Here is a 109,065-nt window from a genome sequence, read left to right as displayed (position 1 = left end):
GAAAGGCTGGGGTATCCATGATGGTAGACCTCAAGGTGATGGCCTACTTCAAGCTTAGCCTTTCAACACGTAATTGGGACATAGCCTTTTTCATGGGGACGCGGTGTGCAATGGCGTATGGCGCCGGTGGTGTGTCAGTCCGGCACGGCTTTGCGGCTGCCCGGGCGGGGCAGGGCACGCCATAGTTTGCGTGCTGTCACCAGAAAGGGGCGCAGTATCAGCGCACTCAGGTGGCTGTAATGGGCATTGTCTTTTGGCCCAACTCCAAAGGAGAGGGGCTCGGGCTGGCGAGTGGTGACATAGAGGGTGCCAAACCACCAGTCCCAGATCGACAGATTGGTGCCGAAGTTGTGATTGAAGTGGCGGGGATCCCGGCTGTGGTGGATCTGGTGCTGGGCCGGGCTGTTAAAGAGATGCTCCAGTCGCGGGCCGAACGAGAGCCAGATATGGGTATGGCGCAGGTTGGCTGCCAGCGAGTTGAAGATCAGCACCAGGTAGCCGATGCCAAACAGGGTGTAGGGGCGCACCGTGCCGCCACACAGCCAGTAGAAAGCACCGGAGTAGAGGGCAAGCGCGCTCCCTTTGGCCACCATTTCGCATAACTTCTCTACCAGATGAATGCGACTGGCGGTCGGTGGCACCATCACGGTGGCGCTGTGATGCACCTTGTGGAACTCCCACAGCCAGCGACTGTGAAAAGCGCGGTGCAGCCAGTAGTGGACGAAATCGCTGACCAGAAATACCCCGAGGCCGTAGAGCATCATCAGCCAGCTCAGCTCCGCCAGCCGGGGGCGCTCGCCCCACAAGCGGGCGAGCGCGAGGGAGACATCTTCCGCTTGCAGCAGCCAGGGGTTGAGCAGGGTCAGGATGGGCACCAGCAGGGCCACATGCAGCAGGGCGCGCACCAGATAATATTGATAATCCAGCAGCGCAGAGGGATGTAGCCAGATGGCGCGACCGCCGAGAAAGCGGGCAAAACCGCCCTCTGTCGCCGGATCACCCTGATGCCGGCGGGCGCGATAGAGGAGGTAGGCGACCGTTCCCGAGATCAGCAAGAAGGGGCCCCCGAGCCGTCCGTTGAGGTCAAACAAGCCGAGCAGACAGTGCCAGATCGGGGTGAGCAGCCACTGTTGTAACAGTATGGAGAGAGAGGTCAGTGTATCCATGGGATCTATCCGTGAACATCCAAGCGGCCAGATTTTAAATGTAAATCAGTCGCAATAAAAGCGGGTGCAAGCGAAGGTGTTCTCCATGTGGTGGCTTGGTTGCGCCATGCTCTGGCTGGGCCAAGGTGGCAGAGAATGGGGCTTTAGCCTCTGGGAGCAATCCTCTACAATCGGGCACATACCTGAGTACCTGCCCCTTGGCCGGTCTGCCTCCAGCCCCTGTATCGGATAGTCTGATGACGCCTGCTTTCTGTTCTGTTGCCCCTTTCGCACGCGCGCTCGCGCTCTCCATCCCCCTATTGCTGGCAGGCTGTGCCAGCGACCCCGCTTCTGCCCCGGTGCCTGGCGACACAACGGGCGCGACTGTGCCTGCCAAAAAGGCGACCCCGCCAGCCATGCAGCCGCGCAAGCCGGCGGACATGAAGAGCCGCATCGTGAGGTTTCTGCCCCGTCATGTGGTCGACAAACAGGGGTGGGCCAACGATGTGGTGACGGCGCTCACCACCCAGGGGGTGACAGTCAACGATCACAACGTCTGCACCGTGCTGGCGGTGGTGGAGCAGGAGGCGACCTATCAGGCCGATCCGGTGGTGCCGGGCCTTGGCAAGATCGCCTGGAAGGAGATCAACTCGCGGGCGGCCAAGCTGCTGATCCCCGAGTTTATGGTGCGGGCCGCGCTCTCCATCAACTCGCCGACCGGCAAGAGCTATGCCGAGCGCATCGATGCGCTTCGCACCGAGCGGGAGATGAGCGAAATCTTCGAGGACATGATCAGCATGCTGCCGATGGGCAAGACCCTGTTTGGCAACATGAACCCGGTGCATACCGGCGGCCCGATGCAGGTGAGCATCGCCTTTGCCGAGGCCAATGCCCGTGGCTACCCCTATCCCGTCAAGGATTCCATTCGCCACGAGGTCTTTACCCGCCGTGGCGGCGTCTGGTTTGGCACCAAACACATTTTCGGCTACGAGGCGCAGTACCCTGACACACTCTACCGCTTCGCTGACTTCAATGCGGGGTGGTATGCCAGTCGTAATGCCGCCTTTCAGGCCGCTGTCAGCCGTTTGAGCGGCACCACGCTGGCTCTGGATGGCGATCTGATCCGCTACGACTCCGAACTGCCGGGCAAGACGGAACTCGCGGTCTATACCATCGCCAGCCGGATCAATATGAGTCAGCAGGCGATCCACCAGAGCCTCAAACTTGGCGATACCGCCGAATTTGGCCAGAGTGACCTCTATCATCGCGTGTTTACGCTGGCAGACCAGAAAGCGGGCAAGCGGTTGCCCCGTGCCATCCTGCCCGGTATTCAGCTAAAGAGTCCGAAAATCACCCGAAACCTCACCACCGCCTGGTTTGCCAAGCGGGTGGACGACAGAGAGCAGGCGTGCGTCAGAAAGATGGCGACTATCCGATAGCTGTACGCACTTCCAGAGGGTAATAAAACGGGTTGCCTCAGAAGATGGCAACCCGCAGGCAGGCTTCTATTGATGAAATGGCGGGATTAGCCGTGTTGGCGGCGATCGTTGGCCTGGGCGAGCAGCATACGGCTTTCACGCAGGAACTGGTCGGCGTGTTCGCCGAAGAAATCGGAGACTTGCGAGAAGGCCTCGATGAAACCGTCCCTGTCCCCCCGCTCCAGCAGCCCCAGCGCTTCGCCGAAGTTTTGGTAGTAGCGGCGGATCATCGCCAGATTCTGCGGTGACGACAAAATGATGTCGGCATAGAGGTGGGGATCCTGGGCAAACAGTCGCCCCACCATGGCGAGCTCCAGCCGGTAGATGGGAGAGCTCAAACTCAGCAGGCGATCCAGATTGGCCTGCTCCCGGGAGAGGTGCCAGCCATAGGCAAAGGTGGCGAAGTGACGCAGTGCCTGAATGAGGGTCATCGCCTCATCGTGGGCCTTGGCTTCCACCTGTTGCAAGCGGGCGCCCCAGATGGTCATCTGCTCAAGCAGCCACTGGCTGGCGGTGGGGTCACGACCCTGGCAGCAGACGATCACCTGCTTGGCGAGACTCGCCACATCTGGCCCGAACATGGGGTGTAGCCCCAGTACCGGCCCTTGGTGCACCGCCAGCATATGCTCGAGCGGTGCCGCTTTCACGCTGGTGACATCCACCAGCAGGCAGTGGGCGGGCAGGTTGCCAAGGCGATCGATGATCTGGCAGGTGATATCGATGGGCACCGCCACCATCACCAGACCGGCTCCGGCGAGGATCTCGTCAGCGCGCGGCCAATCGGCTTGCTCCAGCGTCTCGACCCGATATCCTGAAAGGCCGAACATATGGCCGAACAGCCGGCCCAGCTGGCCCTGACCGCCGATGATGACCACCTTGCCAAGATCCGGCTTTATGCACTTGAAGCCAGTATCTTTCTCGCTGGCATAAGATTCGCGCATCACCCGGCGCAGCACGTCTTCGATGAGATCGCCGGGCACTCCCAGCTGCTCGGCCTCGGCGCGGCGGCGGGCTAGCATGCTCGCCTCCCGATCCGGTGCATAGATGGGCAGGCCGTGGCGGCTCTTTACCTCACCCACTTCTCCCACCAGGGCCAGACGGGCGGCCAGCAGATCGATCAGCTGCCGGTCTACCGCATCAATTTTGTCCCTGAGGGCATTCAACTCTTCTGCCATCTTCAGTCCCTGTGGGTGCCGCCTGCAGCGGCACCTTGTGATTCAATATGTTGCATCAAGATATCACGGCTTAACCACCAGTTCTGCTCTTGAGTGGCGCCGCCAGCTGGCTGTGGCAACGGGCCAGCAGTGCATCCGTGGTCTCCCAGTCGATGCAGGCATCGGTGATGGAGACCCCGTAGTGCATCTCGCACTTGGGCTGCTCGCTGGACTGGTTTCCCTCGAACAGGTTGGATTCGAGCATCACCCCGATGATGGAGCGGTTGCCCTCCTGGATCTGGTGGATGACGTTGTCGGCTACCTTGGGCTGCAAACGGTGATCCTTGCTGGAGTTGCCGTGGCTGCAATCCACCACAAGGCTCGGCAGAAGGCCCGCTTTTTCCAGCGCCTCTTCCGCCAGTGACACGTTGACCGAGTCGTAGTTGGGATGTTTGCCGCCGCGCAGGATCACGTGGCCATCCGGGTTGCCCTGAGTCTGCAGCAGCGCAACTTGGCCCTGCTGGTTGATCCCCATAAAGGCGTGAGGGGAGGAGGCCGCCTGCAGAGCATTGATGGCGGTGCCGAGGTTGCCGTCGGTGCCGTTTTTGAAGCCGACCGGCATGGAGAGGCCGGAGGCCATCTCCCTGTGGGTCTGGGATTCGGTGGTCCGGGCACCGATAGCCGACCAGGAGAAGAGCTCCGCCAGGTATTGCGGGCTGATGGGATCGAGCGCTTCGGTCGCCAGCGGCAGCTCCAGCTCCGCCAGCCAGCAGAGCAGCTCTCGGGCGCGGTGCAGCCCCAGCTCCACATCGAAGGTGCCATCCAGGTTCGGATCGTTGATAAAGCCTTTCCAGCCGACCGTGGTGCGTGGCTTCTCAAAGTAGACCCGCATGACGATGTAGAGAGAGTCCTGATAGACGTCATGCAGCGCTTTGAGTCTGGTTGCGTACTCTTTGGCGGCGTCCATGTCGTGGATCGAGCAGGGACCACAGATCACCAGCAGCCGGTGATCTCGGCGGTGAATGATGTCGGCGATGGTAGTGCGGGCCCCTTGTACGAATGCCAGCGCCTTGTCGGAGATGGGTAACTTCTCCTTGAGCTGGGCAGGGGTGATCATCACTTGTTCGGACTGGATATGGATGTTGTTCAGGGGATCTCGTTGCATAGCTTGTTTGCCTCGCCAGAGTCAGCACGCTGGTTCTGATATCATTGGGTGTAATTATTTATTTACGAAAGTACCGCTTTCGTTACGAATGGCCACCACAATACCAAGTAAATGCCAACTTTCAAGTGTGAATATGGATTTTAATAGCCTTTTGGCAATATGGAAGTACTGCTCATCGCTAAAGGTTTGGATTAACTGCCATGTTTGTCCATGAAAAACTATTTCTGTAATAATATTTTTACGGACTAGCAAGAGGAGGTCGAATGGCGGGGGCAAGTGGCCGTAAAAAACGGGAGCCTGCAAGGGCTCCCGTTGTTTGTCGCGATAACAGTGCTGGGTGAAGAGTTATGCCGGCACAGCCTGCTTACGCACCGTTTTTGCCAGTGCATCCAGCATGGGCTTGGTGACCAGCACGATCCCCTGCTCGGAGCGATGGAAGCGGCGGGCATCTTCATCGGCGTTCTCACCGATCACCATCCCTTCCGGCAGCTTGCACCCCTTGTCGATCACCACCCGACGCAGTCGGCAGCCAGCGCCGATCTCCACACCCGGGAAGATCACTGCCTGATCCAGAGTACAGAACGAATCGACCCGTACATTGGTGAAGAGCACCGAGCTCAGGATGAAGGAGCCGCTGACGATGGTGCCGCCGGAGAACATCGAGTTGATGGTCATGCCGTGCTGGCCGTTTCTGTCCTGTACGAACTTGGCGGAGGGCGTCATGTTCTGGCTGGTCCAGATTGGCCACTCCTGATCGTAGATATCCAGCTCCGGGGTGACCGAGGCGAGATCCATGTTGGCTTCCCAGAAGGAGTCTACGGTGCCCACATCGCGCCAATAGGGCTCTCTGTCAGGGGCACAGCCCACGCAGGACATGCCGAACGGGTGAGCGAATGCGGTGCCCTCTTTCACCACGCGGGGGATCACGTCCATGCCGAAATCGTGATGGGACTGCTCGTTGGCAATGTCCTCTTCCAGCAGCTGATAGAGATACTCCGCATCGAAGATATAGACGCCCATGGAGGCCAGCGCGGTGTCGGCCTTGCCCGGCATGGCGGGCGGGTTGGCGGGCTTTTCGACGAAGGCATTGATCTTGCGATCATCATCCACAGCCATTACCCCGAAGGCGCTTGCTTCACTGCGTGGTACCTCGATGCAGGCAACGGTCACCTTGGCGCCCATATTGACGTGGTCGAGCAGCATGGCGGCGTAATCCATCTTGTAGATGTGATCGCCTGCCAGCACCACCACATATTTGGGGGCGTGATCGCGGATGATATCCAGATTCTGGTAGACCGCATCGGCGGTACCCCGATACCAGTTCACCTCATCCACCCGCTGCTGGGCAGGGAGCAGATCGATAAACTCGTTCATCTGGTAGCGCAGGAAAGACCAGCCCGATTGGAGATGGCGCAACAGGCTGTGGGATTTGTACTGGGTGACGACACCGACCCGACGAATGCCGGAGTTGATGCAGTTGGAGAGCACGAAATCGATGATGCGGAACTTGCCGCCGAAATGAACGGCAGGTTTTGCACGGTTGTCGGTTAACTGTTTGAGGCGACTACCCCGCCCTCCTGCGAGTACCAAAGCCATGGTCTCGTTCAGCAACTGTCTGGATTTTGCTGTATTGGCAGGTTGTAACAACATCTCATATCCCTTTGTAGATAAATCACTACAATGTTGCCTCCTTTGAGCCCTCAAGAAAGTGCTTTCAGTCACATTTTATGGTTTTTGACGTAATAAAATGACCTTTTTGTTATTAAAAATGACGGGTTGATCCGTCATTGCTTTCAATATGGTCAGTTGTCAATTGAAGTGAGCCGAGTACCAAAAGGGGCGGCGAGAGACCGAGAGGATAGATGGAAAAAGCCCCTGCCAATGGTTGGCAGGGGCCCGGTTCGTTGAGGCCCGGTAAGCCGGGCCTGATTAACAAGGTTCAAGCTGCGTTGGCCAGTGGCTCTTCGCTCTTCTTCTGGTATGCCTGCGGGGTGAGCCCAAGCAGCTCCTGCACGGTCGAGGCAACGGTGATGGAGGAGACGGTGCCCACCAGGATCCCGGCAAACAGGGTGAAGGAGAAGCCGTAGAGGGCGTCACCGCCAAACAGCAGCAGCGCACCCACGGTAAACAGGGTGGTGCCCGAGGTGATCATGGTGCGACTGAAGGTCGCCTTGATGGCCACATCGGAGCACTCGTGGATCCCCATCTGGGTACGCGAGCTCAGCAGGTCCCGCAACCTGTCCGAAATAACGATGCTGTCGTTGAGGGAGTAGCCGATCACCGCCATCAAACCGGCGATGATGTTCAGATCGAATTCGATCTGAAACAGTGACAGCAGCCCCAGCGCCACGATGGCGTCATGGACCACCGAGAGCAGGATGCCGATGGCCTGACGCCACTCGAAACGAAACGCCAGGTAGGCCGACATCGCCAGCGAAGCGACCAGCACCGCCAGCATCCCCTGCTGGAACAGCTCGGCACCCACCTGAGGGCCAACGATGGTGGTGCGTAGCAACTCGACCGGCATCCCCAGCTGTTGGGTCAGCATGGTGGCGAGATCCTCCGCGGGCCAGGGCAGTTCGTGGGGGGGCAGCTTGATCAGCCACTCGCCGGGAATACCGGCCGAGCTCAGCTCAACGGCTCCCGCCAGCGGGGAGACCAGCATGGCATTGAGCTCATGGGCCTCTTTCAGGGTCTGGATATGAAACTCCAGCAGGATCCCGCCGGTAAAATCGAGCCCCAATGTCAGGCCGTTCACCAGCAAGATGGCGACGCTGGCCACGGTCAGCAGGATGGAAGCCCACAGGCCAATATAACGCCAACGGGTCAGCCCCATGGCAACGATCATTCTCAACATAATGTTCTCCTTGGCCAGCCAGCATTTGGCTGTTGGCCCATCACGACGTGTCGCGACACGCCGGGAAATAGTGTTCTGCTTTGGCCGCCCCGGCCATATCCATGGCCGATGGCGCAGCCAAAGCCGATCATCAGAGGGACAACGGTCCCGTTACACCTTCAACGTGCGCTCGCTGCTGCGTCCCCACAGGGGGTTGATGATGGCGCGCGTCCCCCAGATCCCGGTGATCATGCTGGAGAGCAGACCCAGAATGAGGGTGATGGAGAAGCCCTGCAGCGGCCCGGAGCCGATGGAATAGAGCACCACGGCGCAGATGAGGGTGGTGATATTGGCATCGAAGATGGTATGGAAGGCCGAGCGATAGCCAAAGTCGATGGCGTTGGCCAGTGAGCCACCTTCTCGCAGACGGTCCTTGATCCGCTCGAAGATCAGCACATGGGTATCCACTGCCATGCCCACTGTCAGCACCAGACCGGCGATCCCCGGCAGGGTCAGCACGGCGCCCGGCAGCACTGCCAACATGCCGACCTGCATCAACAGGTTGGCGACCAGCGCCGTGATGGCAACCCAGCCGAACTTGCGGTACCAGGCCATCATGAACAGCATCATGCCCGCCATACCGAAGGCCAGCGCGGTGAAGCCCGCCTCGATATTCTGCATCCCCAGCGTCGGGCCAATGGAGCGCTCTTCCAGGATCTTGAGGGGGGCGGTGAGGGCGCCGGCGCGCAGCAGCATGGCCAGCTCTTGCGCTTCCGGCAGACTGCCAATGCCGGTGATGCGGAACTGGTTGCCAAGGGCGGTCTGGATGGTGGCGACGTTGATAACCTCGCTCTGGGCGCGCAGTTTGCCCTGAGCATTGGTCTTGTACTCGGTGAAGACGGTCGCCATCGGCTTGCCCACATGCTGGCGGCTAAACTGGTTCATCTTGCTGCCACCCAGGGTGTCGAGCACGATATTGACCTGGGGTTGACCCATTTCGCCCATGTTGGCGCGGGCATCGACGATGTGCTCGCCGGTCAGCACCGGCTTGCGCGCCATGCCGACGGCCTGACCGTTGCGATCGGCGATATAGAAGTGGCTGTCGGCTTTGGCCTCGTAGAAGGCCAGCGAAGCGGTGGCCCCGATCACCTCTTTAGCCTGCTTGGGGTTGTGCACCCCGGGCAGTTCGATACGGATACCATCCTGGCCCTGACGCACCACCGAGGCCTCGACGATGCCGAGCTCGTTGATCCGTTTTTTCAGGATCGACAGGTTCTGGGTCACGGCGTTGTTGACCAGCAGGGTACGCTCCGCGTCGCTCAGCACCAGTTTCAGGTCATTGCCGGAGCGGGTCAGCTTCCACTGATCCTGACGGGTGCCGGCACTCTCCTTGATGATGGCGAGCCAGCTCTCCTGTTCGGCGACCTCCGGCAGGGTGACGGCTACGGCGCCCTGTGCCGTGCGCACGACGCTGGCGCCGCGCAGGTTGGCTTCACGGAAGCGGGTGCGCAGGGTATCCACCAGATTCTTGGTCTGGTTGTCGATGACAAAGTCCACGTCCACCCCGATCAGCAGTTGGGAGCCGCCACGCAGGTCGAGCCCCAGCTTGATGGGGTCGGCGCCGAGGCGAGTGATCCAGCTCGGTGCGTTGGAGTAAAACTCCAGGGTCAGGGCGGCACTGTCGACCCCTTGCTGCTCCAGCAACTGCTTGGCGCGCTGTTGCTCACCCTGGTTGGCAAACACCAGCTCGACCCGCTCGGCTTGTTCGATAACCTTGACCGGTGTCAGGTGCTTGTCGCTCAGCAACATCTGTTGCGGGGAAGTCAGGCGCTGCTGTCCGTGCAGGCCGAGGGAGGGCTGCTCACCGAAAAAGGTGGGCAGGGAGTAAAAAGTAAAGGTCAACAGCATCAACAGCAGCAGTGCGTACTGCCACTTGCTCATGCGGTTGAGAATGGTGCGATTGCTCTTTCTCATGGCAAATAAGCCTCTGTCAGGAGAATGGTGCGCAGGCCGATAGCAGCAAGGCTCGGCAAGGCGCAAAAAATGGGATGCATCAGATGCGGATCAGGCAGCCGCCGGATCCGTCAGGAAGAGGAGATGAGCAAACAGTGGATGTGCCAGCCCCTCCGGGGTCAGGCGCTCAGATAGCTTTGGCTGAAGCGGTATTGCAGATGTTGGCGCTGTAGATGACGCCGGTGGATCGTCGCGAAATGGTCGCGAAAGCCCTGTCTGTGATAGATGAGGGGGGTCAGCATCAGCCAGCCGAGCAGCAACAGCAGGATGGCCTGGGCCGACCAGCTCTGGATCAGCTCGTAGACCACACTCTTGGGCAGGTTGTCACTGCGCAGGGATTGTTCGAGGCGCAACAGGTGATTCTGATAGCTGGCGACAAACTTGATGATGCCATCATCGCTGTCGCTAACCTGATTGAACACCTGAGTCTGCTGCTGTTCACTCTGGGGATATGCGGGTAGCAGCGGGCCTTCCATTCGGGCGATGGAACAAAGCAGGGTAAGGGCGATAACCAGAGTTACCAGCACCAGTTTTACTTTGTCGATAAGGCGCAAAAAGTGAATTCCCGATAAATAGGAAGAGCAAACTACCACAAACGCCCGGTTTGAACAAGGTAGGCCCGAACGCATGGCACCATTCGGTGCTGCTCGTCAGCTGCCGGTCATCTGTTCGAAGTCGCGGGCATAGCCCTTGAGCAGGGAGTAGAGATGGGCCCGCTGGGAGATATCCAGCGACTGGCTCATGGCGCTCAGCCAGTTGACGGTGCGCTGGCGCGACTGCTCGGTATAACCGGTGAAGCGGCCATCCATCATGCCATCCCCCTGTGCCAGCAGCCCGGTCAGCTCGCGGGTGAAACCGGGGCTCTGGCGCTGCTTCATCAGCCTGTCCAGCTCTTTGGTCCAGGAGGTTTGGAACTCGAGCCAAGGGGGCATCAGCTCGTATTGCCATTCGGCCCACTGGGCCACCAGTGGCGCCTGTGCTGGTTTCACCTCGCCAATCCAGAACTCGAGTCGCTTGTTCATCTTGTCGCGAAACTCCGCCAGCATCTGCTCTTTGGGCTCAGTGGCAAAGTCCTTTTGCCGCTCCTGTTGCCGCTTGACCCGATCGGTCATAAAGCGGGCCACCTGCTCGTCGGTCAGAGTGCTCGCCAGCCTGACGGTGCGGGGAATGGCGTTCTCCAGCGTGCGGGTCAGGCTCTGTTGCACCGCATCGAGGTTGGTCGAGATCTGTTCCGGCGTCATGGGGCTGGCCACCGCTCTGGCTAGGGTATCGAGATCCCGGGCGTAGCGGGGTAGCTCGTGCTGGCGGTGCCAGGCCATCAGCCCCTTCACTTCGCGGCTGAGCAGATCCTTCTGTGAATAGGAGAGGGCAAAGTAGTCATCCAGTTGCCAGATGATGGCGGTATCGAGCCAGTAGTAGATCACCCGGGTGGAGCAGCCGGTCAGCAGCAGGCCGATCAGCAGCAGACCCCAGGTTTTCGGCTTGTGCCAGCGCACCTTGTTTATCATCTGTTACTCCAGTCGTTGCCGGTTGATGGCGATCAGGGTGTCATAGTCGAGTGTGGGCTGTTGCTCTGCCATCAGCAGGGCCCAGAGCAGGCCGATATAGTCGACCCAGGGTAAAAATGCCTCGCTCTGAAAATCGGGCCACTGGTGGCGCGGCAGGGCCTGCAGATAGTGCGCTTCCAGCGCGTCGCGCCGCTCGGCGGGCCACTCATGGGTGCGCTGGATGCTGGCGAGCTCAAAGCCGGGGTGACCTGCCGCGCCATACTCCCAGTCGATGACCCAGGGTTTGCTTCCCAACAAGTTAGCCGGATTGAGATCATGGTGGCAAGGGCACCAGCAATCATTTGGCTCACTGCTGGCGAGCAAGCCCCGCTCCAGGGCGGGCAGCCAGGAGGGAATGCGGGCCAGTCGGGCGCGATAGCCCGCCGCGTGAGCCCGCACCTCCATCACCACCGCAGGCAGCGGTAGGCGATGGAGCTTGCGCAGCACCTCAGCCAGCAGACGGGGCTGATCGGCTGCAGGTGGCGCCGTGTGCACCCAGTTTGGCTCATCGCACCATTCGAGCAGCATCAGACCGCTGGCGGGATCACCATAGTGGCAGGGCAGCGCCAGCCCTTCGGCCATCGCCCCCTGATAAAGCTGCCACTCGGTGGGGCGGTCGATGCCAAGGCGCACCGGATTGGGGTGGCCATGGCGCAAAAAGTAACTGCGCCCCGAGGGGAGGCGCAGTCGATAGTTGCTGTTGGTCAGACCTAACCCGAGCGGTTCCAGCAGCCCGTTCCGCCAGGGGGCGGGCAGGCTGGCCAGTAGCGTGTCACGGTTGCCTGCCACCAGGAGCCTGTTACCAGCCAAAGGTGGATTTCTTCGCCTGTTTGCGGATCTCTTTCTGATCGGCCCACAGCAGTTCGCCGTTTTGCAGATCCATCAGGTTCATGGTCATCTGGTAGTAGACATCCTTCACCTTGCCATTGTCTTTGACGATGCTGGCGAGGTTGCCATAGACCATGTAGCGGGCACCGGTCTGCTTGCCAAGCCGTACCATGGAGGCCGGGTCTACCATGCCGCTGCTCTGCTGGTATTCGAGCTGCTGCTTGACGGCGGCCACCTTGCTCATGTCGACGAAGCGGAATTTGCCGGCCCGCAGCAACTTGGTGCGGATGGTATCGGTGATGGCTTCGGTATCGATGTGCTCGGATGTCTTGTTGCGGATGGAGTCCATAAACATCACTGGACGACCGCTGGCGGTGATCTCGTTGGTGGCGGGGGAGGCCAGCATGGAGTCCGCCATCTTATCGGCGATGGCCTGCAGATCGCTTGAGCCGTAATCGACGGTGACGGTTTCGGTTTCAGTCGGATCGCCATAGCTGACGGTGGTGCTGGAGCAGCCGCCCAAGAGCAATGCAGAGGTCAATATCAGCAGGGCATGATTCATTTTCATCAGTAGGATTCCTCAATCACTTCGCGTACGTAAATCCGGTAACCCTGCGCCGCCGGGCTGGGCGCCAGGGCCGAGAGGGTGCGGGTTTGATAGCCATGCAGCTTGATGGGGATCCAGCCGCAGCCATCGCTGGCGACCTCCTGACCGGCCTCATCATACCAATAGAAGATATATTGCAGCTTGTTATCGCCGCGCTGGGTGCTGGCGGCTGCCACATTGACCTGCAGCAGGCCATTTTGCTGGCGGCGGCTCAGCTCGGTCAGGGTGACGTTGACGTTTTGATGCTGCTCCAGCGTGGGAGCACCGCCCGCCGGGCCATAGAGCGCCACGCCGGAGGTGTTGGTGGCGCAGCCGGTCAGCAGCAGCGCGAGCCCGAGGGCCAACCCGTATGCTTTCATCTTGCTCTCCTTAATCGTGGTGAGTGGGGCCGCGAGTGTGCCTGCCCGGTTAATTGTCTTGCTCATCTCTCTTTGCCGCTTGCTCATAGCGGCATCACCCGGGTGGTCAGGCCGGCGCCGAGGCGCTGTACCCACACCAGGGTAGTGCGTCCCTTGTGGATGGTGAGCGGCAACTGACGCTGCGCCGCCCCTGCGCCCAGGGTGAGGTTGATGTCACCTGCCGGCACCATTCCCTGCCAGCTCGATGCCTGCGCCGGCAGTGTCAGCCAGCTGCGGGTATCGGCCCGCTCCGAGAGGGTATTGAAGATCCCCACCAGAATATTGCCCACATCGCCCCCCTCTTTGGCGGCGGTGCGGCGCATCTGCTCCTTGGCCACCAGTCGCAGCGCCTGGCGGGTCAGCATACCGGGCAGCCGCTCTTGCAGATCTTTGGCGGCCAGAGCTTCCAGCCTGACCAGCTCGCTGGTCTGCTCGACCCGCTTGCCGACTTCCACCGTCAGCGGGCCGGTGTCGCTGGCCCGATTATCGTAATAGGGGATGGCGACGGTAAAGGTGCGAAAATCGCCGCGGGAGGTGGAGATGGGGAGCGGCAGGAAGAGTTCGCGCCGTGCCGGGATCAAACCATCTTCAAACAGCACCACCAGTTGGCCCTGATTTTTAGTGAGTGGTGGCGCTTTGCGACCCACCTTTTTCTCGGTCGCGCGGATCTCGTCCGGCGCGCCACGCAGCACCGCCAGACGCAGCAAGGCATCTTGCAGGCTGCGGTTGTCCGGCGCTATCTGGTAGCCGCGTTGGTAATCGACCCAGGCATCGTTGAGATCCCCGGCCGCCTCATAGAGCACGGCGGAAAAATAGAAGGTATAGGCGTTCTGAAAACCGTTCTTGACCTTGCCGATCAACCGGTCGAGATCCGGTGCGCCGCGCGACATCAGCTGGCGCATCTCGCCTTCTGCTTTGGCCTCTTCGCTCTCATCCTTCGCCTTGCGCACCTCATCGGCTCGCCGTTTCAGGGCCTGCTCCTGCACCTGATTGGCCCGGCGCACCTCCACCAGGGCGCCATCGGCATCTCCCCGTTGCAGGTAGTTGAGGGCCAGATAGTGGTGCAGCATGGTGCGTTCGTAATCGGGAGTACGATAGGCCATCGACTGATCGTTGGTGAGCAGGCTGCCCACCTGATCCAGACCGTGGCTCAGCCGGTATTCGGCCTGATTGTCTTCCCACTGAAGGCGGCTATCGGCGGCGCTGAACGCCTGCTTGCTACCCGCATCCTGACCCGCCAGCCAGGCAATGCGCCCCTGTTCAAGCCGATCCAGCACAAAGGTGTCATCGCCGAGGGTGGAGTCGCGCACCTCGGGCAGCGCCTCGGCGGCATGGCCCAGCAGCAGCTGGTTGCGCAGGGGCACCATCTGATCGGAGTAGGAGACGAACATATCCTGCCAGCGGGAGGCGCAGCCTCCCAGCAACAGCAGGGTCCCGCAGAGCAACAGGGCGCTGCGGCAGGTTGCGGCGTGGCGATTCATTACAGGCTGAGCAGCGGCCCCAGCGGCTGGCCACCGACCAGATGCATGTGGATGTGGTAGACCTCCTGCCCGCCGTGGCGGTTGCAGTTCATGATGAGGCGGTAGCCATCTTCGGCGATGCCAGCCTCGGCGGCCAGCTTGCGGGCCACGGTGAACATCCGGCCAAGGGCCAGTTCATGTTCGGCTTCCACGTCATTGACGGTGGGGATCAGCACATTGGGGATGATCAGAATATGGGTCTTGGCCTTGGGCTGGATATCCCGGAATGCAGTGACCAGATCGTCTTGATAAAGGATGTCGGCGGGGATCTCTTTACGGATGATTTTGCTGAAAATGGTTTCTTGCGCCATGGCTAACTCCCTTATATGAAACAGAAAATTGAACTAGAACCCCAAGCGGCTCCCGAAAGGGGGGCGAGCAGCACGCCAAGTGTGACACAAGCCGACATTTGACACAGCTGATGTCCCATTCCCTTCAGTTATTGTTAAAAATACCGATAGCCAGAGGGACGTCATCTGCAGCGCCTGGTCAGGGTGGTCTGCAGGGTATCAAAAGGACGGGGTACTCAGGCAAGGGACTTTTGCATATACAGCGGGACAATAATGAAACAAACAATGTCGGATCTCTCCATCTTGCAGCGAGTCTACCTTGGCTTCGCGATCCTGGTGGCCGTGATGGTGGCCAGTTCACTGCTCACATTTCGTAGTCAGGAGACCCTCGGCGGGGCGCTGGAACAGGTTACCCAGCAGTCGATGCCGCTGGTGATTGCCAGCAGCCAGACCCAGATCACCCTGCTCAGCGCCAACAAGTGGCTGGGGGATGTGCTCACCGAGCAGGATCCCAAACAGCTGCCAGCCGAAGTGGCCGAACTGAAACAGGCCAAGGCTGCGGTGGGCAAGAGCCTTGACGTCTTGCGCCAGCAGGTGGCCCACCACCCCGAACTGCAAGGGGAGATGAGCAGCCTCAGCCAGCAGGTCGACAGCTACCTGCAACTGACCGATACCCTGCCCGGCGAACACGAGGCGCTGCTCACCCGGCTGCATAAGGTCAATCTGGCCAAGGGGCAGTTTCAGGTCAGCCTGCCCCAGTTCAAGAAGAATCTGGGTGACATGATGATCACCGTCGACGACAGCTTCATCAAGATGCTCTCCGAGACCCTGACCACCAAGCTCTCCGCTATCGAACTCTCCACCATGGATGCCCTCAACCAGACTATCCCGGCTCCCATCGAAGGGGCGCTCAAGCGCAACAAGATGCAGATCGAGGGGTTCAACAGCACCATCAAGGATCTGCAGGGGGAGCTGAAGAACTTCGAAAACGACATGGGCCACTATGTTCACGGCTTTGTGCGCGACACCACCGCCAGCGAAGGCGTGCTCTCCCAGTATCTGGCGCTGATGAAGCAGCAGGAACAGATGCGGGAGAAGAGCAAGCAAGCTAGCGCCCTGATCGTCGAGATCCAGAACCGACTTGAGTGGATCACCGGCCAGAGTCAGCAGCTGATGAGTCAAAGCATTCAGCACGCCAAAGCCACACAGAGCCAGAGCACCCTGACCCAGGGAACCAGTATCGTCGTCGCCATCCTGATCGCCATGCTGGTGGCTTATACCCTGGGCAAGGCCATTCGCCGTCCGCTCAGGGAGTTGCTGCGGGTGCTGACTGAAGTGACTCAGGGCGACATGACCCAGCGCATCGGTTTTCGCAGCAACAACGAATTTGGTCAGCTGGGCAGCCAGATCAACCTGCTGATTGCCCAGATGGGTGAGGTGCTGGCGCAGCTTTCACAAGCGTCTGCCCAGCTTAATGATGCCGCCCACGGCAACCGCCATACCACCGAATCGGTGCGGGCGGATCTGGAGAAACAGCGGCAGGAGACCGCCTCGGTCGCCGCCGCCATGACCCAGATGGAGGCCTCGGTGCGGGAGGTGGCGCAGGCTGCCAATCAGACCCTGGAGCGGGTGCAAGATGTGGAGAAGGCCTCCGAGATGGGGCGCAAGGTGATGGCAGGCAATATCACCACCACCCATCAACTGGCGGGCAAGCTGCAACAGACCGGCAAGGTGATTGGTGATGTGAGTGCCATGAGCAGCCAGATCGGCAACATCCTCGACGTCATTCGCGGCATAGCCGAGCAGACCAACCTGCTGGCCCTCAACGCCGCCATCGAAGCGGCGCGGGCCGGCGAGCAGGGGCGCGGATTTGCGGTGGTGGCGGATGAGGTACGCAGTCTGGCGGGCCGTACCGCCCAGTCCACCAGCGAGATCCAGACCATGATCGAAAACCTGCAGCAGGGAGTCGCCAAGGCGGTAACCGTGATGCAGGAGTGCTCTCGCGAGATGGATAGTTGCGTGGATCAGAGCTCTCACGCCAACAACGCCATGGAGGAGGTGCAGGGGATTGTGGTGCTGATCAGCGACATGTCGAGCCAGATCGCTTCTGCCGCCGAGCAGCAGCAGGCCACCAGCGCCGATATCGCCACCAACCTCAACCGCATCTCCGATATCTCGGATCTCAACTATCAGGGGATCGAGCGGGTAGCCGAGACCAGCCAGCAGCTGGACTCCCTTGCCGAGCAGCAGGAGAGCCTGGTCAAGCGTTTCCGCCTCAGCGCCTGATGGTCGAGAGTTGAAATAACAAGGCCCCGCAGCTGCGGGGCCTTCTCTTTATTGCGGCAGTGACAAGGGGATCAGGCGTAGGCAATCGCACCCTTGCCGACCCCTTCATAGGCGACAATCTTGACGAACTTGTCGCCCACCATCTTCTTCACTTCGCGGGCGATATAGCAGGCCAGCAGCTCAACCGTGGTGTCAGTGTCGATCATCTCCACCTCGGCGCTGGGGATGGCCAGCTGGAACAGCCCTTGCGGCGCCACATATTTGAAGCCGGTGTGATGCTCGCCAAGCTGGGCATTGGCACGGGGGTTCAGGGTGAGCTCGGTCAGCGCCACCTTGTCCTCCTCGGTGCCTAGGTAGATATCGCCCCAGCGTTCGGCCCAGTTGAGCTCAAGCTCCTGGTCGCGCTCACCATCGACATGGATCTCGATGGGGGAGCGGTGGCCGTGGGCGATGCGCTGGCAGTTGCCGTCGTGCTTTTTCAGGCCGTGGCTGTAGTGGTAGAAGGCACCGGTGATCGCCTCCTGACGCAGGGTGAGCGACAGATCCTTGATATTGCCTGGCAGCCGTTTGGCCAGCACCGCCAGCAGGTAGCGAGTGACCGACTCCTTGTCGACCTGCGGGGCCGGGATAAAGGCAAAGCCCTGGGATGGGCTGCGCAGATGGATGGAGCGACCCGGGCGCAGCAGATCCACTGTGCTTCCGTCACCATCCAGAGTCTCGACGTGGATCAGCGGGCACTCGGTCGGCACCAGCAGCTTGTGGTCCACCTCTTCATCGATGATCGACTTGATCAGCTTCTTTACCCGGCCAAAGTCCAGCAGCATGCTCATTTCGTTGAGCTCGCCGCTCATTTCAATGTCTACCAGCCAGCTCTCGCCCACCATGCCGCGGCGTTCGCACAGGTAGCTGGAGTCGATCACGGTCAAATCTCTTACAAATAACTTCATCAGTCAGGCCTTGCTACAGAGAAAGGGCAGTTTTGCGCTATTATGACCCGCGATTATCGGCAAAGGAACTGGAACCCCCCATGAACAAACTGCTTATCAAGAATGCCACCCTGGTCAACGAAGGCCGTATCTATGCCTCTGATGTGTTGATCGAGGGTGAACGGATTGCCCGCATTGCCCCGGATATCGAGGCGCCCGATGCGCTGGTTATTGATGCCGCAGGTCGTCACCTGATCCCCGGAATGATCGATGATCAGGTCCACTTCCGGGAGCCGGGATTGACCCACAAAGGGACCATCGCCAGCGAATCCCGCGCCGCCGTCGCCGGTGGCACCACCAGTTTCATGGAAATGCCCAACGTCAATCCCCAGACCACCACCCTCGACGCCCTCGAAGCCAAATACCAGATCGCCGCCAACTCCTCCGTCGCCAACTACAGCTTCTACCTCGGTGCCACTAACGACAACCTGGAAGAGATCAAGAAGCTCGATCCGAAACAGTCCTGTGGCATCAAGATCTTCATGGGGGCCTCTACCGGCAACATGCTGGTGGATAATCAGGAGACTCTGGCCGCCATCTTCCGTGAGAGCCCGGTGATGATTGTCACCCATTGCGAAGACACGCCTACCATCAAGGTGCTGGAGGACGAAGCCCGCGCCAAATGGGGTGAAGATGTGCCGATGGGCGAGCACGGCCGCATCCGCAGCGCCGATGCCTGCTACAAATCCTCCAGCCTGGCAGTCTCTTTGGCCAAGCAGTACGGTGCCAAGCTGCACGTGCTACACCTGACCACGGCGAAAGAGCTGTCGCTCTTTACCGCCACTCCGGACCTGAACGACCTCAAGGACAAGAACATCAGCGCCGAGGTATGTGTGCACCATCTGTTCTTCAATGAGGCCGATTACGAGACCCAGGGCAGCCTGATCAAGTGCAACCCGGCGGTGAAGAGCGCGGCTGACCAGCAGGCGCTGCTGGATGCGGTGCGCAACGATGTGCTCGACATCATCGCCACAGACCACGCACCCCACACCTGGGAAGAGAAGCAGAACAGCTATTTCAAGGCGCCGTCCGGCGTACCGCTGGTGCAGCACTCTTTGCAGGCGCTGCTGGAGCTCTACCACAACGGGGTATTCTCGCTGGAAACCATCGTCAAGAAGACCTCCCACGCGGTGGCCGAGCGTTTTCAGGTAGAAGATCGCGGTTATATCCGCGAGGGTTACTTCGCCGATTTGGTACTGCTGGATCTGGGCAAGCCCTATGTGGTTAACGATGACAACCTCCTCTATCTGTGTGGCTGGTCGCCCTTCAACGGCTACCGCTTCCACAGCACGATAGAGATGACCCTGGTCAACGGCCAGATCGCCTGGCAAAACGGGCAGGTGACTGACCAGATCCTGGGCAAGCGGCTGACCTTTAACCGCTGATTGTTCGCAAAGCAGGCGAACGCACCGTGGCCGAGGAATTGGCGGCGTTTCTCTGTTGACAGGGCGGGGTCATCTCCATAAACTCTGCCCCCGTCAGCCGAGCTGACTACGTCGGTGTGTAGCGCAGCCAGGTAGCGCATCTGCATGGGGTGTAGAGGGTCGGAGGTTCGAATCCTCTCACACCGACCAAATTCCCCGATAAAGGCCTTGTCAAACGACAAGGCCTTTTCTTTTGCCTGCGATTTGCCGCACAGGCGTGAAGCCTGTGGTGATGCACGCTGGTCGCTGCTGGCGTGAGCAGATTGTGCAGCCACCGCGCTTTATGGTGTAGTAACGACTCTGTTGCTCATTTGCCTGGCGAGGCCTCTCGTGTCTGCATCCGTATCTAAACCCTGTTGTCTGCTGATGCTCACCCTGCTGCTGGTGGGCTGCGCCACTCCTTACCAGAGTGAAAAGTCGTTCTGGAATGGCCAGACCGGTTTCTCCCAGACCCGGCTTGGCCCGGACAAGTGGCAGCTGGAGTTTGTCGGCAACGATCTGGTGGACAGGGAGACCGCCCGCAAATATGTGCTCAAGCGGGCAGGGGAGCTGGCACTGGCAGAGGGTTACTCCTGGCTCAAGGTCGATGAGCTGACCATTAGCCGTGATGCCGTCAGGGTGACCCCATCACGGCCGATCTTCGGCTTTGACGAGGATGAGCCGGATCTCTTTATGGCCCAGATGCAGGTGCAGCATACCATCTCGGCGCTGCTCACTTTTCGCCTGTTGCCACGGGCACTCGATGAGCGAACTCTGGATGCGAAATATCTCGCCGAAATCAAAATAAACAGTGATTAATATTGGTGTTTTGCAAGATCTATATCACATACACCTAATGGCAGGATAAAATTCTGGAGAAAGCCTCTAGATTTACCCCCTGCTTTTAGGCATTCTCCCAGCATACCAGCCGCCAGGAATCAACGGCTCGGATCACAAAAACGGACTGTAGTGGCTCCCACGCCACTGTTTACGGCTTGCACCAATCAAAACCGGGACTCCCCCATGAAAATGAATAAACTGACGGTCGCCATCCTCATCTCCATGATGTTTGGCATCCTCACCGGCCAGGGCTATCGGATGTTTGCCGCAGATCAGGCTGCGGATTTCGCCAGTAACATCACGATCCTGACCGATATCTTCCTGCGCCTGATCAAGATGATCATCGCTCCCCTGGTCTTCACCACTCTGGTGGTCGGTATCGCCAAGATGGGCGACACCCGCACCGTGGGGCGTATCGGTGCCAAGACCCTCGGCTGGTTTATGCTGGCCTCCCTGATGTCCCTGAGCCTGGGTCTGGTGATGGTGACCCTGATGCAGCCGGGTGTAGGTCTCTCGCTCTCCCTGCCCAATGACACCGCCAGCTCGGGCATTGCTGCCGGCGCCATTACCCTTAAAGATTTTGTGACCCACGCCATTCCCAAAAGCGTGGTAGAGGCGATGGCCACCAACGAGATCCTGCAGATCGTGGTCTTCTCCCTGTTCTTTGGTCTGGCTGCCGCCGCGCTCGGCGATCTGGCCAAGCCGGTGGTGGTGCTGATGGCCAGCGCTGCCGAGATCATGCTGAAAGTGACCGGTTATGTGATGAACTTTGCGCCGTTCGCGGTGTTTGGCGCCATCGCCGCCATGGTCGCCAAAGAGGGGCTGGGCATTCTGGTCACTTACGGCAGCTTTATGGCCCAGTTCTATATCGCGCTGGCCTGTCTCTGGCTGCTGCTGATCGCCATGGGCAGCGTCTTCCTGCGTGGTCGTGTCATCAAGCTGCTGGCGATGATCCGCGAGCCCATCCTGCTCGCCTTCTCGACCGCCAGCTCCGAAGCGGCCTATCCCAAGACCCTGGATCGTCTGGAGAAGTTCGGTTGTGACAAGCGCATCGCCAGCTTCGTACTGCCGATGGGTTACTCCTTCAACCTCGACGGCTCCATGATGTACTGCACCTTCGCGGTAATGTTCATCGCTCAGGCGTATGGCATCGAGCTCTCCATGGCCCAGCAGATCACCATGCTGCTGCTGCTGATGGTCACCTCCAAGGGGATGGCCGGGGTACCGCGCGCCTCTCTGGTGGTGATTGCCGCCACCCTGAACCAGTTCCATATTCCGGAAGCGGGCATCCTGCTGTTGCTGGGGATCGACCACTTCCTCGACATGGGCCGCTCTGCCACCAACGTGCTGGGCAACGCCATCGCCGCCAGCGTGGTCGCCAAGACCGAAGACAGTCTGGGCGAGACCGAAGATCTGGGCGAGAGCGCTCCCGCCAAGGCATAACCATGGCTTGAGCTGACCAGAGGGTTGGCCGGTGCAAAGAGAAATCCCCGTCATGATCATGGCGGGGATTTTTTTATGGCTGGCCGGTTTAGAAGCCCGAACCGGGTTGCAGCAAAAACGCAGCCTCTTCCGGCGTCGAGGTGCGACCAAGAGTGACGTTGCGGTGGGGAAAGCGGCCAAAGCGTTCGATGATCACCTGATGACGACGGGCAAGGTCGGCAAAGCCCGCGAAGGTTGCTTGCGCCGGTTTGCCAGCCTGCTCGGCAGCCAGTGCCTCGAACAGCGCCACACTTCTGGCCTGTTGCTCGCGGGACTCCGCATGTTCCAGCGGCAGATAGAAGAAGACCCGCTCCAGTGGTGAGAGGGATTGGTCCGCCCCGATGGATAACCCTTTCAGGCAGAGATCCCGTGCCTGCGGATCCTGGGCAAAGGCCGCAGGCGTGCCGCGATGGATATTGCGGGGCAGCTGGTCGAGCAGCAGGAGCAGCGCCAGCCGACCGCTGGGGAGATCGGCCCAGTGGGCGAGGCTGCCCTCGGCTGCGGCCTGTGCCAGCTCGCCAAAGCGGCTGGCCAGCAGGGCATCCGTTTCGCTGCTTTTTCCCCACCAGAGGGGGGCTTGCCGTGTGGCCCGCAGGACGTCATCGGCTTCGTCGCCAAACCACAGAGCGAGCAGAGGTTGCCAGAGTTGCATGGGAACTCCTTGAGGTGATTCAGAGGGAACCAGGAACAAATGGCTCAGGGGTGCTGCCGAAACGGCGGCTTCTCGTTACACTGTGCCATCTTTTGCCCGTAAGACGTACCCCCCCGATGGCGAGCGCCGGATTCTTGGCTCGGCCGATGATGGCCTGCGATCGCCATGAAGTGCTCCTGTTGACCCCGGTGGTTATCGGGACGAGCACCTCTCTCCCGGGGTTGTTCTCACTGATATAAGGGATCTTTGATATGGCTGGAATCAGTTTGTTGGCCCTGCTCGACGATATCGCCAGCGTGCTCGATGACGTGGCGCTGATGACCAAGGTCGTGGTGAACAAGCGCGAGACATTTTTCGGGAAGACGTTTCTCACTGATATAAGGAATCTCTGATATGGCCGGAACCAGTTTGTTGGCCCTGCTCGATGATATCGCCAGCGTGCTCGATGACGTGGCGCTGATGACCAAGATGGCGGCGAAGAAGACTGCCGGGGTGTTGGGGGATGATCTCGCCCTCAACGCGGAGCAGGTTTCCGGAGTGCGTGCCGAGCGGGAGCTGCCGGTGGTGTGGGCGGTGGCCAAGGGCTCATTTCGCAACAAGCTGATTCTGGTGCCCGCCGCCATCGCCATCAGTGCCCTGGTGCCCTGGCTTATCACGCCACTCTTGATGCTGGGAGGCGCTTACCTCTGCTTTGAGGGGGCCGAGAAGCTGGCCCACAAGTTCCTGCCCCATGAGGCGAGTGAGGGTGAGGCACACACTGCTCCTATTCCCGATGATCTGGTGGCGTTTGAGCAGCAGAAGGTGAAGGGAGCGATCCGCACCGATTTTATTCTCTCTGCCGAGATCATCGTCATCGCCCTTGGCACGGTACAGGGGGCGAGCCTCGCGCTGCAGCTCTCGGTAGTGGCGGGCATCGCCCTGCTGATGACCATCGGGGTCTACGGGTTGGTGGGGCTGATCGTCAAGCTCGATGACATCGGTCTGCATCTGCTGCAAAAGCCCGATGGCAGCGCCCTGCGCCGCGCGGTGGGGCAGGGACTGTTGGTGACGGCTCCTCGTCTGATGCACCTGCTGGCACTGGTCGGCACCATCGCCATGTTTATGGTGGGCGGTGGCATTCTGGTGCATGGCTGGCCTTTTGCCCATCACCTGATTGAAGGCGCCGCCGCTGTTGTCGCCACCCTGCCCACTGTGGGGGCCGTACTGGCGGCGGTGACGCCGACCCTGCTCAACGCCGTGGCCGGTGTGGTGGCGGGTCTGCTGCTGGTTGCCGTGATGACGCTGGTGAGCCGTCTTGCCCCGGCCAAGGGATAAGCGAGCTTGCGGGCCATGTTCTCTTTTTTCCTCTCTTCATTTTTTGGCTAGCGGGACGCTCGGTTTCGGACTTGCTGCCCGCAGGTCTGTTGTGCCTCCCGATAAAGGCCTTTGCGAGAAGTTATGTATCAACAACAGTGGAATAACGACCATATCTACCCGGGCCTCGACAGCCCCGAGCTGGAAGCGGACATGCGCGCAGCCCGCAACGCGCTGGAAGAGCTGGCCAGCTATATGGCTGGTCTGGACGGGGTGCGCGGCGATGACGCAGCGCTGCTGGATTTTTTGCGGGAAGTGCGGCTGCGCGCCCGTGATATTCGCCATATCGGCTGGAACGTCGCTATTCTGGCGGCGTGTCGCGGCAGTCAGGATGCGCGGGATCCGCAGGCCAAACAGCTGGCGTCCCGTGCCCGCGCCCTTAATGCCGATCTGTTCAAGACCCTGGCGCCGGTGGAAGATCTGATGCTGGCGTTGCCGGAAGAGGAATTCGCCGCGCTGATGGCGGATCCCCTGCTCGGTGAAGAGGCGTACCGCCTGCGCCATGAGCGTCGCTTGCAGGATCAGCGCCTGCCGGTGGAGGCGGAGCAACTGGTGATCGGTCTTGGTACCGATGGCCTTCATGCCTGGGGCAACCTCTACAACGATCTGGTGGGCAAGATCCGGCTGGTGATCGATGGCCGCGAGATGGGGCTGGCCGAGGCGAGCAATCTGCTCTCCAGTCCGGTGCGTGCGCTGCGTTTAGAAGCCTTTGATGCCATCAGCGCCGGTTGGGAAGGGGAGCAGGAGACGGTGGCCGCCATACTCAATGCCCTTAACGGCTGGCGGCTGGAGCTGGCCCGTCAGCGTGGTAACACCCGGTTGCTCGATGCGCTGGATCTCTCCTGTCACCAGAGCCATATCGAGCGCGCTACCCTCGATGCCCTGATGAGCGAAACCTGGCGAGCCCGTGGGTTGGGTCAGCGGGCCTTGGGGCTGATGGCTGAACGGCTCGGACTTGACGATCTGGGGCCGGAGGATCTCTTTGCGCCGCCGCCTGCTTCCAGCAGCCGCGACATTCCTTTTGATGAGGCGATCGAGTTGATTGCCGATGCCTTTAGCCGTTTCGATCCCGAGATGGGGGCATTTGCCCGCATGATGGCCGAGAAGGGGTGGATTGATGCGGCGCCCACGCCAAATCGCCGCACCGGCGCCTACTGCACCAAGTTTGCCGAACCGGTCGAACCGCGGGTCTTTGTTACCTATGCCGGCACCATGGATAACGTCATTACCCTGGCCCATGAGCTGGGCCACGCTTGGCACAACTGGGTCATTCGCGATCTGCCGATGAGCCAGCGCAGCTACCCCATGACGCTGGCGGAGACCGCCTCCATCTTCGCCGAAACCCTGGTGCGCAGCGCCCTGTTCGAGCAGGCGCAAAGCCCGGAAGAGCAGTTGGCGATCGCCTGGGCCGAAGCCGATGGCGCAGCCACCTTCCTGGTCAATATCCCGGCCCGCTTCGATTTCGAGCAGGCCTTGGTGGCCGAGCGGGCGCAGGGTTATGTGTCGGCAGAGCGGCTCAAGGCGTTGACCGACGAGGCGTGGGGACGCTGGTATGAGGGGAGCCTGACCCGCTATCACCCCATGTTCTGGGCGGCCAAGGCGCACTTCTCCATCGCCGGGCTGGGCTTTTACAACTACCCCTATCTGTTCGGTTATCTGTTCAGCCTTGGCGTTTATCAGCAATTGATGAGCCGCAAGGCGGCGGGGGAAGAGGGCATTACCGAAGCCTATCGTGCCTTGCTGCACGATACCGGCCGGATGAGCGCCGAAGATCTGGTAGCCAAGCATCTGGGGCAGGATATCCGTGAGGCCGCCTTCTGGCAGGGGAGTCTGGCACAAGTAGCGCAGGCGGTAGAGCGCTTCGCGCAGTTGTCTGCCTGATTGGGTCAGCGGTGATATGAACAACAGGCCCCCGGACAGTCTCGCAGTCCGGGGGCCTGTTTGTTATGCCTGCTCTTGCTGGGGTTTGATGGGACCAACGAACAGAGGACGGGTCTGGTGACTCAGATCCGGCTGATAGCCGTTGAAGAAGAGGTTGAGCAGCACCGAACTGATGGTGGCCAGCAGGATACCGCTATGAAAAAGCGGTTGTAGCTGCGCCGGAAGCTGCTGGAAAAAATTCCCGGAGACCGTCGGGATCATGCCAATTCCGAGACTGATGGCGACGATATAGAGGTTGTGGCGGTTGCTGTTGTAATCGGTGCGCGCCAGGATGCGAATACCGGTGGCCAGCACCATACCGAACATGACGATACCGGCGCCCCCCAGCACGAAGGGCGGGATGGAGGCGACCAGCACCGACATCTTGGGGATAAGGCCAAAGGCGAGCAGGATCCCCCCCGACATCACACAGACCCAGCGACTCGATACTCCGGTCACGCTCACCAGACCGATATTCTGGGAGAACGATGTGTGGGGGAAGCTGTTGAATATCCCACCAATAATGGTGCCGATGCCATCCACCCGCAGCCCGCGCACGATATCACCGCGTCTGGCCGGATGGCCGACGATGTCGCCAAGGGCCAGAAACATCCCCATGGATTCGATAAAGGTAATGAGCATGATGACAGTGAGGGTGGCGATGGAGATGGGGTCGAAGGTGGGCCAGCCGAAGGCGAAGGGCACTATGGGGGCAAACCAGGCTGCTTCGCCGAGGCCATCGAGGCTCACTTCGCCCATGGCGATGGCCACCACGAAACCGAAGATGATCCCGAGCAGCACCGAGATATTGCTGAAAAAGCCCTTGGTGAAGCGGGTCACCAGCAGGATAAAGACGAGCACCAGAAAGCTGGTGCCGATATAGCGCAGGCTGCCATATTCTGGATTACCCTTGCCCCCCGCCATCCAGTCGATCCCCACCTGCATGATGCTGATCCCGATGGAGGTGATAACCACCCCGGTCACTACGGTGGGGAAGAGTGGCATCAGCCTACCTATCAGCGGCACCAGCAGTGTCGAGATGATACCCGCGGCGATGGTGGCGCCGAAGATGCCCGTCAGCCCCAGATCCGGGTTGGCTCCGATGGCCAGCATGGGCATCACGGCGGCAAAGGTGACCGACATGATGACCGGCAGCCGGATCCCGGCAAATCGGCCAATCCCGACACATTGCAGCAGGGTGACGATGCCGCAGCAGAAGAGATCCGAACTGATAAGGTAGGAGATCTGCTCCTTGGGTAGCCCCAGACTGCCGCCAATCACCAGTGGCACCGCCACGGCGCCGGCGTACATCACCAGCACATGTTGCAGGCCCAGGGTAAAGAGTTGGCCCATGGGGAGCATGCGCTCCACTTCATCCACCGGGCGCTTGCGCGCACCCGGTCGGGGGGAGGGGGGATTGGTCTCGTTCATGAACAGATCACTCCTTGAAGCCCGCGCAACTGCTACAGGCAAGATAGTGAAAGCCGCAGCTTTCCCGGTCATTGATCTCGTGTATTGACAGAGGTGCCAGATCCCTCGGCAGTAGTGAGAGGGAGCCGGTGCAGCACGGGTCAGTGCACAAAACATGCACAACGCCGCTCACGAGAGAAAACGTTTGGCGATAACGCCTTGTTTTTGCGGGATGAGTCACATACCGGCCAGATAAGTGCCCGGCTGCTGGCAGGGGAAGGAGGTGGGGGCATCTCAGATTGGTAAGGGGTTTATCATTATCGGTCTGGCGATCTCACTTTGATAGCTGGGCACCAGAGGGTTGCTCGCAATGCGCCCCTCTGCATGTGACGGCGCTCGCGGGCCGCAGGGCGCAATCGGGGGCGGGGGCGTGATCCAAAGCAAGAAAGTTGGATGTTTTGGTGGCGCACGGGGCCGCCGCTGGGGTAGTTTCGATAAAACCGACACAGATCTTGAGGTCTTATCCATGATCATCTATCTGCATGGCTTCGATGCCACCAGCCCAGGCAATCACGAGAAAGTGCTGCAGTTGCAGTTTATTGATGATGATGTGCGTTTCGTGCACTACAGCACGGTTCACCCCCGTCATGATATGAGCCATTTGCTCAAGGAAGTGAAAAAACAGCTCGATATGAGTACCGATCCCAAACCGCTGATCTGCGGCGTGGGTCTTGGTGGCTACTGGAGCGAGCGGATCGGCTTTCTGTGCGGCATTCGCCAAGTGATCTTCAACCCCAACCTCCATCCGGAAGAGAACATGCAGGGCAAGATCGACCGGCCGGAAGAATATGACGATATCGGTACCAAGTGTGTAACTGAATTTCGTAAGAAAAATTCAGGAAACTGCCTGTGTATCCTTTCCGTTCAGGATGAAGTGCGCGATAATCGGGACACTGAACGTGAATTGAAGAACTATTACGACATCGTGTGGGATGAGCGCGAGACTCATAAGTTCAAAAATATCTCGCATCATCTGCAGCGGATGAAGGCCTTCAAAGAAGCCTGATCCATCACGTCGACCGATTTCGTTTTAGGGAGCCAATGGCTCCCTTTCGTTTTGAGGAACCGAGGAAAATCATCATGATGAATATTGTCGTTGTAGGCGGCGGCGCCGGTGGCCTGGAGCTGGCCACCAGTCTGGGTCGCAAGCTTGGCAAGAAGAACAAGGCCAAGATCACTCTGGTCGATCGCAACCGCACCCACCTGTGGAAACCCCTGCTGCACGAAGTGGCCACCGGCTCCATGGACGCGGGCATCGATGCCCTGAGCTACCAGTCTCACGCCAAGAACCACGGTTTCGACTTCCAGCTCGGCACCCTGACCGACATCAAGCGTGACGATAAACGCATCGTGCTGGCCCCGATCCACGACGACAATGGCGACATCGTGGTCAACGAGCGCGAACTGCCCTACGACTATCTGGTGATGGCCATCGGTTCTGTCTCCAACGACTTCAACACCAAGGGCATCAAGGATAACTGTATTTTCCTCGATAGCCCCTCCCAGGCGCACCGTTTCCACAACAGCATGATGAACCGCTTCCTGCAGTTCGCCACCGAATATAAACCGGGCGACAAAGTGAAGATTGCGATCGTCGGCGGCGGCGCAACCGGCGTTGAGCTCTCTGCCGAGCTCTACAACGCGGTCGAGCAGCTCTACGCCTACGGCTTCAAGAACCTCACCACCGACAGCCTGAAGGTGACCCTGGTGGAAGCGGGTCCGCGCATTCTGCCGGCTCTGCCGGAGCGCATCAGCGGCGCCGCTCATCAGGAGCTGGTCAAGCTGGGTGTGGACGTGCGTACCGCCACCATGATCACCGAAGCGACCAGCGATGGTCTGCACACCAAGGATGGCGAGCTGATTGAAGCTGACCTGATGGTGTGGGCGGCCGGCATCAAGGCGCCTGACTTTATGAAGGATATCGCCGGTCTTGAGACCAACCGCATCAACCAGCTGGTGGTGAAAGAGACCCTGCAGACCACCCGTGACGAGAACATCTTCGTTATCGGTGACTGCGCCGCCTGTCCGCAGCCGGATGGCAAGTTCGTGCCGCCGCGTGCCCAGTCTGCCCACCAGATGGCCAGCCAGGCGTTCAAGAATATTCTGGCCAAGATGAACGGCGGCGAGATGAAGCCTTACCTCTACCACGACCACGGTTCGCTGGTGTCCCTCAGCCGCTTCTCCACCGTGGGCAGCCTGATGGGCAACCTGATGCGCGGCTCCATGATGGTGGAGGGCTACATTGCCCGTCTGGTCTACATCTCCCTCTACCGGATGCACCAGATCGCACTGCACGGCTACGTCAAGACCGGCCTCATCATGCTGGTGGGTCGCATCAACCGGGTACTGCGCCCGACCCTGAAGCTGCACTAAGCCAGGATTAACCACAATTCGGAATAGCAAAAGGAGAGGCCACGGCCTCTCCTTTTTTATGAGCGCAGATCGGGGAAAGGGGGTTACTTGCCCAGATAGGTGCGGTCGAAGAAGGTATTGACCCAGTGGGGGCGGTAGATGGCCAGCACTGTCATCGCCATGCCGTTGAGCAGGGCTTCGGGGAACAGCAGCAGCGGCCAGATGGAGAGGTAGTCTGCCGTGATCGTATGCCAGGGGTAGCTGCCGCTTATCCCCATCAACAGGGCGCTGGCTGCCACCTTGACCGAGATGGCGAGGGCGCCGCCAAGAAAGGCGGCTACGAAGATATAGATAAAGAGATGGCGCGGCAGCCAGGCCCAGCTGGCCAGAAACAGCAGCCAGCTGGTGGCAACCGGCAGGGCAATGCCGACCAGAGCCTGCCAGCCAAAGTCGGCCAGATTGGTCACGCCGAAGTAGTCGAGTACCAGCAGGGTCAGGCAGGGGGCAAGCAGGGCCAGCCGCCAGCCCAGCAGCAGGGTGAGGGTGGTGAGTCCGAGAAAATGCACCTCCAGCCCCTCATGCAAACCGGCTCGCAACGTCCAGAGCGGGATGAGGGCGATGGCACCGCCCAGCAGCAGGTGCTGATAGAGAGGGTTGTCATGGAGGGTTTGCCACAGGGCGCTGCGCAGGCTAAAGGCCAGTAAAACCAGCCAGATCAGGAGGGCGGCGAGTTGTCCTTCACTCATCTTGTCGTCCATTCATGCAGGGGGGGATTTCGGGCGGCCTTCCTGCCCGCCCCATAACAGAGCAGGCTGACGAGTCAGCCTGCTTGCACATCAATATTTCACGTTGTTGTGGTATTTGCCAAGGATGCCCTTGACCCGCTCCATGGTCTCCTTGCTGGGGGGCTTGATCCCGCTCAGCTCGTAAGGGTCGCCCAGCACGTCCCACTTGTGTTTGCCGAGCTCATGGTAGGGAAGCAGCTCCACCTTCTCCACGCTATTGCCCAGTCCGGCGATAAACTTGCCGAGATCTTCGGCGCTCTCATCGTCGTCGCTCCAGGTCGGCACCACCACGTAGCGGATCCACATGGTCTTGCCTTTGGCCGCCAGATAGCGAGCAAACTCCAGGGTGTATCTGTTGCTGACGTGGGTCAGCGGAATGTGTTTCTCGTCATTGATCTGTTTGATGTCGAGCAGCACCAGATCGGTCTGGTCGAGCAGCTTGTCCACCTGTTGGTCGAGATGACGGACGAAGCCGTTGGTGTCGAGACAGGTGTGGATCCCTTTCTCTTTGCAGGCGGTAAACAGTTCGGTAATGAAGGCCGGTTGCAGCATGGCTTCACCGCCGGACGCTGTCACGCCACCGCCGGAGGCATTCATGAAGTGGCGATAGCTGGTGATGTCACTCATCAACTCCGCGACGGTCACTTCGCGGCCACCCTCGGTATCCCAGGTATCGCGGTTGTGGCAGTACTTACAGCGCATCAGGCAGCCTTGCATGAATACGATAAAGCGTATCCCCGGACCATCGACAGTGCCGCAGGTTTCGACGGAATGGATCCGGCCAATGGTACCGTGAGATCCGGCTGGCTGGCTGATTTCAACGGCAGGGATCCGATTAATGACAGACATAAACAACTCCAACGATTCGAGCAGGCCGTTATTTTATTACATAAACCCCTATTGATCCTACACCTTTAGTCCGGCCCGTTGCCGTCCAGCAGCTGTTCCAGCTCCCTGATGGTGAGCGGGCGGCTGGTGAGGTACCCTTGATAATGCTGACATCCCAGCTCTCTGAGAATGGCCAGTTGTGCCTCCTCTTCTACCCCTTCGGCGGTGACGGTAAAGCGGAATACCTGAGCCAGATCGAGGATTGCCTTGACGATGGCCCTGTCCTGTTCGCTGTGCACCAGGGTCTGAATGAAGCTTCTGTCCAGCTTCACCTCATCGGCGGGCAGATCCCGCAGATAGGCCAGCGATGAGTAGCCTGTGCCAAAGTCGTCGATGGAGATGAGGATGCCGAGCTCCTTGAGCTGGCGCATTCTGGCGATGCTCTCGGTGCGGTTTTCCAGTACCACAGATTCGGTCACCTCCAGCAGCAGGCGGGAGGGGGGAACGCCGGTGTCGCGCAGTATGTACTCCACCTGTTGCACGAAGCCCTGAGTGTGGAACTGGCGGGCGCTGACGTTGACCGACAGATGGGGGATCTGTAGGCCACGGTTGAGCCAGAAGCTGTATTGGGCACAGGCGGTCTTCATCACCCAGTAGCCAATCTCGAGGATCAGGCTGGTCTCTTCGGCGATGGGGATGAACTCCCCGGGCGGTACCATGGTGCCATCGCTGCGCTGCCATCGCAGCAGCGCCTCGATGCCCGATAGCGATCCATTGTCTACCCGGTATTGCGGCTGATAGTGCAGTTGCAGCTCGTGATGGCGCAGGGCGTCGCGCAACTGGTTGGTGAGGGTCAGCCGGTTCTTCTCCTGAAGGGCCATCGCTTCGGTGAAGAAGACGTAGTGGCCCTGACCGGCCCGCTTGGCCATGTGGGTCGCGGTGTCGGCCTGTTGCATCAGAACCAGATGATCTGGCTCGTTGCCGGAGAAGAGGCTGATCCCCACCGAGGCGCTGCAGTGCAGTTTGTGATCGCCGATGTCGAACGGGGTGCGAAATAGCCCCATCAGCTCGCGGGCGAAGTGCTCTGCCAGAATTTTGGCGGTGACTTCCCCTTGTCCCAGCTGGGTAAAGAGCAGGGCAAATTCGTCCCCCGAGATGCGGGCCTGCACCAGATTGTCCTGGGGCAGCTCCCTGAAACGCTGCACTACGGCCTGCAGCAGCAGATCGCCGCAGGCGTGACCGAGGGAGTCGTTGATCGACTTGAAGTTGTCGAGATCCAGCAGTAGCAGGGCGCCCCACTGGCCGTTGGGGGTGCTCAGGGTCTGTTGCAAAATATGGTTGAGGCTGCGCCGGTTGTGCAGGCCGCAGAGATCGTCGTAGTAGGCGAGCTGCTCTATGTGTTTGGCCGCCTCTTTTTCCTGGGTGATGTCGTAGAAGCTGCAGATAAAGTGGCTGAGCTCCCCCCGCTCATTCTTGACGCCGTTCACCATCAAACGCACCGGAAAGAGGTGGCCATCCTTGTGCAGGCAGCGCTCTTCCCCAAGCCAGAACTCCTGCTCGTTGACGGTGCGGCTGACATCTTCCTTGAGATGATCCCCGTAGTAGGTGGGGCGCAGCTTGCGAATGGAGTGACCGATCACCTCTACCTCGCCAAATCCGGTGATCCGGCTGAAGGAGTGGTTGACCTTGAGGATGATGCCGTTGTGATCCATCACGATCAGCCCATCGTGGGTATTGAAGGCCACCTCGGCCAGCCGCAGGGCGTCGTCGGCGGCAAGGCGCTTGAGCTCGATGGCGGCCCGCTCGTGCTGGCTGCTCAACAGATCCAGCAGCAGTTCGGGCTCCTCAAGGGGGGCATCGAGCAGCAGGGTGATCTGGCCAATGGGGGCGCCGCTTTGACCATGGAGCGGAATGCCGATGTAGGCACTGGCATTGAGGGCAAGCAGCCGGGTCGCCTTGGGATAGCGCACGGGCAGATCTTCCACATAGATGGCCTGACCATGCTGGAACAGCTCCTGAGCGGGGCCGGGGTCGAGCTGGATGGGCTTGAGGGTGGAGCAGATCTCCTCGTTGATGACGCAGCGGGGGATGATCCAGAGAGCCTGACCGCGGGGCTGGAACTCGCCGATCCAGCCCACCCGGGCGCCGCTGGCGTTCATGGCCCAGCTTACCAGCGTCTTGCAGTAGTCGATGCCGGTCTGCTGGTGCAGCTCGGGCGGGAGGGCAAGCTCGGCACGGCGCTCTTCTGGTTGCGGCTGCCAGTGACCGAGCAGCTGGGCACTGCTGCGCACCAGTTGCAACATCTCCTCGCTGAGCGGGGTGGGATCGAGATACTCCAGACTCAGCACCCCGAACAGCTTGTCCTGCTCCAGCAGGGCCCCATCGAGGCGTGAGCGCACACCGGCACTGGTCAGATAGAGGTGATTGCTCAGCATCGGTTGGTGGGCGGCTTCCGAGAAGCTCAAGGCTTTGCGGGTACGCAGGGCGCGGATATAGCGGCTGTCACCGCGAATGGGGTAGAGCGCCTCGACCCCCAGAGTGAATACCGGGGTGAGTTGCTCGCTGCCGAGATCGCCGTTGGCCTGATAGTGCCAGAGGATGAGCCGATCGGCCCCCAGACTCTCTTTAAGGGCCTCGAGCAGGGGCGCATACTGTTGCTGGCTCGCCATCTGGCTGAGGCGCGGCAGTTGCAATGCCAGATCGGCGATGGGCTCCTGGCGAAGGTTCTGCAGACAGATAAGCCAGAAGCCATCCTGCTCGTGGGCGAGGGCGATATGCCACAACTGGCTGGCAAAGCGCACGGTGATCTTGCCGCCATGGCCGTTGGCCAGCAGTTGTTCGATGGGCAGGCGCAGTGCATCGGGAAGCTGGGCAGGCCAGGGGGCGCGCGGCTCATCGAGCCAGTAGAGCGGGGTTTGCATCACGTCGGTCAGGGCGACCAGCCGTTGACTGCGCAGATCCAGACGGAAAAACAGCGGCGTCTGGAGGGCAGGAGGAAGATGACTGAGTGCGGTAGACGACATGAACAAACAACATCCTGTTAAGCAACCGTCGGGGTTGCAAGAATACTGCAAAATGGTGTGAAACAAAATTTCATTGAATTCTAAATTAGAAAAGTCTAATTTATTGCCCATTATCATGTATGAGGAGTCTTGCAGATGAAACGGATCCTGATTATCGGTGGTGTCGCGGGGGGCGCATCGGCGGCGGCTCGTGCTCGTCGTTTGAGTGAAGAGGCGGAGATCGTGATGTTCGAGCGGGGCGAGTTTGTCAGCTTCGCCAACTGCGGTCTGCCCTATCACATCGGGGGCGATATCCCCGACCGGGATGCCTTACTGCTGCAGACTCCCCAGAGTTTCAAGCGCCGTTTCAACGTCGATGTGCGGGTCTTCCACGATGCGATTGAGATCGACAAGGCGGGCAAGACCTTGCTGGTGCGCAACCTGCAAACCGGCGAAGAGCAGCGCGAGCATTACGATGTGCTGCTGCTGAGCCCGGGGGCGGCGCCGATCCGTCCGCCTTTCCCCGGTATCGACAGCCCCCATGTCTATACCCTGCGCAACATCCCGGACATGGATCGCATTCTGGCGGCCCTGCACCACGATCAGCCGCGCCACGTCACTGTGGTGGGCGGCGGCTTTATCGGGCTGGAGATGATGGAGGCGCTGCACCAGCGCAAGCTGGATGTCACCCTGCTGGAGCTGGCCGATCAGGTGATGGCACCGGTGGACAAGGAGATGGCCAACATGCTCCATGCCCGCATCCGGGAAGAGGGGATCGACCTGCGCCTGCGCACCGGCCTCACCGCCATCGAGAGTCTGGATCTGCCTGCCGAGAAGACCTCCGCCGTACCGACCGCCAAAAGCGGTGGCCTGCGCCTGACCCTCAATGACGGTTCCCATCTTGATACCGGTCTCTTGATCCTCGCCATCGGCGTCAAGCCGGAAACCCTGCTCGCTGCCAAGGCGGGGCTGGAGCTGGGCCCACGGGGCGGCATCAAGGTCGATGCCGGGATGCGAACCTCGGATCCCTTTATCTATGCGGTGGGGGATGCGGTGGAAGAGATTGATTTCGTCACCGGCGAAGCTGTGCTGATCCCGCTGGCGGGCCCGGCCAACCGGCAGGGGCGCATCGCCGCCGACAATATGCTGGGCCGAAGCGAAACCTACAAGAAGACCCAAGGGACCGCCATCTGCAAGCTGTTCGATCTGGCGGTGGCCAGCACGGGGCTGAACGAGAAGCGACTGGTGCAACTGGGATTGCCGTTCGAGAAGGTTTATGTCCACCCGGGCAGCCACGCCGGTTACTACCCCGGCGCCCATCCGGTCAGCCTCAAGCTGCTGTTTGCCCCGGATGGCAAGATTTACGGTGCCCAGGCCATCGGCAAGGATGGCATCGACAAGCGCATCGACGTGCTGGCGGTGGCCCAGCGCGCCGGTCTCACCGTGTTTGACCTGCAGGATCTGGAGCTCACCTATGCGCCGCCGTTCGGCTCGGCCAAGGATGTGATCAACATGGCCGGCTTTGTGGCAAGCAACCATCTGAAGGGGGACACCCTGCTCTGCCACGTGGCCGAGGTTGAGGCTCGTAACCCCCATCAGCTGGTGGTGGATGTGCGCAATGGCCCCGAGCTCGACAAGCTGGGCCGCATTCCGGGGGCGCTGCATATCCCCCTCGACGAGCTGCGTGGTCGCCTCCATGAGTTGCCCAAAGAGAAAGAGCTGCTGATCAGCTGTCAGGTCGGGCTGCGCGGCTATGTCGCCTGCCGCCTGCTGAGCCAGCACGGCTTCAAAGTGAAGAATCTCTCCGGCGGCTTCAAAACCTGGCAGATGGCCACCGCCGAGTAACCGTTTTATTTCTGTGCCTGTTTGCCCCTCTCCCTTGTGCGTGCAAGATGAGGGGCTTTTTGTTTCTGCTTTTCGCCCTTCTTGCATTCCCCTCGTTGCTGCAATATTTCGACACACTTTATTTCCTGCGCCGGACAAAATTAACGTTTTGTTCAGGGGATGGGTGCTATAACCCCAGCCTCGTTCATGATGAACCGTGTAGTAGGGAGAGTGACATGCTGGATATGCTGATGGCCATTTGGCATCAGGATTTTGACGCCCTGGTTCAGATGCAGGCGGTACCCCTGCTGATCAGTTGCCTGATGCTGGTACTGCTGCTGGAGTCCGCATTCGTTTTCCTGCCCCTGCCGGGGGACAGCCTGGTGCTGCTGGCCGGCGGGTTGGTGGGCATGGGCGTCCTCGGGACGGAAGTAACGCTCATCTATCTGCCGCTGGCGGCGGGGCTGGGATCCGTGCTGGCGTACTGGCAGGGGCGTGCCCTGCAGCGCACCCGTTTTATGGAACATATCGAGCGGATGTTGCCACCCGACAGCCTGCCCAAGGCGACCCGGCTGCTGAAAAAGTACGGTTTTCTGGCGATGTTCTCCTCCCGCTTTATCCCGTTCGTACGGGTCTTGACTCCCATGCTGATGGGGATTGGCCGCCTGAGCGTGCTGCGGATGTGCGTGGCCAGCTTTGCCAGTGCCTTTATGTGGGCGCTCTGTCTCAGTTTGGTGGGCAAGCTGGCGATGAATACTCCCTTCTTCCTCCACCACAGCGAACTGTTGACCCGGGCCCTGCTGATTACCTCGCTGGTGCTGTTTCTGGCGGCCGTCATGGCCATCCTGTTTCGCTGGTTCAAAGGCGGAGCAAAAAACGAGACCAGCCACGACTAGATGACAACCCTTGCCGCACTGGATCAGTGGGCAAGGGGGTTCTCGTGCTGCAGGGGCGCGAAATTGTGCCCATTCGGGTAATGAGCTTTGTGTCGGGTGAACAGGATGCCTTATCCTGTTTCCAGCCACGCTGCGTTTGCAGCGCTCCAACTCGGGATGGAACCTATGCGCCTCTTCGACTCTCCCTCTGCTTCTCACCGCTCTACCGCTGAAACCGGCGCTCTGCGCCGCCGCTGCTCGGCCCTGCTGCTTTGCGGAGTGGTCGGTTTACTGTCTGGTTGCGGCCCTGACAAGCCCGCCAGCCAAATATCGACCACAGAATCCACCGCGCAGCAGGAGGCCGGGGCGCCAACTTCTGTAGTGCAGGCCAATGCCCGTCAATATCGCGATGCGCCGGCGCTGGCGCTGGTCTTCTCTGGCCCCTTGGCGCCCAAGGCCAATTGGCAGAGCTGGCTCTCTGTCAATGAAGGGGGCAAGCAGGTGCAGGGGGAGTGGATCCTGGCCGACGATGGTCGCACCCTCTATTTCCCGAACGTGCAGCCCGACAAAAGCTATGAGGTGAGCCTCAAGGCTGGGTTGGGCCCATCGCCCCAGAGCTGGACGCTCAAGACCCGCCCGCTGGAGGCGGGGGCTTCGTTTACCGCCAGCGGCATGGTATTGCCGCTGCGTCAGGAACTTCGCTTGCCCATCAGCGCGGTCAACGTGGATGAGGTCAATATCGATTTCTTCCGGGTCGATGCCGAGTATCTGCCCCGCTTTCTGGCCGAGTATCGCCCCGGTGCTGGCATGGGCAACTGGGAGCTTGAGCAGATCACCCAGCGGGCCAAGCGGGTATTCAGCGGCCGCTACGCCCTGGAGCTTGATGCCAACCGGCGCGAGACTCGCCTCATCAATGTGAAGGAGCCACAGCTGGCGGAGGCTGGCGTCTACTTTGCGGTGATGTCGCCCCTTGGCAACTACGACTGGCGCAAGGAGACCACCTATTTTGCGGTGAGCGACATGGGGCTCAGTGCCCGCCGTTACCGCGATCAGCTGGAGGTGTTCGTGAGCTCCCTGGCCAGCGCCGACCCGCTCAAGGATGTGCAGCTCTCCCTGCTCGACGAGAAAGGCAACCGGCTGCAGGTGCAAACCACCGATCCGCAGGGCCATCGCCGTTTCGATCAGGTGCAGGGGGCTCGCTTGCTGCTGGCCGAACAGGGCAACCATCTGGCGGTGCTGCGTCTCGATGGGGCTGCGCTCGATCTCTCCACCTTCGATCTCGGCACCCAGCCCTGGCAGGCCCAGCAGCTCTATCTGTTCAGTGGGCGCGATCTCTATCGCCCCGGCGAGCGGCTCGACAGCGAGATCCTGCTCAAGGGCCAAGATGGCCAGCTGCTGCCGGGGATGGCGGTGGAGCTGGAGGTGAAGCAGCCGGACGGCCAGCTGCTCGAACAGAAACGGCTGCTGCCGGACAATTTGGGCGCGGCCCACTACGGCCTGCGTCTACCGGATGATGCGCCGCTCGGGCGCTGGACCATCAACCTCAAGACCGCCGCTGGCAGCCGCTTCGAGTGGCCTTTTCTGGTGGAAGAGTTCTTGCCGGAGCGGCTGAAACTGCAGCTCGGCAAGGGGCAGGATGGGGAAGTGACGAGTCTGGGCGTAGCCCTCACCCTGCCACTGCAAGGGGACTATCTCTACGGCGCGCCAGCCAGTGCCACCAAGGCCAAGGCTGAGGTGAAAATCAGCCGTGCCACCATGCCCTTTACCCAGTGGCAGGAGTTCACCCTGGGGGATGTGCTGCTCGCCGAGCAGGCCAAGGATCTCGAGGTGCGGAGTCTCACCCTCGATGCGCAGGGGAAGGGGACGTTTTCGCTTGCTGATGAGCTCGATGGGGTGCGTGCCCTCGGGCCGCTGGAGGTGGCCTATCGGGTGTCGCTCTCCGAGCCCGGTGGCCGCGCTGTCAATCGCAGCCGCACCCAGTATGGCTGGCCCGCGGGCAGCCAGTGGCCGGCGCTCAAGGCCGATTTTGTGGCGGATCGGGTAGAGGGGGGCAAGCCGCTCCCCTTCCAGATCCTCAACCTCGATGAGCAAGGCCAGCCGGTGGCGGGGGCGGTGAAGGTGCGCCTCATCAACGAATACCGCGACTACTACTGGCACTACGCCGATGGCGAGGGGTGGAAGTACGAGTTCAACAGCCAGCCCTATCTGGAGCAGGAGCAGACCCTGCAGCTGGATGGCAAGGGGCCGACCCCGCTCACGCTGCAACTGGCGGCGGGCTGGTATCGATTGGAGGTGGAGAACAGTCAGGGCCATCAATCCAGCCTGCGGGTGGAGATAGGCAGTTACGCCTGGGGCGGCGGTGGCGAGCAGGCGCGGCCTGACAAGATTGCCATCACCCTCGACAAGCGCGCCTATCTGGCGGGCGACAAGGCCAAAGTGACGCTGGTGGCCCCGCGCCCCGGCAAGGGCTTGCTGATGGTGGAGGATGGCGACGGCCTGCGCTGGTGGCAGCGTATCGAGCTCAAGGGTGCCGGCGGCGATGCCAAGGATGCCCGCGGTGAGTTCGAGATCCCGGTCAGCCCCGAGTGGCAGCGTCATGATCTGCATATCTCGGCCCAGATCGCCGCGCCAGACAGTGACTCAAAGCCGGTGAGCCAAAAGAGTGTGCAGAGCCTGCGCTCGGTCGGTCTGGTGCCGCTCACGCTGGACCGGGAAGCGCGCCGTCTGCCGCTTACCCTGAGCGCACCTGATAAAGCGGTGCCGCTCACTCGACTGGAAGTGACCGCCACCTCCACCCCCAACAGTCAGGGGCGGGTGGTGCTGGCGGCGGTGGATCGGGGCGTGCTCAATATCAGCGACTACCAGCCCCTCGACCCGTTCGAGATCTTCTTTGGTCGCAAGCGCTTCTCCCAAGATTTGTTCGACAACTACGGCCAGGTGATCCCGCCGCAGGATGGCAAGCTGGCCCGTCTCAACTACGGCGGCGATCGGGCGCCGCTGAAAAAGGGCGGTGCGCTGGAGAGCCGGGTCGAGATAGCCGCGCTCTGGAGCGGCGAGGTGAGTTTTGATGAGAGCGGCAAGGCGGTGATCCCGCTCGACTTGCCCAACTTCAACGGCGAACTGGCGCTGATGGCGCTGGCCTGGAACGAACAGCAAGTCGGGGAGTCCGAGCGTGCCGTCAAGGTGGTGGCGCCCCTGGTGGCCGAGATTGGCTGGCCACGCTTTGGCGCCAGAGGGGATGAGACCCGGGCGCTGGTGCAGCTGCGCAACATGAGTGGCGAGGATCAGACCCTCTCCCTTGTCTGGACTCTCAACGGCGGACTCAAGGCAAATGGCGAGCTGCCCGGCACCCTTTCCCTTAAAAATGGCGAGGAGCAGTGGTTGACCCTGCCGCTCACCGTGACCGGGGCGAGCGGCGTGGCGAGCCTGCAGTTGGCGGCCAGCGGCAAGGATTTTGCCATCAGCCGTGACTGGACTTTGCCACTGCGCTCCCCCTGGCCTGCCGAGACTCGCCAGCGCTACCAGATGCTGTCCCCCGGCCAGCAGATGAGCTTTGCGCCAGCCGAGCTGACCGGGCTGGATCGCGCCAACCTGCAGGGGCTGCTCAGCCTCTCCGGCACCCCGCCTTGGGATCCGGCAGCCCAGTGGCAGACGCTGGTTGACTACCCCTACGCCTGTCTGGAGCAGACCCTGTCTCGTGCCTGGCCCTATCTGTTGACCACGGCCGATGAGCGGGCCGCCTGGAGCAAACCCGCAGAGGGCAAGAAAGCGGCGAGCGAGGCGGATGTGCAACGCGCCCTGCTGCAACGGCTGCAGCGGTTGCAACTGCCAAGCGGCGGCTTTGGTCTGTGGGATGGTCGCTCCGACGAGGAGCAGTGGCTCACCGCCTATGCCGCCGACTACCTGCTGGCGCGCAAGGAGGCGGGCGACGCCGTGCCGGAGGCAATGCTCAATCAGGCGCTGAACCGGCTGCAGAGCTATCTCACCGACAGCCAGTACGGCGAGCGCTGGAGCAGTGCCCCCGAGCACAGCCGGCTGGCCTATCAGGCTTACAGCGCCTATGTGCTGGCCCGGGTGGGCAAGGCGCCGCTCGCTACTCTGCGGCTTATCTGGGAGCAGCAGGCCGATCACGCCCGCTCAGGTTTGCCGCTGCTCCACCTCTCGCTGGCCCTCTCGGCCATGGGGGATGAGCAGAACGCCGCCAAGGCCCTAAGCCGGGCATTGGCGACCGAGCGCGGTGACGACTATCTGGGTGATTACGGCTCGCCGCTGCGCGATCAGGCCCTCGAGCTCTCCTTGCTGCGTCAGCACAAGCTGGCTGCGGAGCGCTTGCCTGATCTCAGCGCCAAGGTGGCCGATACCCTGGCTCATCGTCAGTGGCTCAGCACTCAGGAGCGGCTCGCCTTGCTGCGACTGGCCCGCTTCGATCCGGCCGTCGACTGGCAGGCCAGGGTAACTTCCTCTCTTGACAGTGGATCCCTGAGCGGTTCGGCTCCGCTACAGCAGGGTGCCCCCGAGGCACTGGCGGCGAGTGCCATCACCAACGAGGGCAAGGGATCCCTCTATGTACAGCGCACTCTGGTCGGTTACCCCGAACAGGCTCCTACCCGGTTGAGTCAGGGGATAAGCGTGACCCGCAGCTGGTTCAACAGCGACGGTCAGCCGTTTGAGCCCGCCAAGGTGAAGGTGGGGGATCTGGTGGTGGTGCGGCTCAATGTCAGCAGTGAATCGGCGGTGCCCGATGCCCTGCTGGTGGAGATGGTGCCCGCCGGCTTCGAGCTGGAGAACCCGGCCCTTGGCAACAGCATCAAGCTGGAAGAGCTCTCCATCGAGGGGAAACCGGCGTGGCAGAGCGAGTGGAACGACTATCTCAAGCATCAGGAGTTTCGCGACGACCGCTACACGGCAGCGCTGGATCTGAGTGAGGGGAGCAACCAGCAGCTGGTCTACCTGATGCGGGCGGTGACGCCGGGTCGCTATCAGGTGCCGCCGACCCAGGTGGAGGATATGTACCGGCCCGAGCTGCGGGCTGTGGGTGAGGATATCCACGAGGTGCGTATCTCTGAGTAACAAACCCTCCCTTGAGCGGGTTCGCCCGCTCACTTTTTGGCAGCGTGGTTGGCTGAGCCTGGGTCGCAGTGGCCGCGCAGGCTGGCGCTGGCTTGGCGGTCTGCCTCGCTGGCTGCGCTTTTCGGTGCTGGGAGTTGTAGCACTGCTCCTGTCATTGCTGGCGCTGGATCGGATTATCCCGCCGCCGCCACTCGACCCCGCCTACGCGCGGGTGGTGCTCGACATGAAAGGGCGACCGCTGCGCGCCTTTGCCGATACCAGCGGCGTGTGGCGCTACCCCGTGACCCTGGAGCAGGTCTCCCCCCGCTATATCGAGGCGCTGCTCGGCTACGAGGATCGCTACTTCTGGCGTCATCCCGGGGTCAATCCGGTGGCCATGGTGCGCGGGGTCTGGCAGTGGCTGCGTTACGGGCGGGCTGTATCGGGCGGCTCGACCCTCACCATGCAGGTGGCGCGTCTTATCGAGCCCTACCACAGGAGCGTGCCCGGCAAGCTGCGCCAGATGGCGCGTGCGCTGCAGCTGGAGTGGCACTATGACAAGCGCACCTTGCTTACCGTCTATCTGAACCGGGCGCCCTTTGGTGGCAATCTGGAGGGGGTGCAGGCCGCAAGTTTTGCCTACCTTGGCAAGAGTGCGGCCAAGCTGACCTATGCCGAGGCAGCGCTGTTGGCGGTGCTGCCGCAGGCTCCCAGCCGCAACCGGCCGGACCGGCATCCCGAGCGGGCCCGCACCGCCCGTGACAAGGTGATGCTGCGGCTGGTAGCGCAGGGCGTCTGGCCCGAGCAGGTGTGGTTGGAGGGACGCATCGAACCGGTGCTGGCCCGCGGTCACTTCACGCCGATGGAGGCGCCGCTGTTTGCCCGTCTCGCCGCCGACCATCAGGCCGGGGCGCTGGTGCACACCACCATCGATGGCGATCTGCAGCGCTGGCTGGAGGGACTGGTGGCGAGCTACATTCGCCGTTTCCCCGAGCAGACCTCCGCCGCCCTTCTGCTGGTAGACAACAAAACCATGGCGGTGCGCGCCTATGTGGGCAGCGCCGAGTATGGCAATTTGCGCCGCCACGGTTATCTCGACATGGTGCAGGCGATCCGCTCCCCCGGCTCTACCCTCAAGCCCTTTATCTACGGTCTGGCGATGGACGAAGGGTTGGTGCACTCGGCCTCCCTGCTCTCCGACGCGCCAAGGCTGGGCTCCGATTATCGCCCCGCCAACTTTTCCGGTGCCTTTCAGGGGCCGGTGACCCTGACCCAGGCTCTGCAGCAATCCCTCAACGTGCCAGCGGTGCAGGTGCTGGAGGCGCTTGGGGCCGACAAGCTGGTCAGCCGCCTCGACAATGCCGGGGTGCGGCTGGCCCTTTCCGACAAACCCAATCCGGCCATCGCGCTGGGGGCGGCGGGCATTCGGCTCGAGCAGCTGGTGGCGCTCTACAGCGCGCTGACCCGGCAGGGGCAGGTGGCGATGCCGGTCTGGCTGGCGGGGCAGCAGGCGGTGTCACGCCCCTTGCTGAGCCCGGGAGCGGCCTGGATCATCTGGCAAATATTGAGCGCGCAGGGACGGGCGGACCAACCCTTTGCCAGCGAGGCGACCGGCCGGGTCAACAGGCTGGCCTGGAAGACCGGCACCAGCTATGGCTATCGCGACAGCTGGGCGATGGGGGTCTCTGGTCGCTGGACCATCGGCGTCTGGTTGGGGCGCCCGGATGGTACCCCCATGCCCGGCTTTTACGGCCAGAGCGCGGCGGTGCCGCTGCTGCTGTCGGTCTACTCTCGGCTCTCGGACAACAGCCCTCTGCCGGCACAGCCCAACACGGTGAGCGAGGCCGAGGTCTGCTGGCCGCTGGGGCGCAAAGTGAGCTCGACCCTGCCTGAAGCCTGTTTGCAGCGCCAGAGCGCCTGGTTATTGGAAGGGCGCGATCCTCCCACCTTGCCGGACCCCATGGACTGGCCCTCGCCGCTGCGCCAAGTTGCACTCACTGCCGAAGGCAAGCCGACCCTGGCCCGCTGCCAGGATGCGGCGCAATCTGGCTTCCGGGCGCTCTGGCCATTGTCGCTGGAGCCGTGGCGAACGCCCGGCGAGCGACGACAGGTGCTGCTTGCAAGTGGTTGTGCTGGGGAGGCGCAGAGCGCCGAGCTGCAGGCCCCCATTCGCATCGTGGCGCTGGGGGAGGGCAACCTTATCCGCAGCCAGCGCTACCGGTTGCAGCCCAAGGTGCTGGGCGGTGTCGGCAAGCCGGCCTGGTTTCTCAATGGCCAGCGGCTGCGCTGGGACGGGGATCAGGTGTTGAGCGTGGCGGGTCGTTATCAGCTGGTGGTGGTGGATGAAGCGGGCAACAGCGATCGCATCGAGTTTCGCGTGGTGCATCCTGACAGTGATGCAGGCACCATCACCCGTTGAGCGTTTTGCCGACAGCCATTGAGGCGAATGTAATTAACCATTTGAAATGCATCAATATTTGATTGGATGAATTAATTTGTGAATAATTACGAATTCATTCAAATCCAATCGGGAGTTCTCTTTTGCTGCGTGTTCTGTGTCCCTTGCTGGTGCTGATGAGTTCGGGTTGTGCCACAACCAATCATGGTGATCACCATGTTTATCCTGAGCGTACCGGGTTCTATTCACCTTTCGAGCCTGCTTCCGAGAGTTTTACGCGTTGTTATCAGAAACAGTTTGCCTGTACCCCTGCCAATATCCGCCGTGACAGGGCGATGGAAGCGCGCCGTGACGCACAAGAGCGGGCCAATCACCGGGGTGATGATTGGTAGGCCGCAGAAAGCGAAAGGGGTTGGCAGGCGCCAACCCCTTTTTCATTCCGCCGGTTCAGCCCGGTTGGCGCAGATGACCGAGTCGGGTGAAGAAGTGCTGGCTCTTGCGCTGGTGAAAATGGCTCTTCTTGATGGGATGGAAGATGAGGTCGCTTTCGGGATGGCTCGCCTTTAACTGGTGGAGCATCGCCACGGCGGGCAGGCTGGTGCTGACCAGGGTGGTGAGTGGCATGCTGAGGGTCTCGGGCCCTAGCAGTTGATTGAGCCCTTGCTGAGCCTGCTCAAAGCGGGTCAGGGCCGCCGGGTCGGCATAGCCGCTACCCAGCATGGCGAGCAGGTTGTCGATGGCCAGATGAAATTCGGCCAGCTGTTGGCGAAAGCCGCTGCGCCCGCGCAGGGCAATAAGCTCTGCAAACGGAATATCGGCCAGGTGAGTGGGCACTTGCAACGGGATCTCGAGGTGGAAGCAATCCTGGCCGCCGCGATTGTGGTAGCGGGATTCGAGCAGGTGGAGCAGGCGGTCCAGATAGTCGTGATCGGTAATGAGCGCCTCGTCATTGGCGAGTGCCCACTCACGGGCAAGGCGCATGGAGAGCAGGTTGGCAAAGCGCCGCGCCATTCTGATCCCCCCTTCATCCCGGGTCGCAAAGCCCTGAGTCAGGCAAAAGCCGTGCAGCCGCTCCAGCCCCGCCTGATCCGGGCAGAAGCAGTCGTGGTTGGCCTCCTGACGCCAGCGACCAATCAGCTCCTTGTTGCCAAACACCTTGTGGCGGACGAAATCGGGGGCCACCAGGCCGCTGATCTGGCTCTCAAGTTGCGGGGTAATGGCGGCAAAGAAGGCGGCATCGGGCCGCTCGGCCAGCAGATCGGTCTGCTGTTGAAGGGTATCGAGCAGGGCGGTGAGGCCGCTCTTTTCGCTGACGGTGAAGACGAAGGCGAGCCGCTCCAGATAGAGCAGGGCAAATTTGAGCCAGAGCTCGTCGCGTACCTCCATGCCGGGGTAGTAGATATAGGTCTTCATCGGATCAATCTGTTGTCAAAAATCTGGCGAGGCGCAGGGTCGGGAATATACGCAAGATTGCTGCCGCGCGGCAAACATTGCGTAGGGGAATGTGAGCAAACGCTCATCCAGTAGGCGCTGGCCACAAAGTTCTGATATAATTCGCGCCCTTAAATCAAGGTCACCCGAGTCATTACCATGAAGTTTATTATCAAGCTGTTCCCGGAAATCACCATCAAGAGCAAGTCGGTTCGCCAGCGCTTTATCAAGATCCTGCAGGGCAATATCCGCAATGTCCTGCGCCGCTTCGACGACGATGCCCGCGTACGGATGGATTGGGACAAGCTGATTGTGAGCTCCCGTAATGACCAGTTCCGTGAACAGGCTATCGAAGCTTTGGCCTGTATTCCGGGCATTCAGGCTTTCCTCGAGGTGCAAGCCAGCAAGTTTACCGACCTGCACGATATCTTCGAGCAGGTGAAAGCCGTGTGGGGTGATCAGCTCGAGGGGAAAACCTTCTGTGTGCGCGCCAAGCGCCACGGCAAGCACGAGTTCTCCTCCCTCGAAGTGGAGCGCTACGTGGGCGGTGGTCTGAACCAGCATTGCGTGAGCAACGGCGTGCGTCTCAAGAACCCGGATGTGAAGATCAACCTCGAGATCGACGGCGAAGAGCTCTTCATCGTCAGCGCCATCCATCAGGGCCTGAGCGGCATGCCCATCGCCACTCAGGAAGATGTGCTGAGTCTGATCTCCGGCGGTTTTGACTCCGGTGTGGCCTCCTTCCAGTTCATCAAACGCGGCTGCCGGGTGCACTACTGCTTCTTCAATCTGGGCGGTGCCGCTCACGAGATCGGCGTCAAGCAGGTGGCCTATCACCTGTGGAACCGCTTCGGCTCTTCCCACCGGGTGCGTTTCACCGCTGTGGACTTCGAGCCGGTGGTCGCCGAGATCCTCGAGAAGATCGACAACGGTCAGATGGGCGTGGTGCTCAAGCGGATGATGATGCGCGCCGCCGCCAAGGTGGCCGACGAGTTCCAGATCCCGGCGCTGGTGACCGGCGAGTGCGTGGGTCAGGTCTCCAGCCAGACTCTCACCAACCTGAACGTCATCGACCGGGTGACCGACAAGGTGATCCTGCGCCCGCTCATCACCTGGGACAAGCCGGACATCATCAGCGAAGCCCGCCGCATCGGTACCCTGGAGTTTGCCGAGACCATGCCGGAGTATTGCGGTGTTATCTCCAAGAAGCCGACCGTGAAGGCCGAGCTCTCCCGTATCGAGGCGGAAGAGGAAAACTTCGACTTCGCCATTCTGGACAAAGTGGTGGCTGAAGCCCGTTACCTCGACATTCGTCGCATCGGTGAAGAGACCGCCGCCGAGGTACAGGAAGTGGAAACCACCGCCGAGACCGCTGACAACGAGGTGATCCTCGATATCCGCTCCATGGACGAGCATGACGAGAAGCCGTTGCTAGTGGAAGGGCGTGAGGTCATGCATATCCCCTTCTTCAAGCTGGCCACCGCCTTTGGCGATCTGCCCAAGGAGAAGACCTATCTGCTCTACTGCGATCGCGGCGTGATGAGCAAGCTGCAGGCGCTCTATCTGAAAGAGAAGGGTTTTGACAACGTGAAGGTGTACCGCCCGTAATTAGCGGTCTGCACTGCCCATAAAAAATCCGGCCAATGTGCCTAATGCCGATCAGTTAAGGATCCATTGACCGATCCTTCTGATGTGTGAAAATCCGAAACCTGTTGATTGGTTTCGGATTTTTTATGCGTATCGCTCAAGCTCTCGATTTCCTCCACGCCAGCAATGCCGCTCAGTTTGAGTCACTCTCCGACCTCATTCCTCCCGAGCTCATCACGACTCTGCTAGCCAAAGAGGATGTCGCGACCCTGCGTCGTCGCCGTATGCCCATGGAGCGTCTGGTCTGGGCCATCATCGGCATGGCCATCTTCCGCCACGTCCCCATGACCCAGCTGGTCAATCAGCTCGATATCCTGTTGCCCGGGGACCGCCCCTTTGTCGCCCCCAGCGCTTTCCTCCAAGCTCGCCAAAAACTGGGGGACAAGAGCATAGAACGGCTGTTTCACGAGACCGCTTCTCTCTGACACCAGCAGGCCAACCACCCCGGTTGGGCCGGGCTGCAACTGCTCGCTGTCGATGGCGTGATGTGGCGCACGCCCGATACCCCGGACAATGCCGCCGCCTTTGCCAAGCCCGGCACCCGGCAGGGCGAAACCGCCTATCCGCAGGTACGCATGCTCTGTCAGATGGAGCTGACCAGCCACCTGCTTGTACAAGCAGTCATGGAGAGCTGCGCCGTCAACGAGATGGTACTGGCCGAGCAACTCATCGCGCACACCGGACCACTCGCTCACCCTGTTCGACAAGGGGTTTTACTCCCTCGGCCTGCTCCACGCATGGCAGACAGCGGGCGTTGAGCGGCACTGGTTGCTGCCGCTCAAAAAGGGCACCCAATTCGAAGTGGTGCGCAAACTGGGGCGCCAGGATGCACTTGTCTTGCTGAAAACCAGCCCACAGGCACGCAAGAAGTGGCCGCACCTGCCTGACACGGTGGAAGCCCGCTTGCTGACCCGACACATCAATGGCAAGGCGCGCCAAGTATTGACCTCAATGGTCGACCCGATGCGCTTCCCGGGAGCCGACATCGTCGAGCTCTACAGCCAGCGCTGGGAAATCGAGTTGGGCTATCGGGAGATGAAGCACAGCCTGCAACAACACCGGCTGACCCTGCGCAGCAAGAAGGCGGTGGGGATACGGCAAGAGCTGTGGGGCGTACTGCTGGCGTACAACCTGCTGCGCAGCCAGATGGTAAAGATGGCGGCGAGTTTGAAGGGATACACGGCGAGCCAGCTGAGTTTTCACATGGCGTCGGTCTATCTCATCCATGAACTGAGCTGCATGCCGTACCTGTCACCGGGGAGTATCCCGAAGCGGGTGGCGGAGCTGGATAAGCAGGCGGGGCAGTTTGTGTTGCCGGAACGAAGGGAGCGAAGTTGCCCCCGCTGCGTGAAGCCAAGGCCACAGAGGTATAGTGTGAAAAAAGCCAATAAAAACAATGCCAGTCAGGCTTAACTGACTGGCATTAGGCCAATGTGCCGGATTTTTTTATTTCACGGAGTGAGTGATGACCATCAGGGGCAGGGGACCGGGGTGAAGGAGTCTTGCCCCTGGCAACGCCAGCCCATTTCCGCCTCCCGCATTTGCCACAGGTTGTCGCTGCGATAGAGGGTCAGGATGTAGATCATGTCACTCTTGCTGCCGTCGAGGGCGACCGAGAGCACCAGATCATTGTCCAGTTGCTGGGCATGGATGCGACTGGGCGTGTCACCATGACCGACGAATCGCAGAGCTACCTCACGGTAGTCATTAACCCAGTTTTGCTGTTGATGGCTTGCCTGGCGTATCTGCTGGTTGAACTGCTGCACCGGCGCCGAGGCCAGTCGACCAAACACTACTTGAGCTTCGGCGTGGGCTGCCGTCACGTTCGCCAGGAGGAGAGTGGTAAGCATACCAATTTTGCGCATGAGAAGTTCCGGCTAACAACGACTGTTTCTATGACAACAGAAAAGCCTATTTGGTTCAACGCGTGGCCCACAGCGACATGATGGCGCTGTGGGCCTGCTCTCAATTGCGTTGCAGCGAGAAGGTGGGCAGCGACAGATGCCAGTAGATAGCAGCTACCCGCAGGCCAAACACGGCCGTCATGCAGATGAGCATGGCCGTTACCCTGTCCATGTTTGCCTCCAGCGCCAGGGTATAGAGAATGCCGCCGAGGATACAGGCGGTGGCATATATCTCTTTTTGCAGCACCATGGGCACTTCCCGCGCCAGTACATCGCGGATCATGCCACCGGCTACCCCGGTCATGGTGCCCATGATCACGGCAATCAGCCCCGGGGTGCCGAAGTTGAGGGCCTTCTGGGCACCGATAACGGTAAAGAGGGCTAGCCCGAAGGCATCTGCCACCGGCAGCACATACCAGGGCATCCTGCGGGGCAGCTTGACCATCCACATACCGATCAGCGCCGTCGTAATGACGACCCAGATATAGAGGGGATCGCGCACCCAGAACACGGGGGTGGCTCCCAGGATCATATCACGGATGGTGCCGCCGCCGATGGCAGTGACCGCCGCCAAAACCATGACGCCAAACCCGTCCATTCTGAGTCGGCCAGCCACCAATACCCCTGAAAACGCGAATACCGCAGTACCAAACATGTCGCTGATGTAAACAATCTGCTCAACCAGTGTCTGCATGGAGAACAACTCACGCCAAATTGTTGATGGGGTCGCGATTTTAGGGGCTGGTGAGCCCAATCGCCAACAGTGCTCGACAAAATTGAGAGTCGGGACGGATTTTTTCTCGCGGCATGAACCGGGTGAGGCTCGTGCGTGCCCGCAGCACTCCGCCGTTGGCGGGCTTTAGAAGGTTGAGTCCCATCACAGGTTTAGGCCCGATTTTTTCCTTAAGTTTCCCCTCGACTCGCCGATATATAAGGTAAGCGGCGTTAATGCGATGAAGCGTTGAAAAAAATGCTAAAGACATCGAAAAACTGGCCGTTAAATAAGACGCATCAGGCACAGAAAATAATAAAGCCTGAGCAAATAGAAGAGTAAATTTAATAGCTTAGGAGAATAGTCATGGGCCTTTATATTAACACCAACGTATCCTCGCTGAATGCTCAGCGTAATTTGACCAATGCGAACAAGTCGCTCGATTCCTCTTATACCAGACTGGCTTCCGGTCTGCGTATTAATAGCGCCAAGGATGATGCGGCTGGTTTGCAAATTTCCAACCGTTTGACCTCCCAGATCAATGGTCTTGATCAGGGTAACCGTAACGCCAACGATGGTATCTCGGTTGCCCAGACTGCTGAAGGGGCGATGGATGAAGTCACCGGTATGTTGCAGCGTATGCGCACATTGGCGCAGCAATCAGCAAATGGTTCTAATAACAACGATGACCGTAACGCTTTGCAGCAAGAATATGATCAACTTAAGACCGAGATTAACCGTATTGCGGCAGACACGACTTTTGGTGGTCAAAAGTTGCTGGATGGTAAATATACTGGCTCCTTCCAGGTCGGTGCTGATGCAGCACAAACCATCACCTTCAAGATGACGTCGGCCTTTACCATCAGCGGCATTGCCAGTGCGACTAAAGATAGTGCAAAGATCGTCAAAAATACGGCGACAAGTTTATCCAAAGAGCCCTACAAGGTCAGCCTGACAGCTGGTACCGCCCTGAAGGCAAGTATGGTGAAGAGCATCACGGCGGCGAGCACCGCCCAACTGTCGATGGCCAACCTTGACTATATGATCAAGGCGGTGGACAGCAAGCGTGCCGAGTTGGGTGCAGTACAGAACCGCTTTGACTCCACCATTCGCAACCAGTCCAACGTATCGGAAAACGTCAGTGCCGCTCGTTCACGGATCCGTGATGCTGACTTTGCGGTGGAAACGGCCAACATGACCAAACAGAACATTCTGCAACAGGCCGCATCCAGTATCTTGTCGCAGTCCAACCAACGTCCGCAGTCTGCTCTGTCACTGTTACAGGGCTAATAAAAGAAAACAGGGCGGTTGTTCAGGCCGCCCTGGTCAAGAGATGGAACAAAGGGGTGTTCGGGTCGCACTCTGTTCTATCGGGAGAGATATAATTCTCTACTAGTAATGCCAAGTGTTGTCCAGCTGTTCAGTTCTGTCACCCTTGGTCATATTCTCCTGAGCATATGCTCATCTTTAGGCCGGTTTACCGGCCTCTTTTTATTGTGTCGCCAAATTGACGTCACTCTGTCTGTTCTAAGCATGAACCATGCCAATACATTCTATTTCGTAAAGTCAGGCATTGTCTGATGTTCGCTGCTTGGCTACGTCGTTCAGTCTCCTTGCCCTATTGCCGCCTACCGGAGAAAACTTGCCGCTTTAGGCAACAATTTTCCTAAAGCTTGTCTCTGCGCTGCCGTTAAATAAAGTGAAGCAATCGAGGGGTGTTCGGAATCCAACGTTTGCACTACTGCGGGTGACCTGTTCGTTCAAACAGACACCCGCCAGAAGAGACAGGCATGTTCAACCTGCTCTTCGAACGGTGGGCCGTCGTGCTGTTTTGACGACGCAACCTGCAGTCGCATGTTCTTCGGGAGAATTTATTATGGCCATGTACATTAACACCAATACCTCATCACTGAACGCCCAGCGTAACCTGATGGGGACCAACAAGTCTCTGGACACATCCTATACCAGGCTCGCTTCTGGTTTGCGGATCAACAGTGCGAAAGATGACGCTGCCGGTTTGCAGATCTCCAACCGTTTGACCTCCCAGATCAATGGTTTGGATCAGGGTAACCGTAATGCCAACGATGGTATCTCGGTTGCGCAGACCGCCGAAGGGGCGATGGACGAAGTCTCTGGCATGTTGCAGCGCATGCGCACCCTGGCTCAGCAGTCTTCTAACGGATCTAATAACTCTGATGACCGCACCGCTCTGCAACAGGAATACGATCAGCTCAAAACCGAGATCGACCGTATATCGAACGACACCACGTTTGGTGGCCAGAAGTTGCTCGATGGCAAATACACCGGATCCTTCCAGGTGGGAGCGGATGCCTCCCAGACCATCACCTTCAAAATGTCATCGGCTTTTACCATCAGCGGTATTGCCAGCGCGACTAAAGGCACTGCCAAAATAGTCAAGAATACGGCGACCAGTTTGTCTAAAGAGCCCTACAAGGTCAGCCTGACAGCTGGTACCGCCTTGAAGGCTAGTATGGTGAAGAGCATCACTGCGGCGAGTACTGCGCAGCTGTCGATGGCGAACCTTGACTATATGATCAAGGCGGTGGACAGCAAGCGTGCAGAGCTGGGTGCGGTGCAGAACCGTTTTGACTCCACTATTCGCAACCAGTCCAACGTAGCTGAAAACCTGAGCGCAGCACGTTCACGGGTGCGTGATGCCGACTTTGCCGTTGAAACCGCCAACATGACCAAGCAAAATATCTTGCAACAGGCTGCATCCAGTATCTTGGCCCAAGCCAACCAGAGACCTCAATCAGCCTTATCCCTGCTGGGCTAAGAGTGAGCAATGATATAAGAGAGGAGGGGCAATATGACAAGCGAAATAGGAAACCCGTCATCGGTCACTCCTTCTTCTCTTCAGTCCAATAGCAAGAGCGGCCAGCAGGCCGCTCCTTTGCTTTCTGGTGTGCCCGAAGAGCAGCAGGTGACAGCGGGAGCCTCGATCCGAGATGGAGACAGAGTGGATCATGCAAGTCATCGATCCAACCAGCCCCCCATCGATGTGGAAAATGAGGTACAAAAATTGCAGGAATTCAGCCAATTACAAGGATGGACAGTTAGCTTTAGTGTTGAGCGGGACTTGGATAAGGTGGTCATTAGAGTGATGGATGCGGATACGCGTGCTGTGATCCGCCAGATCCCGAGTGAAGAGTTGCTCTCCATCAGTAAACGTCTTCAGTCATTGCGTGAGACCGATGGTAATTTGGGCTCTCGTAGCGGACTATTGCTGGATAACCAGATTTGAGTTTAGCGGGGGAGGAAAATCAATATGGCGAGTATCACTTCAGCCGGCGCAGCTTCCGGGATCGATTTGGAATCGATCATCAAAGCCAGTGTTGCAGCCAAAAAGACCCAGTTGGAGCAGCCACTAATCAAAAAAGAGACGTTCGCCAAAGTCTCTTTATCTGGGATTGGTCAGCTTAAGTCTGCGATCGGATCTTATGTGACCACGCTCAAAGGGATGACAAAGAGTGATGCTTTTAACAAACGCATGATTTCTGTGACCCAAGATAAGGATAACCCTGTACTCAAGGTGGAGAGCAAGACGGGGACATCAAATGGACAATATAATATAACAGTCAATAAATTGGCGACGACCAGCAAGTTTGCAGCGGTTTTTAACACCGCGACAGATCCTGTGGTGACTCAAGACGGTACTTTGACGTTTAGTGCCGGAGCAAAAACTTTCTCGGTTGATGTCAAAGCCGGTGACAATCTGGAGAATATTCGAAAACGCATTAATAATGATGGTGACAATTTTGGTTTGAGTGCCAACATCATCAAAACTTCGGATGGCAAGGTGAAACTCATCATGGATTCCGGTATCAGTGGTGACGGCAAGGATATGACGATAAGCGGGTCGACAGGGGAGTTGTCGGGTTTTGCATCCTCTCTGACTGCTGGCAAGACCCAGTCAGCAGGCAGTGCCCAAATCGATGTTGACGGTAACACACTTAGCAGCGATACGAATACCTTTGATGATACCATCATGGGGCTAAAAATTACGGTTCTGCGGACGTCGGATAAGGACAGCGTTAATAACCCAAAGTCCAACAAGGTGAATATATCCACGGACAAGGATGGCATTAAAGAGATTATCAAAAGTTTTATTGATGGCTATAACGCGTTGGTCAGCAAGTCTAACGAGTTGGGTAAACGCAACACTGTCGTAAAGGGTGAACAGAAAGATGATGGTGGTGCCCTGGCCGGAGACTCGATGCCGCGTACAGTCGTCAATCTCATGAGCAGTACAATAACCGAAAAATCAAGTATTTCCAGTGAGCTGTCAACCATTTTTCAGATGGGTGTCAAGATGGACAAAAATGGAGTCCTGTCGCTTGATGACAAAAAATTTAATGATGCACTAAGCAAAAATTATGAACAAGTGGTGGCGTTGTTTAGTGGTGATGACGGTTTAGCAAATAAATTGGCTGGACAGCTGGATGTTTATTCAAAAAGTGGTGGACTTCTATCCAAAAGGGAGGATGGGTTAAATTCGCAGTTGCGTGAAGTTTCGCGTAAGAAAGCCGATACCACCACTCAGATGGCCAAGTATGAAGAAGCATTACGAATTCGCTATGGTAGTTTGGATACTTTGCTGGCCAAGCTGAACAAATCAGCCTCTTATCTCAATACGCTGAATACTAAATAGGGAATAAATAACTTCTTTTGATTAGTCAAGATGGAATGAACACATGTATAAGAAAAGCCTTAAAGCCTATACCACGATGAATTTGCAAGCGGAGCTGGCCGTCGCCGATCCACACAGGGTGATCCAGTTAATGATGCAAGTGTGTCTTGAGCGTTTAGCGCAGGCAAAAGGGTCAATAGAGAGACGTGACTTTGAAGGGAAATCTATAACTATCTCCAAATCTATGGCCATTATCAATGGTCTGCAAGACTCTTTGGATATGAGCTATGGCGAAGTTCCAGAACAGCTTGCGATGTTGTACGACTATATGAAAGAGCGCCTTCTGGATGCAAGTAAAGATATGGACGTAGCGGCGGTCGATGAGGTGGCCAAGTTGATGATTACTGTCAAGTCAGGTTGGGACGGTATTCCATTTGAAGAAAAGAGTGCTGCGCTATCAAAGATGAAAGGCTCATAATGTCAATTCAATATCTGATAGAATTAACTTCTGCTATTCGTGATGCTCTTTTAAAGGATGATTTTGTTAAGGCAGAAGCGCTCATGGACATTCGTTTGAACTTTTTGATGGAAAGTGACCTCAATCTCATGAAATTACAGTCATTATCGAGCGATATGGCGTTGCTTCATGAAGAAGAGTCATTACTCAGAGCAACCCTTAATACATATCATCAAGAGACCAAGGCTGAGCTACAGTCTTTAATGACTGTGAGCAAGGTAAGAAAGACATACGACTTCAGGAAGCAAAATAATGAGTGATAAACATTTAATCGAAGCAGAACATGAGCTTTCCAGGCTGGCTATGCAAAGTGAGCAGGAAAAAGCGATGCTTGTCACTCTCCCTTCGCGTTTTAATGCAAACATGGCTGCCTTTGAGATGTTTTTCCCTCATCTCCATGCTGAGTTAAAAGATTATGTGCCAATGCGTCCATTCCGCTTTTTTTGTAATGAAAATGGCGAGCCAAATTTACTCTGGACAGATAGCAATGAGGCTTTGTATGGTGACTCACCCTATGAATTGGCCAAAGCCCAAGTTGAGAGTGTTTTATCCAAAAGCACTCTTGGTGTAATGAATTTAAAAACCAGTGATAATTATTTTAATCAAATTCATGATGAATATCTGAATAAAGTAATTGATTTATTTAATGAGCGGCGAGACTTATTGAGCCTAAACAAGAACCTTCCCGTGTCTATCCCTATGATGTTGATGTTTGGGATCGGTCTTGGTTATCAATTGGGTTATCTTTATGAAAGGCATAAAATAAAAAACTTGTTTATTGTTGAGCCAGATACAGACTTGTTTTATGCATCTCTTTTCACTTTTGATTGGGCGCCGTTATTGCAATACCTTGATGACAATAACCTTGGTGTTCATATTTTTGTGGGCAGTGATGAAGATAATATAGTTGAGGATTTAAACACTGCAATTAATAAGAGGGGGGCATTTTGGGCAACCAGCGTGTGTTCATTTTGGCACTATCCATCAGAGAAAATTTCGACCCTTATTAAAAAGGTTGAAAAAAAATTCCACCTTATACGGTTGGGTTGGGGCTTCTTCGATGACAATATATTGGCATTCTCCCATAGTTATGCCAATATTAGTAATAAAATCCCTTTTTTGCATGCAAATAAAAAAGTTGTTGATGAAGCAGCACAATATCCAGTTTTTATTGTTGGGAATGGTCCTTCCCTTGACAAGGCGATGCCGTTTATTGTTGAGCATCAACAAAAAGCGATAATCATCGCGTGTGGAAGTAGTGTTAGTGCGTTGTACAAGGCTGGGATAAAGCCTGATATATTGGTCGCAGTAGAAAGAACAAAAAGTACCGCTGATTTTTTAGCCACTCTCAATGCGCCTGATTATTTACGAGATATTCTATTTTTGGGTGTTGATGTGCTGCATCCTGACTGCTTCTCATATTTTGAACAGTCTGCAATAGGATTCAAGCCTTGTGAACCGATGCATATATTGCTTTCCACCCTTGGATTGATCGATAATATTGCTTATTTACCTTGTGTTAATCCCTATGTTGGCAATACCGGGCTGAGTTATGCAGTAACATTGGGCTTTAAAAATCTCTATATGTTTGGAATTGATAACGGCTATCGCACGAAAGAACATCATCATTCTAGGTTGAGTTCCTATTTTGATGAGAATGGAAATGTGATTGATAAGCTTAAGGATGCGGTTACTGCATCAGGAGAGTTGCTTGTACCCGGAAATTTGGGGGGAGAGGTCATTTCTAACCCAATATTTGGTCTGGCTATCAAGCAAATGGAAACGTTGCTTTGTATGGCTATAGATGTTTGTTGTTATAATGTTACGGATGGGGCGAAAGTTGAAGGTGCAATACCTTTAGCCTTGGATGATATCAATATAGAAGCGCCTTCATGTAGTAAAGATAATATTATTGCTCATATTAGACATGATTTTTTTACCCCGTTAAGTATTGGTTATACTGAGTTGGAAAAACACATGGGGTTTGAGGTTTTTAATAAATTGATTGACTTGATGTTAGGGGAGTGGGAAAAAGTAACCATTAACCATGATGACATCATTGAATTGATGCAAAGGCAATATAACTATTTATTGTACATCATGACGACCAGCGAGAGGCACCTGCAGCGAGTACTCGAAGGTTCAATGAACTATTTCTTTTTTGTGATGCTTAACGCGATTCACTCTATTGATTTAGATCAAGGAAATGAAGCTGATCGTGCCTTTGTGAGCGAGATGATAAACGTGTATGCCGATTTTTTGCTGAAGACTAAAGAGAAATATAAATATGCGCTTTGCTCTAGTGATGAGTCATATTATGAGTTGTTGGATCATTTGAGAAAAAACTAACGTAACCAATTATGTTTCATTCCATATTTAAAGGTCTGCGAACTGTTCATTAAAAAACGTATTGAGGTATTTGAGCGATGCGGGTTTGATGCGAAATATATGCATACAGTAAATGCATGTTCATACCAAATCCTGATTACCCATGATTAGAAGTCATCACGAACTATACTGATCTTACGTACAGCTATCGGGGGGCGAGATCATGGCCAAAAGTAAAGTCCAATTCCAGAAAGGCTACAGCCTGTTTGAGTCTATCAAGGACTATGGCGCTGACGCTCAGTGCGAAAACGCACTGCTCGCTTGGCGTTTTCCGAACGGTTTCGTCTGTCCTGAGTGCGCCAACAAGACCTGTTGTCGCCTGAAAAGTCGTCCACGCGTGCTGCAATGCAATCACTACCGTCATCAGATGTCATTGACTGGCAACACCATTTTTGCAAACACCAAGCGCCACTCTGACCAAGTGGTGTCTGGCTATGCACCTGCTGTCACAGACCAAAACCGCCTGTATCCCGCCTCGAAAAAACGCTGGGCTATGGGCGATGAGAAAAGGGACATCCAAAAAATGAGGCTGTGCTGGTAATGCGCAAGGAAGGGTTGGCGCACTGGAAGAAGATGTCGGGCTATCACCGGCGTTCGCTGGCAGAGACAGCGATGTATCGGTTCAAGCAGTTGCTGGCGGGGAAAATCAGTCTGCGTAACTACCACGGCCAAGTGGGAGAAGTCATGGCGTATGTAAGCGCCATAAACAAAATGAACACTCTTGGTCTGCCTGTCAGAAAGCCGCGAGTGTAGTGGTTACCTGGGGCCGGGGAAGGCATGACTTGCTGGCTGATTTGGGCAACGACGCCCTTCCGGTTTAATCATCGCTTTGACCTCAATAGTATGTTGGTTGAATTGGAGCGTGCAGTCGTGGAAAGCCCTCCGATGCCATATCGGCTCTTGACGCTGGCGGAGGACCATGGGTAATCAATAATTTAAAAATTCTACGTGGTTCTTTAAAGTAACTAAATTTAATATGCAGAGTTTGAATAATATAAAAAAATAGTTAATAATTTGATGGGCTGTAATAAACAGTAAGATATCCAGAGAGTAAATAAAATGCTAAACGACAAAAAAGTCCTCATCACCGGCGGCACCGGCTCTTTCGGTAAGCAGTTCATCAAAACCATTCTTGAACGTTATCCGAAGGTTAAGCGTATTGTTATTTTCTCTCGTGATGAACTAAAGCAATCTGAGTTGCGTTTAAACTATCCGCAGAAAGATTACCCCCAGTTGCGTTTTTTTATCGGTGACGTCCGTGACAAAAACCGTATGGTACAAGCCTGCGAAGGAATCGATGTCATCATTCATGCCGCTGCAATAAAGCAGGTGGATACTGCCGAGTACAACCCGACCGAGTGTATCCGTACTAACGTTGACGGTGCTGAGAATGTGATCAATGCAGCACTGCAATGTGGTGTGAAAGACGTGATCGCACTGTCAACGGATAAAGCCTGTGCACCAATCAATCTGTATGGAGCTACCAAGCTGACATCTGATAAACTTTTTACTGCTGCCAATAATATCAAAGGTTCCCGAGACATTCGTTTTAGTGTGGTGCGCTACGGCAATGTGATGGGCTCGCGTGGCTCAGTGATTCCGTTATTTCTTAAAAAACGTTCCGAAGGGGTCTTGCCTATCACTCATGAAGAGATGACCCGTTTTAATATTTCTCTGCAGGATGGAGTTAACATAGTGATGTATGCCTTGCAACATCATCTGGGGGGTGAAATCTTTATACCAAAGCTCCCCTCCTACCGGATCATGGATATTGCAGCGGCAATTGCACCGGAATGCAAGACGGAAATTGTTGGTGTCAGACCTGGTGAAAAGTTGCATGAAGAGATGATCACCGATACTGACTCACTTCATACAATCGATCTCGGAAAATACTATGCTATTTTGCCATCTGTCTCATTTAATAACACTGAAACCGATTATCTTCAACATCATAATGCGCAGAAAGTACCATTTGGCTTTAAATATAATTCAGGTACAAATACCGAATGGGAGACAGTTGATTCTCTGCGAGAGTTAATTAAAAAGCACGTTGATACCAGTTTTGAAGTGTGAGTCAGACTATGATCCCATATGGTAAACAAGAGATCACCCAACAAGATATAGATAGTGTTGTCTCGGTATTACAATCCGATTTTCTGACTCAGGGGCCGAAAGTCCCTGAGTTTGAACAGTCGTTGTCAAACTATACCGGTGCCACTTATGCTTTAGCAGTGAATAGTGCTACGTCGGCGTTGCATATTGCCTGTTTAGCATTGGATTTAGGGCCGGGTGATCGTTTATGGACTAGTCCTATCACGTTCGTCGCTTCTGCCAACTGTGGTTTGTATTGCGGTGCGACTGTTGATTTTGTCGATATTGACCCGGCGACCTATAACCTGTGCCCCAGCAAGCTGGAAGAAAAACTGATTGCAGCTAAAGCTGATGGCACACTGCCAAAAGTGGTGGTGCCAGTGCATCTCTGTGGTCAGCCTTGCGATATGCGAACGATTGCCAGGTTGGCAACCGAATACGGGTTTAAGGTGATAGAGGATGCCTCCCACGCAATAGGAGGGCGCTATTTTAACGAGCCGATAGGGAATTGTCGTTATAGTGATATCACTGTTTTTAGCTTTCACCCGGTGAAGATTATCACCACCGCAGAAGGGGGCGCAGTACTGACCAATCAGCAAGCCCTGGCAGACAAAATGGCACTGTTGCGCAGTCACGGTATAACTCGTGATGAAGCGCTGATGCAGGGGCCATCACATGGTGCATGGTATTACCAGCAGATCGCTCTTGGTTTTAATTACCGCATGACCGAGTTGCAAGCAGCATTGGGCGTTAGCCAAATGCAACGGATAGATGCCTTTGTTACGGCCCGTCACCGGTTGGCTGCTCGTTATGATCGCATGCTGGCCGGACTGCCGTTAACCTTGCCATATCAATTGCCTGACACGTATTCTGGCTTGCACTTGTACGTCATTCGATTGGGGCTGACTGATATTGGTTTGACTCACCGCAGTGTTTTTGATGCGCTACGTACGGCAGGTATTGGCGTTAATCTACATTATATCCCGGTGCATACACAGCCTTATTATCAGACAATGGGATTTAAATCTGGTGACTTCCCTGTGGCTGAAAAGTATTACCAAGACGCTATTTCCTTGCCACTCTTTCATGCCATGACTGATGCACAGCAAGATGAGGTAGTACGGGTGTTGACTGATATTTTAACAGCCGAGGGCTACGTTAACTAATGAACATCGCCATTATTCCTGCCCGTGGTGGCAGTAAGCGGATCCCACGCAAGAATATTAAGATTTTTCATAGCAAACCGATGATAGCCTGGTCAATTTTGGCAGCGCAAAATGCGGGTTGCTTTGACCGTATTATTGTCTCTACCGATGATGCCGAGATAGCCAGCGTCGCACAGGAATATGGTGCTGAAGTGCCGTTTATGCGCCCGGCAGAGATTGCCAATGATTATGCCACCACGGGTGAAGTGATAAGTCATGCCATTACATGGTTAATCCAGCAGGGGCAAACGCCTGAGCGGGTATGTTGTCTCTATGCAACGGCCCCTTTTGTTGATGCTGGCGATTTACGTCAAGGGCTTGCATTATTAACTGCTGATAGCCAATGCCTGTTTGTATTTAGCGCCACCCGCTTTGGGTTCCCTATTCAGCGAGCAATTAAACTTAATGAATCAGGTCAAGTGAGCATGTTTCAGCCTGAATACCTGCTTACTCGTTCGCAAGATTTAGAGGTGGCCTACCACGATGCTGGTCAATTCTATTGGGGCAGAGCAACCGCATGGTTGGCTAAATCACCAATCTTTTCCGCGCATTCAAAAATGGTATTATTGCCAAGTTTTAGGGTACAAGATATTGATACTCCAGAAGATTGGATACGAGCTGAGTGTCTATATAAAATATTACGACTCCTATGATTAGACCAAGATCAGTATTTATTAGGGTTGATAGCTCTGACGAGATAGGTACAGGCCATGTTATACGATGCTTGGCTTTGGCAACACAGCTTGCCAAAAGTGGTTGCATGGTCAGTTTTATATGTCGAAATCATCATGGTAATTTAATTGAATTAATAAGATCTAAAGGTTTTTTTGTTTACTCGCTTGTGAGTAAAACCGCTATCGGTTCTCAATATGAAAGTTGGATTGGTGATAGCTGGCCATCTGATGCGAGAGATACGATAAATATTTTAACTGAAAATGATACGGATATATTAGTTGTCGATCATTATGGTATCGATTATCGTTGGCAAGAGAAAGTTAGAACGTTTGTTAATAAAATAATTGTCATAGATGACTTGGCTAACAGAACACATATTTGTGATGTGTTGGTGGATCAAAATATATGGCCGGATCAGTTTTCTAGATATCAAAAATTTGTACCAAAAGATTGTCAATGCTTACTCGGGCCTGAATATTCATTACTTCGAGAAGAGTTTGCCTGCCTTCGTGATCAAATTAAAAAAGAACAACGTGTCGTTTCCTTTTTTGGTGGTAGTGACCCAACAGGAGAGAGTGTTAAGTTGCTGGCTGCCGCATTAGATACCCCATTCCTTCCATTTAATTTAATAATTGTTCATGGTTCTAGATTTATTTCTAAAGAGTTGCGAGATTCTGCTGCGTTACGAGACGACATTCTTATAGTTAATAACTTACTGAATTATGACTCAGTGCTTGCGACAGCTAAGTATGCCTTTGGAGCATCAGGTTCAAGTAATTGGGAGCGTTTTTGTTTAGATGTGCCAACTTCACTTGTGTCAGTGGCTGATAATCAGACTATACTAGCTGCATATTTGAAGGAACTTCAATTGGTTCGTTATTTAGGAGATGGGCGAGTTTTAACCAAAGATACATATCAACAAGAATTACAATGGCTCATTAGTAACTGGAATAATATTCAGCCTCATAACAGAATCAATGTTGATGGATTTGGCGCACGTAGAGTTGCAAATATTATTTTAAGAGGTGACTAGTGAAAAAAATAAGACTAAGAGAGTTGATAGAGACAGATTTGCCAACTATATTGACATGGCGTAATATGCCAGCAGTAAGAGCGAATATGTATACTAAGCATGAAATAACCCTTGCTGAACATACCAAATGGTTTTCAAACTTAGTAAATGATTTTAGTAAAAAATACTTTGTTTGTGAAATAAAAAATCATCCATGCGGTGTAATAGGGTTTTCTGAAATAAATATAACACCTGGCCATGCTTGTTGGGCATTTTATGCTAGCCCAGATGCTCCATACGGTGCTGGATCATTAATGGAATACTCTGCATTGCTATATATATTTGATGAATTGAACCTTAATAAACTAAGGTGTGAGGTGCTAGCATTTAATAATACGGTTGTAAAATTACACAAAAGGTTCGGATTTATGATTGAAGGATGTATTAGAAACGCACACTTTGATGGCCAAAATTATCATGACATTGTGCATCTAGGGATTTTTTCTCAAGAGTGGACTGAGCTAAAAAACATTATTAAAGAGAAGTTAAAAGTGGATGAGGTGACTTTTGGTTAGTGATTTACGATAAAGCTTTTTTAGCTAATGATATAACTCCTATATATAATTAAAGGTGGTGGGGTTCTATGGTAGACGATTTTATTTTTGAGTGTTTATATGTTCTTGTTCCCGCCACCATTAGTGATATTAATATTGTTCATGAGTGGCAGTGTCAGCCACATACTAGACGCTATGCTATTAATCCCCAAGTGCCGACTTGGGATGAACATGTATCTTGGTTTTCAAAAAAAATTAAATCAAAGAAAGATTACATATATATCATCAAAAATAAATATGATGACAACGCTTACGGTGTATTCAGAATGGATTATTCAAAGCCTGATGAATATATTGTTTCCATATATGTTGCAGCAGAACATTTGGGGGCGGGTATTGCCACATCTGTTTTGGATTTAGTTAATCATAAATTTCCAAAAATGCGATTGAAAGCTACTATTTTAAGTGGGAATAGTGCCTCGTTGCACCTTTTCACCAAAGCAGGTTACCAACAGGTTGCACCTGATACATTTATAAGAGAACCATTGTGATGCATATGTTAAAACCATTCATTACCATCGATGGACGCAAGATTGGCCCAGATTATCCGCCCTATATTATTGCCGAGCTTTCAGCCAATCATAATGGTGATATAGATCGCGCCTTCGCGATCATGGAGGAGGCCAAAAAGGCGGGCGCGGATGCTATCAAGCTGCAAACCTATACCGCCGATACCATTACGCTCGAATGCGACAGCGAGGAATTTAAAATTCACGGCGGCTTATGGGATGGAAAAAATCTGTACCAACTATACCAAGAGGCACAGATGCCGTGGGAATGGCATAAGCCATTGTTTGAAAAAGCCAAAGCGTTGGGGATCACCATTTTCAGCTCCCCCTTTGATTTCATAGCCGTTGATTTGCTTGAACAGTTCAATGCGCCTGCTTATAAGATCGCCTCTTTCGAGTTGGTCGATTTGCCACTGATCAAGCGGGTAGCCCAAACAGGAAAGCCAATGATCATGTCTACGGGGATGGCTAATGAGGAAGAAATAGCCGAGGCGATCGCCACGGCGCAGGCTAATGGTTGTCAAGAATTGGTGGTTCTGCACTGTGTCAGCGGCTATCCGGCCCCTGCAGATCAATATAACCTGAGAACGATAGCCGATATGTCGGCACGTTTTAATGTATTGTCCGGTCTTTCAGATCACACCATTGATAATGCCACAGCGGTTGCTGCGGTGGCACTGGGTGCCTGCTTGATTGAAAAACACGTGACAATGGATCGTAACGGTGGTGGACCTGATGACAGTTTCTCGTTAGAACCCCATCAACTGGCCGTGCTGTGTAAAGATGCCAAAACAGCTTGGGCAGCGTTAGGCAACGTGAATTATGAGCGAACTGAAGCTGAAAAAGGCAATGTGAAATTTCGCCGCTCATTATACGTAGTGCAAGATATCAAGGCGGGTGAAAAATTCACCACAGATAATGTGCGCAGTATTCGCCCGGGTTTTGGTTTAGCACCCAAGTATCTTGATGATGTCTTGGGCAAAATTGCCACGATTGATATTGAAAGGGGTACCCCCATGTCACTGGATTTTATTTAGTCAGGAGGCTCTGCGATGATATTTCAGAGGGCTTGCAAGTTGTAGCTTTCGGCTTGCTTGCCATGCCACTCAAATAATCACTATTTGAGTGGTTGAATTTATAAGTGCCGTCACGGTGTCGCAGTGGATATGGGGTCTTGAGTTGTTGGCTGGGGTATTGCATTTTTTATAGTCTGGCAAACCTGCTCTACCGCATTGAGGGCTCTCGGGGTGAATCGGTGCAGCTCATCCGAGTTGATTAAATCGAGTCGCTGATGCTGCACCGCGTCGAGATTTGGCCACTTTCGCCAGTGACGCAGGGCGTCAGGATCTTGACTCCCTGCCAGGATCAGCGATGGGTTGGCTCTGATCACCTGTTCCATGTCCACTTGGGGGTAGGGGGTCTTGGCATTCGCCATGACGTTGATCCCGCCGCAAAGTTCAATGGCCTGAGCCGGCCAGGCATTGCCACTGACGCTGGTGAGCGGTGGGTACCAGAGCTGGTAGAACACCTTGACGCCGGTTGGTTGGCCATAGCGCAGTTGCAGGGAATGCAGGCGTGCCAGATAGCGATCGGCGGCTTCGTTGGCACTCTTTTCCACCCCCAGCAATTTGCCCAGCGCCCGCATTTCTGTGGCCAGCGAGGCAAAATCGGTAGGCTCCGAGTAGAAGATCGGGATCCCGAGCTGTTCCAGTGGGGCCAGCATCCGTGATTGAGCCGAGCGCCAGCCGAGAATGAGATCCGGCTTTTGCGCCAGCACTGCCTCGACGTTGATGCTGCGATAATTGGCTACCTTGGGCTTGGTTTTGACCTCAGCTGGGTAGTCGGAAGCATCGTCGATGGCCACCAGTTTGTCGCTGGCGCCAATCTCGTAGAGCAATTCGGTCAGGTGAGGAACAACGCTCACCACCCGGCTCGGCGTGGCGGCCAGCAGGGCTGCGGGCAACCAGGCAAGCAGCACGCAGGGCAGCCAGACAGGCAAGTGCAACACTCTACCCATGAAATAACCCCGCTACCGTGACAACCAGCGCCAGTATCAACCAGCCCCAGCCGCACCCTTGCAGAATGTTGAGCACCTTGCGCGGTGTCTCGCTATCTGGCTCAGCACCAGTGCCGAGGACTGGCCAACGCTGGAGAGTCCCCTGATAGTAGCGAGGGCCACCAAGGCGGATCCGGCACTTGTCTACCAGCAGAGTGAGCAGCATCCCCGTGGCGGGATAGGGCCAGAGCGCGCCACTTCGCAGCAGCTGTGCTGCCTGTTTGAGACGGCTTGCCAGCAGTGGCAGCCCCAGCAGCAAAATGACGGAGGCATTGAGCCCCTGATAGAGGGTGCTGGCGGCGCGACCAAAGTGGTCGAAGGCGGGATCTTTGCGACTCCAGCCCAGGTTCATCAGCTGCACCAGCCGCCAGAGCAAGGCGCCCTGTACGCCAGCCAGAGCAAATCCCAGCAGCGGGCCAGCCCATTGGCCGACCAGACGCAGGGCGCAGCTCTCCGTCACCGCTTTGGCGAGCCCCATGGCCGAGAGTTTGCCGGTCTCCCGTTTGAGCCAGGGGGTGGACTGCAATCTTGCCAGCGGCAGGGTCTCCTGGGTGGCGAGTGAGCGGGTAGCATGGGCGAGTTCGCGCAGCGGACGGGATTCAAGCATCAGCAGCAGGAACAGCAGGTCGAAGATCGGCTCACTCAGGGCCAGATTGCGCAACGACCAGAGCCCGGCGGCGCAGGGCACCCAGACCACCAGCATCGCCAGCATACCCGCTTGCAGCTGCTGGCGTGGCGTGCCATCGGCTCTGTGCACCTTGTGACCCAGGCGAGTCAGCAAGGGTGTGACGGCCGAGAGCCGCAGATGGGATGGCCACGGGATCACCGCCTCCAGCAGGGCAGCCCCTACCAGAATGGCCGCCGTTGTCGAGAGGAGGGCGTCGGCCATCAAATCAAGCGAACCGGTTTCGATCACAGCTTGCCGAGCATCTTGATGATCACTTCGGCGGAGTGCTTGCCGGCCACTTCGATGAAGGCATCGAAGGATTCAACCTGTTCCTTGCCGGCGATATCGGACATGGCGCGTACCACCAGATAGGGCACTTTGAACATGTGGCATACTTGGCCGATGGCGGCACCTTCCATCTCGACCGCCAGCATCTGCGGGAAGTCGGCGCGAGCCTTGGCGATGGCGTCCGGTTTGCACATGAACTGATCGCCGGTACAGATAAGGCCAACCTTGGTCTGGTGCTTGCCCTGCTCGGCGATGCAATCCTGAGCGACCGCGATGAGTTTCTCATCGCAGGGGAAGGCGGCGGGTTGCTGCGCCATTTGGCCCATCTCGTAACCAAAGGCGGTCACGTCGACATCGTGGAAACGCATCTCGCTGGCGATCACCACATCACCGATGTGCAGATCCTGGGCAAAGCCGCCCGCAGAGCCGGTATTGATGACGCAGTCGGGGGCAAACTTTTCCAGCAGCAGGCTGGTAGCCACGCTTGCGGCGACCTTACCGATACCGGAGCGGGTCAGGATCACCTCTTTGCCTGCCAGCATCCCTTGATAGAACTCGCAGCCGCCCAGTTGCAGGGTGGTGGGGTTGCTCATCTGGCTGCGCAGCAGGGCCACTTCTTGCTCCATGGCGCCGATAATACCTACTTTCATTGCTGACCTCGTCTTGATAGCCGTGTGGCTGAATTTAAGTTGCTGTAGATCATAACAAAAGATGGCGTCGGCGCCGAGAGGCACAGTGAATCGAACAATGGAGGCGGTGATCCGCAGGGGGGATTAGGGGGATTACCGAGGGGGGCTGGTTGCAACAACGCGTTGGCAATAAAAGAGATGTGCTTTTAGCCGAGGGAAGTATCGGGCGTCAGCCTCTATTTATCAGGATTGGGTGTTGGTTTTGAGTAACCGTTTACCGAGAGTGGGTTGACACGAAAAATGGGATGATCGTCTCTTGATCTTCATTGGCCTGTTGCATGATCCCGCCCGTGCTGCATGCTCGCTGGCATGACCAAAAAGCACTCGACACCAGCGATTAACTCTCTGACTATCGAGCAGGCCCACGAGCTGATATATAAGCTGCTGGACCGTATTACCGAGTTAGAGGACCCTCTTAATCAACACAGCGGCAACTCCTCCAAGCCGCCCTCCAGTAATGGCCCTGGCAGCACACCTCCTGTTAGGCCACGTCCGGCGTCCGGTAAAAAACGTGGGGCCCAGCCTGGCCACAAGGGTCAGCGGCGCGAGACCCATTCGCACGATGCCCGTCTGTCCGTGGAAGCTCACTACCCGGTATCGGATTGCCCCTGCTGTGGTGGCAACGTGCTGGTACATGACAAACCTTATCGAGCGCATCAGGTGTTTGACCTACCAGAGGTGAGCTACTTCGTTACCGAGCATCAGCTGTTTCGCGCCACCTGTACCCGGTGCATTCACACGGTGGATGCTGCACTGCCTGACTCGGTCAGCGACACTCAGATGGGCCCGAACCTGCTCAGTTATATCGCGCTGCAAAGTGGTCAGTTCCATCAGAGCGTCACCCAGATACAACAGCAACTGAAGCAACACTTTGGTCTGGGTTTTAGTCGCGGGGCCATCAGCGAAGCACAAGGACGGGTCAGTGCCATGCTGACGCCCACTCACCAGGCCATCAAGCATCAGGTCCAGTCGGCCTCACTTATCCACGCCGACGAGACCCGCCATCAACGGGGTGGTGAGCGGCGCTGGATGTGGATGGCTCTGAGCAAGATTGCAGTCTGCTTCATGACCGCCTACGGCCGTGGTATCGATGCCGCCAAGCGCCTGCTGGGGTCAGAGCTGGCCGGCGTGCTGGTGACGGACCAGTATGCTGGCTACCGGTTTGTCGATGCGAGTCAGCGCCAACTCTGTTGGGCCCATGTGCTACGCAATGTGGTCGCCATCGCCCAAAGTGGTGAGCAGGTTAATCAGTCCATCGGGGCCAGGTTGGTACTGCTGGCCAACAGTGTCTTTCGGGTTCGCCATCGCTATGAGAATGGGGCCTTGAGCAGAGAGCGCTATCAACACCGGCTCAGGCGTTATCGGCAGAGCTGGTTAAAGCAGTTAGAGCAAGGACGGCTGCTTTGCTCGAAGCGCTATCGGGGGCGCTGCGAGTGGCTCATCAAGGATGACGAGATGCTGTGGCGGTTTATGAGTGATGACGATATTCCGCTGACGAATAATGAGGCAGAGCGAGTGCTGCGCGGCTATGTGCTGTGGCGCAAAGGGAGCTACGGCGTGTGCTCACATCGTGGCGAGTTGTTTCGCCAGCGTATCCTGTCGTTGGTGGAGACAGCCAAACGCTTGGGACGTTGTCCCCAGGAGTGGCTGCGCGCCATCGTTCGGGCTTGCATCGAGAAAACGGATTACCCCATCCCAGCCGAATTGTCTGCGTCAAGCCCCTGCCGGTGAACGGTTACGGTTTTGAGACTCGAAGCCAGAAACAAAAAAACCGGCTTGCGCCGGTTTTTTTGTCTTGGTAAATGCTGGGACGCAGGCTTATTTGGCCAGGGATTCCGGCAGCTCTTCACGGATCTTGCCGAGCATCTCTTTCAGGACGCGCGGGTTGGCAACCACGATGTTGCCGGAGTTTTCGTAGTTGTGACCACCTACGAAGTCGGTGACGATGGCACCGGCTTCTTTGGCCAGCAGTTCACCGGCAGCGGTGTCCCACGGCTTCAGGCCGATTTCCCAGAAACCGTCGACGCGACCGGCAGCCACATAGGCCAGATCCAGCGCGGCAGAGCCGGAGCGACGGATGTCGGCACATTCGATGAACATGCTCTGGAACATCTTCAGGTAGGACTCGATGTGGTGCTTTTGTTTGTAGGGGAAACCGGTAGCCAGTACGGTGCCAGCCAGTTCTTTGGCCTTGCCGACACGGATGCGGTAGCCGTTCAGCTGGGCGCCGCTACCACGGGTAGCAGTAAACAGCTCGTCACGGATCGGATCGTAAACAACGGCTTGTTCAGTCTTGCCCTTGACGCGCAGGGCGATGGAGACGGCAAAATGCGGAATGCCTTTGACCAGGTTGGTCGTGCCATCCAGTGGGTCAATGATCCATTGGTAGTCCGGGTTGGTACCGGCAATCTCACCAGACTCTTCAGCGACGATGCTGTGTTCCGGGTAAGATTTTTTGATGGTGTGAATGATGGCCGCTTCAGCTTCACGGTCAACGTTGGTCACGAAGTCATTGCTGCCTTTTTGGATAGCCTCAATGTTCTCGGGCTGGGAGAAGGCTTTTACTACAACTTGACCGGCGTTGCGCGCAGCGCGCACGGCGATATTCAGCATCGGATGCATAGGTTCACCACTGGATGTTAAAGAACGGGGGATAAAAGGACGCGGTATGATACCAGTATTTTGTGCGATGGCAACTGTTATCCCCCTACGACCAATTGATTACCACTGCCAGATTTGACGGCTCCAATATAGACCAGATCTACGCTAGTCTTATCCCAGCAGCCGGATACAGGCTGTCATGAGCATAGGGATGTGAACCATGAATTTGTCATTAGTGAGTCAGAACGTGTCAGCGGCCAGCGAGGGACTGTTGGCCATCTTGCGGTCATCACCCGAGTATGGTGATCACTTTGCCCACATCACCGTGACCCCCCTGGCCCAGTGGCAACCGGCCAAGACGGAGGCGGCGATCCTGCTGATCGACGGCGATGCGCCCTGGCAGGATGCCGGATTTGCCCGGGGAGAGGATGAGACGATCGGTTTGCCGGTCTTGCCGCTGCTGATCCGCAAGGGAGACAAGGAGCTGACGGTCTGCGGACCGGATGTGCGTGACCCCCGTTTCTATTTTGTCTCAAACGGCATCGTGCTGGATGAGTCGGAGCTGGCCGAACCTGCCTGCAGCCGTGTGCTGCTGCGCAAGCTGGAGTCCTACTTCCCGTTGCTTTCCCGCCTGATCATGCTGCGTCAGCGCAAGCCGGTTGCCATGATCAACTAATATCTACCATTGCCAGAGCGCACCAGCGGCGCACCGTGGCCTTGTTTGGCCTACGGTGCGCCGCTTTTTAATGGTCTGGAGCCGGTCACTTGTTGCAAGATGAGGCGGCTATGGTGTTGCACCCAGTTCAAACTGTGCAATCTGGCTATGATCAACAAGGAGTAAATCATGATCGATTTTTACACCGCCGCAACCCCCAATGGCTTCAAGGTGGCCATTGCACTGGAAGAGCTGGGATTGCCCTATCGGGTCATTCCTCTCGATTTGTCTGCACTGGATCAGAAGAAGCCCGAGTTTCTCGCCATCAACCCCAACGGCCGTATTCCGGCTATCGTCGATCGGGATAACGACGATTTCGCCGTATTCGAGTCGGGCGCCATCCTCATTTATCTGGCGGAGAGGGCGGGTAAATTGTTGCCGGCGGATCCTAAACGCCGATCTCAGGCCATTCAGTGGTTGATGTTCCAGATGGGCGGGGTAGGGCCCATGATGGGGCAGGCTAACGTCTTCTACCGCTATTTCCCCGAGAAGATCCCCGCCACCATCGAACGCTACCAGAAGGAGGGGCGCCGCCTGTTCGAGGTGCTCGATAGCCATCTGGCTCATCACGAATATCTGGCGGACGAGTACAGCATCGCCGATATCGCCACCTGGCCCTGGGTGCGGATTTATGACTGGAGCGGCATCTCCATCGAGGGGTTACCCCATCTGCAAGCCTGGATGGATCGGATGGCGGAGAAGCCTGCCTGCCAGAAGGGGATCACCATACCGCCGCGCAAGGAGCAGCCCGATGAGCTGATCAAGCAGGCGCAGCAGATGGTAACACGTTGATTTTTAACTGCTGACGGGGCCTAACGCCCCGTAATATTAGAAAAACTAGGGCAAGCCGATTATAAAGATTCGTTCGTTTTTTGTGAGCTGAATCACTATGATGCCCCCATACCACCAAGCGTCCTGTGCGGTGGCTTGGCGGGCTCCCCGCCTACTGTTTCCAACACTGTTTTTGATTACATCACAGCCTTTGTGATCAGATTCCTCTGGGCATTTTGTGCCAGAGGGGCGGCAGCATTTTTTCGATTTTTTGGGACTGATATGGATCGGCACAGTTTTTATCCGTTGTTTTTATTGACCATTCTGATGGTCGCTGTGGGCCAGATGACCCAGACCCTTTATGTTCCCTCCATTCCCACGATGGCGGGGGACTTCAATGTGGCCTCGGGCCAGTTACAGGCGGTGATGGCCTGTTACCTGATCCCCTATGGCCTCTCCCAGTTTGTCTACGGGCCTTTGTCGGATCGTATCGGCCGTCGCCCGGTGCTGATCGTCGGCATGATGGTGTTTCTGGTGGGTACCCTGATCATTCAGGTCATCCCCCATTTTGCCGCCCTGCTGGTGGGCAGCTTTGTTCAGGGGCTAGGTACCGGTGCTGGTGGCGCCATGAGCCGCACCGTGATGCGCGATCGCTACAACGGCGCCGAGCTCAACCGCGCCAACAGTCTGGTGAGTATGGGGGTGATCTTCTCCCCGCTGCTGGCACCGGTGCTGGGGGGATGGCTGACCGAGCTGTTCAACTGGCGCGCCGGTTACTGGTTCCTGTTCGGTTTTGGTGCCGTAGCAACCCTGGCGATCATGGCCTGGTTTGGCGAGACCTTGCCTGCTGCTGCCCGTCAGCCACTGCGCGTCGGTGCTGCCTATCGTCATGTGCTGGGCAACCCCAAGTTTCAGGGCAACCTGCTTTGCCTGATGGCGACCTTTGCGGGTTTGGCAGTGTTCGAGGCTGCGGCCGGTGTGCTGCTGGGCGATGTGCTGAAACTGAGCGCCCGTACCGTGAGTGTGCTGTTCGTGCTGCCGCTGCCCGGCTATCTGTTCGGGGCCTGGCTCTCTGCCAAGCTGAGCTTCCGTTTGACTCAGGGCAAGCTGATGCGTCTGGGGATCGCCTTTCTGGCGCTCGGCTCCCTCATCATTCTGGTGCCGGGGCTGTTCGGGGTGGTGAGTGCCGCCTCACTGGTCGGTGGTGCGGCTGTCTACTTCATTGGTAGCGGTATTCTCTACCCGACCGCCACTTCCTGTGCCATCGAGCCCTTCCCGGGTCAGGCCGGCACCGCGGGGGCCATTCTCGGCGGGATGCAGAATCTGGGTGCCGGTGTGGTGACCCTGCTGGCGGCCGGTTTCCCGATGACCGGGCAGGTGACTCTGGGGGCCATCATGACCCTGATGGTGCTGATCGTGGCGCTGAGCTTTGTCTGGCTGCGCCACCACGGCTCGCCGCACGAGCAGATGGCAATTTGATCAGCCGCTCTCTTTGCATCTGGAGCAAGCCCACCCTTAGCGGTGGGCTTTGTTTTATCCGAAGAACGGGCTGGGAGATCGCATTAGCTTGATGTAGTGATCGTTCAGGCAAAGAAAAAGCCCGTCACGCTGGTGACGGGCTTTTGCTGTTGGTACCCCGAGATGCCGTTGCCGGTTTGGGCCCTTGAACCGTCGGTTCAAGGCGGGGATCGGATCTGACCGCAGGCTTCTCGGTCGTGCCGAGCATGCGCAATAGCCAGAAGGCAGACCCCCTGTTTGGTATGAATATCGGCTCGGGGACTTGAACCGGCTGACAAACATCCCAGGGAATTTTAAAACGGTTTGCGATTAGGGCTGTTGCCCCTCTTCGCTGGAATCACCATATTGTCCGTGCTCGATCAGGGCCGCTTCGATGGTGCGCTGCAGCATCTTGATCCGCTTGTCCATGGTCTCAGAGTATTGGTGGTTCTTCTCTTTTTCAAGGCAGAGCTCATGACAGAAATTGAGCGCCGCCATGATAGCCAATTGCTCGTTGCTGGAGACTTTGGAGCGTTGACGCAGGTCGATCAACTTGTCGGTCAGCTGCTCGGCGGCCTGGCGCAGGGCATCCTGCTGTCCCAAGGGACAGGATACCTTGTAGGGACGTCCCAAAATGACGATTTCTACGGCCTCTGTGCTCATGCCTTCCTCAATACGGCGGAGCTGATTTCCGCCTTTATCCACGTGGACAACTGGGCGGGACTATATAGCGCAGATGCATAAGTTTCAAGGCCTTGCTGGCTCTGCAAGAGGGAGAATGCTAGGATCCTGACCATTAATTCTGCAAATTTGACTGAACTTTGAGCGGATCCTCGATGAGCAAAACGAACCCCCTTAAATATACGGCTGTGGCCGACATCATGGAGCAGCATGAGCTGATGGCCAGTGCCGTCGAGGCCCATGGTGTGATCTGCGGTCTGGTGTGCGGCGGTGTGGCACTGGATGAGAAGAGCTGGGTCCCCCATTTCAACGATCTGGTGAACGACGGTTTCGGCCTGCCGACCCCGGTGCGCCAGGTGATGACCGATCTTTATCACAATGTGGTCGAGAGTTTGATGGCCCAGAAGGGCGTCGAGCTGCTGCTGCCAAGTGATGATGCTCCCCTCGACGAGCGCATCGATTCGCTGGTGGACTGGTCGCAGGCATTTCTGGCCGGTTTTGGCGTGGTGCAGCAGGAGCTCTCACGCGCGTCGGAAGAGCTGCAGGAGATGATCCAGGATATCGCCAGCATCACTCAGGTCTCCGCCGAGTTCGATCAGGAAGATGACGAGAACGAAGCCTCTTTCCTGGTGCTCTACGAACACGTCAAACTGGGGGTCATGATGGCCTTCGAAGAGTTTGGCAAGCGCCCCGATACCCCGAGTGCACCGCCGACCCTTCATTGAGGTGCGGGTCAACGAGACCCTTACTGAATCTGCAAGAGCGCCTGATGGCGCTCTTTTTTATTCCCTTGTGGTGGCTAACCCTGTGAGGCATAACCGGTTTTTTGCCGCTGACCTCGCATTCGGCCAGCGGCTTTGTGATAGCATGAGGCCACCTTTTTCACTTCTTCCTCTCTGCTTATGTCTCAATCTGATGTGCGACAGGTCGATGTCACCCTGGTCGGCGGTGGAATGAGCGGTGCCGTGCTGGCCCTCTCGCTGGCGGCCCTGCTTCGATCCGATGGCTCCCCCCTCGAGATCCTGCTGCTGGAGGCAAGCGTCCCCGAACAGCACACCCATTCAGGGTTCGACGCCCGCGCCATTGCGCTCTCGGCCGGTACCTGTGATGCGCTGTTGCGACGCGGACTCTGGCCGCTGTTTGCCCCCCATTGCGCCCCCATTACCCGGATTCATGTCTCGGATCGGGGCCACTTCGGTCAGGCTCGCCTGTCGGCGGCCGAATACGGTCTGCCCGCGCTGGGCCAGGTGATCGAGCTTGCCGCTGCAGGTCATGAGCTGCAACGTGCGATGGCGGCCTCTCCCAATATCCGGGTCTGTTGTCCGGCACGGGTGAGCGAGATTGTGCCCGATGAGGAGAAGGTGACCCTCACCCTTGAGGACGGTGAACAGATTGAGACCCGCCTGCTGGTGGCGGCAGACGGCGGCAGCTCCTTTGTGCGTCAGCACTTCAAGTTGCCGGTGACCCGCCACGACTTTGAGCAGCACGCCATCATCGCCACGGTCAAAACGGCGCAAGACCCTGCAGGACGCGCCTTCGAGCGTTTTACCGAAGGGGGGCCGCTGGCCCTGCTGCCGATGCAGGAGGGGCTCTCCTCACTGGTGTGGAGCGTCGGGCAGCATGAGGTGGATGAGCTGACGGCCCTCGATGAGGCGGCGTTTCTTGCCCGTTTGCAGCAGGCCTTTGGCTGGCGGCTCGGCCGCTTCGAGCGATGTGGCGTGCGTAATGTCTATCCGCTCATTCTGACCGCCTGCGACTACCCGCTGGCCCAGCGTACCGTGCTGGTCGGTAATGCCGCCCACGCCCTGCACCCCATTGCCGGACAGGGCTTCAACCTCGGGATGCGGGATCTGGACCTGCTTACCGGTGCCGTAGCCAAGGCGTTGGCAGAGGGGGAGGATATCGGCAGCTTCAAGGTACTGAGTGGCTACTGGCAGCAGCGTCAGCGCGATCAGGAGCAGACCGTCTGGCTCACCTCTTCGCTGGCCCAGCTCTTCTCCAATGGTCACGATCCGCTGGTGGCGGGGCGCAATCTGGCGCTCACCCTGATGGGGCGATTCCCGTTCCTCAAGGCGCCGCTTGCCTCGCGCACCCTGGGCTTTGTCGCCGATGTGTGCGGCAACTAGCCAGCACTTGTTGAGTGGAACCTGTTGACCGCCATTCGTTGAGCAAAACCTATTGAATAAAGAGGTGATGCCTGCAGGCGTCCCCACGCTGGCCAGCCGGTCAGCCCAGAAAGGATGAGATGATGCAGATGCAAAATGTTGATGTGGTGATTGTCGGTGGCGGCATGGTGGGGCTGGGGCTCGCTGCGGCCCTTAAACATAGTGCCCTCAAGGTGCTGGTGGTGGAGGGGCAATTGCCCGATCCGCAACTGGGGGAGGTGGCCGATAACCGGGTCAGCGCCCTGAGCCTGGCCAGCCAGCAGATCCTGCGCCATGTTGGCGCCTGGGAGGGTATTGCAGCGCGCCGCCTGCAGGCCTACGACAAGATGGCTGTGTGGGAGCAGGACAGCTTCGGCCACATCGACTTCGATGCCGCCAGCCTGCGTCAGGCCAACCTCGGCCACATCGTCGAGAATCGGGTGATCCAGCTGGCGCTGCTTGAGGCGATTCTCGCTGACGGGACTCGGGGTGCCAGCAATATCCAGTTGCTGACCCCCACCAGAGCCAAGAGCCTGCAGAGCGGCCCGGCGGGTGCCCTGCTGCTCCTTGAAGATGGTCAGGCCATCTCGGCCAAACTGGTGGTGGCTGCCGATGGCGCTCACTCCTGGGTACGCCGTCAGGCCGATATCCCGCTCACCAGCTGGGATTACGGCCACCACGCGCTGGTGGCGACGGTGCGCTGTGCCGAGCCCCACGAGGCGGTGGCACGCCAGATCTTCACCCCGGATGGCCCGCTCGCTTTCCTGCCGTTGTGGCAGGAGAACCTCTGCTCCATCGTCTGGTCGCTGCCTGCGGCGCGCGCCGAGGCGCTCTGCGCTTGCGATGACGAGCAGTTCAATCGCCAGCTTACTGCCGCCTTCGATGCCCGCCTCGGTCTGTGCAAGGTGGAGGGGGCGCGCAGCGCCATTCCCCTCACTGCCCGCTATGCCCGCGACTTTGCTCGCGAGCGGCTGGTACTGGTGGGAGATGCCGCCCACACCATCCACCCGCTGGCGGGGCAGGGGGTCAACCTTGGCCTGCTGGATGCTGCCGCGCTGGCGGAGCAGATCTTGCAAAATCATGCCGCGGGTGAGGATATCGGCCTGCTCGCCAACCTGCGCAGCTACGAGCGCTGGCGCAAGAGCGAAGCGGCTCGCATGCTCGCTGCAATGGAGGGGCTCAAGCGGCTGTTCAGCGGGGCCAACCCGCTCAAGAAGCTGGTGCGTGGCGTGGGATTGCGCGCGGCCAATCTGCTGACTCCGTTCAAGGAGGGGGTGATCCGCGCCGCCATGGGGCTGGAGGGAGAGTTGCCCGCATTGGCCCGTCCTGACTGGGCTGTTGCTGCGACCAAGGGCAGTGCCATGCAGGCCAAGGGTGAAAAAAACTAATATTACTCGCCGTTTTTGACAACAAAAGTAATCCGACAAGGCTGATGACCCGTTTTGGGCGTCAGCCTTTAATTTCGCTCTGGAGCGAAACGTTTTTCTGCAAATTGTGACGAAACGGTAAAAATCAAAATTTAATCTCGCCTGAGTCGGCTTATGGCTGTTTTTATCACTGCATTTATCTTAGTGTCTGGAGTCAGTTTTACGAGAGCGGATTAGTTTTTTTTGAGCGGCACGCTCGCCTGCTTGTCATATAATCCGCTCCGTTCAAGGAATCCCTCTTGCCTGGCAAGGGCAGGAGCGAGCACACACTTTTGGATCCGGTCGCTCTTTGCTGCGCGCAGTGCAGTCAGAGCGGTGGCGCGGATCGCAAGAGTGGTCGCCAAAGCGAAAAGGCTTTTTGCTAAGGAAAGAATGTGATGATCCAGACTACTGTACTGCATCCCAAACACCTGGAAGCCGGCGCCAAGATGGTGGACTTCCACGGTTGGGAAATGCCCATCAACTACGGCTCCCAGCTGGAAGAGCACCACGCGGTGCGCAGCGATGCCGGTATGTTCGATGTCTCCCACATGACCATCGTCGATTTGACCGGCGAACGGGTTAAAGCCTTTCTGCAACACCTGCTGGCCAACGACGTGGCCAAACTCACTGCCCCCGGCAAGGCCCTTTACAGCGGCATGCTCAATCCGGAAGGCGGCGTGATCGATGACCTCATCACCTATTACCTCACCGATACCTTCTACCGGCTGGTGGTCAACTCCGCTACCCGCGAGAAGGATCTGGCCTGGATCCGCCATCACGCCATCGATTTCGATATCACAGTGACCGAGCGTCCCGAGCTTGCGATGATTGCGGTGCAGGGCCCCAACGCCAAGGTCAAGGCCGCAGCCGTGCTGAGCGCCGCCCAGCGTACCGCCGTGGTGGGGATGAAACCCTTCTTCGGCGTGCAGGCTGGCGATCTCTTTATCGCCACTACCGGTTACACCGGCGAGGATGGTTATGAAATCGTGGTGCCGCAAGAGAAAGCCTGCGAGCTGTGGCAAGCGCTGTTGGATAACGGCGTCGCCCCGTGCGGCCTCGGTGCCCGAGATACCCTGCGCCTCGAAGCGGGGATGAACCTCTACGGTCAGGACATGGACGAGTCGGTCTCTCCGTTGGCCGCCAACATGGCCTGGACCATCGCCTGGGAGCCTAGCGATCGCAACTTCATCGGCCGCGACGTGCTGGAAGCGCAGAAAGCGGCGGGCAATCAGCCCAAGCTGGTGGGTCTGGTGATGGAAGAGAAAGGGGTGCTGCGTGCCGGTATGCCGGTCACCTTCACCGCGGCAAACGGTGAGAAGCGGGAAGGTGTGATCACCTCCGGCTCTTTCTCCCCCACCCTGGGCTACAGTATTGCCCTGGCGCGGGTGCCCCGTGATATCGGTGAACTGGCCGAGGTGGAGATCCGCAAGAAGCTGGTCACCGTGAAGGTCACCAAGCCCGCTTTCGTCCGTAACGGCCAGAAGCTGGTTTAATACCGTCTTGGGGGAGGGCTGTGCCTCCCCCGTCCCTTTTCATATTCGTTTTTAAACGCGACTCAAAGATCAAAGGAAGCACAAATGAGCCATATCCCGAGCGAACTGAAATATGCCACTTCCCACGAGTGGATCCGTGTTGAAGCCAACGGCGAGGCCGTGGTCGGTATCACCGAGCACGCCCAGGAGCTGCTGGGTGACATGGTGTTTGTCGAGCTGCCGGAAGTGGGCAAACAGGTCAGTGCCGGTGACGACTGCGCCGTGGCCGAGTCGGTCAAGGCCGCCTCCGACATCTACAGCCCGGTGAGCGGCGAGATCATCGCCGTCAACGAAGAGCTGGAAGGGAGCCCCGAACTGGTCAACTCCGACCCCTACAGCGCTGGCTGGCTGTTCCGCATCAAGCTCGATGACGAGAGCGAGCTGGCCAACCTGCTGGATGCCGAAGGCTACCAGAACGTGGTGGACGAAGAGTAATGCCCCCGGGCCCTGCCAACACAGCAGGGCCCCTTTGTATGACCGCCAGCCGGGCAAGCACCGGCCGGTGGAAGGGTGAAGTCGCCCGCGCCTGCCTTTTGCCAGCCTAGGAGCCTAGGGGCAAACAGGCCGGTTCGCAACAAGGCGATCCCCTCTTGATGCTGCCGCAGCATCCGGTGCCGCACCCTGTCTGCGGGGCCCAGAACATGAGTGGAGTCGGTATCAGCCGACCATCAGGAACATCAGGTCTTGGTTATCAGGATGTCATGCCAGGACTTATTTATCAGGAAATAGGGAAATGACCCAGTCACTGTTTGAACTAGAGCAAAAAACCGATTTTGTCCGCCGCCATATCGGCCCGGGCGAGGAAGAGCTGCGCCAGCTGCTGGCGACCGTCGGGGCCGAAAGCCTGGACGATCTGATTGCCCAGACCGTGCCTGCCGCCATTCGCCTGCCGGGCCCGCTGGGGATCGGTGCCGGCATGACCGAAGTGGAGGCGCTGGCCAAGCTCAAGGGTTATGCCGCCCAGAACAAGATTGCCAAGAGCTATATCGGCATGGGCTATCACGATACCCATGTGCCCCACGTCATTTTGCGTAACGTGCTGGAAAACCCGGGTTGGTATACCGCCTACACCCCGTATCAACCCGAGCTGGCGCAGGGCCGTCTCGAAGCCCTGCTCAACTTCCAGCAGCTGACGCTTGATCTCACCGGCATGGATCTGGCAAGCGCCTCCCTGCTGGATGAAGCGACTGCCGCTGCCGAGGCGATGGCGCTGGCCAAGCGGATGGCCAAGTCCAAATCCAACCTCTTCTTCGTGGCCGATGATGTGCACCCGCAGGTGATCGACGTGGTCAAGGAGCGCGCGGTTCACTTCGGTTTCGACGTGGCGGTCGGTGCCGCGAACGACGCGGTGAGCGAAGAGGTGTTCGGGGCCCTGTTCCAGTACCCCACCACCACAGGTGAGGTGAAAGACCTGCGTGCCCTGATTGCCGCGGTACAGGCCCAAAAAGGGCTGGCTTGCGTCAGCGCCGATCTGCTCTCCCTGCTGCTGCTCAAATCCCCGGGCGAGCTGGGTGCCGACGTGGTGTTGGGCTCCGCCCAGCGCTTTGGCGTGCCAATGGGTTACGGTGGCCCACATGCCGCCTTCTTCGCTACCCGCGATGCCTACAAGCGCTCCATGCCGGGCCGTATCATCGGCGTCTCCAAGGATGCCCGCGGCAAGGCTGCGCTGCGTATGGCGATGCAGACCCGCGAGCAGCATATCCGCCGCGAAAAGGCCAACTCCAACATCTGTACCGCCCAGGTGCTGCTGGCCAATATGGCGAGCTTCTACGCCGTTTATCACGGTCCGATAGGGCTGAAAACCATCGCCTCCCGCGTGCACCGTCTCACTACCATTCTGGCGCTTGGCCTCAAGGCCAAGGGCGTGGCCCTCAAGCATGCCAGCTGGTTCGATACCCTGACCGTGCTGACGGCAGATAAAGCAGCACTCATTGCCAAGGCCGAGGGGCTCGGCATCAACCTGCGCGCCGATCTCGATGGCGCGGTAGGGGTGTCCCTCTCTGAAACCACCACCCGCGGCGATGTGGTCGAGCTGTTTGATCTCTTCCTCGGTCAAGGCCATGGCCTCGACATCGAGGCCCTCGACAAGGCGGCCCAGGCTCATCACGCCATCCCGCAGGAGCTGCTGCGCACCGACGCCGTGCTGACCCACGAGGTGTTCAACAAGTACCACTCCGAAACCGAGATGCTGCGTTATATCCACCGTCTCGAAGCCAAGGATCTGGCGCTCAACTACGCCATGATTTCGCTCGGCTCCTGCACCATGAAGCTCAACGCCACCGCCGAGATGATCCCGGTGACCTGGCCCGAGTTCGGCAAGTTGCACCCGTTCGCCCCGCTGGCACAGGCCAAGGGCTACCAGCTGCTGCTGGCCGATCTCGAAAACTGGCTGGTGAAGGTGACCGGTTACGATGCGGTCTGCATGCAGCCCAACTCAGGTGCGCAGGGTGAGTACGCTGGTCTCTTGGCCATCAAGAAGTACCACGAATCCCGCGGTGAGGGGCATCGCGATATCTGCCTCATTCCGGCTTCTGCCCACGGCACCAACCCGGCCTCTGCCCAGATGGCGGGGCTCAAGGTGATCGTCACCGCCTGTGACAAGTCCGGCAACGTGGATCTCGACGACCTGCGCGCCAAGGCGGCCGAGGCGGGGGATCAACTCTCCTGCCTGATGGTGACCTACCCCTCCACCCACGGGGTGTATGAGGAGACCATCAAGGAGGTGTGCGACATCGTTCACCAGCACGGTGGTCAGGTCTATCTGGACGGTGCCAACATGAACGCGCAAGTTGGATTGACGGCACCGGGCTTTATCGGGGCAGACGTCTCTCACCTCAACTTGCACAAGACCTTCGCCATTCCTCACGGTGGTGGCGGCCCGGGCATGGGACCCATCGGCGTGAAGAAGCATCTGGCACCGTTCGTGGCTGGCCACGCCGTGGTCAAGACCGACAAGGAGAGCCGTGACAATGGCGCCGTGTCGGCTGCACCGTTCGGCTCGGCCAGCATCCTGCCCATCAGCTGGATGTATATCGCCATGCTGGGTGATGAGGGGCTCAAAAAATCCACTCAGGTAGCCATCCTCAACGCCAACTATCTGGCCAAGAAGCTGGGTGAATCCTTCCCGGTGCTCTATTCCGGCCGAAACGGTCGGGTGGCCCACGAGTGCATTCTGGATATCCGCCCGCTCAAGGAGGCTTCCGGCATCAGCGAGATGGACGTAGCCAAGCGGCTGATGGACTACGGCTTCCACGCGCCGACCATGAGCTTCCCGGTAGCGGGCACCCTGATGGTCGAGCCGACCGAGTCGGAATCCAAGCGCGAGCTGGATCGCTTCGTCGAGGCGATGACGTCCATCCGCGCCGAGATTGCCAAGGTGCAGGAGGGGCAGTGGAGCCTCACCGACAACCCGCTGGTCCATGCGCCGCACACTCAGGACGACGTGATGGATGCAGAGTGGTCCCGTGGCTACAGCCGCGCCGAGGCGGTCTTCCCGTCCGACGCCGTGCGCGCCGCCAAACTGTGGCCCTCTGTGAACCGCATCGACGACGTCTACGGCGATCGCAACCTGTTTTGCTCCTGCATTCCGACCGAGGATTACGCCAAGTAAGTGGCTTGCAGTTTGTTGCAGTGATCAAAGGCCTTGTCATGGACAAGGCCTTTTTGATCTGTTGCAGTATGATCGGTTAATGCGCGTTAACTCAGGTTGTGATGATGATAGGCCCGGTTACGAACATTATCGCAGATGGGCGTCAGCGATAGAGATTGAACATTCAATAGCCAAGGATGGAACTATGAATATACAAGCAGAGTTATTATCTAATAGCGGCTTCGGCAACGTGTTATTAATCGATTTGGAAAATTGTCCAAGTCAGATAAAATGCCTTGATGAAACATTAAATGAGTATGATTTAGTCGTCATTTGTTATGCGCAAAGCCATGCGAAAATCCCTCTGGATTGGTTGATGCCTTTGCATAATACAATCAATGATGGCAAGCTTAAAATATTCAAGATGGCAAGTGCCGGTAAAAATTCCGCGGATTTCGGGATCAGTTTCTATGCGGGAGTGTTGATGCAGCAACTTCCTGCAGACGCTCACTTCGTTATTATGTCCAATGATACAGGCCTTGATCATGTGGTCAGTCTGTTGCGTAGCCAACACCGGGCTGCAGAGCGTATAGGTAACACTAAAGATGAAACCAGATTGACGACGGCGCACAGTGCGGACAAGTTTTTGTTAAAAGATTACTGCTCACACTTGCTCACCTATAAGGTGAATAGACCTGCGAAGAGAGATAGTTTGTTAAATAGTATTAATTGCAAGTTTAAAGATAGCCCGCCTATTGGAGAACACCTGCTGATGGTATTGGAAAGAGAAGGTGTGTTATCAATGCAAGAGGGAAAAATTAATTATAATGAAAAGAAAATATTAGCCTTGTCTTTATAGGTAGGTTTTTTATAGATACGGAATTTAAATAAAAACGCCGATCATTCGATCGGCGTTTTGCCTTGATGTCACTCGCGGCGGGAATTAACCCAGATTGGCAGCGACCTTGTTTTGGGCTTGTCCTTTGCGCTTGATGATAAAGCCAATGCCCAGTACCACCAGCCAGGCGGGGATCAATTCGACCGAGATGCGGAAATCGGGGGTCATATACATGATCACCAGGATACCAGCCATGAAGGCGAGGCAGAGGTAGTTGCCGAAGGGGTACCAGAACGCCTTGAACTTGGGCTGGACACCCTCTGCGACCTTGGCCTTGCGGAACTTGAGGTGCGCGAGGCTGATCATCGCCCAGTTGATCACCAGTGCGGAGACCACCAGCGCCATCAGCAGGCCGAACGCCTTGCCCGGCATCAGGTAGTTGATCAGCACGCAGAGCAGGGTGGCGATGGCCGAGACCGAGAGGGCAACCAGCGGTACGCCGCTCTTGTTGGTCTTGAGCAGGGCTTTCGGGCCGTTGCCCTGTTTGGCCAGACCGAACAGCATCCGGCTGTTGCAGTAGACGCAGCTGTTGTAGACCGACAGTGCCGCCGTCAGCACCACGATGTTGAGTACGGTGGCGACCAGATTACTGTCCAGTGCGTGGAAGATCATCACGAACGGGCTGCCGCCTTCCACCACTTTACCCCAGGGGTAGAGGGACATCAGGATAGCCAGAGCACCGATGTAGAAGATGAGGATGCGGTAGATCACCTGATTGGTGGCCTTGGGAATGCTCTTCTCGGGGTTGTCCGCTTCTGCGGCGGTAATGCCCACCAGCTCGAGACCGCCGAAGGAGAACATGATCACCGCCATCGCCATCACCAGACCGCTGATGCCGTTGGGGAAGAAGCCGCCTTGTGCCCACAGGTTGGTGACGCTCGCCTCGGGGCCGCCGGCACCGGAGATGAGCAGATAGCCGCCAAAGCCAATCATGCCGATGATGGCGACCACCTTGATGATGGCGAACCAGAACTCCATTTCGCCAAACGCTTTGACGTTGGAGAGGTTGATGGCGTTGATCAGCACGAAGAAGAAGGCTGCCGACATCCAGGTCGGGATCTCGGGCCACCAGTACTGGACATAGATGCCCACCGCGGTCAGCTCGGCCATGCTCACCAGCACGTAGAGCACCCAGTAGTTCCAGCCGGACGCAAAACCGGCAAACTCACCCCAGTATTTGTAGGCAAAGTGGCTGAATGAACCGGCTACCGGCTCTTCCACCACCATTTCACCGAGCTGGCGCATGATCAGGAAGGCGATAAAGCCGCCGATGGCATAACCCAGCAGGACTGAGGGGCCTGCCATCTTGATGGTTTGGGCAATGCCCAGAAAGAGGCCGGTGCCGATGGCGCCGCCCAAAGCAATCAACTGAATGTGGCGGTTTTTAAGGCCGCGCTTCAGCTCCTCACCGTCTTGTTTCAAATCCATGGGTCTGTCCTTACGTCTCTGTTGTCTCTGGTCGGTGTTGGGCTCATCCTGAGCAGGCCGCAGTGCGTAGCCAAAACCTGACGAAAGCTGTATTTATTTCGTTACGCCATACCATTTTCAATTTTTAGTGTTGGCTGGCAACCGAAGCAGAATAGTGATAATCCGCCATGAATGCACCTGTTTTCCATCTCTAATGGCCGTGTTTTGTACCAAAGGCAGCTTTTTCATGATCTGGATAGGCTTCTAGGTAGTTTTTGGTTGATGTTTGCGCGATCGAATTCCGTTTTATTGACATTTGTTGGTGTTTGTGTGCTTTTGTGGTGCCAAGCCACAAATGGATGCAAATGATGCCAAGCAAGCGAGAGTGCAAGGAAGAGTGCAGGGAGTTGGAGCACAGGGTACGCGAAAGCGTGCTGCAACAAGGGGTTGCCCGGGGTGTACTGGTGACGCTCTGGTTAGGGATTGCCGCCAGTCCGCTGCTGTTGCTGGTGGCCGCGATTATGTTGTTGGGTTGGCTGTTACTCGGTGATCAGGGGTTGCTGCACTACTGGCAGTCGCTGTTGCTGGTGGGTGGGGTAACGGGGGCGCTCGTTGGCGGCTGGCTGGCGGAGCGGGTTCGCCAGCGCCACGGTTTGCTGGCCTTCTATGCCCGGTTGATGAACAACCCGGAGCTCAATCGTTAGTTAACGCTGGCTGTTTGCCGAGCGCAGCAGAACGGAATCGAATAGCGGCTAACTGGCAGCAGGTGACAAGGACACAACGCCAAGGTCGACAAGAAGAGGGATAAGCATTTGTGGTGCTTATCCCTTTTTCATCCACGCTTTTCACTGTCATCTATGTGAATTGCAGTTCGCCACAGCTGACTTTCGCCGCGACACTGTAATTTTTATCTTTTGTTGATGTCGATAGCTGTCAAGCTGGCTTAACAGAGCTGGCGGCGCAGACCGGTCGCCTCGAGGACCTTGGCGCTGATCTCCTCCACCGAGTGGGAGCTGGTATCGAGGAAGCGGATCGCCTCCTGGCGAAACAGTCGCTCCACGCAGGCCAGCTCCTGCTCGCACTGTTCGATGGAGGAGTAGCGGCTGTTGGCACGGCGCTGGTTACGGATCTCGTGCAGCCGCTGCGGCGCTATGGTGAGGCCAAACAGCTTGTGACGGTTGGCCTTGAGGGGGGCGGGTAGCTCCAGCATCCCCATGTCTTGCTCGATAAAGGGGTAGTTGGCGGCACGAATGCCGAACTGCAGCGCCAGATAGAGGCTGGTGGGGGTCTTGCCGCAGCGGGAGACCCCGATCAGGATGATGTCCGCCTCGTCGTACTCTTTGGTGGTGATGCCATCGTCGTTGGCCAGCGCAAAGTTGACCGCCTCGATGCGATCGTCATAGAGCTTGCGGTTCTCCATGCCGTGGGTGCGGTGGAGGCGGGGCTCGGCTTTGACCCCCAGCTCCTGCTCCAGTGGGCTGACGAAGGTATTGAGAAAGTCGTGGCCGCACGCCTCCGATTTGAGCACCTCTTCCCGTACCAGCGGGTCGACGATGGTGTGAAACAGGATGGGGCGTACCCCAGTCTGGCGAAACTGCTCGTCGATCCGCATCCGTACCTGACGGGCTTTCTCCTGTGTCTCCACAAAGGGGATAGTGATCTGCTCGAAGGCCAGCGGAAACTGGCTCAGTACCGCGTGGCCGAACACTTCGGCGGTGATGGCGGTGCCGTCTGAAACATAAAATACGGTGTGCACGTAGGGCTCCTGTGATACCGCGGGTGGGGTCGCATGGGGTAAGGGGTGAGAAGTATCTCCCGAAACCATACCAGTTTTGTCAACCGGTCTGCTGTGCCCAAGTTGTGAAGTGGCTTGCAAACCTGAATCGTTATCTTTTTGTGTCGCCATTGTAGAATGTTCCGGTCATTCGACCATCCCCAACTCTTGCTCGGGGATTTTTTTGAAAACCAGTAGAAAACGTTTTCATGGTCATTGGCAACAAAAGAAACAGACAATAACGCACCTGACTTACCCATAACCTCATCGATTAAATCGGGCGCACGAGGTGCTATGGCATCGGTGCCCACCAACCTGGAGACATCCAAGTGCAACAGTACGTGCTCTGGTACGAACAACTCGGAATGCAGGACGTAGAACGAGTTGGCGGCAAGAACGCATCCCTTGGCGAGATGATCAGCAACCTCTCTGGCGCCGGTGTATCCGTGCCGGGGGGCTTTGCCACCACCGCCTTTGCGTTTAACGAGTTTCTGGAGTCAAGCGGCCTCAACGGCAAGATCCACCATCTGCTCGACAATCTGGACGTGGACGATATCGCCGCCCTCAACCGGGCCGGTCAGCAGATCCGCGACTGGGTGATCGACGCCCCGTTCCAGCCCGAGCTGGAGCAGGCTATCCGGGTTGCCTATGAGAAGTTGAGTGCCGGTTTGGGTGATGGCATGAGTGCCTCGTTTGCGGTGCGCTCCTCCGCCACCGCCGAGGATATGCCGGACGCCTCCTTTGCCGGCCAGCAGGAGACCTTCCTCAACGTACGTGGCATCGATGCCGTCATGACGGCAGTCAAGCATGTGTTTGCTTCTCTGTTCAACGATCGCGCCATCTCCTATCGGGTGCATCAGGGCTACGACCACAAGGGCGTTGCCCTCTCGGCCGGGGTGCAGCGGATGGTGCGTTCCGATCTCGCCGCCTCCGGCGTCATGTTTACCCTGGATACCGAGTCGGGCTTCAACGACGTGGTCTTTATCACCGGAGCCCATGGTCTTGGCGAGATGGTGGTGCAGGGGGCGGTCAACCCGGATGAGTTCTATGTGCACAAGCCGACCCTCAAGGGGGGCCGCCCGGCGGTGGTGCGCAAGACGCTTGGATCCAAGCTTATCAAGATGACCTATTCCGGCGATGCCAGCCATGGCCGTCAGGTGCAGATCGTCGACACCAATGAGGCCGAGCGTAGCCGCTTCTGCATAAGCGATGAAGAGGTGATGGCGCTGGCGAAGCAGGCCCTCATCATTGAGCAGCACTATGGCCGCCCGATGGATATCGAGTGGGCAAAGGATGGTCAGGATGGCCAGCTCTATATCGTGCAGGCACGCCCGGAAACCGTGCGCAGCCGTCAGGAGGCCAACACCCTCGAGCGTTTTGCCCTCAAGCAAGCGGGCAAGGTGCTGATCGAGGGACGAGCCATCGGCCACAAGATTGGCGCGGGCCCGGCGCGGGTCATCTCCTCCATCAGCCAGATGGACGAAGTGCAACCCGGCGATGTGCTGGTCACCGACATGACCGACCCGGACTGGGAGCCCATCATGAAGCGGGCCTCCGCCATCGTCACCAACCGGGGTGGCCGCACCTGTCACGCCGCCATTATCGCTCGCGAGCTGGGCATTCCGGCGGTGGTGGGCTGTGGCAACGCCACCGACCATATTCAGCCGGGCCAGCGGATCACCGTCTCCTGCGCGGAAGGGGATACCGGTTTTATCTATGACGGCGAGCTGGACTTCGACGTGGCAGTGACCGAGGTGGGCAATATGCCACGCCTGCCCATCAAGATCATGATGAACGTCGGCAACCCGGACCGCGCTTTCGACTTTGCCCAGTTGCCCAATGCCGGGGTAGGGCTGGCGCGCCTTGAATTCATCATCAACCGGATGATCGGCGTGCACCCCAAGGCCTTGCTGGAGTTTGACCAGCAAACCCCAGAGCTGCAGGCCACCATCGCCAAGATGATCGCCGGTTACGACAGCCCGCGTGAGTTCTACGTGGCCAAGCTGACCGAGGGGATCGCCACTCTGGGCGCTGCGTTCTGGCCGGAGCGGGTGATCGTGCGGATGTCGGACTTCAAGTCCAATGAGTACGCGAATCTGGTGGGCGGCCGTGGCTACGAGCCCCACGAGGAGAACCCGATGATCGGTTTCCGCGGTGCGTCGCGCTACATCGCCGACAGCTTCCGCCCCTGTTTTGCCCTCGAGTGCGAGGCGATCAAGCGGGTGCGCGATGTCATGGGGCTGACCAACGTCGAGGTGATGATCCCCTTCGTGCGCACCGTGGGCGAGGCGGAGCAGGTGATCGACATCCTGGCCGAGAACGGTCTGCGCCGTGGCGAGTGGGGGCTCAAAGTGATCATGATGTGCGAGATCCCGAGCAACGCCCTTCTGGCAGACAAGTTCCTCGAGCACGTGGACGGCTTCTCCATCGGCTCCAACGACATGACCCAGCTGACGCTTGGACTTGATAGGGACTCGGGGCTTATCGCCCACCTGTTCGACGAGCGCAACGAGGCGGTCAAGGCGCTGCTGGCTATGGCCATTGCTGCCGCCCGCAAGGCGGGCAAGTACGTGGGGATCTGCGGTCAGGGCCCATCTGATCATCCGGACTTCGCCGCCTGGCTGGTGGAGCAGGGGATCGATTCGGTGTCGCTCAACCCCGATACCGTGGTCGATACCTGGCTCTATCTGGCGGAGCAGCATGGCCGCAAGTAAGCCGCTGTCTTGGCAAGCAGAATAGAAAGGGGGCCATGATGGCCCCCTTTGTTATCCCGCTGACGAGACTTATTTTGGTTGACGCTCGGCCCCCGACAGCTCGATCTGTACCTTCACCCCCTCGCTCTGTAGCTTGGTTGCGATGGCGTTGAGATCGGTGCCCGATTTAGCCTCCAGCAGGGCGATGCCGCCGCTGCTCTGCTTGAAGTTCAAGCCGTGGCACGTCGCCAGCGCCTTGGCTGTGGCATCGTCAGCTTCCACCAGCAGGGTTCCGCTGACGGTGAGCTCGGGGCTGGCCGCCCCCTGCATCAATACGTCGCCGCGGCGCAGGCTTTGCTGCGGCACTTTGTCATCCAGACTGCGGGCTACGCGCTTCTTGCTGCCGTTGTCGGGAATGAGGTAGGTCTGGCCGTTCACCTCTATGGTGCTGTACTGCTTGCCATCCATGGTGACGGACTCCTCGGCGCAGAGCTGTCCCGAGAGGGGGGCCAGCAGGGTTGCCAGAAGCAAGGTAACAGGTTTGTTCATGGTAATACTCCTAGCGTGTTAGCTGCGATTGGCATCGTGACCCAGAACCCGCAGGGACCATGAGATCAGCTTGCCCGGTTGACGGTTGTTGCGCTCGGTCAGGGTGGTGCGCTCCCTGGTCTTGCGATTGAGCAGAGAGACCTGACGGGTACCGTTGGCAACGTCGGTTACCTCCAGTCGCCACTGGCCTTCGGCCGATTCACCGTAAAACTTGTGGGAGAGCAGGCGCATGTCACGCAATCCCTTGGTGCGCACAAAGCCCAGCTGCTGCTGGTCGAGTGATTGGCCGACCAGGCTGTTGAAAGGGCTCAGCAGGATACTGCGGGTGCCGGCGGGGGAGACCAGTTCGATCAGAAGATCAGGCAGACGCTGGTGATCCAGGCTCACCATCACCTGAACCGCTTCTACCGTCAATGGTGTCGCGATGCGGGTTGTTGAGCTGGTCGGGCTGTTGCCCACATCCGCAATGGCGGCGGCATTGCCGGTGACATTGATCTTCTGCCATGGCAGCTGCACCAGCGGGGGGAGGGGCTGGTGATTGGCTGCCAGCTCAAGGGCCTTGTTGACGTCGATCAGACCGAAACCGTAAGTCGGGCTGAACCACATGCCGGCGGCATTGCGCTCCCACCCTTCCAGCCCTTTCACGTCGCGCACCTTGCCGGTGCTGCTGGTGTAGCTGACCATCACGGGCTGATGTTTGGCGTCGACCCGGGTAGCGCTGCGCGCCAGCAGATCCCGAAAATCGCGTACTGACAGATCCGGGTAGGCGGACATCAGCAGTGCCATGGCGCCCGAGGTGCTGGGGGTGGCGGAGGAGGTGCCGTTCATCACGCCGTTGTAGTCGCAACTGGCATCCAGTTGCGGGTTGCCGTGCAACCGGTTGGTGCGGGGATCGTCGGTGCGGTTGTAGCCCATATCGCAGCCGGGCAGATCCGTGGTCACCATGGCGGGAGAGTCGGTACCGTACTCGCCGCCGGTGGCGCTCAGGAAGACGTTGCTGCCGACGCTGGAGTAGGAGGATCTGACGCCATCTGCGTTGAGCGCGCTCACCACCAAGTTCCAGAAGTTGCTGTTTGAGGGGTCGATGTTGCTGTTCTCAAACGGCAATTTGGGGCCGTTGCCGGTGCGATTGAGCACATAGCCGCCCGCCGCTATCTTGTTGAAGCCGTTGCCAGCAGCCTTGATATAGGCGGCGCTCTGCGCCTTGAGGGTTTGCTGTTCGAACAGGCGGTCGAGCTGGGCCTGATCCAGATCGTTGGCCGGACGGGGATCGACCAGGCTCATACCATAGCTCTGGTTGAACACCCGGTTATCGCGGCTGGCATCGCTGTCGCCAAGGGCGTAGAGCCAGTCTTTCTGCAACTGCTGGCTGTTGTCGTCCAGCAGGTTGAACCCCTGCAACTGGGCCCGCGGGGCTATCCCCTTGGTGCCGATGGCGTTGTCTACCGCCGCTATGATGCCGGAGACCGAAGTGCCGTGGGCCGTATCCGCATCAGTCGGGGTCGGGTCATCGCTGCCGGTCACCACGTTTTTTGAGCCCGGACGGACGTTTTCCGCCAGATCCGGGTGGGCGATAGCCAAGCCATCATCCACCACGGCCACATTGACTCCCTGGCCCAGCACACCGGTGCGATGTGCCCACCAGAGGTTGAGGTCGTTGCCTGCTACGCCACCACGGGCGCTGAATCCATCCTGGCCGCTGTTGAGCAGATACCACTGCTGATCCTGCAGCGGGTTGATGCCGGGCAGACAGCGTTTGCTGCTGCGGCCAGTATCCAGTCCAGCTTCCTTGCCGGTCAGGGGGGCACAACTTTCATTTGCCTGAACAGATGCAACTGGCAGCGCCGACAGCAGTGCTGTGATCGCCAGTGCTAACGATGTTTGCTTCATTATTTTTAAACTCCATCTTATAGAACACCTTCCTGGGTGCGACGGAAATCTATACACGGGCGATGGAGATTCAAAAAGAGCCTTTTCCAAAAAGCGTAACGAGGTTCAAAGAAATCTGATTCGGTTTATGGTAGGTATTCCAATGACGCTTTTTATGTGTTCTATTGAGAATGGTTCTCACTGCTCATTACTGATCTTTTTATCTGTAATTCACTCTCTCGTGACTCTCCTTCGCCGCTGCCATCCCGATTCGGGGCAATCCCGAAGGGGGCGTCGTGCGCTCTTGAAAGTGAACGGCATGGTGGCGTGTGCCAATGTGAGTGCTGGTATGCGTTCGGGTGAGACTGCAAGGGGGATGAGGTGGGGGTGGTCAGCGGTTTATTGCTTGGCGGCGGTGGATGGCTCTGTTATGGTAATTTAAATAGCCGTTTGGATGGCTAGATTGCTGTGGTGTAAAGGGCGTTGCCTCTGAGGACAAGCCCACCGCAGTCCCATATTTTGATGCGTACCTGACAGGGAGTCCCTATGCTGTTTCGTTCCTTCTTACCTTCTTCTTGCACTGCTTCCTTGCGCGCCGCTGCTGGCGCCAGCACCTTTATTGCCGCGATGGCGGTAGGGATCCTCTCTTTTTCCGCGGTTGCCGCCGATGCCCCCTTGCCGACCAAGCAGGAGATCGTGATTGGCACCACGGTGGGGGATTTTGCGGACATGGTGACCGACTCCGTCAAGCCGCAGCTGGAGGCCAAGGGGTATAAGGTCAAGCTGGTGGAGTTCACCGACTATGTGACTCCCAATATTGCTCTGGCTGACGGATCACTGGATGTGAACTGCTTCCAGCACAAACCCTATCTGGAGAGTTTTGCCAAAGATCGCGGCTTGTCGCTGGCGCCCATTACCCAGGTGCCAACCGGTCCGATGGGACTCTATTCCGGCAAGCTGGCAGCACTCGACAAGGTGAAAGAGGGGAGCACGGTGGCCATCCCCAACGATCCCACCAATCAGGCGCGGGCGCTGCTGATGCTGCAGGATCTTGGTTGGCTCACTCTCAAGGAGGGGATAAACCCGCTCAAGGCGAGCGAGTTTGATGTGGTGAACAATCCGCACAATCTCAAGCTGGTACTGCTGGAAGCCGCGCAGTTGCCCCGCTCGCGGGAGGATGTGGATTTTGCGGTGATCAACGGTAATTTTGCCGCCTCCAGCGGAATCCCGTTCAGTGAAGGACTGTTTCTGGAACGCAGCTACGATTTTATCAACTGGGTTGTGGTGAAAAGCGCAGATGCGGACCAGCCTTTTGCCAAAGATGTGGCGGCGGCCTACAACTCGGCGGCTTTCAAAGCCTATGCAGCCAAGCGTTTCGTCGGCTACAAGTACCCGCAAGGGTGGGGTGGCTAACAGTCGTGAACGTGGCACGGCTATACAACGAAAAACGCCCCGAATTCGGGGCGTTTTTTATGTTATCAAGCCATCAACGGGCGCTTCACTGGTTGCGATAGAAGCGGTTCAGCTCGTTCATCACCTGGATCATGGCGCCCATATCCGGGGTGCCGTGCTTGATCGGGCGATAGCTGTTGCGCTCCAGCAGTTCGAAGTCACCCTGCTTGTTGAAGTGGGTGATGGTGTCCCCTTCATAGATGGCGAAGTCATTCTGATCCCCGGCCAGCAGCCAGTTGCGCGGGCTGGTATCAAACAGCGAGCGGCCAACGCTGTAATCGCGCGCCGGATTGCGCACGCCCAGCATCCCCTGCATCAGGGTCGGCGCCAGATCGAAATGGCTGCTTGGTTGTTCCCGAACGTCACTGCCGCGCCCCGGCCAGGCCAGTACCAGTGGTACCTGTACCTGATAGGGTGAGTAGTTGCTGCCTGCGCCCCAGCTGTTGCTGCGGGTGTCGTTGAACTCCTGACCGTGGTTGGAGGTGATGACGACGATGGTGTTGCTGTCCATCCCCTGCGACTGCAATTTGGTCAGCATCTGCTCAAGCAACTGGTCGGTATAGAAGACCGAGTTCTTGTAGCGGTTTTCCAGTTTTTGCAGGTTCTCCGCCCGATAGGCGGTCGCCGGATTGAAGTTGGCAAGCTCCGGTTGGAACGGCCCCTTCATGGTGGCGGGCAACTGGTAGTCGCCGGGGCTCGAGAGATAGACCAGCGAGAACCAGGGGCGCTCGGGAGAGCGCTTCTCCAGCCACTGTTGCCAGTCGGTCAGCAGCTTGCCATCGTCACTCTGCTCTGAGACAAACACCTGTTTGCGCAGACCGGCGAGGATGCTCTTGCGATACTTCTGGGCATCTTCCATCGCGCCGAACAGCCCGAACTGGTAATCCTGGCGCAGCATCTCGTCGAACAGCACCGGCGGACGCTTGTCGCTGCTGATGTCCTTGTAGTAGTGACCGGGCAACCCGTAGAAGAGGCTGAACATGCCCATCAGGTCGTCGTTGCCGCCACTCAGGTGATTGCTGAACGTCAGATGCTGATCCGCATAGCGCTGCAGATTGGGCATGTTGATGTTGTTGAGCATGTCAAAACGCAATGAGTCGACCACCACAATCAGCAGATTGCTGTGAGTCAGGGGGGCGTTGACGTTGAGCGGGCGCAGTGGGTAGTGCATCCGGCTGTCGCTGTTATCACCCTGGGAGGCCGCCTGCTTCTCGTACTGATCCAGATCCAGCCAGCCATGTTTGGCCAGGAAGGAGCGGGCCGTCATGGGGTAGGAGAGGGGGAAGTTGGCTCTCTGCATGGTGATGGGCTGATAGAGGGTCGCATCCGCCCAGCTGTTGACCACGTGGGTCAGAATAAAGCAGATCAGCAGGGCCAGCCCCACCTGATTGCCGTACTGGCGGCGCTTGCGCTTGTTGATCTTGCGCCAGACATAGGCCGACAGCAGCAGTTGCAGCAGGAAGATGGTGGGCACGGCAACGAAGATGATGCTCCAGATTGAGCCCTCTTCGGTTTGCGCCTGATCCAGCAGCAACTGCCATACCTGACTGTTGAGGTGGAACTTGAACAGCCGGAATACCTGGGTGTCGATCAGCAGCAGCACCAGCGCCAGGGTGGCGATGATGGCCGAGATGAACCGCAACGACTTCTCCTTGGGCAGCACGAAGCTGAGCGGGAAGATCGTCAACAGGTAGGTGACAAAACTCAGAAACGAGAAGTGGCCAATCCAGCTTACAACGAGATAGATCACGCCAAGCGTGGTCGATGGCCAGCTGATGGCACCCAGATAACGGGTGGCGATGAGCATGGCCAGAATAATGTTGAAGAAGGAGAACCAATGCCCCCAGGTGATCAGGCGAGAGACATTATCACGATAGGGGTTACCGGTTTCGACCATAGTGATCCATCTGCGTTGAGAAACGTCAAATCAACAGAGTCGGGGACTCAGTGTGCGTCGTGGCGATTATCGACCGATGCGGTCAGGGCCTGGACAAACTTTTCAGTGATGGCCTGGCGCTGGGCCGGTGCCATACCGTTGATGATGTTGGTGGTCAGATTGCCAAGCACCATAAGGCTGAGATCTACCGGCGCTTTATGCTTTTCCAGCGCGGTGATCAGGTCGTTCATCAGGGCGTCAAATTGCTCGTTATTGTACTTTGATACGATAGGCATAATCTTCAGTTCATCTCGGTTCAAAGCGCCTTATAATACTTCACCCTTTCGGCTAACACTATGGCTTTGTGACATGAGTCTCGATATCGACAAGATCATTCTTCACTCCTTGCGCCAGGGCGGCGATGGTCAACCCCACGCCGATACCCGCAGCCAGACCCTGCCCCCTGATGAGGCGGTACAGGGACTGATGGCGGAACTGCATCGGATCTACAACGGCAAGGGCGGCAAGGGCTTTGGCTTCTTTGCTGACCCCGAGGCCGCCGTCGCCGAGCTGGCCGACGGTATCGATGCTCCCAAGCAGCCTTCACCCGCGTTTCGTATCGCCCTCGAACAGCTGCTCGACGAGCAGACCGAATTCGTCCCCTTCTCGGTCACCGTGACCCAGATGCTGGTCAAGCAGCTGGTGGAGCACGCCCTCGATGAGCAAGGGGTGCTGCTGTTTGCCAAATATAACTACGTCGGGGTCGATTATCTGCTGATTGCCCTGCTGGAGGGCAAGGAGAGCGTCACCGTCAGCGAAGCGCTGGAATTGCGCCATATCCAGTATCTGGATATCGGCAAACTCAATCTGGTGGCCCGCATTGATTTGACCGAATGGAAAACCCAACCTGATTCGCGCCGCTATATCACCTTCAGCAAGGGGCGCATTGGTCGCAAACTGGGCGACTTCTTTATGGATCTGCTGGGTGCCCGCGAGGGCATGGATGCCAAGGTACAAAATAAAGGCTTGCTGCAGGCGGTCGAAGATTATTGCGACAGTCGTCAGCTCGAACCGACCGAGCGCAATGACTATAAAAAGCAGGTCTTCAAATATTGCACCGAACAGGCGAGCGCCGGTGAAGAGATCGAAATCAAGGAGCTGTCTGCAGAACTTTCCGCAAAAGATGCTGGCGACGGTGACCTCGATTTTTACAGCTTTATTGGTCAGGAGTATGAGCTGGAAGAGCGCTTCCCGGCGGATCGCTCTACTCTGCGTGGTTTGACCAAGTTTGTTGGCTCCGGCGGCGGTCTGACTCTGAGCTTTGAGCAGAAGCTGTTGAACAGCCGGATCTTTTACGACCCCCAGACCGACACCCTGACCATCAAGGGTGTGCCGCCCAATCTCAAGGATCAGCTGCTGCGCCAGTCGTAGTCATGCTCCCGAGTGTGATCAAGTCGTCATTTCTGGCAAAAAGAGACTCCGCCCCGGCGGGGTCTCTTTTTTATTGCGCCCGGGCAGACCTCGAAACTGGCGCGGTACTTTGTTAACAAATCAAACAAAATAAACCATCTGAAAGGGTTTTCATTGAGGTGAAAACCCTTTCATTCATGAAATTTTATTTCATTTTGGTAATTATTATTCTGTGGTTGTCTGGAATTAAGCCGATAAATGGCCGTAATTCCCTGAAATAAGAAAATGTTTTCAAAACTTTCTGGAAGGAAATACGTAATTGCATTTCAAAAATGCGAGTTGCGTCATGTGAGCCGTTTGCCGCTTGGGATAATATTCATCTCGCACACAATGCTCTTACAGCGCGGAACTAATACAAGGAAAGGCTCATGAAAAAGAAATTGCTGTCATCCCTGATCGGTCTGGCCACTCTTGGCGTCGCTTGCTCTGCTACTGCTGCCATCGATGAAGGCCAGCTGACCATCTGGATCAACGGTGACAAGGGATACAACGGTCTGGCTGAAGTGGGTAAGAAGTTTGAAGCAGAAACCGGCATCAAGGTGACTGTGGCTCACCCGGATCAGGTTGAAGTGAAATTCCAGCAAGCCGCCGCCACTGGCAACGGCCCGGACATCTTCTTCTGGGCTCACGACCGTTACGGTGAGTGGGTCAAAGCCGGTTTGCTGGTTCCGGTAACGCCAAACGCTGCCACCAAAGGCAAATTTGAACAGCTGGCATGGGATGCCATGACTGTTGATGGCAAAACCTATGGCTACCCGGTTGCCATGGAAGCGGTCAGCCTGATCTATAACAAAGACCTGCTGCCCGAGCCGCCGAAAACCTTCGAAGAGATCGCCAAGATTGACGAGACTCTGAAGAAAAACGGCAAGCGCGCCATCATGTGGGCTTATGACACCCCGTACTTCAGCTATCCGCTGGTGGCTGCCAACGGTGGTTACGCCTTCAAGAAAACCGCTACCGGTTATGACGTCAAAGATACCGGCGTGAACAACGCAGGTGCCAAGATGGGCGTGGGCTACATCTCCGAGATGATCAAGTCCGGCCACCTGGAAAAAGGCATCGACTACGGTGTGATGGACGCCAAGTTCAACAAGGGCGAAGTGGCCATGATGATCAACGGTCCCTGGGCCTGGAGCAACCTGGACAAGAGCGGCATCAAGTACGGCGTAGCGCCGCTGCCGACCCTGAACGGCAAGCCGGCCAAAGCCTTCGTTGGCGTACTGGGTGCCACCATCAACGCCGCCAGCCCGAACAAGGATCTGGCTATCGAGTTCCTGGAAAACTACCTGCTGACCGATGCCGGTCTGGCGCCGGTTAACGCCGACAAGCCGCTGGGTGCCGTTGCGCTGAAATCCTTCCAGAAGACCCTGGAATCCGATCCGCACATCAAGGCCACCATGCAAAACGCTCAGGCTGGCGAGCCGATGCCATCCGTTCCCGAGATGAGCCGTTTCTGGTCTTCCTTCGAAACTGCCCTCAAGAACGTGACCTCCGGTCGTCAGGGTGTTGACGAAGCACTGGATACCGCTGCCAAGCGTATCGTTCAGTAAGCACGCACTACCCGGGAGGCCGTCATGGCCTCCCACTCTCTCAAATCTCTCTTGGCGTTATAAAGGTTAATTGGCATGGAAGTAGTACCTTCTGTTGAGTCCTATGCCGGTCCGAAGGATAAGCACACTTGGCTTAAGTGGACCATAGCGGCCCTGGTTGCCATCCTCAACGGCTACGCAGCCGTGATGATGTACGCCAGTGGCGAGTGGGTATTCGCGCTGCTGGATCTGGTGGTGGTTTCCGTCGGTCTGTATGTCTTCATGAACAAGAAGACCTATGCCCATCGCTACATCTTTCCGGGTGTTGCGGGCATGGTTGTGTTTATCATCTTCCCTCTTGCCTACACCATTGGCATCGCCTTCACCAACTATTCGGGGTCCAACTTGCTCTCCGTGGAGCAGGCGCGGGACTACCACCTGAAGAAAACCTACAAGGTGGCGGGCGGTGAATTCGATTTTACCCTGCTGGGTGGCGACAACGGCCAGTTCCAGCTGCTGCTGACACAGGATGATCAATCCTTTATCAGCCAACCTGTTTCCCTGATGACCAACAAGGCCCGTGAGCTGGCGTCCCGCGAGGGCCGTGTGCAGAACACCCAGCAAGTGGTCGAGCTGCAGCCCTTCACTGGCGAAGCGGCCAGCAAGGCCGCACCGATCCGCGCCATTGTTGAGCATCGTACTCACCTGAGTGACCTTGATCTGGTACTGCCGGATGGCGGTACCCACCTGACCCTGAGCAGCCTGCGCAAGTTTGCCGCCCAGAAGCAGCAATACATCCGCTTGGTTGATGGTATCAAGCTCGACTCCGGCGTGGTGATCAAAGACAGCAACTTGCTGCGTGATACCCAGAATGGCCAGCTGATGCTGCCCAATGGCGAGAGCGGCTTCTATCAGTACATCGACGAACAGGGTCAGTTTGTCGGCAAGGGTATTGCTCCGGGCTTTGTGGTCAGCGTCGGTTGGAAGAACTTCGCGCGCATCGTCACCGATCCGGGCATCCAGTCACCCTTCCTGCAGATCTTCATCTGGACCGTGATCTTCTCAACCTGCTCCGTCGCCTTCACCTTGGCTATCGGCATGGTGCTGGCCTGTCTGGTGCAGTGGGAAGAGCTCAAGGGGCGCGGTTTCTATCGGGTCATGCTGATCCTGCCCTATGCGATCCCGGCGTTTATCTCCATCCTGGTGTTCAAGGGGTTGTTCAACCAGAACTTCGGTGAGATCAACATGTTCCTGGAAGCAGCGTTTGGCATCAAGCCGGACTGGTATACCAACCCCTTCCTGGCCAAGGTGATGATCCTGATTGTCAACACCTGGCTCGGCTACCCCTACATGATGATCCTCTGCATGGGCCTGCTCAAAGCCATTCCGGAAGATCTCTATGAAGCGTCAGCCATGGACGGTGCCGGTCCGGTGCAGAACTTCTTCAAGATCACCGTGCCGCTGTTGATGAAGCCGCTGACACCGCTGTTGATTGCCTCGTTCGCCTTCAACTTCAACAACTTCGTGCTTATCCAGTTGTTGACCAACGGTGCGCCCGACATCATCGGGGCCAGCACCCCAGCCGGTACCACCGACTTGCTGGTGAGTTATACCTACCGGATTGCGTTCCAGGGATCGGGTGGTCAGGACTACGGTCTGGCCAGTGCCATCGCCACAGCCATCTTCCTCATCGTGGGTGCGCTGGCGCTGCTCAACCTGAAATTGTCCAAAGCCGACAAGCAGCTGTAAGGAGGCTTCAACATGGCAATCGTACAACCCAAATCAGTCAAATACCGGGTGTGGGCAACCCACCTGGTCATGTGGGGCTTCCTGGCGCTGATCATCTTCCCGTTGATCATGGTTATCGCCATCTCGTTCCGTAACGGTAACTTCGCAGTAGGGGAGATCATCCCCTCTAATCCGACCCTGGATCACTGGAAGCTGGCGCTGGGCATGTCCATCACCAACGCCGACGGCAGCATCACGCCGCCGCCGTTCCCGGTGCTGACCTGGTTGTGGAACTCCATCAAGATCGCCGGCATCACTGCTCTGATGATCGTGACGCTCTCCACCACCTGTGCTTACGCCTTTGCCCGCCTGCGTTTTCGTGGCAAGTCCACCATCCTGCAGGGTATGCTGATTTTCCAGATGTTCCCGGCAGTGCTGGCACTGGTAGCCATCTACGCGCTCTTTAACAAGATTGGTGACTACATCCCCTGGCTCGGTCTCAACACCCACGGTGGCCTGATCCTGGCGTACATGGGGGGGATTGCCCTCCACGTCTGGACCATCAAGGGCTACTTCGAGACCATCGACTCCTCCCTGGAGGAGGCGGCGGCCATCGACGGTGCAACCCCGTGGCAGGCATTCCGTCTGATCCTGTTGCCCCTGTCTGTGCCCATCCTGGCGGTAGTGTTCATTCTGGCCTTTATCGGTTCCATTACCGAGGTGCCCATGGCCTCCATCCTGTTGCAGGATGTGAACAATCTGACCCTGGCGGTCGGGGCCCAGCAGTACCTCTATCCGCAGAACTATCTGTGGGGTGATTTCGCGGCGGCCGCAGTGCTCTCCGGTTTCCCCATCACAGTGGTCTTCCTGTTGGCACAGCGCTGGTTGGTTGGCGGTCTGACTGCCGGTGGTGTGAAAGGTTAAGTTTATGGCCGGGGGAGCTGACTCCCCCCGCTATCACGATTTGCAAAGATTCAAGAGCGGAGCTCGTCATGGCTGAAGTAGTACTCAACAACGTTCGCAAAAATTACGATCCGGCTGTTCACAAGGACACCCTGCGCAACATCAACCTCTCCATCAAGGAGGGCGAATTCATCGTCTTCGTCGGCCCGTCCGGCTGTGGCAAATCCACCCTGCTGCGGATGATCGCGGGTCTGGAAGACATCACCAGCGGTGAGCTGACCATCGGCGGTCGCTACATGAACGACGTGCCGCCGGTAGAGCGCAACGTCGGCATGGTGTTCCAGTCCTATGCCCTCTATCCGCACATGAACATCTACGAGAACATGGCCTTTGGTCTGAAGCTCAAGAAGATGGACAAGGAGAATATCCACAAGCGGGTGATGCGCGCCGCCGAGATCCTGGGTCTCGAGCCGCTGCTGGACAGAAAGCCCAAGGCGCTCTCCGGTGGTCAGCGTCAGCGGGTCGCCATCGGTCGCAGCATAGTGCAGCAGCCGCAGGTGTTCCTGTTTGACGAACCGCTCTCCAACCTGGATGCCGCCCTGCGGGTCAAGATGCGGATCGAGATCGCCAAGCTGCACAAAGAGCTTAACTCCACCATCATCTACGTGACCCACGATCAAGTGGAAGCGATGACCCTGGCCGACAAGATTGTGGTGCTGAGCCCGCTCAAGGCCGAGGCTGCTACCAACCTGGAGCAGTTCGGTTCACCGCTGGATCTCTACCACAACCCGGACAACAAGTTCGTGGCGGGCTTTATCGGCTCTCCCAAGATGAACTTCCTGGCGGGCGAGTTGCTGGAGATTGGCGAGCAGGAGTGCCTGGTCAAGTTGACCTCTGGCGATACCGTGCGTGCCCGGGTCGATGCCCGCAGTGGCGCTGTGGGTGACAAGGTGGAGCTGGGCATTCGCCCCGAGCACCTGATGCCGCTGGATCACCCCCATGCACACAGCAAGGTGAGCGGGATCGTGCAGGTGGCCGAGCACCTGGGCGCCGAGTCCTTCGTTTATATGGATGTGGATGGTCACGACTTTACCGTCAAGGCTACCTCGGATGTGGATGTGGCGACCGGTCAGACCTACAGCGTGGGTATCCCGGCCGAAGCCTGCTACCTGTTCGATGCCAAGGAGCAGGCGTTTCCCCGGACCGCCAAATATATCCGTACCTGATTTTTTGTTGTGCTGGTTTTCCTTTCTTAATAATCAATGCCTTTTTGCCGGTCGTCAGACCGGCTTTTTATTGCCTGCGATTTGAACATGCAGATAGGCAAGGTAACCCGGTTCAAGCCTCGAGTTCGGCGGTAATATCGGGCACAAAGGTCTGGCTGGCCAGCGGCGGGCGCTCATACCCTTCGGTTTTGATGGGGGGGAGCTTGAGGGGCTCATAGTGGATCGTCTCGTAGGGCACCTTGCCCAGCAGATGAGTGATGCAGTTGAGGCGGGCACGGCGTTTGTCATCTGCCTCCACCACGAACCAAGGACAATCCTCGGTGTCGGTGTAGGTGAACATGTCATCCTTGGCGCGGGAGTATTCCACCCAGCGCGAGCGGGATTGCAAATCCATCGGGCTGAACTTCCAGCGCTTGATGGGCGTATTTATCCGCTCCTTAAAGCGCTTCTCCTGCTCCTCGTCGCTGACCGAGAACCAGTATTTGATCAAGGTGATGCCGGAGCGGATCAGCATCCGCTCGAACTCGGGGCAGGCGCGCAGAAACTCGCGGTACTCCCCATCGCTGCAAAAGCCCATCACCCGTTCGACGCCTGCCCGGTTGTACCAGGAGCGGTCAAACAGCACCATCTCGCCAGCGGCGGGCAGGTGGGCCACATAACGCTGAAAGTACCACTGGGAGCGCTCCCGGTCGGAGGGGGCGGGCAGCGCCGTGACCCGGCAGACCCGGTGGTTGAGCGGTTCGGTAATCGCCTTGATGACGCCCCCTTTACCGGCGGCGTCGCGTCCCTCGAACAGTACCACTACCTTCAATCCCTCCTGCTTGACCCACTCCTGCAGCTTGACCAGCTCCTCCTGCAGATGGGCAAGGTGGTGCTCGTAGCACTTCTTGTCCAGACGTGGCCGCTTCTTGCTCTTCTCCTTCGCCATGGGCTTCTCCTTTTGGCATCCTTTCATGGGTGACTTCTTTGAGTCACTGCCAGCTTGCACCAGAGAGGCGTCACCTGCCAAGGGGGACGTGATACACTGCCCGCCCATCGCTGGCAACAGGAGATAACATGAAGCATTTTATGGAGATAGCGGGCCGCCGGATGGCCTATCTGGATGAAGGGCAAGGGCCGGTACTGCTGTTTGGCCACAGCTATCTGTGGGACAGCGCCATGTGGGCGCCGCAAATCGAGGCGCTCAAGGGCAGCTATCGCTGCATTGTTCCCGAGCTGTGGGGCCACGGTGATTCCGACCTGCTCCCCGAAGGTGGCTGCACCCTGGCGACTCTGGCGCGGGATCACCTGGCGCTGCTCGATGCCCTCGGGGTCAACGAGTTCGTGTTGGTGGGTCTCTCCATCGGCGGCATGTGGGGTGTGGAGCTGGCGCGCATGGTGCCAAACCGCCTTAAGGGGCTGGTGCTGATGGACAGTTTTGTCGGCCTGGAACCGCAGATCACCTGCGAGCGCTACCTCGGCATGCTGGCGATGATCGAGCAGCTCGGCACCGTACCGGCGCCCATCATCGAACAGGTGGCGCCGATCTTCTTTGCCAGCCAGCCTGATGAGGCGCTGATGAGTGGTTTCAAGGCGCGTCTGGCCGCTTGGCCAAACGAGAAGATTGCCGCCATGGTGGCGGTGGGCCGCAGCTTTGTGACCCGCGAAGATCGTATCGAGTGGCTGGAGGAGATCACCACTCCCGCGCTGGTGATGACCGGCTGCGAAGACAAGGCCCGTCCGGTGCTGGAGGGCTATCTGATGGCCGAGGTGCTGGGTTGCCCGTTCAGGGAGATCCCGATGGCTGGCCACATCTCGTCGCTGGAAAATCCGTCCTTCGTCAATCAGCAACTGACCGAGTTTCTGGCGGCGCTGTAAGCCTGAACTGGCAGCCTGAGTAGGCTGTACTACCAGCCTGATGATGGTCGTGAAAAAGGGAGCCGAGGGCTCCCTTTTGTTTGGTCGTGTCTCACTGTTCAAGACTCATAACCGTTACCAGATATAGCCCAGCGCAAAACCCGCATAGAGCTCGCCATCGTGCTGGACGATGGGGCTGTTTTTGATGTCCCGATCATACCATTCGTAGTTCATGGCAAACATGCCAATCCAGTTGGGGCTGAAGCGGTAGCTGGTGATGAGGGTCGCCATCGGGGAGAGGGTGGTGCCGGTATCCCAGGCGGGTCGTTGGGCGGTTGCTTCGTTCTCGGAGATGCCGCCGAAGTAGTAGTTGGCCATCTTGTCGCTGCGCAGCATCAGTCCCATTCCCGGCATGATCAGCAGGTTGTCGCGTAGGATGGGGAAGTCGGCCCACAGCAGCAGCTCCTGCCCCTTGCTGCGGCCGGTGACATCGCTGTTGGCCCGCACGGTCAGCAGGGCATAGGGGGTGATGATGTTGCCACCGATCCCGCCTTCCAGCTGCCATTTTCGCTGCTCCATACCACTGAAAGCGGGCGAGTCCTCGGGATCCAGATTGCCAAAACGGACCCGGCCATAGCCGTAGAGGGCCACGTTATCATCCTTGTGGAAGTAGTAGCGGGCCCGATCCCCCAGAAACATGAATTGCTTGCCGAAGTAGATAAAGCCCGGGATGGCGTAGGTGGCATTATCCTGCGCTTCATAACGGGCCTGTCCCCCGATGAGCGCCGCTCCGGCGACAAAGCCCTGTGGCACCGGGCTGGTAGGGCTGTCGCTGGTGAGTAGATCCATGGCGCCAAGATCGATATCGGCGCGGGCGGGCATGGCGGCAGCGAGGAGCAGGGCCGTCAGCCCTGCCGCTCTGATTTGACGAAAAAAGGTCATGGACACTCCGTTGTCACGATTGCAGGGGAAGCAGGTTATTTTGCGGCACTGGGCATCTCTTCACGTTTTGGCCAGGCATTGATCACCGCCTTGACCAGGGTGGCGAGGGGAATGGCGAAGAAGACTCCCCAGAATCCCCACAAGCCGCCGAAGACCAGCACGGCGATGATGATGGCGACAGGGTGGAGGTTGACCGCTTCCGAGAAAAGCACCGGTACCAGCAGGTTGCCATCGAGAGCCTGAATGACCAGATAGGCCACCATCAGCCAGGCGAACTCGGGGGTGAGCCCCCACTGGAACAGGGCGACCATGGCCACCGGCACCGTCACCACGGCAGCGCCGATATAGGGGATCAGCACCGAGAAGCCGACTGCGACCGCCAGCAGCACCGAGTAGCGCAGTCCCATCAGGGCGAAGGGAACATAGGTGGCGATGCCGACGATGAGGATCTCGATCACCTTGCCGCGGATGTAGTTGATGATCTGGTTGTTCATCTCGACCCACACCCGGTTGACCAGGGTGCGGTTGCGCGGCAGGAAGCGGCGCAGGCTGCCCATCAGTACCCGCTTGTCTTTGAGCATAAAGAAGACCATCAGCGGTACCAGAATGAGGTAGATCATGATGGCGACCACGTTGACCAGCGAACTGAGGGAGGCGCTCACCAGATGCTCGCCGCCACTGAGGATGCGCTGGCGAATATTGTCGATGACGGTCTCCACCAGACTGACGTCGATGAGCTCGGGGTATTTGTCAGGCAGGGTGCGCACATAATCCTGCGCGTGGGTCAGCATGGCCGGCGCCTCTTTGGCCAGATTGATCCCCTGACTGACCAGCGTTGGGATAAGACCCAGCAAGGAAGCCACCGCCACCGCAAGAAAGAGGATCAGAATGACGCTGGTGGCCAGGGTGCGCGACAGCCCCGCTTTTTGCAGCCGGGCGACCGGCCACTCCAGCAGATAGGCCATTACCAGCGCTACCAGCAGGGGGGCCAGCAGATCGCCAAACAGCCAGATGATGGTGAAGCAGAACACCAGCAACAGGAACAGGGTAACGGCATCGGGATCGGAAAAACGGGTCTGATACCAGCGCTTCAATACTTCTAACATGACGGCATCCTTACATCACTGGGGCTCAAGATGGTTGCTTCGCCCCGACAACCAACTGCAAAGAGAGGGTATTGTCCGGTTGTTGCTGCATCTCGACATGGTGGCCCTGACGGTGCAGATAGGCCGGAATATCCTGCCGGGAGCCCGCATCGGCCAGCCGTATGGTGACGGTTTGACCGGTTTTGGCCTCCCTTAACCAGAGCTTGAGCCGGATCAGCGGCTCGGGGCAACGCCAGGGGGTCAGGTCGAGAATTTCCATGGGGGCTCCATCAGGCAGGTGGCCGCTATTATGGCCGTGATAAGAGCGTGAAACAACGCTTGTAGCCCTTGATGGGCAAGGGTATTCTGCCGAGGCCCTTTCTGATGGAGATAGAGATAACGTGGCACGTTTTTCCCCCCTGATGGCATCGCTTCCCCTGCTGGCTTCCCTGATGGGCGCCACGTTTCATGCCGAGGCCAACAATCAGCTTCCCGACATCGGCACGGCCGGGGTGGCGGCCCTGCCCATCGAACAGGAAGTGCGTTACGGCAACGCCTTTATGCGCTTTGCCCGTGCGGGTCTGCCGATCATCGATGATCCGGTGCTGAGCCAGTACATTGACGATCTGGGTCAGCGACTGCTGACCAACGCCGATGGGGTGCGTTTCCCGTTTACCTTCTTCCTCATCAATGATCCCACCATCAACGCGGCCGCCTTCCTCGGCGGGCGAGTCAAGGTGCACACTGGCCTCTTCCTCTACGCCGACAGCGAGAGCGAGCTGGCCTCGGTACTGGCCCACGAAATCACCCACGTGACCCAGCGCCATATCGCCCGTTATATGGAAGCGCAGGCGAGCAGCTCGGCGGTGACCCTGGCCGGTCTGGTGGGCTCCATCGCGCTGGCGGTGATCAACCCGACTGCCGGTATCGCTGCGTTGCAGACTACGCTTGGCCTCTCCATGCAGTCGGCCATCAACTACACCCGCGACAACGAATATGAAGCGGATCGCATCGGCATGAAGACCCTCTATGATGCCGGTTTCGATCCCATGGGGATGGCCAATTTCTTCCAGAAACTGGCTGCCGAATACCGTTACGCCAGCAAGCCGCCGGAAATGCTGCTCACTCACCCGCTGCCGGAGACCCGGATCAGCGAGGCCCGCGCTCGGGCGGGCAGCTATGGCCGCCGCGACTTGCCGCCCAGTCTCGACTTCTGGCTGGCCAAGGTGCGGATTCAGGTCCGTTTTGGTACCGATACCCCGCAGGGGCTGCTGAGTTACTTCGATAGCCGGATCCAGAAGGGGGATTATCCGCTCAAGGATGCCGCCATCTATGGCAAGGCGCTGGCGCTGATCCAGCTCAAGCGCACCGACGAGGCGGATACCCTGATGCAGGAGCTGGCGGCCCGTCATCCGGAAGATCTCTTTATCGTCGATGCCCAGACCGACATCGATTTGGCCAAGGGGCGCAGTGCCCAGGCCATCGCGCGCCTCGAGAAATTCCGCAGCCGGATGCCGGATAACGAAGTGGTGGTGGTCAACCTCGGCAACGCCTACCTCGAGAGCGGCAACTACAAGAAGTCCATCGCCATCCTCGACCCCTATGCCCGTGCCCACGAGGAGAACAATCTGGCCTGGAACCTGCTGGCCGATGCCTATCGCAAGGCGGGCAGAATGACCGAGCTGCATATGGCGCGGGCCGAGATGCTCGCGCTGCGCGGGGATTATCAGGCGGCCATCGACGAGCTGATCGTGGCGCGCGGTACCACCAGCGACCGGATGACCCTGGCTCGTCTGGAGGCGCGCATCACCGAGCTGGAGCGGGCCAAGAAGGATCTCGACAGCCTCAAGGGCTAACGAAACCTGGCATTGGCCTATCAAACAAGGGCGCACTCTGGTGCGCCCTTGTTGTTTATGGCGGTGGCGTTGATGTGGGGGACGATGATAGTAGCGATGGGCTAGTGGCTCAGGCGGCTGGCGGTCGCCTTGAGCATCTCGATCTGCTGCTGGTCGAGCTCGCCGACCAGCGTCTGCTTGAGCTTGCCCTCACTATCGAGCAGGTAGCTGGTAGGCAGGCCGCTTGGGCGAGGGAAGGGGAGCCTGGCATCTTCATTGGCAATAAGGAGGGGCACCTTGATGTGGTACTGCGCAGCCAGTTTGTCCAGCTCTGCTGGGGTGGTCGGGTCGTAGTTGATCGCCACCACGGCGATCTCTCCCTCGGCAGCCAGCGCGTTGAGGTGCGGCATCTCCCGCAGGCAGGGGGCGCACCAGGGGGCGAAGTAGTTGACCAGCAGCGGCTTGCCGGCAAAGTGGTCAAGAGCCACCGTTTGCCCCGCTGCGTCGGTAAATTCGGGGGCGGGCGTGCAGGCGCCCAGCAGGCCAGCCACAATCAGCCAACAAATTCGTTTCAATTCCTTTCCACTGCCGCTTACCCTGACCATCACTTTCCCCTACAATAGCGCCGTTTCTAGTCCCATCTTGCGATTAATCAGGGAGTTACCATGAGTGAGACCCAAATCTACCACAATCCGCGCTGCTCCAAGAGTCGCGAAACCCTGGCCCTGCTGGAACAGCACGGGATCGCCCCTGATGTGGTGCTCTATCTGGAGCAGGCCCCGAGCGAGGAGGAGATCCGCAAGCTGCTGACCCTGCTTGGCTTTAGCGACCCGCGCCAGCTGATGCGCACCAAGGAAGATCTCTACAAGGAGCTGGGCCTCGGTGAAGTGAATGGCGACGCCCTTATTCGTGCCATGCACCAGCATCCCAAGCTGATCGAGCGTCCCATCGTCATCAAGAATGGTCAGGCCCGGATCGGTCGCCCGCCGGAGCAGGTGCTGGAGATCCTCAAGTGAGCACCCGCTTTGCGCGCCTGCTGACCCTGGTCGGCTTCTTTGGTCTGCTGGGCTGGGTCATCCTCTGGCATCTGTGGCTCTCGCCCCATCCGGACCTCAACCCCTGGCTGCTGCCGGTGATCTGGACGGTGCCGCTGCTTTTCCCCCTCAAGGGGATAGTGCAGGGCAACCCCTATACCCACGCCTGGGGCAACTTCGTGCTGATGCCCTACTTCCTCCATGCCCTCACCCTGATCACCACGGATGAGGGGGAGCGGTGGCTGGCGGTGGTGGAGCTGGTCTTCACCACTCTCGCCTTTGTCGGCACCATCTATTACGCCCGACTGCGTGGTCGGGAGCTGGGCTTAAGCATTCGCAAAAAGAAAGACGAAGCCAACTGATGACAAACGCCCCGCAAGGGGCGTTTCAGACTGCTGACAAACCCCTGGACGCCGATCCCGGGGTTTGATCTAATTGCTGCATGGTCAATAAATGGACTGCACCATGCTCAGAGAAC

General features: G+C 57.7%; 91 protein-coding genes, 1 tRNA gene, 1 other RNA gene and 4 pseudogenes. 57 read left to right on the top strand and 40 right to left on the bottom strand.

All coding sequences use genetic code 11. The features are described from left to right. Positions 1–134: 134 nt before the first annotated feature. A complete protein-coding gene (locus ACW5W8_RS03305) occupies positions 135–1,166 on the bottom strand; it encodes a sterol desaturase family protein (RefSeq protein ID WP_498626396.1) in 1,032 nt (343 codons plus the stop codon). Between the two features lie 236 nt (positions 1,167–1,402). On the opposite strand from ACW5W8_RS03305, the gene ACW5W8_RS03300 reads away from it, so the two are divergent. Continuing rightward, a complete protein-coding gene (locus ACW5W8_RS03300; RefSeq protein ID WP_498626395.1) occupies positions 1,403–2,584 on the top strand; it encodes a DUF1615 domain-containing protein in 1,182 nt (393 codons plus the stop codon). A gap of 86 nt (positions 2,585–2,670) precedes the next feature. On the opposite strand, the gene tyrA is transcribed toward ACW5W8_RS03300, so the two are convergent. From tyrA to hinT, 12 genes are all read right to left on the bottom strand, one after another. Further along, complete coding sequence (gene tyrA / locus ACW5W8_RS03295; RefSeq protein WP_498626394.1) at positions 2,671–3,798, bottom strand: bifunctional chorismate mutase/prephenate dehydrogenase; 1,128 nt, start codon at positions 3,796–3,798, stop codon at positions 2,671–2,673. Positions 3,799–3,868: 70 nt separating this feature from the next. Further along, positions 3,869–4,942, bottom strand: coding sequence for a 3-deoxy-7-phosphoheptulonate synthase (locus tag ACW5W8_RS03290; protein WP_498626393.1), 1,074 nt, complete (start codon positions 4,940–4,942; stop codon positions 3,869–3,871). Between the two features lie 345 nt (positions 4,943–5,287). Then, positions 5,288–6,592 carry a glucose-1-phosphate adenylyltransferase gene (glgC, locus tag ACW5W8_RS03285; protein ID WP_498626392.1) on the bottom strand — a complete coding sequence of 435 codons (1,305 nt, stop codon included), beginning with the start codon at positions 6,590–6,592 and terminating at the stop codon, positions 5,288–5,290. A gap of 289 nt (positions 6,593–6,881) precedes the next feature. Further along, a complete protein-coding gene (gene secF / locus ACW5W8_RS03280; protein ID WP_498626391.1) occupies positions 6,882–7,799 on the bottom strand; it encodes a protein translocase subunit SecF in 918 nt (305 codons plus the stop codon). 150 nt (positions 7,800–7,949) lie between these two features. Next, the gene (gene secD, locus ACW5W8_RS03275; protein ID WP_498626390.1) at positions 7,950–9,752 is read right to left on the bottom strand and encodes a protein translocase subunit SecD; all 1,803 of its coding nucleotides are present in this window, start codon (positions 9,750–9,752) and stop codon (positions 7,950–7,952) included. Positions 9,753–9,910: 158 nt separating this feature from the next. Next, positions 9,911–10,345, bottom strand: coding sequence for a hypothetical protein (locus ACW5W8_RS03270; RefSeq protein WP_498626389.1), 435 nt, complete (start codon positions 10,343–10,345; stop codon positions 9,911–9,913). Positions 10,346–10,441: 96 nt separating this feature from the next. Further along, a complete protein-coding gene (locus ACW5W8_RS03265; protein ID WP_498626388.1) occupies positions 10,442–11,299 on the bottom strand; it encodes a DUF6279 family lipoprotein in 858 nt (285 codons plus the stop codon). Between the two features lie 3 nt (positions 11,300–11,302). Continuing rightward, entirely contained in the window at positions 11,303–12,127 is an 825-nt protein-coding gene (locus ACW5W8_RS03260; RefSeq protein WP_498626387.1) for a phosphotransferase, read from the bottom strand. 10 nt (positions 12,128–12,137) lie between these two features. Next, positions 12,138–12,734, bottom strand: coding sequence for a penicillin-binding protein activator LpoB (gene lpoB / locus ACW5W8_RS03255; RefSeq protein WP_498626385.1), 597 nt, complete (start codon positions 12,732–12,734; stop codon positions 12,138–12,140). Continuing rightward, positions 12,734–13,132 (bottom strand): YcfL family putative periplasmic lipoprotein, encoded by a 399-nt coding sequence (locus ACW5W8_RS03250; RefSeq protein WP_498626383.1) that lies wholly within the window; start codon positions 13,130–13,132, stop codon positions 12,734–12,736. Before ACW5W8_RS03250 ends, lpoB begins: the two co-directional genes overlap by 1 nt. Before the next feature lie 83 nt (positions 13,133–13,215). After that, entirely contained in the window at positions 13,216–14,652 is a 1,437-nt protein-coding gene (locus tag ACW5W8_RS03245; protein WP_498626382.1) for a COG3014 family protein, read from the bottom strand. Beyond that, positions 14,652–15,002, bottom strand: coding sequence for a purine nucleoside phosphoramidase (gene hinT / locus ACW5W8_RS03240; protein ID WP_005334033.1), 351 nt, complete (start codon positions 15,000–15,002; stop codon positions 14,652–14,654). The genes ACW5W8_RS03245 and hinT overlap by 1 nt, the downstream gene beginning before the upstream one ends. Positions 15,003–15,254: 252 nt before the next feature. Here hinT and ACW5W8_RS03235 point away from each other — a divergent pair, with 252 nt between their 5' ends. Continuing rightward, complete coding sequence (locus tag ACW5W8_RS03235; protein WP_498626381.1) at positions 15,255–17,267, top strand: methyl-accepting chemotaxis protein; 2,013 nt, start codon at positions 15,255–15,257, stop codon at positions 17,265–17,267. 71 nt (positions 17,268–17,338) lie between these two features. Here ACW5W8_RS03235 and ACW5W8_RS03230 read toward each other — a convergent pair whose 3' ends face one another. Next, a complete protein-coding gene (locus ACW5W8_RS03230; protein WP_498626380.1) occupies positions 17,339–18,214 on the bottom strand; it encodes a 6-pyruvoyl trahydropterin synthase family protein in 876 nt (291 codons plus the stop codon). 80 nt (positions 18,215–18,294) lie between these two features. Between ACW5W8_RS03230 and ACW5W8_RS03225 the strand changes: the two genes are divergently transcribed. The 4 genes from ACW5W8_RS03225 to ACW5W8_RS03210 all read left to right on the top strand — a co-directional run bounded on the left by ACW5W8_RS03225 (position 18,295) and on the right by ACW5W8_RS03210 (position 21,939). Next, positions 18,295–19,638, top strand: coding sequence for a dihydroorotase (locus ACW5W8_RS03225; protein WP_498626379.1), 1,344 nt, complete (start codon positions 18,295–18,297; stop codon positions 19,636–19,638). Between the two features lie 112 nt (positions 19,639–19,750). Beyond that, positions 19,751–19,827 (top strand) — tRNA-Pro (locus tag ACW5W8_RS03220). 216 nt (positions 19,828–20,043) lie between these two features. Further along, positions 20,044–20,475, top strand: coding sequence for a CC0125/CC1285 family lipoprotein (locus ACW5W8_RS03215; RefSeq protein ID WP_498626400.1), 432 nt, complete (start codon positions 20,044–20,046; stop codon positions 20,473–20,475). 204 nt (positions 20,476–20,679) lie between these two features. Further along, positions 20,680–21,939 (top strand): dicarboxylate/amino acid:cation symporter, encoded by a 1,260-nt coding sequence (locus ACW5W8_RS03210; protein ID WP_498626378.1) that lies wholly within the window; start codon positions 20,680–20,682, stop codon positions 21,937–21,939. A gap of 88 nt (positions 21,940–22,027) precedes the next feature. On the opposite strand, the gene ACW5W8_RS03205 is transcribed toward ACW5W8_RS03210, so the two are convergent. After that, complete coding sequence (locus ACW5W8_RS03205) at positions 22,028–22,630, bottom strand: DUF924 family protein (RefSeq protein ID WP_498626377.1); 603 nt, start codon at positions 22,628–22,630, stop codon at positions 22,028–22,030. A 251-nt stretch (positions 22,631–22,881) separates the two neighbouring features. On the opposite strand from ACW5W8_RS03205, the gene ACW5W8_RS03200 reads away from it, so the two are divergent. From ACW5W8_RS03200 to ACW5W8_RS03190, 3 genes are all read left to right on the top strand, one after another. Continuing rightward, positions 22,882–23,022, top strand: a complete 141-nt coding sequence (locus ACW5W8_RS03200) for a hypothetical protein (protein WP_498626376.1) — start codon at positions 22,882–22,884, stop codon at positions 23,020–23,022. 1 nt (position 23,023) lies between these two features. Further along, positions 23,024–23,944: a DUF808 domain-containing protein gene (locus ACW5W8_RS03195; protein ID WP_124929122.1), complete on the top strand. Its 921-nt coding sequence runs from the start codon at positions 23,024–23,026 to the stop codon at positions 23,942–23,944. A gap of 123 nt (positions 23,945–24,067) precedes the next feature. Beyond that, positions 24,068–25,864, top strand: coding sequence for a M3 family oligoendopeptidase (locus ACW5W8_RS03190; protein ID WP_498626375.1), 1,797 nt, complete (start codon positions 24,068–24,070; stop codon positions 25,862–25,864). 63 nt (positions 25,865–25,927) lie between these two features. Here ACW5W8_RS03190 and ACW5W8_RS03185 read toward each other — a convergent pair whose 3' ends face one another. Further along, positions 25,928–27,334 (bottom strand): nucleobase:cation symporter-2 family protein, encoded by a 1,407-nt coding sequence (locus ACW5W8_RS03185; protein WP_227273433.1) that lies wholly within the window; start codon positions 27,332–27,334, stop codon positions 25,928–25,930. A gap of 505 nt (positions 27,335–27,839) precedes the next feature. Here ACW5W8_RS03185 and ycfP point away from each other — a divergent pair. Together ycfP and ACW5W8_RS03175 are read left to right on the top strand one after the other, a co-directional pair. Continuing rightward, positions 27,840–28,379, top strand: a complete 540-nt coding sequence (ycfP, locus tag ACW5W8_RS03180; RefSeq protein WP_005334000.1) for an alpha/beta hydrolase YcfP — start codon at positions 27,840–27,842, stop codon at positions 28,377–28,379. A 74-nt stretch (positions 28,380–28,453) separates the two neighbouring features. After that, on the top strand, positions 28,454–29,746 hold the full coding sequence (locus tag ACW5W8_RS03175; protein ID WP_005333998.1) for an NAD(P)/FAD-dependent oxidoreductase: 1,293 nt from the start codon (positions 28,454–28,456) through the stop codon (positions 29,744–29,746). An 83-nt stretch (positions 29,747–29,829) separates the two neighbouring features. Here the strand turns inward: ACW5W8_RS03175 and ACW5W8_RS03170 are convergent, their stop codons facing one another. The 3 genes from ACW5W8_RS03170 to ACW5W8_RS03160 all read right to left on the bottom strand — a co-directional run bounded on the left by ACW5W8_RS03170 (position 29,830) and on the right by ACW5W8_RS03160 (position 34,361). Further along, positions 29,830–30,471 (bottom strand): energy-coupling factor ABC transporter permease, encoded by a 642-nt coding sequence (locus tag ACW5W8_RS03170; RefSeq protein WP_498626374.1) that lies wholly within the window; start codon positions 30,469–30,471, stop codon positions 29,830–29,832. Positions 30,472–30,561: 90 nt separating this feature from the next. Further along, positions 30,562–31,359 carry a pyruvate formate lyase 1-activating protein gene (gene pflA, locus ACW5W8_RS03165; RefSeq protein WP_498626373.1) on the bottom strand — a complete coding sequence of 266 codons (798 nt, stop codon included), beginning with the start codon at positions 31,357–31,359 and terminating at the stop codon, positions 30,562–30,564. A gap of 65 nt (positions 31,360–31,424) precedes the next feature. Then, positions 31,425–34,361: a sensor domain-containing phosphodiesterase gene (locus ACW5W8_RS03160; RefSeq protein WP_498626371.1), complete on the bottom strand. Its 2,937-nt coding sequence runs from the start codon at positions 34,359–34,361 to the stop codon at positions 31,425–31,427. A 135-nt stretch (positions 34,362–34,496) separates the two neighbouring features. Here ACW5W8_RS03160 and ACW5W8_RS03155 point away from each other — a divergent pair, with 135 nt between their 5' ends. From ACW5W8_RS03155 to pbpC, 4 genes are all read left to right on the top strand, one after another. Next, positions 34,497–36,185, top strand: coding sequence for an FAD-dependent oxidoreductase (locus ACW5W8_RS03155; RefSeq protein WP_498626370.1), 1,689 nt, complete (start codon positions 34,497–34,499; stop codon positions 36,183–36,185). Between the two features lie 215 nt (positions 36,186–36,400). Continuing rightward, complete coding sequence (locus ACW5W8_RS03150; RefSeq protein WP_498626369.1) at positions 36,401–37,060, top strand: DedA family protein; 660 nt, start codon at positions 36,401–36,403, stop codon at positions 37,058–37,060. 165 nt (positions 37,061–37,225) lie between these two features. Further along, positions 37,226–42,109 (top strand): alpha-2-macroglobulin family protein, encoded by a 4,884-nt coding sequence (locus ACW5W8_RS03145; protein WP_498626368.1) that lies wholly within the window; start codon positions 37,226–37,228, stop codon positions 42,107–42,109. Continuing rightward, a complete protein-coding gene (gene pbpC, locus ACW5W8_RS03140) occupies positions 42,075–44,507 on the top strand; it encodes a penicillin-binding protein 1C (protein WP_498626367.1) in 2,433 nt (810 codons plus the stop codon). The genes ACW5W8_RS03145 and pbpC overlap by 35 nt, the downstream gene beginning before the upstream one ends. Before the next feature lie 426 nt (positions 44,508–44,933). Here the strand turns inward: pbpC and ACW5W8_RS03135 are convergent, their stop codons facing one another. After that, complete coding sequence (locus tag ACW5W8_RS03135) at positions 44,934–45,899, bottom strand: hypothetical protein (RefSeq protein ID WP_498626366.1); 966 nt, start codon at positions 45,897–45,899, stop codon at positions 44,934–44,936. 177 nt (positions 45,900–46,076) lie between these two features. Here ACW5W8_RS03135 and thiI point away from each other — a divergent pair, with 177 nt between their 5' ends. Together thiI and ACW5W8_RS03125 are read left to right on the top strand one after the other, a co-directional pair. Beyond that, positions 46,077–47,525: a tRNA uracil 4-sulfurtransferase ThiI gene (gene thiI / locus ACW5W8_RS03130; RefSeq protein WP_498626365.1), complete on the top strand. Its 1,449-nt coding sequence runs from the start codon at positions 46,077–46,079 to the stop codon at positions 47,523–47,525. Between the two features lie 125 nt (positions 47,526–47,650). Beyond that, a pseudogene (locus ACW5W8_RS03125) lies at positions 47,651–48,977 on the top strand (IS4 family transposase). 59 nt (positions 48,978–49,036) lie between these two features. On the opposite strand, the gene ACW5W8_RS03120 reads toward ACW5W8_RS03125, so the two are convergent. Then, positions 49,037–49,429 carry a hypothetical protein gene (locus ACW5W8_RS03120; protein WP_498626364.1) on the bottom strand — a complete coding sequence of 131 codons (393 nt, stop codon included), beginning with the start codon at positions 49,427–49,429 and terminating at the stop codon, positions 49,037–49,039. A 100-nt stretch (positions 49,430–49,529) separates the two neighbouring features. Further along, positions 49,530–50,162, bottom strand: a complete 633-nt coding sequence (locus ACW5W8_RS03115; protein ID WP_231719689.1) for a trimeric intracellular cation channel family protein — start codon at positions 50,160–50,162, stop codon at positions 49,530–49,532. Between the two features lie 384 nt (positions 50,163–50,546). Between ACW5W8_RS03115 and flaB (ACW5W8_RS03110) the strand changes: the two genes are divergently transcribed. The 17 genes and pseudogenes from flaB (ACW5W8_RS03110) to pseI all read left to right on the top strand — a co-directional run bounded on the left by flaB (ACW5W8_RS03110) (position 50,547) and on the right by pseI (position 64,879). After that, the gene (gene flaB / locus ACW5W8_RS03110; protein WP_498626363.1) at positions 50,547–51,470 is read left to right on the top strand and encodes a flagellin B; all 924 of its coding nucleotides are present in this window, start codon (positions 50,547–50,549) and stop codon (positions 51,468–51,470) included. A gap of 586 nt (positions 51,471–52,056) precedes the next feature. Beyond that, positions 52,057–52,977 (top strand): flagellin B, encoded by a 921-nt coding sequence (flaB, locus tag ACW5W8_RS03105; RefSeq protein WP_498626362.1) that lies wholly within the window; start codon positions 52,057–52,059, stop codon positions 52,975–52,977. A 33-nt stretch (positions 52,978–53,010) separates the two neighbouring features. Beyond that, entirely contained in the window at positions 53,011–53,445 is a 435-nt protein-coding gene (locus ACW5W8_RS03100) for a flagellar protein FlaG (RefSeq protein ID WP_498626361.1), read from the top strand. 24 nt (positions 53,446–53,469) lie between these two features. Next, positions 53,470–54,852, top strand: coding sequence for a flagellar filament capping protein FliD (gene fliD, locus ACW5W8_RS03095; protein WP_498626360.1), 1,383 nt, complete (start codon positions 53,470–53,472; stop codon positions 54,850–54,852). A gap of 43 nt (positions 54,853–54,895) precedes the next feature. Next, complete coding sequence (fliS, locus tag ACW5W8_RS03090) at positions 54,896–55,309, top strand: flagellar export chaperone FliS (RefSeq protein WP_498626359.1); 414 nt, start codon at positions 54,896–54,898, stop codon at positions 55,307–55,309. After that, complete coding sequence (locus ACW5W8_RS03085; RefSeq protein WP_498626357.1) at positions 55,309–55,608, top strand: hypothetical protein; 300 nt, start codon at positions 55,309–55,311, stop codon at positions 55,606–55,608. Before fliS ends, ACW5W8_RS03085 begins: the two co-directional genes overlap by 1 nt. Next, on the top strand, positions 55,601–57,697 hold the full coding sequence (locus ACW5W8_RS03080; RefSeq protein ID WP_498626356.1) for a motility associated factor glycosyltransferase family protein: 2,097 nt from the start codon (positions 55,601–55,603) through the stop codon (positions 57,695–57,697). Before ACW5W8_RS03085 ends, ACW5W8_RS03080 begins: the two co-directional genes overlap by 8 nt. A 202-nt stretch (positions 57,698–57,899) precedes the next feature. Beyond that, positions 57,900–58,201, top strand: a pseudogene (locus tag ACW5W8_RS03075) (transposase family protein); the annotation flags it as partial. Continuing rightward, a pseudogene (locus ACW5W8_RS03070) lies at positions 58,195–58,489 on the top strand (IS5/IS1182 family transposase); the annotation flags it as partial. The pseudogenes ACW5W8_RS03075 and ACW5W8_RS03070, both read left to right, overlap by 7 nt. Before the next feature lie 51 nt (positions 58,490–58,540). Then, positions 58,541–58,663, top strand: a pseudogene (locus ACW5W8_RS03065) (IS1595 family transposase); the annotation flags it as partial. 132 nt (positions 58,664–58,795) lie between these two features. Continuing rightward, on the top strand, positions 58,796–59,809 hold the full coding sequence (pseB, locus tag ACW5W8_RS03060) for a UDP-N-acetylglucosamine 4,6-dehydratase (inverting) (RefSeq protein ID WP_498626354.1): 1,014 nt from the start codon (positions 58,796–58,798) through the stop codon (positions 59,807–59,809). Positions 59,810–59,817: 8 nt separating this feature from the next. Beyond that, the gene (pseC, locus tag ACW5W8_RS03055) at positions 59,818–60,993 is read left to right on the top strand and encodes a UDP-4-amino-4,6-dideoxy-N-acetyl-beta-L-altrosamine transaminase (protein WP_498626352.1); all 1,176 of its coding nucleotides are present in this window, start codon (positions 59,818–59,820) and stop codon (positions 60,991–60,993) included. Further along, positions 60,993–61,685 (top strand): pseudaminic acid cytidylyltransferase, encoded by a 693-nt coding sequence (pseF, locus tag ACW5W8_RS03050; protein WP_498626351.1) that lies wholly within the window; start codon positions 60,993–60,995, stop codon positions 61,683–61,685. The genes pseC and pseF overlap by 1 nt, the downstream gene beginning before the upstream one ends. Continuing rightward, positions 61,682–62,740, top strand: coding sequence for a UDP-2,4-diacetamido-2,4,6-trideoxy-beta-L-altropyranose hydrolase (gene pseG / locus ACW5W8_RS03045; RefSeq protein WP_498626350.1), 1,059 nt, complete (start codon positions 61,682–61,684; stop codon positions 62,738–62,740). Before pseF ends, pseG begins: the two co-directional genes overlap by 4 nt. Further along, the gene (gene pseH, locus ACW5W8_RS03040) at positions 62,740–63,294 is read left to right on the top strand and encodes a UDP-4-amino-4,6-dideoxy-N-acetyl-beta-L-altrosamine N-acetyltransferase (protein WP_498626349.1); all 555 of its coding nucleotides are present in this window, start codon (positions 62,740–62,742) and stop codon (positions 63,292–63,294) included. Before pseG ends, pseH begins: the two co-directional genes overlap by 1 nt. Before the next feature lie 68 nt (positions 63,295–63,362). Beyond that, on the top strand, positions 63,363–63,824 hold the full coding sequence (locus ACW5W8_RS03035; RefSeq protein WP_498626348.1) for a GNAT family N-acetyltransferase: 462 nt from the start codon (positions 63,363–63,365) through the stop codon (positions 63,822–63,824). A 20-nt stretch (positions 63,825–63,844) separates the two neighbouring features. Next, entirely contained in the window at positions 63,845–64,879 is a 1,035-nt protein-coding gene (pseI, locus tag ACW5W8_RS03030; protein ID WP_498626399.1) for a pseudaminic acid synthase, read from the top strand. Between the two features lie 110 nt (positions 64,880–64,989). Here the strand turns inward: pseI and ACW5W8_RS03025 are convergent, their stop codons facing one another. Genes ACW5W8_RS03025 through mtnN form a run of 3 tightly spaced genes read right to left on the bottom strand, consistent with a single transcriptional unit; the run spans position 64,990 to position 67,503 of the window. Beyond that, positions 64,990–65,859, bottom strand: a complete 870-nt coding sequence (locus ACW5W8_RS03025) for a cobalamin-binding protein (RefSeq protein WP_498626346.1) — start codon at positions 65,857–65,859, stop codon at positions 64,990–64,992. Next, positions 65,852–66,814: a cobalamin biosynthesis protein CobD/CbiB gene (locus ACW5W8_RS03020; protein WP_498626345.1), complete on the bottom strand. Its 963-nt coding sequence runs from the start codon at positions 66,812–66,814 to the stop codon at positions 65,852–65,854. Before ACW5W8_RS03020 ends, ACW5W8_RS03025 begins: the two co-directional genes overlap by 8 nt. Continuing rightward, positions 66,811–67,503, bottom strand: a complete 693-nt coding sequence (mtnN, locus tag ACW5W8_RS03015) for a 5'-methylthioadenosine/S-adenosylhomocysteine nucleosidase (protein ID WP_040067225.1) — start codon at positions 67,501–67,503, stop codon at positions 66,811–66,813. The genes ACW5W8_RS03020 and mtnN overlap by 4 nt, the downstream gene beginning before the upstream one ends. A gap of 348 nt (positions 67,504–67,851) precedes the next feature. Here mtnN and tnpC point away from each other — a divergent pair, with 348 nt between their 5' ends. Further along, entirely contained in the window at positions 67,852–69,273 is a 1,422-nt protein-coding gene (tnpC, locus tag ACW5W8_RS03010) for an IS66 family transposase (protein WP_498626343.1), read from the top strand. An 87-nt stretch (positions 69,274–69,360) separates the two neighbouring features. On the opposite strand, the gene suhB is transcribed toward tnpC, so the two are convergent. Further along, positions 69,361–70,164, bottom strand: coding sequence for an inositol-1-monophosphatase (suhB, locus tag ACW5W8_RS03005; protein ID WP_005352992.1), 804 nt, complete (start codon positions 70,162–70,164; stop codon positions 69,361–69,363). Between the two features lie 199 nt (positions 70,165–70,363). Between suhB and ACW5W8_RS03000 the strand changes: the two genes are divergently transcribed. From ACW5W8_RS03000 to emrD, 3 genes are all read left to right on the top strand, one after another. Next, positions 70,364–70,819 carry a hypothetical protein gene (locus ACW5W8_RS03000; RefSeq protein ID WP_064342011.1) on the top strand — a complete coding sequence of 152 codons (456 nt, stop codon included), beginning with the start codon at positions 70,364–70,366 and terminating at the stop codon, positions 70,817–70,819. A gap of 168 nt (positions 70,820–70,987) precedes the next feature. Further along, positions 70,988–71,650 (top strand): glutathione S-transferase family protein, encoded by a 663-nt coding sequence (locus ACW5W8_RS02995; RefSeq protein ID WP_498626342.1) that lies wholly within the window; start codon positions 70,988–70,990, stop codon positions 71,648–71,650. A 261-nt stretch (positions 71,651–71,911) separates the two neighbouring features. Beyond that, the gene (emrD, locus tag ACW5W8_RS02990) at positions 71,912–73,108 is read left to right on the top strand and encodes a multidrug efflux MFS transporter EmrD (protein ID WP_498626341.1); all 1,197 of its coding nucleotides are present in this window, start codon (positions 71,912–71,914) and stop codon (positions 73,106–73,108) included. Positions 73,109–73,258: 150 nt separating this feature from the next. Here emrD and ssrS read toward each other — a convergent pair. After that, a non-coding RNA gene (ssrS, locus tag ACW5W8_RS02985) (6S RNA) lies at positions 73,259–73,440 on the bottom strand. 16 nt (positions 73,441–73,456) lie between these two features. Further along, a complete protein-coding gene (zapA, locus tag ACW5W8_RS02980; protein ID WP_005333910.1) occupies positions 73,457–73,789 on the bottom strand; it encodes a cell division protein ZapA in 333 nt (110 codons plus the stop codon). A gap of 173 nt (positions 73,790–73,962) precedes the next feature. Between zapA and ACW5W8_RS02975 the strand changes: the two genes are divergently transcribed. The 3 genes from ACW5W8_RS02975 (at position 73,963) to ACW5W8_RS02965 (ending at position 77,339) form a co-directional block, all read left to right on the top strand. After that, a complete protein-coding gene (locus tag ACW5W8_RS02975; RefSeq protein ID WP_498626340.1) occupies positions 73,963–74,532 on the top strand; it encodes a UPF0149 family protein in 570 nt (189 codons plus the stop codon). A gap of 177 nt (positions 74,533–74,709) precedes the next feature. Beyond that, the gene (ubiH, locus tag ACW5W8_RS02970; protein WP_498626339.1) at positions 74,710–75,933 is read left to right on the top strand and encodes a 2-octaprenyl-6-methoxyphenyl hydroxylase; all 1,224 of its coding nucleotides are present in this window, start codon (positions 74,710–74,712) and stop codon (positions 75,931–75,933) included. A gap of 122 nt (positions 75,934–76,055) precedes the next feature. After that, positions 76,056–77,339, top strand: coding sequence for an FAD-dependent 2-octaprenylphenol hydroxylase (locus tag ACW5W8_RS02965; protein WP_498626398.1), 1,284 nt, complete (start codon positions 76,056–76,058; stop codon positions 77,337–77,339). A gap of 212 nt (positions 77,340–77,551) precedes the next feature. Here the strand turns inward: ACW5W8_RS02965 and ACW5W8_RS02960 are convergent, their stop codons facing one another. Then, positions 77,552–77,779, bottom strand: a complete 228-nt coding sequence (locus ACW5W8_RS02960) for a hypothetical protein (protein WP_498626338.1) — start codon at positions 77,777–77,779, stop codon at positions 77,552–77,554. Here ACW5W8_RS02960 and gcvT point away from each other — a divergent pair. The 4 genes from gcvT to ACW5W8_RS02940 all read left to right on the top strand — a co-directional run bounded on the left by gcvT (position 77,756) and on the right by ACW5W8_RS02940 (position 83,340). Beyond that, positions 77,756–78,853, top strand: coding sequence for a glycine cleavage system aminomethyltransferase GcvT (gene gcvT / locus ACW5W8_RS02955; RefSeq protein WP_005346577.1), 1,098 nt, complete (start codon positions 77,756–77,758; stop codon positions 78,851–78,853). The two genes, ACW5W8_RS02960 and gcvT, sit on opposite strands and share 24 nt — an antisense overlap. A gap of 84 nt (positions 78,854–78,937) precedes the next feature. Next, positions 78,938–79,327 (top strand): glycine cleavage system protein GcvH, encoded by a 390-nt coding sequence (gcvH, locus tag ACW5W8_RS02950; protein ID WP_005333898.1) that lies wholly within the window; start codon positions 78,938–78,940, stop codon positions 79,325–79,327. 298 nt (positions 79,328–79,625) lie between these two features. Then, the gene (gene gcvP, locus ACW5W8_RS02945) at positions 79,626–82,502 is read left to right on the top strand and encodes an aminomethyl-transferring glycine dehydrogenase (protein WP_498626336.1); all 2,877 of its coding nucleotides are present in this window, start codon (positions 79,626–79,628) and stop codon (positions 82,500–82,502) included. Between the two features lie 184 nt (positions 82,503–82,686). Further along, complete coding sequence (locus ACW5W8_RS02940; protein ID WP_498626335.1) at positions 82,687–83,340, top strand: PIN domain-containing protein; 654 nt, start codon at positions 82,687–82,689, stop codon at positions 83,338–83,340. Between the two features lie 84 nt (positions 83,341–83,424). Here ACW5W8_RS02940 and ACW5W8_RS02935 read toward each other — a convergent pair whose 3' ends face one another. Continuing rightward, entirely contained in the window at positions 83,425–84,807 is a 1,383-nt protein-coding gene (locus tag ACW5W8_RS02935; protein ID WP_498626334.1) for an amino acid permease, read from the bottom strand. A gap of 344 nt (positions 84,808–85,151) precedes the next feature. Between ACW5W8_RS02935 and ACW5W8_RS02930 the strand changes: the two genes are divergently transcribed. Beyond that, entirely contained in the window at positions 85,152–85,490 is a 339-nt protein-coding gene (locus ACW5W8_RS02930) for a hypothetical protein (RefSeq protein WP_498626333.1), read from the top strand. Positions 85,491–85,729: 239 nt separating this feature from the next. Here ACW5W8_RS02930 and ppsR read toward each other — a convergent pair whose 3' ends face one another. Beyond that, complete coding sequence (ppsR, locus tag ACW5W8_RS02925) at positions 85,730–86,542, bottom strand: posphoenolpyruvate synthetase regulatory kinase/phosphorylase PpsR (RefSeq protein ID WP_033136363.1); 813 nt, start codon at positions 86,540–86,542, stop codon at positions 85,730–85,732. 347 nt (positions 86,543–86,889) lie between these two features. On the opposite strand from ppsR, the gene ppsA reads away from it, so the two are divergent. Beyond that, positions 86,890–89,274 carry a phosphoenolpyruvate synthase gene (gene ppsA / locus ACW5W8_RS02920; RefSeq protein ID WP_498626331.1) on the top strand — a complete coding sequence of 795 codons (2,385 nt, stop codon included), beginning with the start codon at positions 86,890–86,892 and terminating at the stop codon, positions 89,272–89,274. A 69-nt stretch (positions 89,275–89,343) separates the two neighbouring features. Here the strand turns inward: ppsA and ACW5W8_RS02915 are convergent, their stop codons facing one another. Both ACW5W8_RS02915 and asp read right to left on the bottom strand, forming a co-directional pair. After that, positions 89,344–89,802 (bottom strand): serine protease chaperone, encoded by a 459-nt coding sequence (locus ACW5W8_RS02915; protein ID WP_498626330.1) that lies wholly within the window; start codon positions 89,800–89,802, stop codon positions 89,344–89,346. A gap of 18 nt (positions 89,803–89,820) precedes the next feature. Next, a complete protein-coding gene (asp, locus tag ACW5W8_RS02910; protein ID WP_498626329.1) occupies positions 89,821–91,692 on the bottom strand; it encodes a serine protease Asp in 1,872 nt (623 codons plus the stop codon). Between the two features lie 606 nt (positions 91,693–92,298). Between asp and ACW5W8_RS02905 the strand changes: the two genes are divergently transcribed. Then, positions 92,299–93,084: a MetQ/NlpA family ABC transporter substrate-binding protein gene (locus tag ACW5W8_RS02905; protein ID WP_498626397.1), complete on the top strand. Its 786-nt coding sequence runs from the start codon at positions 92,299–92,301 to the stop codon at positions 93,082–93,084. An 85-nt stretch (positions 93,085–93,169) separates the two neighbouring features. Here ACW5W8_RS02905 and ACW5W8_RS02900 read toward each other — a convergent pair whose 3' ends face one another. Together ACW5W8_RS02900 and ACW5W8_RS02895 are read right to left on the bottom strand one after the other, a co-directional pair. After that, on the bottom strand, positions 93,170–95,020 hold the full coding sequence (locus ACW5W8_RS02900; RefSeq protein WP_498626328.1) for a DUF3413 domain-containing protein: 1,851 nt from the start codon (positions 95,018–95,020) through the stop codon (positions 93,170–93,172). Between the two features lie 47 nt (positions 95,021–95,067). Then, positions 95,068–95,295, bottom strand: a complete 228-nt coding sequence (locus ACW5W8_RS02895) for a YejL family protein (protein ID WP_005333874.1) — start codon at positions 95,293–95,295, stop codon at positions 95,068–95,070. 73 nt (positions 95,296–95,368) lie between these two features. On the opposite strand from ACW5W8_RS02895, the gene yejK reads away from it, so the two are divergent. From yejK to ACW5W8_RS02870, 5 genes are all read left to right on the top strand, one after another. Then, entirely contained in the window at positions 95,369–96,430 is a 1,062-nt protein-coding gene (yejK, locus tag ACW5W8_RS02890; protein WP_498626327.1) for a nucleoid-associated protein YejK, read from the top strand. A gap of 407 nt (positions 96,431–96,837) precedes the next feature. Next, positions 96,838–98,019 carry a maltose/maltodextrin ABC transporter substrate-binding protein MalE gene (gene malE, locus ACW5W8_RS02885; RefSeq protein WP_033137215.1) on the top strand — a complete coding sequence of 394 codons (1,182 nt, stop codon included), beginning with the start codon at positions 96,838–96,840 and terminating at the stop codon, positions 98,017–98,019. 75 nt (positions 98,020–98,094) lie between these two features. Beyond that, positions 98,095–99,747, top strand: coding sequence for a maltose ABC transporter permease MalF (gene malF, locus ACW5W8_RS02880; protein WP_498626326.1), 1,653 nt, complete (start codon positions 98,095–98,097; stop codon positions 99,745–99,747). 12 nt (positions 99,748–99,759) lie between these two features. Beyond that, a complete protein-coding gene (malG, locus tag ACW5W8_RS02875) occupies positions 99,760–100,650 on the top strand; it encodes a maltose ABC transporter permease MalG (RefSeq protein WP_005333868.1) in 891 nt (296 codons plus the stop codon). A gap of 68 nt (positions 100,651–100,718) precedes the next feature. Continuing rightward, entirely contained in the window at positions 100,719–101,855 is a 1,137-nt protein-coding gene (locus tag ACW5W8_RS02870; RefSeq protein WP_005333867.1) for an ABC transporter ATP-binding protein, read from the top strand. A 112-nt stretch (positions 101,856–101,967) separates the two neighbouring features. On the opposite strand, the gene ppk2 is transcribed toward ACW5W8_RS02870, so the two are convergent. Further along, the gene (gene ppk2, locus ACW5W8_RS02865; RefSeq protein ID WP_498626324.1) at positions 101,968–102,783 is read right to left on the bottom strand and encodes a polyphosphate kinase 2; all 816 of its coding nucleotides are present in this window, start codon (positions 102,781–102,783) and stop codon (positions 101,968–101,970) included. A gap of 128 nt (positions 102,784–102,911) precedes the next feature. Between ppk2 and ACW5W8_RS02860 the strand changes: the two genes are divergently transcribed. Further along, on the top strand, positions 102,912–103,712 hold the full coding sequence (locus ACW5W8_RS02860) for an alpha/beta fold hydrolase (RefSeq protein WP_498626323.1): 801 nt from the start codon (positions 102,912–102,914) through the stop codon (positions 103,710–103,712). Between the two features lie 114 nt (positions 103,713–103,826). Here ACW5W8_RS02860 and ACW5W8_RS02855 read toward each other — a convergent pair whose 3' ends face one another. Genes ACW5W8_RS02855 through ACW5W8_RS02845 form a run of 3 tightly spaced genes read right to left on the bottom strand, consistent with a single transcriptional unit; the run spans position 103,827 to position 105,998 of the window. Then, positions 103,827–104,633 (bottom strand): MipA/OmpV family protein, encoded by an 807-nt coding sequence (locus ACW5W8_RS02855; protein WP_498626321.1) that lies wholly within the window; start codon positions 104,631–104,633, stop codon positions 103,827–103,829. Positions 104,634–104,668: 35 nt separating this feature from the next. Beyond that, on the bottom strand, positions 104,669–105,739 hold the full coding sequence (locus ACW5W8_RS02850) for an AI-2E family transporter (protein WP_498626320.1): 1,071 nt from the start codon (positions 105,737–105,739) through the stop codon (positions 104,669–104,671). A gap of 25 nt (positions 105,740–105,764) precedes the next feature. Then, on the bottom strand, positions 105,765–105,998 hold the full coding sequence (locus ACW5W8_RS02845) for a sulfurtransferase TusA family protein (RefSeq protein ID WP_159143544.1): 234 nt from the start codon (positions 105,996–105,998) through the stop codon (positions 105,765–105,767). A 121-nt stretch (positions 105,999–106,119) separates the two neighbouring features. On the opposite strand from ACW5W8_RS02845, the gene bepA reads away from it, so the two are divergent. Beyond that, a complete protein-coding gene (gene bepA / locus ACW5W8_RS02840; RefSeq protein WP_005352930.1) occupies positions 106,120–107,574 on the top strand; it encodes a beta-barrel assembly-enhancing protease in 1,455 nt (484 codons plus the stop codon). Positions 107,575–107,675: 101 nt separating this feature from the next. Here the strand turns inward: bepA and ACW5W8_RS02835 are convergent, their stop codons facing one another. Beyond that, positions 107,676–108,158 carry a TlpA family protein disulfide reductase gene (locus tag ACW5W8_RS02835; RefSeq protein WP_498626318.1) on the bottom strand — a complete coding sequence of 161 codons (483 nt, stop codon included), beginning with the start codon at positions 108,156–108,158 and terminating at the stop codon, positions 107,676–107,678. 60 nt (positions 108,159–108,218) lie between these two features. Here ACW5W8_RS02835 and arsC point away from each other — a divergent pair, with 60 nt between their 5' ends. Both arsC and ACW5W8_RS02825 read left to right on the top strand, forming a co-directional pair. After that, positions 108,219–108,569, top strand: a complete 351-nt coding sequence (arsC, locus tag ACW5W8_RS02830; protein WP_498626316.1) for an arsenate reductase (glutaredoxin) — start codon at positions 108,219–108,221, stop codon at positions 108,567–108,569. Beyond that, the gene (locus tag ACW5W8_RS02825; protein WP_019445364.1) at positions 108,566–108,949 is read left to right on the top strand and encodes a DUF2069 domain-containing protein; all 384 of its coding nucleotides are present in this window, start codon (positions 108,566–108,568) and stop codon (positions 108,947–108,949) included. Before arsC ends, ACW5W8_RS02825 begins: the two co-directional genes overlap by 4 nt. Positions 108,950–109,065 lie beyond the last annotated feature (116 nt).

It is taken from the genome of Aeromonas aquatilis, from assembly GCF_054052405.1.
Note: the sequence above shows the minus strand (reverse complement) of the source record. Positions and strands in the feature narration are given on the sequence as shown.

Excerpts from the sequence above, each read along its gene's own strand:
- gcvH (WP_005333898.1), top strand. The coding sequence starts at position 78,938 with ATGAGCCATATCCCGAGCGAACTGAAATATGCCACTTCCCACGAGTGG.
- ACW5W8_RS02850 (WP_498626320.1), bottom strand. The coding sequence starts at position 105,739 with ATGTTAGAAGTATTGAAGCGCTGGTATCAGACCCGTTTTTCCGATCCC.
- malF (WP_498626326.1), top strand. The coding sequence starts at position 98,095 with ATGGAAGTAGTACCTTCTGTTGAGTCCTATGCCGGTCCGAAGGATAAG.
- ACW5W8_RS03160 (WP_498626371.1), bottom strand. The coding sequence starts at position 34,361 with ATGTCGTCTACCGCACTCAGTCATCTTCCTCCTGCCCTCCAGACGCCG.
- tyrA (WP_498626394.1), bottom strand. The coding sequence starts at position 3,798 with ATGGCAGAAGAGTTGAATGCCCTCAGGGACAAAATTGATGCGGTAGAC.
- suhB (WP_005352992.1), bottom strand. The coding sequence starts at position 70,164 with ATGCATCCGATGCTGAATATCGCCGTGCGCGCTGCGCGCAACGCCGGT.
- pflA (WP_498626373.1), bottom strand. The coding sequence starts at position 31,359 with ATGTCTGTCATTAATCGGATCCCTGCCGTTGAAATCAGCCAGCCAGCC.
- ACW5W8_RS03290 (WP_498626393.1), bottom strand. The coding sequence starts at position 4,942 with ATGCAACGAGATCCCCTGAACAACATCCATATCCAGTCCGAACAAGTG.
- ACW5W8_RS03085 (WP_498626357.1), top strand. The coding sequence starts at position 55,309 with ATGTCAATTCAATATCTGATAGAATTAACTTCTGCTATTCGTGATGCT.
- malE (WP_033137215.1), top strand. The coding sequence starts at position 96,838 with ATGAAAAAGAAATTGCTGTCATCCCTGATCGGTCTGGCCACTCTTGGC.
- ACW5W8_RS02845 (WP_159143544.1), bottom strand. The coding sequence starts at position 105,998 with ATGGAAATTCTCGACCTGACCCCCTGGCGTTGCCCCGAGCCGCTGATC.
- pseF (WP_498626351.1), top strand. The coding sequence starts at position 60,993 with ATGAACATCGCCATTATTCCTGCCCGTGGTGGCAGTAAGCGGATCCCA.
- secF (WP_498626391.1), bottom strand. The coding sequence starts at position 7,799 with ATGTTGAGAATGATCGTTGCCATGGGGCTGACCCGTTGGCGTTATATT.
- fliS (WP_498626359.1), top strand. The coding sequence starts at position 54,896 with ATGTATAAGAAAAGCCTTAAAGCCTATACCACGATGAATTTGCAAGCG.
- ACW5W8_RS02960 (WP_498626338.1), bottom strand. The coding sequence starts at position 77,779 with ATGCAGTACAGTAGTCTGGATCATCACATTCTTTCCTTAGCAAAAAGC.
- ACW5W8_RS03155 (WP_498626370.1), top strand. The coding sequence starts at position 34,497 with ATGAAACGGATCCTGATTATCGGTGGTGTCGCGGGGGGCGCATCGGCG.
- ACW5W8_RS03215 (WP_498626400.1), top strand. The coding sequence starts at position 20,044 with ATGCTCACCCTGCTGCTGGTGGGCTGCGCCACTCCTTACCAGAGTGAA.
- mtnN (WP_040067225.1), bottom strand. The coding sequence starts at position 67,503 with ATGAAAGTAGGTATTATCGGCGCCATGGAGCAAGAAGTGGCCCTGCTG.
- malG (WP_005333868.1), top strand. The coding sequence starts at position 99,760 with ATGGCAATCGTACAACCCAAATCAGTCAAATACCGGGTGTGGGCAACC.
- ACW5W8_RS02915 (WP_498626330.1), bottom strand. The coding sequence starts at position 89,802 with ATGAACAAACCTGTTACCTTGCTTCTGGCAACCCTGCTGGCCCCCCTC.
- ppk2 (WP_498626324.1), bottom strand. The coding sequence starts at position 102,783 with ATGGCGAAGGAGAAGAGCAAGAAGCGGCCACGTCTGGACAAGAAGTGC.
- ACW5W8_RS02870 (WP_005333867.1), top strand. The coding sequence starts at position 100,719 with ATGGCTGAAGTAGTACTCAACAACGTTCGCAAAAATTACGATCCGGCT.
- pseC (WP_498626352.1), top strand. The coding sequence starts at position 59,818 with ATGATCCCATATGGTAAACAAGAGATCACCCAACAAGATATAGATAGT.
- ACW5W8_RS02905 (WP_498626397.1), top strand. The coding sequence starts at position 92,299 with ATGGCGGTAGGGATCCTCTCTTTTTCCGCGGTTGCCGCCGATGCCCCC.
- ACW5W8_RS03205 (WP_498626377.1), bottom strand. The coding sequence starts at position 22,630 with ATGCAACTCTGGCAACCTCTGCTCGCTCTGTGGTTTGGCGACGAAGCC.
- pseG (WP_498626350.1), top strand. The coding sequence starts at position 61,682 with ATGATTAGACCAAGATCAGTATTTATTAGGGTTGATAGCTCTGACGAG.
- flaB (WP_498626362.1), top strand. The coding sequence starts at position 52,057 with ATGGCCATGTACATTAACACCAATACCTCATCACTGAACGCCCAGCGT.
- ACW5W8_RS02965 (WP_498626398.1), top strand. The coding sequence starts at position 76,056 with ATGCAGATGCAAAATGTTGATGTGGTGATTGTCGGTGGCGGCATGGTG.
- thiI (WP_498626365.1), top strand. The coding sequence starts at position 46,077 with ATGAAGTTTATTATCAAGCTGTTCCCGGAAATCACCATCAAGAGCAAG.
- fliD (WP_498626360.1), top strand. The coding sequence starts at position 53,470 with ATGGCGAGTATCACTTCAGCCGGCGCAGCTTCCGGGATCGATTTGGAA.
- emrD (WP_498626341.1), top strand. The coding sequence starts at position 71,912 with ATGGATCGGCACAGTTTTTATCCGTTGTTTTTATTGACCATTCTGATG.
- ACW5W8_RS03300 (WP_498626395.1), top strand. The coding sequence starts at position 1,403 with ATGACGCCTGCTTTCTGTTCTGTTGCCCCTTTCGCACGCGCGCTCGCG.
- ACW5W8_RS03135 (WP_498626366.1), bottom strand. The coding sequence starts at position 45,899 with ATGAAGACCTATATCTACTACCCCGGCATGGAGGTACGCGACGAGCTC.
- ACW5W8_RS03245 (WP_498626382.1), bottom strand. The coding sequence starts at position 14,652 with ATGAATCGCCACGCCGCAACCTGCCGCAGCGCCCTGTTGCTCTGCGGG.
- tnpC (WP_498626343.1), top strand. The coding sequence starts at position 67,852 with ATGACCAAAAAGCACTCGACACCAGCGATTAACTCTCTGACTATCGAG.
- lpoB (WP_498626385.1), bottom strand. The coding sequence starts at position 12,734 with ATGAAAATGAATCATGCCCTGCTGATATTGACCTCTGCATTGCTCTTG.
- ACW5W8_RS03170 (WP_498626374.1), bottom strand. The coding sequence starts at position 30,471 with ATGAGTGAAGGACAACTCGCCGCCCTCCTGATCTGGCTGGTTTTACTG.
- ACW5W8_RS03235 (WP_498626381.1), top strand. The coding sequence starts at position 15,255 with ATGAAACAAACAATGTCGGATCTCTCCATCTTGCAGCGAGTCTACCTT.
- ubiH (WP_498626339.1), top strand. The coding sequence starts at position 74,710 with ATGTCTCAATCTGATGTGCGACAGGTCGATGTCACCCTGGTCGGCGGT.
- ACW5W8_RS03080 (WP_498626356.1), top strand. The coding sequence starts at position 55,601 with ATGAGTGATAAACATTTAATCGAAGCAGAACATGAGCTTTCCAGGCTG.
- ACW5W8_RS03150 (WP_498626369.1), top strand. The coding sequence starts at position 36,401 with ATGCTGGATATGCTGATGGCCATTTGGCATCAGGATTTTGACGCCCTG.
- ACW5W8_RS02975 (WP_498626340.1), top strand. The coding sequence starts at position 73,963 with ATGAGCAAAACGAACCCCCTTAAATATACGGCTGTGGCCGACATCATG.
- flaB (WP_498626363.1), top strand. The coding sequence starts at position 50,547 with ATGGGCCTTTATATTAACACCAACGTATCCTCGCTGAATGCTCAGCGT.
- ACW5W8_RS03200 (WP_498626376.1), top strand. The coding sequence starts at position 22,882 with ATGGCTGGAATCAGTTTGTTGGCCCTGCTCGACGATATCGCCAGCGTG.
- ACW5W8_RS02930 (WP_498626333.1), top strand. The coding sequence starts at position 85,152 with ATGATGCCAAGCAAGCGAGAGTGCAAGGAAGAGTGCAGGGAGTTGGAG.
- ycfP (WP_005334000.1), top strand. The coding sequence starts at position 27,840 with ATGATCATCTATCTGCATGGCTTCGATGCCACCAGCCCAGGCAATCAC.
- ACW5W8_RS02940 (WP_498626335.1), top strand. The coding sequence starts at position 82,687 with ATGAATATACAAGCAGAGTTATTATCTAATAGCGGCTTCGGCAACGTG.
- ACW5W8_RS03250 (WP_498626383.1), bottom strand. The coding sequence starts at position 13,132 with ATGAAAGCATACGGGTTGGCCCTCGGGCTCGCGCTGCTGCTGACCGGC.
- arsC (WP_498626316.1), top strand. The coding sequence starts at position 108,219 with ATGAGTGAGACCCAAATCTACCACAATCCGCGCTGCTCCAAGAGTCGC.
- ACW5W8_RS02835 (WP_498626318.1), bottom strand. The coding sequence starts at position 108,158 with ATGGTCAGGGTAAGCGGCAGTGGAAAGGAATTGAAACGAATTTGTTGG.
- ACW5W8_RS03000 (WP_064342011.1), top strand. The coding sequence starts at position 70,364 with ATGAATTTGTCATTAGTGAGTCAGAACGTGTCAGCGGCCAGCGAGGGA.
- yejK (WP_498626327.1), top strand. The coding sequence starts at position 95,369 with ATGAGTCTCGATATCGACAAGATCATTCTTCACTCCTTGCGCCAGGGC.
- ACW5W8_RS03195 (WP_124929122.1), top strand. The coding sequence starts at position 23,024 with ATGGCCGGAACCAGTTTGTTGGCCCTGCTCGATGATATCGCCAGCGTG.
- ACW5W8_RS03210 (WP_498626378.1), top strand. The coding sequence starts at position 20,680 with ATGAAAATGAATAAACTGACGGTCGCCATCCTCATCTCCATGATGTTT.
- hinT (WP_005334033.1), bottom strand. The coding sequence starts at position 15,002 with ATGGCGCAAGAAACCATTTTCAGCAAAATCATCCGTAAAGAGATCCCC.
- ACW5W8_RS03190 (WP_498626375.1), top strand. The coding sequence starts at position 24,068 with ATGTATCAACAACAGTGGAATAACGACCATATCTACCCGGGCCTCGAC.
- ACW5W8_RS02900 (WP_498626328.1), bottom strand. The coding sequence starts at position 95,020 with ATGGTCGAAACCGGTAACCCCTATCGTGATAATGTCTCTCGCCTGATC.
- glgC (WP_498626392.1), bottom strand. The coding sequence starts at position 6,592 with ATGTTGTTACAACCTGCCAATACAGCAAAATCCAGACAGTTGCTGAAC.
- ACW5W8_RS02895 (WP_005333874.1), bottom strand. The coding sequence starts at position 95,295 with ATGCCTATCGTATCAAAGTACAATAACGAGCAATTTGACGCCCTGATG.
- ACW5W8_RS03115 (WP_231719689.1), bottom strand. The coding sequence starts at position 50,162 with ATGCAGACACTGGTTGAGCAGATTGTTTACATCAGCGACATGTTTGGT.
- zapA (WP_005333910.1), bottom strand. The coding sequence starts at position 73,789 with ATGAGCACAGAGGCCGTAGAAATCGTCATTTTGGGACGTCCCTACAAG.
- ACW5W8_RS03230 (WP_498626380.1), bottom strand. The coding sequence starts at position 18,214 with ATGAAGTTATTTGTAAGAGATTTGACCGTGATCGACTCCAGCTACCTG.
- ACW5W8_RS02860 (WP_498626323.1), top strand. The coding sequence starts at position 102,912 with ATGAAGCATTTTATGGAGATAGCGGGCCGCCGGATGGCCTATCTGGAT.
- ACW5W8_RS03305 (WP_498626396.1), bottom strand. The coding sequence starts at position 1,166 with ATGGATACACTGACCTCTCTCTCCATACTGTTACAACAGTGGCTGCTC.
- secD (WP_498626390.1), bottom strand. The coding sequence starts at position 9,752 with ATGAGAAAGAGCAATCGCACCATTCTCAACCGCATGAGCAAGTGGCAG.
- ACW5W8_RS03175 (WP_005333998.1), top strand. The coding sequence starts at position 28,454 with ATGATGAATATTGTCGTTGTAGGCGGCGGCGCCGGTGGCCTGGAGCTG.
- pseB (WP_498626354.1), top strand. The coding sequence starts at position 58,796 with ATGCTAAACGACAAAAAAGTCCTCATCACCGGCGGCACCGGCTCTTTC.
- ACW5W8_RS02855 (WP_498626321.1), bottom strand. The coding sequence starts at position 104,633 with ATGACCTTTTTTCGTCAAATCAGAGCGGCAGGGCTGACGGCCCTGCTC.
- asp (WP_498626329.1), bottom strand. The coding sequence starts at position 91,692 with ATGAAGCAAACATCGTTAGCACTGGCGATCACAGCACTGCTGTCGGCG.
- ACW5W8_RS03035 (WP_498626348.1), top strand. The coding sequence starts at position 63,363 with ATGGTAGACGATTTTATTTTTGAGTGTTTATATGTTCTTGTTCCCGCC.
- ACW5W8_RS03120 (WP_498626364.1), bottom strand. The coding sequence starts at position 49,429 with ATGCGCAAAATTGGTATGCTTACCACTCTCCTCCTGGCGAACGTGACG.
- gcvP (WP_498626336.1), top strand. The coding sequence starts at position 79,626 with ATGACCCAGTCACTGTTTGAACTAGAGCAAAAAACCGATTTTGTCCGC.
- ACW5W8_RS02935 (WP_498626334.1), bottom strand. The coding sequence starts at position 84,807 with ATGGATTTGAAACAAGACGGTGAGGAGCTGAAGCGCGGCCTTAAAAAC.
- ACW5W8_RS03100 (WP_498626361.1), top strand. The coding sequence starts at position 53,011 with ATGACAAGCGAAATAGGAAACCCGTCATCGGTCACTCCTTCTTCTCTT.
- ACW5W8_RS03225 (WP_498626379.1), top strand. The coding sequence starts at position 18,295 with ATGAACAAACTGCTTATCAAGAATGCCACCCTGGTCAACGAAGGCCGT.
- ACW5W8_RS03025 (WP_498626346.1), bottom strand. The coding sequence starts at position 65,859 with ATGGGTAGAGTGTTGCACTTGCCTGTCTGGCTGCCCTGCGTGCTGCTT.
- ACW5W8_RS03185 (WP_227273433.1), bottom strand. The coding sequence starts at position 27,334 with ATGAACGAGACCAATCCCCCCTCCCCCCGACCGGGTGCGCGCAAGCGC.
- ACW5W8_RS03145 (WP_498626368.1), top strand. The coding sequence starts at position 37,226 with ATGCGCCTCTTCGACTCTCCCTCTGCTTCTCACCGCTCTACCGCTGAA.
- ACW5W8_RS02995 (WP_498626342.1), top strand. The coding sequence starts at position 70,988 with ATGATCGATTTTTACACCGCCGCAACCCCCAATGGCTTCAAGGTGGCC.
- gcvT (WP_005346577.1), top strand. The coding sequence starts at position 77,756 with ATGATCCAGACTACTGTACTGCATCCCAAACACCTGGAAGCCGGCGCC.
- ACW5W8_RS03265 (WP_498626388.1), bottom strand. The coding sequence starts at position 11,299 with ATGATAAACAAGGTGCGCTGGCACAAGCCGAAAACCTGGGGTCTGCTG.